The organism is Streptomyces sp. NPDC091209 (assembly GCF_044757755.1).
In the GTDB taxonomy this organism is placed as follows: domain Bacteria; phylum Actinomycetota; class Actinomycetes; order Streptomycetales; family Streptomycetaceae; genus Streptomyces.
The window spans coordinates 56690-139666 of sequence record NZ_JBIVVR010000021.1; the positions used below are offsets into that span (position 1 = coordinate 56690).

Annotated in this window: 62 protein-coding genes and 3 pseudogenes (1 of these 65 running past the window's edge); 29 read left to right on the forward strand and 36 right to left on the reverse strand. The window is 70.9% G+C overall.

Annotation, left to right across the window (positions count from 1 at the left end; translation table 11 throughout):
- Nucleotides 1-863: the end of an ATP-binding protein gene (locus ACIQRL_RS38555; protein WP_401340552.1), read on the forward strand. 2149 nt of this gene lie to the left of the window's left edge; 863 of the gene's 3012 nt are visible here — the last part of the coding sequence; its start codon lies off the left edge, out of view; the stop codon is at nt 861-863.
- On the opposite strand, the gene ACIQRL_RS38560 is transcribed toward ACIQRL_RS38555, so the two are convergent.
- The 9 genes from ACIQRL_RS38560 to ACIQRL_RS38600 form a co-directional block, all read right to left on the reverse strand.
- Nucleotides 842-1069: a hypothetical protein gene (locus ACIQRL_RS38560; protein ID WP_401340554.1), complete on the reverse strand. Its 228-nt coding sequence runs from the start codon at nt 1067-1069 to the stop codon at nt 842-844. The two genes, ACIQRL_RS38555 and ACIQRL_RS38560, sit on opposite strands and share 22 nt — an antisense overlap.
- Nucleotides 1070-1100: 31 nt before the next feature.
- Nucleotides 1101-2705 carry an acyl-CoA carboxylase subunit beta gene (locus tag ACIQRL_RS38565; RefSeq protein ID WP_401340555.1) on the reverse strand — a complete coding sequence of 535 codons (1605 nt, stop codon included), beginning with the start codon at nt 2703-2705 and terminating at the stop codon, nt 1101-1103.
- Nucleotides 2702-3316, reverse strand: coding sequence for an NADPH-dependent FMN reductase (locus ACIQRL_RS38570; protein ID WP_401340558.1), 615 nt, complete (start codon nt 3314-3316; stop codon nt 2702-2704). The genes ACIQRL_RS38565 and ACIQRL_RS38570 overlap by 4 nt, the downstream gene beginning before the upstream one ends.
- A gap of 35 nt (nt 3317-3351) precedes the next feature.
- Nucleotides 3352-3558, reverse strand: a complete 207-nt coding sequence (locus ACIQRL_RS38575; RefSeq protein WP_401340561.1) for an MbtH family protein — start codon at nt 3556-3558, stop codon at nt 3352-3354.
- A 16-nt stretch (nt 3559-3574) separates the two neighbouring features.
- A complete protein-coding gene (locus ACIQRL_RS38580; protein WP_401340563.1) occupies nt 3575-4810 on the reverse strand; it encodes an amidohydrolase family protein in 1236 nt (411 codons plus the stop codon).
- A 6-nt stretch (nt 4811-4816) separates the two neighbouring features.
- On the reverse strand, nt 4817-9064 hold the full coding sequence (locus tag ACIQRL_RS38585) for a type I polyketide synthase (protein WP_401340566.1): 4248 nt from the start codon (nt 9062-9064) through the stop codon (nt 4817-4819).
- Nucleotides 9061-13506 (reverse strand): MupA/Atu3671 family FMN-dependent luciferase-like monooxygenase, encoded by a 4446-nt coding sequence (locus tag ACIQRL_RS38590; RefSeq protein WP_401340568.1) that lies wholly within the window; start codon nt 13504-13506, stop codon nt 9061-9063. The genes ACIQRL_RS38585 and ACIQRL_RS38590 overlap by 4 nt, the downstream gene beginning before the upstream one ends.
- Complete coding sequence (locus tag ACIQRL_RS38595; RefSeq protein WP_401340570.1) at nt 13503-18614, reverse strand: amino acid adenylation domain-containing protein; 5112 nt, start codon at nt 18612-18614, stop codon at nt 13503-13505. Before ACIQRL_RS38595 ends, ACIQRL_RS38590 begins: the two co-directional genes overlap by 4 nt.
- A 76-nt stretch (nt 18615-18690) precedes the next feature.
- Nucleotides 18691-19557 carry a DUF5829 family protein gene (locus tag ACIQRL_RS38600; protein WP_401340573.1) on the reverse strand — a complete coding sequence of 289 codons (867 nt, stop codon included), beginning with the start codon at nt 19555-19557 and terminating at the stop codon, nt 18691-18693.
- Nucleotides 19558-19920: 363 nt separating this feature from the next.
- Here ACIQRL_RS38600 and ACIQRL_RS38605 point away from each other — a divergent pair, with 363 nt between their 5' ends.
- The 5 genes from ACIQRL_RS38605 (at nt 19921) to ACIQRL_RS38625 (ending at nt 24951) form a co-directional block, all read left to right on the forward strand.
- Complete coding sequence (locus ACIQRL_RS38605; RefSeq protein WP_401340680.1) at nt 19921-20688, forward strand: BTAD domain-containing putative transcriptional regulator; 768 nt, start codon at nt 19921-19923, stop codon at nt 20686-20688.
- A gap of 49 nt (nt 20689-20737) precedes the next feature.
- Nucleotides 20738-21739: a beta-ketoacyl-ACP synthase III gene (locus tag ACIQRL_RS38610; RefSeq protein WP_401340576.1), complete on the forward strand. Its 1002-nt coding sequence runs from the start codon at nt 20738-20740 to the stop codon at nt 21737-21739.
- A 117-nt stretch (nt 21740-21856) separates the two neighbouring features.
- Nucleotides 21857-22102 (forward strand): phosphopantetheine-binding protein, encoded by a 246-nt coding sequence (locus ACIQRL_RS38615; protein ID WP_401340578.1) that lies wholly within the window; start codon nt 21857-21859, stop codon nt 22100-22102.
- Nucleotides 22099-23322, forward strand: a complete 1224-nt coding sequence (locus ACIQRL_RS38620; protein WP_401340580.1) for a beta-ketoacyl-[acyl-carrier-protein] synthase family protein — start codon at nt 22099-22101, stop codon at nt 23320-23322. Before ACIQRL_RS38615 ends, ACIQRL_RS38620 begins: the two co-directional genes overlap by 4 nt.
- A gap of 54 nt (nt 23323-23376) precedes the next feature.
- Nucleotides 23377-24951, forward strand: coding sequence for a GMC family oxidoreductase (locus ACIQRL_RS38625; protein WP_401340582.1), 1575 nt, complete (start codon nt 23377-23379; stop codon nt 24949-24951).
- Between the two features lie 41 nt (nt 24952-24992).
- Here ACIQRL_RS38625 and ACIQRL_RS38630 read toward each other — a convergent pair whose 3' ends face one another.
- Nucleotides 24993-25880, reverse strand: a complete 888-nt coding sequence (locus ACIQRL_RS38630; RefSeq protein WP_401340585.1) for a TIGR03619 family F420-dependent LLM class oxidoreductase — start codon at nt 25878-25880, stop codon at nt 24993-24995.
- Nucleotides 25881-25890: 10 nt separating this feature from the next.
- A complete protein-coding gene (locus tag ACIQRL_RS38635) occupies nt 25891-26844 on the reverse strand; it encodes a proline iminopeptidase-family hydrolase (RefSeq protein ID WP_401340587.1) in 954 nt (317 codons plus the stop codon).
- Nucleotides 26845-27120: 276 nt separating this feature from the next.
- On the opposite strand from ACIQRL_RS38635, the gene ACIQRL_RS38640 reads away from it, so the two are divergent.
- The 4 genes from ACIQRL_RS38640 (at nt 27121) to ACIQRL_RS38655 (ending at nt 31300) form a co-directional block, all read left to right on the forward strand.
- Nucleotides 27121-28152: a methyltransferase gene (locus ACIQRL_RS38640; RefSeq protein WP_401340590.1), complete on the forward strand. Its 1032-nt coding sequence runs from the start codon at nt 27121-27123 to the stop codon at nt 28150-28152.
- 47 nt (nt 28153-28199) lie between these two features.
- A complete protein-coding gene (locus ACIQRL_RS38645) occupies nt 28200-29231 on the forward strand; it encodes a methyltransferase (protein WP_401340591.1) in 1032 nt (343 codons plus the stop codon).
- 86 nt (nt 29232-29317) lie between these two features.
- Nucleotides 29318-29755 (forward strand): acyl-CoA thioesterase, encoded by a 438-nt coding sequence (locus ACIQRL_RS38650; protein ID WP_401340593.1) that lies wholly within the window; start codon nt 29318-29320, stop codon nt 29753-29755.
- A 255-nt stretch (nt 29756-30010) separates the two neighbouring features.
- On the forward strand, nt 30011-31300 hold the full coding sequence (locus ACIQRL_RS38655) for an MFS transporter (protein WP_401340595.1): 1290 nt from the start codon (nt 30011-30013) through the stop codon (nt 31298-31300).
- Nucleotides 31301-31394: 94 nt separating this feature from the next.
- Here ACIQRL_RS38655 and ACIQRL_RS38660 read toward each other — a convergent pair.
- The 11 genes and pseudogenes from ACIQRL_RS38660 to ACIQRL_RS38710 all read right to left on the reverse strand — a co-directional run.
- Nucleotides 31395-31547, reverse strand: a pseudogene (locus ACIQRL_RS38660) (pirin family protein); the annotation flags it as partial.
- A gap of 714 nt (nt 31548-32261) precedes the next feature.
- The gene (locus tag ACIQRL_RS38665) at nt 32262-32864 is read right to left on the reverse strand and encodes a sarcosine oxidase subunit gamma (RefSeq protein ID WP_401340597.1); all 603 of its coding nucleotides are present in this window, start codon (nt 32862-32864) and stop codon (nt 32262-32264) included.
- On the reverse strand, nt 32857-36105 hold the full coding sequence (locus ACIQRL_RS38670) for a sarcosine oxidase subunit delta family protein (protein WP_401340599.1): 3249 nt from the start codon (nt 36103-36105) through the stop codon (nt 32857-32859). Before ACIQRL_RS38670 ends, ACIQRL_RS38665 begins: the two co-directional genes overlap by 8 nt.
- A gap of 12 nt (nt 36106-36117) precedes the next feature.
- A complete protein-coding gene (locus tag ACIQRL_RS38675) occupies nt 36118-37350 on the reverse strand; it encodes a sarcosine oxidase subunit beta family protein (RefSeq protein WP_401340602.1) in 1233 nt (410 codons plus the stop codon).
- On the reverse strand, nt 37347-38657 hold the full coding sequence (gene glyA, locus ACIQRL_RS38680; RefSeq protein WP_401340604.1) for a serine hydroxymethyltransferase: 1311 nt from the start codon (nt 38655-38657) through the stop codon (nt 37347-37349). Before glyA ends, ACIQRL_RS38675 begins: the two co-directional genes overlap by 4 nt.
- Nucleotides 38654-38836, reverse strand: a pseudogene (locus ACIQRL_RS38685) (bifunctional methylenetetrahydrofolate dehydrogenase/methenyltetrahydrofolate cyclohydrolase); the annotation flags it as partial. The gene glyA and the pseudogene ACIQRL_RS38685, both read right to left, overlap by 4 nt.
- Before the next feature lie 145 nt (nt 38837-38981).
- Nucleotides 38982-41420, reverse strand: a complete 2439-nt coding sequence (locus ACIQRL_RS38690; RefSeq protein ID WP_401340606.1) for an FAD-dependent oxidoreductase — start codon at nt 41418-41420, stop codon at nt 38982-38984.
- Between the two features lie 250 nt (nt 41421-41670).
- Complete coding sequence (locus ACIQRL_RS38695; protein ID WP_401340607.1) at nt 41671-42633, reverse strand: ABC transporter substrate-binding protein; 963 nt, start codon at nt 42631-42633, stop codon at nt 41671-41673.
- 13 nt (nt 42634-42646) lie between these two features.
- The gene (locus tag ACIQRL_RS38700) at nt 42647-44650 is read right to left on the reverse strand and encodes an ABC transporter permease (protein ID WP_401340609.1); all 2004 of its coding nucleotides are present in this window, start codon (nt 44648-44650) and stop codon (nt 42647-42649) included.
- Nucleotides 44650-45738, reverse strand: a complete 1089-nt coding sequence (locus tag ACIQRL_RS38705) for a glycine betaine/L-proline ABC transporter ATP-binding protein (RefSeq protein ID WP_401340610.1) — start codon at nt 45736-45738, stop codon at nt 44650-44652. The genes ACIQRL_RS38700 and ACIQRL_RS38705 overlap by 1 nt, the downstream gene beginning before the upstream one ends.
- Before the next feature lie 20 nt (nt 45739-45758).
- Nucleotides 45759-47228, reverse strand: coding sequence for an aldehyde dehydrogenase family protein (locus ACIQRL_RS38710; RefSeq protein ID WP_101407794.1), 1470 nt, complete (start codon nt 47226-47228; stop codon nt 45759-45761).
- Between the two features lie 219 nt (nt 47229-47447).
- Here ACIQRL_RS38710 and purU point away from each other — a divergent pair, with 219 nt between their 5' ends.
- Nucleotides 47448-48320 (forward strand): formyltetrahydrofolate deformylase, encoded by an 873-nt coding sequence (gene purU, locus ACIQRL_RS38715; protein ID WP_401340612.1) that lies wholly within the window; start codon nt 47448-47450, stop codon nt 48318-48320.
- Between the two features lie 190 nt (nt 48321-48510).
- Here the strand turns inward: purU and ACIQRL_RS38720 are convergent, their stop codons facing one another.
- Nucleotides 48511-49347 carry a 5,10-methylenetetrahydrofolate reductase gene (locus ACIQRL_RS38720; protein WP_401340614.1) on the reverse strand — a complete coding sequence of 279 codons (837 nt, stop codon included), beginning with the start codon at nt 49345-49347 and terminating at the stop codon, nt 48511-48513.
- Between the two features lie 3 nt (nt 49348-49350).
- Complete coding sequence (betA, locus tag ACIQRL_RS38725; protein WP_401340616.1) at nt 49351-51018, reverse strand: choline dehydrogenase; 1668 nt, start codon at nt 51016-51018, stop codon at nt 49351-49353.
- Between the two features lie 151 nt (nt 51019-51169).
- Between betA and ACIQRL_RS38730 the strand changes: the two genes are divergently transcribed.
- Nucleotides 51170-51967, forward strand: a complete 798-nt coding sequence (locus ACIQRL_RS38730) for an IclR family transcriptional regulator (RefSeq protein ID WP_355840599.1) — start codon at nt 51170-51172, stop codon at nt 51965-51967.
- Between the two features lies 1 nt (nt 51968).
- On the opposite strand, the gene ACIQRL_RS38735 is transcribed toward ACIQRL_RS38730, so the two are convergent.
- The 3 genes from ACIQRL_RS38735 to ACIQRL_RS38745 form a co-directional block, all read right to left on the reverse strand.
- Complete coding sequence (locus ACIQRL_RS38735) at nt 51969-53099, reverse strand: aromatic ring-hydroxylating dioxygenase subunit alpha (protein WP_261707618.1); 1131 nt, start codon at nt 53097-53099, stop codon at nt 51969-51971.
- Nucleotides 53100-53229: 130 nt separating this feature from the next.
- Complete coding sequence (locus tag ACIQRL_RS38740; protein ID WP_401340618.1) at nt 53230-54393, reverse strand: NAD(P)/FAD-dependent oxidoreductase; 1164 nt, start codon at nt 54391-54393, stop codon at nt 53230-53232.
- Nucleotides 54390-54752, reverse strand: a complete 363-nt coding sequence (locus ACIQRL_RS38745; protein WP_261707616.1) for a bifunctional 3-phenylpropionate/cinnamic acid dioxygenase ferredoxin subunit — start codon at nt 54750-54752, stop codon at nt 54390-54392. Before ACIQRL_RS38745 ends, ACIQRL_RS38740 begins: the two co-directional genes overlap by 4 nt.
- 168 nt (nt 54753-54920) lie before the next feature.
- On the opposite strand from ACIQRL_RS38745, the pseudogene ACIQRL_RS38750 reads away from it, so the two are divergent.
- Nucleotides 54921-55427 (forward strand): annotated as a pseudogene (locus ACIQRL_RS38750) (serine dehydratase beta chain); the annotation flags it as partial.
- Nucleotides 55427-55567, forward strand: a complete 141-nt coding sequence (locus tag ACIQRL_RS38755; RefSeq protein ID WP_401340621.1) for an L-serine ammonia-lyase, iron-sulfur-dependent, subunit alpha — start codon at nt 55427-55429, stop codon at nt 55565-55567. The pseudogene ACIQRL_RS38750 and the gene ACIQRL_RS38755, both read left to right, overlap by 1 nt.
- Before the next feature lie 66 nt (nt 55568-55633).
- On the opposite strand, the gene ACIQRL_RS38760 is transcribed toward ACIQRL_RS38755, so the two are convergent.
- From ACIQRL_RS38760 to ACIQRL_RS38770, 3 genes are all read right to left on the reverse strand, one after another.
- On the reverse strand, nt 55634-56266 hold the full coding sequence (locus ACIQRL_RS38760) for an MBL fold metallo-hydrolase (RefSeq protein WP_168500888.1): 633 nt from the start codon (nt 56264-56266) through the stop codon (nt 55634-55636).
- Between the two features lie 8 nt (nt 56267-56274).
- The gene (locus tag ACIQRL_RS38765) at nt 56275-57360 is read right to left on the reverse strand and encodes an S-(hydroxymethyl)mycothiol dehydrogenase (protein ID WP_401340624.1); all 1086 of its coding nucleotides are present in this window, start codon (nt 57358-57360) and stop codon (nt 56275-56277) included.
- A gap of 714 nt (nt 57361-58074) precedes the next feature.
- Nucleotides 58075-59040: a pirin family protein gene (locus ACIQRL_RS38770; protein ID WP_401340626.1), complete on the reverse strand. Its 966-nt coding sequence runs from the start codon at nt 59038-59040 to the stop codon at nt 58075-58077.
- Nucleotides 59041-59217: 177 nt separating this feature from the next.
- Between ACIQRL_RS38770 and ACIQRL_RS38775 the strand changes: the two genes are divergently transcribed.
- From ACIQRL_RS38775 to ACIQRL_RS38795, 5 genes are all read left to right on the forward strand, one after another.
- A complete protein-coding gene (locus tag ACIQRL_RS38775) occupies nt 59218-59748 on the forward strand; it encodes a MarR family winged helix-turn-helix transcriptional regulator (protein ID WP_401340629.1) in 531 nt (176 codons plus the stop codon).
- A 2-nt stretch (nt 59749-59750) separates the two neighbouring features.
- A complete protein-coding gene (locus ACIQRL_RS38780; RefSeq protein ID WP_401340631.1) occupies nt 59751-60191 on the forward strand; it encodes a MarR family transcriptional regulator in 441 nt (146 codons plus the stop codon).
- Between the two features lie 114 nt (nt 60192-60305).
- Nucleotides 60306-60653, forward strand: a complete 348-nt coding sequence (locus ACIQRL_RS38785; protein WP_401340633.1) for a tetratricopeptide repeat protein — start codon at nt 60306-60308, stop codon at nt 60651-60653.
- 412 nt (nt 60654-61065) lie between these two features.
- A complete protein-coding gene (locus ACIQRL_RS38790) occupies nt 61066-61725 on the forward strand; it encodes a peptide deformylase (protein WP_401340635.1) in 660 nt (219 codons plus the stop codon).
- Between the two features lie 639 nt (nt 61726-62364).
- A complete protein-coding gene (locus ACIQRL_RS38795; protein ID WP_401340636.1) occupies nt 62365-63951 on the forward strand; it encodes an ABC-F family ATP-binding cassette domain-containing protein in 1587 nt (528 codons plus the stop codon).
- A gap of 290 nt (nt 63952-64241) precedes the next feature.
- Here ACIQRL_RS38795 and ACIQRL_RS38800 read toward each other — a convergent pair whose 3' ends face one another.
- Nucleotides 64242-65675 (reverse strand): dihydrolipoyl dehydrogenase family protein, encoded by a 1434-nt coding sequence (locus ACIQRL_RS38800; protein WP_401340638.1) that lies wholly within the window; start codon nt 65673-65675, stop codon nt 64242-64244.
- Nucleotides 65676-65794: 119 nt separating this feature from the next.
- Between ACIQRL_RS38800 and trxA the strand changes: the two genes are divergently transcribed.
- Nucleotides 65795-66244, forward strand: a complete 450-nt coding sequence (gene trxA / locus ACIQRL_RS38805; protein ID WP_401340640.1) for a thioredoxin — start codon at nt 65795-65797, stop codon at nt 66242-66244.
- Nucleotides 66245-66317: 73 nt separating this feature from the next.
- On the opposite strand, the gene ACIQRL_RS38810 is transcribed toward trxA, so the two are convergent.
- From ACIQRL_RS38810 to ACIQRL_RS38820, 3 genes are all read right to left on the reverse strand, one after another.
- Nucleotides 66318-67754: an aldehyde dehydrogenase family protein gene (locus tag ACIQRL_RS38810; protein WP_401340641.1), complete on the reverse strand. Its 1437-nt coding sequence runs from the start codon at nt 67752-67754 to the stop codon at nt 66318-66320.
- Between the two features lie 17 nt (nt 67755-67771).
- Nucleotides 67772-68986: a 4-hydroxybenzoate 3-monooxygenase gene (locus tag ACIQRL_RS38815; RefSeq protein ID WP_401340643.1), complete on the reverse strand. Its 1215-nt coding sequence runs from the start codon at nt 68984-68986 to the stop codon at nt 67772-67774.
- 95 nt (nt 68987-69081) lie between these two features.
- Nucleotides 69082-70116, reverse strand: coding sequence for a LacI family DNA-binding transcriptional regulator (locus ACIQRL_RS38820; RefSeq protein WP_401340645.1), 1035 nt, complete (start codon nt 70114-70116; stop codon nt 69082-69084).
- 169 nt (nt 70117-70285) lie between these two features.
- Between ACIQRL_RS38820 and ACIQRL_RS38825 the strand changes: the two genes are divergently transcribed.
- The 5 genes from ACIQRL_RS38825 (at nt 70286) to ACIQRL_RS38845 (ending at nt 75139) form a co-directional block, all read left to right on the forward strand.
- A complete protein-coding gene (locus tag ACIQRL_RS38825; protein ID WP_401340647.1) occupies nt 70286-71707 on the forward strand; it encodes an amidase in 1422 nt (473 codons plus the stop codon).
- A 20-nt stretch (nt 71708-71727) separates the two neighbouring features.
- Nucleotides 71728-71952: a hypothetical protein gene (locus ACIQRL_RS38830; protein WP_401340650.1), complete on the forward strand. Its 225-nt coding sequence runs from the start codon at nt 71728-71730 to the stop codon at nt 71950-71952.
- 214 nt (nt 71953-72166) lie between these two features.
- Complete coding sequence (locus ACIQRL_RS38835; RefSeq protein ID WP_401340653.1) at nt 72167-73657, forward strand: SPFH domain-containing protein; 1491 nt, start codon at nt 72167-72169, stop codon at nt 73655-73657.
- 203 nt (nt 73658-73860) lie between these two features.
- Nucleotides 73861-74307 carry a type II toxin-antitoxin system PemK/MazF family toxin gene (locus ACIQRL_RS38840; RefSeq protein ID WP_401340655.1) on the forward strand — a complete coding sequence of 149 codons (447 nt, stop codon included), beginning with the start codon at nt 73861-73863 and terminating at the stop codon, nt 74305-74307.
- 253 nt (nt 74308-74560) lie between these two features.
- Nucleotides 74561-75139 carry a hypothetical protein gene (locus ACIQRL_RS38845; RefSeq protein ID WP_401340658.1) on the forward strand — a complete coding sequence of 193 codons (579 nt, stop codon included), beginning with the start codon at nt 74561-74563 and terminating at the stop codon, nt 75137-75139.
- A gap of 591 nt (nt 75140-75730) precedes the next feature.
- On the opposite strand, the gene ACIQRL_RS38850 is transcribed toward ACIQRL_RS38845, so the two are convergent.
- Nucleotides 75731-76564 carry a TIGR02452 family protein gene (locus tag ACIQRL_RS38850; protein WP_401340661.1) on the reverse strand — a complete coding sequence of 278 codons (834 nt, stop codon included), beginning with the start codon at nt 76562-76564 and terminating at the stop codon, nt 75731-75733.
- Between the two features lie 256 nt (nt 76565-76820).
- On the opposite strand from ACIQRL_RS38850, the gene egtA reads away from it, so the two are divergent.
- The 4 genes from egtA to egtD are packed head-to-tail and all read left to right on the forward strand — an operon-like array spanning nt 76821 to nt 81236.
- Nucleotides 76821-78158, forward strand: a complete 1338-nt coding sequence (gene egtA, locus ACIQRL_RS38855; protein ID WP_401340663.1) for an ergothioneine biosynthesis glutamate--cysteine ligase EgtA — start codon at nt 76821-76823, stop codon at nt 78156-78158.
- Nucleotides 78155-79486 carry an ergothioneine biosynthesis protein EgtB gene (gene egtB / locus ACIQRL_RS38860; protein WP_401340664.1) on the forward strand — a complete coding sequence of 444 codons (1332 nt, stop codon included), beginning with the start codon at nt 78155-78157 and terminating at the stop codon, nt 79484-79486. Before egtA ends, egtB begins: the two co-directional genes overlap by 4 nt.
- Nucleotides 79486-80277 (forward strand): ergothioneine biosynthesis protein EgtC, encoded by a 792-nt coding sequence (gene egtC / locus ACIQRL_RS38865; RefSeq protein ID WP_401340666.1) that lies wholly within the window; start codon nt 79486-79488, stop codon nt 80275-80277. Before egtB ends, egtC begins: the two co-directional genes overlap by 1 nt.
- Nucleotides 80274-81236, forward strand: a complete 963-nt coding sequence (gene egtD / locus ACIQRL_RS38870) for an L-histidine N(alpha)-methyltransferase (RefSeq protein ID WP_401340668.1) — start codon at nt 80274-80276, stop codon at nt 81234-81236. The genes egtC and egtD overlap by 4 nt, the downstream gene beginning before the upstream one ends.
- Before the next feature lie 385 nt (nt 81237-81621).
- Here the strand turns inward: egtD and gap are convergent, their stop codons facing one another.
- A complete protein-coding gene (gap, locus tag ACIQRL_RS38875; protein WP_401340671.1) occupies nt 81622-82635 on the reverse strand; it encodes a type I glyceraldehyde-3-phosphate dehydrogenase in 1014 nt (337 codons plus the stop codon).
- Nucleotides 82636-82977: the final 342 nt, after the last annotated feature.

Below are 82977 nucleotides of genomic sequence, written 5' to 3' on the forward strand. Positions count from 1 at the left end.
TCGGTCATCTCGACAGCGCTCTGCAGAACTCCCTCGCCGCCACACTCCAGCCCCGGCACTCGGCCAGCGGCTGGAAGGAGGCGCTCGCCCTGCGGATTCTGGGCGAGGCCAGGCTGCTGGGCGGTGACCACGAGGGGTGCCTGGCCCTGGTCACCGACGCCGGCGGGCCGGACCTGCCGACCGCCGACGCCGGTTCTCGGGTCGCCTGGTACGAGTTGCTGGTCCGGGCGGAACTCACCGCGGGCCGGCTGGAGCGGGCGGAGGAGTGGGCGCAGCGGGCCGTACACGCGGCGGACCTCCTCGGTCAGCCCGGCCGGATGGCTCTGGCGACGCTCGCCCAGGCGCAGGTGCTCCTGCGTCAGAAGCCGGAAGCGGCCCTGTCTCCCGCGCAGGATGCCGCGGCGGGACTGGAGGAGGCGGGCCGGGTGATCGACGCGTTGCGCGCTCGCCTGGTCGTGGGCCTCGCCCTGTGGCACGAGGGCCGGTTCGACGACGCGGCGAAGGAGTTGAAGGCGACCCAGCTGGCCTGCGAGCAACTGGGGGCCACCGTTCTGGCGCGGCAGGCGCGCGTCGAGCGCCGCAGGCTGGCGGCCCGTGCTCCGCACGCCAGGAGCACCGACCCGGAGAGCTGCGTGATCGCCCTGACCGGCCGGGAGCAGCAGATCGCCGCGCTCGTGAGCAGTGGGCTGACCAACCGGTTGATCGCCAAGAGGCTGCATATCGCGGAGAAGACCGTGGAGATGCATCTGTCCAACGTGTTCGCCAAGCTCGGTGTGTCGAACAGGGCGGCGGTCGCCGCGGCGGTGGCCCGCGACGACCCGGAACCCTTGGCCGACGCGCCTCAGACCAGTGACATGAAGTGATTCACCGGGGCGGAACCGCTTGCCGGTCCGTCCTGCCCGAGATGTTCGGCCGGCAGGCCGCAGCGCGGGCAGGGCAGGCCGTCCGCACCCGCGGCCGGCCTGTCCTGCCCGCCGGGCACTCCCATGCCGGGACCGAGCGGAATCCCGGCGGAGATCCCGATGAGCGCCCGCAGCTGTTCGTTCAGCCCCTCACGTACGTGCGCCATGTGATCAGTGACTCCTGTCGTCTCGGACCCGTCACAGGGGAATGTTGCTGTGCTTCTTCGGCAACGGCGCGACCCGCTTCTTCCGCAGGGCACGCAGCGCCCTGATCACGGAAAGACGCGTCTCGGACGGCGCGATGATGTCGTCGACGCAGCCGTGTTCGGCCGCGACATAGGGGCTGGTCAGCGTCTCCTCGTACTGTTCGCCGAGGGAGCGCTCCAGCGCCACGGGGTCGTCCGCCTCGGCGAGATCGCGGTGGAACAGCAGATCGACACCGCCGCGGGCGCCCATCACGCCGATCTCCGCGGTGGGCCAGGCGAAGCAGATGTCCGCGCCCAGCTCCTTCGATCCCATCACCGCGTACCCTCCGCCGTACGCCCTGCGGGTGATGACGGTGATCTTGGGCACCGTGGCCTCGATGTAGGCGAACCCGAGTTTGGCGCCACGGCGGATGATCCCCCCGAACTCCTGGACCGTGCCCGGCAGGAAGCCGGGAACATCGACGAGGGTCAGGATCGGAATGCCGAACGCGTCGCAGAACCGGACGAACCTCGCGGCCTTCTCCGCGGCGTCGATGTCCAGCGAGCCGGCCAGGTGCATGGGCTGGTTGGCCACCACACCGATGGTGTGCCCTTCCATCCTGGCGAACCCGCAGAGAATGTTCGGCGCGAACTCGGGGTGCACTTCGAGCAGATCCCCGTCGTCCACGAGCCGTTCGATCACCCGGTGCATGTCGTACGGCTGCTCGGAGGCGTCCGGGATCACCGAGTCCAGTTCGAGGTCCCCTGCCGTACCCGCGGGATCGACCCGGGTGGGGTAACTCAGCGGCTCGTCCAGGTTGTTGCTCGGGAGATACGACAACAGGTCCTTGACGTAGGCGAGGGCGTCCTCCTCGTCGGCCGCCATGTAGTGCGCGTTGCCGGTCCGCCGCGCGTGGACGCTCGCCCCGCCGAGCTCCTCCAGGCCCACCGTCTCCCCGGTCACCGAGCGGATCACGTCGGGGCCGGTCACGAACATGTGCGAGGTCCGCTTGACCATGACGATGAAGTCCGTCGCGGCCGGCGTGTAGACCGCGCCGCCGGCGCACACGCCCATGATGACCGAGATCTGCGGGATCATTCCCGACGCGGTGACCACCCTCCTGGCCACCTGGCCGTACGCGGAGAGCGCCAGCACGCCTTCCTGGAGCCGCGCGCCGCTGGAGTCGTTCATGCCGATCACCGGGCAGCCGATCTCCATGGCGATGTCGAGGAGTTTGCCCACCTTCTTCCCGAACACCTCGCCGACGCTGCCGTTGAAGGAGGTCGCGTCCTGCGCGTACACGCACACCTGACGGCCGTCGACGGTTCCCAGGCCGGTGATCACGCCGTCGCCCATCGGACGTCGGCTGTCGATGCCGAAGTTGGCCGAGCGATGGCGGGCCATCGGGTCGGTCTCCATGAAGGAGCCGTCGTCCAGGAGCAGTTCGATGCGCTCGCGCGCGGTGAGCTTGCCCAGCACGTGCTGTCGCCGCGCCGCCCGCGGCGATCCCGGCTCGCGTGCCAGCTGCTGCCGTTGCCTGAACCTCTCTATGCGCTCCGCCGTGGTGTGCCGTACGACGGGTGCCGCCTCGGGTACGGGATCGGACGATGAGGTCATCTGGTCGCCCCTGCCATGGTCTCGCTCGATCCGCCGAACGCCATGGCGAACTCGGTCACCTGCCGGCCGACCGTCAGCAACTGGGTCTCGAAGCGGCGGCCGGTGTCGAGGTCGGTCGAGGTCAGCGGATGCTCGGTCGTGTTCAGCGCGACCCCCAGGGGAGTCGGCCAGCCGCGCAACGCGTGAACGATGGACCGCAGCGCGCACAGGGTGGTCCCGGCGGACTGCCACCCGGCGGCGGTGACCACGCAGCCCACCGCGCGTCCGTCCAGATAGGGCCGGGGAGCGTCGCGGAGGTCCTCCAGGTAGTCCAGCGCGTTCTTGACCAGCCCCGAGACGCCGCCGTGATAGCTGGGGCTGGCCAGCAGCACACCGTCCGCGCGGGCGACGGCGTCCAGCAGTTCGAGGACCGGCTCGCCGCGCTCCGTCTGGTGCGGCTGGAAGAGCGGCAGCACCCCGAGAGAGGAGGCGTCGAAGAGGCGGGTCCGGGCACCGGCCTCGGCGGCGCCCCGCAGCGCCGTCGCCAGCGCCATGTCCGTCGTCGATCCAGGTCGTCCCGTACCGCCGATCCCGACGACCAACGGTTTCGGCTCACTCGACCATGTGGCCAAGCCGATCGTCTCCCTTCCCGGCCGCGGCCGGCGGTTCAGTCGGCACGTACGCTGCGCGGGCGCAGATCCGTCCACACCTCTTCGATGTGGGCGAGGCAGTCTTCCCTGCCGCCGGAGAACCCTTCGGCGTGCCAGCCGTCCGGTAGCGGCAGCGACACGTCCCAGATCGAGTACTGCTCTTCCTCGTTGAGCACCACCGTGTAGCCGTCGGCTGCTTGCGGAGTGCTGCCGTGATCCGCCATTGATGCCTCTCCCCCGCTATTTGCGGGTGTCCTTGACGATGGTGCCGCCCTTCATCACGAGGACGACGCGGTCGGGGTTGTCGAAGAGTTCCGGCTCGGTGAGCGGATCGAAGTCCACCGCGACGAGATCCGCGTACTTGCCCGGCTCGATCGAGCCGATCCTGTCCGCGACGCGCATGATGGACGCGTTCACCGAGGTGGCCGACATGATCGCCTCCCGGGCACCGATGACCTTGGCCTTGAGGGCGATCTCCAGGCCCCGCCGGTTCTGGTTCGGTCCGATGAGATCGGAGCCGGAGCCGACGGGGACGCCGGCCTCCCGGGCGGCCAGCAGGCCGTCGGTCATGCCCTGCATGGTGTCGCCGACGCGTTCGCGGATCTGCGGCGGCAGTCCGTGCTGGTCGAAGTTCTCCGTGAGGACCTGGGCGATGGACAGGGTCGGCACCAGGCTGACGTTGCCGGCCGCCATCATCGCGGCGGTCTCCTCGTCGATCCCGGTCCCGTGCTCGACGCATTCCACGCCCGCCCTGACCGCGTTGTGGATGCCCGCGACGTTGTGCGCGTGGACGGTCACGTAGGTGTGCCGGGCCCGCGCCTCACTCACCGCCGTGGCGATCTCCTCGATCGTGAACTGGGTGTCGTCCAGCGAGTCGGCGATGGACACGACCCCGCCGGTGACCGCCATCTTGAGGAAGCTCGCGCCCTGTCTGAAACACTCACGAGCCGCCTTGCGCACCTCGTCGCAGCCGTCGGAGATACGGCCCGCGGCGGTCAGCCCGCGCACCCGGAAGTGAAAGGTCTCGTCCGGCGGCAGGAAAGGCGAACCGAGGTGCCCGTGTCCACCGCACTGCACCAGGGGCGACGCGGAGGCCCAGATCCTGGGTCCGGGCACGAGCCCGCGGCCCACGGTGCGCAGCACTCCGTGGTCGATCCCGCCGCAGTCGCGGACGGCGGTGAACCCCGCTTCCACGGTCTGGCGGAGGGTGCGGAAGATGTCCGCGGCCCGCTCGGCGACGGACAGTTCCATGTTGAGGACGGCCCGCATCTCGCTGGAGTGCCCGAGGTGGACGTGCGCGTCGATGAGACCGGGCAGCAGGGTCAGTCCGCTGAGGTCGACGAGGTCGGCGTCGCGCGCCGGTTCCCGTACGTCCGTGGCGGCGATCCGGTCCCCGTCGATCAGCACCGAACCGCGGTGCACCGGGTCGCCGCCGAGTCCGTCGATGACCGTTGCGCCGGTGAGCAGTTGAGGCATGTCCCGTCACTTCTCCGTCCTGGTGGTGGTCGCGCCGCGCTCGGGCGCGGGCAGCAGTCGCCGGCGTATGAAGAACCCGAGCATCCGCTGGAAGAACGAGGAGTCCAGGGCCGGCGCGGGTGCCTGGCCGGGCGCCAAGGTCCGCAGGACGTCGGCGCAGTCGATGGCGGGAGTCCGCCGGTCGGCCACCTCTCCGAGCATGGCCATCAGCGGGGCCAGGGCGTTGTCCTCGCCCTCCCGGTCCACCTGTTCCACGAGTGCCGCGCGCCACTCGTCGAAGGGCACGCTGCGCACGGGATACCCGAACTCCCTGATCCTCTCGAAGACGTGGTTCCACTGGAGCGGCCGCGGGTCGATGGTGTGGAAGGTCCGGTTGCGCGATTCCGGCCGCCGGGAGAGTCCGACGACCTGCCGCGCCAGGTGGTCGACCGTGCCGACGGACAGCTCGTACGCGCGAAGCGGTGCGAGCCCGAGCTGGACGCAGCCCTGGATGACCTTGGTGATGTAGTCCTCGCTGTTGGCGGCCCCGTTGCGGCTGTCGCACAGCACCCCGCCCGCGCGGTAGACCGTCACCGGGATCCCGCGCTCCCGGGCGAGCCCGACCAGCCCCTCGGCCACCCACTTGCTCTGGCTGTACGCGGTGTCGTGGCCGACCGGATCGGGCAGCGGATCGTCCTCGCGAAGGATCTCCCGCTCGCCGTTCATCGCGCCGGCGAGGACCGCCAGGGTGGAGATGTGGTGCACGGGCTTGAGGCGCGACCGGGCGGCCAGCCGCAGGATCTCCTGGGTGCCGAGCACGTTGGCCGGCTTCAGGGCGCGGTAGGGGCGGACGAAGTTGACCCATGCTCCGCAGTGGTAGATGGCGTCGACCTCGGCGGCCAGTCGGTCGAAGCCGTCCGGTGTCAGGCCGAGCAGCGGCCTGGCCAGGTCGCCGGTCACCACGCGCAGCCGGTTCCCGGGTGCCGGCAGGCCGTACGAGTCCAGCGTGGCGCGGACCCGTTCGAGTCCCTCCGCCTCGTCCGCGGCCCGTACCAGGCACAGGACCGTGGCATCGGTGCGTTCCAGCAGTTCGGCGCAGAGGAAGGCGCCGACGAACCCGGTGGCCCCGGTGAGCAGCACCACCCGCGGCGGGCCGTCGTGCGGAGCGGGCAGATCGCCCGCCCGGATGTCCTCGTCGAGCTGTACCTCGTCCTCCAGGACCGGGCCCGTGGGCGCGGCCGGGGCGTCCGTGCGGCCCAGCGCCCGGTCGACCAGGGCGGCCAGCGCCGCCACGGTCGGCGCGCTCAGCACGTCCCGGGCGGCAAGCCCGGTGACGCCCATGCGCCGCAGGTGGCGGGTCGCCTGCGTCACCATCAGCGAGTGCGCGCCCAGATCGAAGAAGTCGTCGTCGACTCCGATCCGGTCGACGCCCAGCAAGCTGCACCAGATGTCGGCCACCTGGCGTTCCGTCTCGGTACGTGGGGCCACCCGCCCGTCGGCGTCGTCCTCGGCCGCCTCCGGTGCCGTGTCCTCGAAGTCCGGCTTCGGCTCGGGCTCGGTGTGATGCCGGGGCCGCCCCGCCTCGACCCAGTGCCGCTCGGCCTTGAACGGGTAGGCGGGCAGGCTCGTCCGGCGCGGGGCGGCCTCGCCGTGGAAGGCGTTCCAGTCGACGGGAACCCCCTGCTGCCACAACCGGCCGACAGCGGTGACCAGATGGGCCAGATCGGGCGTCGCATCGCGCGGCAGCCCCATCGTGGAGAGCGCGACCGGAGCGGGAGCCATCCGCTGGGCGGTGGCCAGTGAGGTCAGCGCCCTGCCCGGACCGACTTCCAGCAGCAGCCGGCCGGACCGGTCGAGAACGCTGCGGACCCCGTCGGCGAACCGTACCGGCCGCCGCAGATGCTGGGTCCAGTAAGCGGCGGACGTGGCCTCCACCGGAGTGATCCAGGTGCCGGTGACACCGGAGACGAAGGGTATCTCCGGCTTGGACAGCGCGAGTTGCTCCACCTCGTGGGTGAAGTCGTCGAGGTAGGGGTCGACCATCCACGAGTGGCTGGCCACCGGCACGCTCACCTTGCGGCAGTCGATGTCCCGCGCGCGAAGGCCGGTGAGCAGCGCCGCGATGTCCTCGTCCGGCCCGGAAACCACGGTCAGATCGGGTGCGTTGACCGCGGAGACCGACACCCGCTCGGACAGCAGGGGCAGCAGTTCCTCCTCGGGCAGCCGTACGACGAGCATGCGGCCCGGCGGCATCCGCTCGAACAGCTCGCCGCGGGCGAGCGTGATGTCGAGCGCGCCCGGGAGGGTGAACACCCCGGCGAGGCAGGCGGCGACGTACTCGCCGAGGCTGTGGCCGATCATCGCCGCCGGGCGTATGCCCCAGGCCATCAGCTGACGTGCCAGCGCGTACTCGATGGTGAACAGCGCCGACACCACGCCGGCGCCCTGGCCGCGCCCCATGGTGGCGGCGCCGCCGGCGAGTTCCCTGCCGCTCAGCGGGGTGAAGGCGGCCGGGAAGAGAAGCCTGCGCAGGTCGAACCCGAGCCTCGGCGCCAGCAGGTCGGCGCACTGGTCCACCTCGGCACGGAACACCTTCTCCGAGCGGTAGATGTCCAGTCCCATGTTCGGGTGCTGCATGCCGCCGCCGGGAAAGGCGAAGACCGCCTCGTGCCCTCCGTCCGGCGCGGCCCTGGTGATCAGCCGGTCCGGTTCCTCGCCCCGCAGCGCGCGCACGGCGTCGCTGGTGTCCGTGCAGACCGTGAACCTGCGCACGCCGAAGCTCCGTCGGCCGTCCTGCAGGGTGAAGGCCACGTCCGCCAGGGTCCGGGACGGATCCGCGCGCTGGAGGTGGGCGGCCAGCCGCTCGGTCATGGCGTCCACCGTGGGCCGGTCCCGCCCGGAGACGGGCAGCAGCTGCCACTCCCGCGGCCGGTCCGGCGAGCGCTCGGCAACCGCGGCCGGTGCCTGTTCGATGACGACATGGACGTTGGTGCCGCCCACCCCGAACGAGCTCACCCCGGCCCGCCGCGGTCCGCTGGCCGGCCGCCAGTCGCGGGCGCCGTCGGGCACGTAGAACGGCGTGCTCTCCAGACGGAGTTCGGGGTTGAGCCGGGTGAAGTTCGCGGTGGGCGGGATCTGCGCGTGGTACACGGCGAGAGCGGCCCGCATGAGTCCGGCGGCGCCCGCCGCCGCGTCCAGGTGCCCGATGTTGGCCTTGACCGAGCCCAACGCGCATCGGCCCACGGCGTCTTCGGGCAGTTGGAAGGCCTGCGTCAGTGCGGTGACCTCGATCGGGTCGCCCACCTGGGTGGCGGTGCCGTGCGCCTCCAGATAGCCGATGGTGGACGGATCGACGTCGGCCACGGCCAGCGCCGAGGCGATCACCCGGGCCTGGCCGTCGACGCTCGGCGCGGCGAATCCCGCCTTCATCGAGCCGTCGTTGTTGACCGCGGAACCCCGGATCACGGCGTAGACGTGATCACGGTCGGCGAGCGCCTCGGACAGCCTGCGCAGCACGAGCACCACGGCGCCGTTGCCCGGCACGGTGCCCGAGGCCTGCGCGTCGAAGGGGCGGCATCGGCCGTCGCCGCTGAAGAGTCCGCTGTCCGCGACGGGGTAACCGGCCTTCAGCGGCACATTGACCGTCACGCCGCCGGCCAGCGCGACATCGCACTCGTAATTGAGCAGCGACTGGCAGGCCAGGTGGGTGGCGGCCAGTGAGGTCGAACAGGCCGTCTGCACGGTGTAGGCCGGACCGGTCAGGTCGAGCAGATGGGCGACGCGGGTGGCGAGGAAGTCCTTGTCGTTGAACATCCGGGCCGCCGGAGCCATCGGCGAGCGCAGGAAGCGCCGGTTGGTGTTCAGGTTCTGGGCCATGTACTTGTTCATGAATGAGCCGCCGAACACGCCGACGGTGCCGTCGAGGCGTGCCGGGTCGTGGCCGAAGTCCTCCATGGCCTCCCAGGCGGTCTCGCAGAAGACGCGCTGCTGGGGGTCCATCGTCTCGGCCTCGCCCGCGGTGAAGCCGAAGAAGGAGGCGTCGAAGTGGTCCGCGCCCGCCAGGTGTCCGGACGCGGGGACGTAGTCGGGATCGGCCAGCGTCTCCTTGTCGATGCCGGCGGCCGTCAGTTCCTCCTGGCCGAACCAGGTGATCGACTCCACCCCGTCGCGCATGTTGGTCCAGAAGTCCTCGACCGTCCTGGCCCCCGGTACCCGGCAGGCCAGGCCGACGATGGCCACCGGTTCGACGCCCTCCACCTCCTCGCCGCCCGTCACGCCCCGCTCCGTTCCGCTCGTCGCTTCGCCTGCCGGACGAGCGCGTCGGCCCGCCTGCCCGCCGCCCTGCGCGCCCGGTCCAGTCCGTCGCGGCCCGCCGCGGCCGCCGCCCCCGTCGTGTCGAACGCGCCGACCAGCGCCCGCGCCGTCGGGTACCGGAAGATGTCCACGAGGGAGAGCCGATCGCCGAGTACGGGTTGCAGCCGCGCCCTGGCCTGCACGGCGAGCAGCGAGTTCCCGCCCGCCTCGAAGAAGTTGTCGTCCATGCCGATCCGGTCCGCGCGCAGCACCCCGGCCAGTGCCTCGGCCACCTGGCGCTCCTTGTCGTTGCCGGGCGGCCGGTAGACGACGGCCGGCCGGTTCTCCAGGGCGGGCAGCCGTTTGCGGTCCACCTTGCCGTTGGCCGTCATCGGCAGGGCGTCGAGGAGGACGACGTCCGCGGGAACCATGTAGTCCGGCAGCGACCGGGCGCCGAACGCCCGCAGGGCGGCGGGCGTCAGGGCGTCCCCTCCATGCGGAACGGGCACGCAGTAGGCGACGAGACGGCTGTGCCCGGCGTCCCCGCGCACGGTGACGACGACGGCCCGCACCTGCGGATGCGCGCCCAGGGTGTTCTCGATCTCGCCGAGTTCGATGCGGTGGCCGAGGACCTTGACCTGGTGGTCCAGACGGCCGAGGAACTCCAGGTCGCCGTCCGCGCGGCGGCGCACCAGGTCGCCGGTGCGGTAGAGCCGGGCCCCGGGCTCCGCGGAGAAGGGGTCCGGGACGAAGCGTTCCGCCGTGAGCGCGGGCCGGCCGAGATATCCGCGCGCGACACCGGGGCCGCCGAGGAGCAGTTCCCCGGGTACGTTCGTGGCCGTCGGCCGCAGATAGGTGTCGACGACGTACGCCCGTACGTTGGCCAGTGGCCGCCCGATCGTCACCGGCTTCGCCGGTCCGGGAAGGCCCACGAGCGCTGTCGTCGCCCAGACCGTGGCCTCGGTGGGGCCGTACATGTTGTGCGCCCGGCCGGGAAGCAGTGTGGCCAGCCGCTCGGCGAGCTGGGCGGGCAGCGCCTCGCCGCCGACGAGCAGCCGGTCCAGCCCGGCAAGAGCGGTGGCGGCCTCCTCGTCGTCGGCCAGCAGCCCCGCCACCGAGGGCGTGCACTGCAGATGGCTGACCCGGTGCCGTACGAGCTGGGCCGCGATGGGCTCGTCGGCCTCCGCGGCGCGCCGCCGGGCCTCGCTCAGCTCGCGGGCCGTCGCGAGGTGTTCCAGGGAGGCGAGCACCGTCTCGTGCTCGACGCCGAAGTCGATGAGGCAGGCGGCCTCGTCGACCCCGATCGACTTGAGCCGGTCGATCACGTCGGCACAGTGCTCCGGTGTGCCGAGCAGACCCGACGTCTCGAAGAACCGGTCGAAGGCCTGCGCGACGAGGTGGTCGAGCTCGTCCTCGGGCAGCGTGCGCAGATCGATTTCCCGTCCCATCGCCTGGCCGAGACCGGTCAGCAGGTCGAAGGAGGACTTGATGTACGCGCAGAGCGGCTCGCGCACCGTCTCACGCACCTTGTCGGTGTCGGTCCCGACGAAGGTGTGGAGCATGACCGTGACCTGGCCGGCGCCCGGATGCCCGGCCCCGTGCCAGGCCTCCCGGTAGAGCCGGATCTTCTCCGCGAGCTGCTCGACGCTGTGCCCGAGGAGGTGGGTCAGCAGGCCCGCGCCGCTCTCTCCGGCGAGCCGGAAGGTCTCCGGACTGCGCGCGCTGGTGATCCACACCGGCAGTTCGTCCTGCACGGGCGTCGGGAAGACGCGTACGTCCGTCTCGGTGCCGGCCCCGTTGCGGCGGCGTACGGTCTCGCCCCGCCACAGCCGGCGCAACTCGTCGAGGCCGCTCATCATGGCCTTCTTGCGGTCGGCGTAGGCGTCGGGCGCCAGCACGAAGTCGTCCGGCTGCCAGCCGGAGGCGATCGAGACGCCGACCCGCCCGTGCGAGATGTTGTCCACGACGGACCACTCCTCGGCCACCCGGAGCGGGTCGTGCAGCGGAAGGACCACGCTGCCCGCCCGTACGTCCACGCGCTCGGTGACAGCCGCGATCGCGGACGCGGTGACCGACGGGTTCGGGTACAGACCGCCGAAGTCGTGGAAGTGCCGCTCCGGCGTCCACACGGCCGAGAACCCGTTCCGGTCGGCGAACCGGGCGCCCTCGATCAGCAGCCGGTACGCGTCGCCCGGCTCGCCTCCCCGGTCGCCGCCGAAGTAGAACAGGCTCAGGTCCACCGGGCGGGCCTGTTCGGCGGAGGTGACGGCAGGGCGGTCCGGCCCGGCGCCGCCCGCGCGGGGTTCGTCGCCGCGGACGACCACCCGGTAGCCGTGCGCCAGTGTCCACAGCAGCTCCAGCACCGAGATGTCGAAGGACATGCTGGTGACGGCGAGCCAGGTGCCGGGCGGGTCGGCGCCGAGCACCTTGTCCATGCCGCCGAAGAACGTCTGGACGTTGTGGTGCGAGATCATCACGCCCTTGGGCCTGCCGGTCGAACCCGAGGTGTAGATCACGTACGCGAGATGCCGCGGCAGGACGGTGGCGGCCGGGCCGGGCCGGGAAGGTGCCTGGTCCCGCTCGGGCGTGTCGAGCAGCAGGGGTGACGCGGGCAGCCCGGCGACCCGAGGGGCCAGTGCGGCTCGCGTCACGATCACCGGCGCGCGGGAGTCCTCGACCATGAAGGCGATCCGGTCCGCCGGATAGCCGGGGTCGAGCGGAAGGTAGGCGCCGCCGGCCTTGAGGACGGCGAGCAGGGTGACGACCAGGTCGGGCGAGCGGTCCAGATAGACGCCGACGGGCACGTCGGGGGCGAGTCCGTACGCACGCAGCCGGGCGGCCAGCGCCTCGGCGCGCCGGTCCAGTTCCCGGTAGGTGATCGCTTCGGACGGCTGCTGGTCCGCGCCCAGCAGCGCCGGGGCGTCGGGCGTCCGGGCGGCCTGCCGGGCGATCAGTTCGTGCACCAGCGCGTCCGGCACGGGCTCGGCGGGCGGGTTCCCGTCCAGGATGACGTGGCGGGTCTCGTCGGGGGACAGCACGGGCAGGTGCCGCAGTCGGATGTCCGGGTCGGCCACGGCCGCGGCGAGGACGGCGCCGAACTGGTCGGCGATCGAGCGGACCGTGTCCTCCTCGAAGAGGTCGGTGCTGTATTCGAGGCGGGCCGACAGCCGGTCGCCGACGCGGGTCAGGCTCAGGGTGATGTCGAACTTCGCGGTCTCGGTGTCGCCCGGCACCAGCCGCACCTCACACCCCGGCAGGACCAGGCCGTCCGCGTCACCCTCGTGGTAGCTGAACATGAGCTGGAAGAGCGGATTGTGGGCCGGGTCACGGCTGGGCTGAAGCTCCTCGACCAGCTTCTCGAAGGGCAGCTCCTGATGCGCTACCGCGGCCCGGCTCTCGTCCCGGGCCCTGGCCACGAGCTGCCGGAAGGTCGGCTCGCCGGAAACGTCGACGCGCTGGACCACGGTGTTGGTGAAGAAGCCGATGAGCGGTTGCAGGGCGGCCCTGGTCCGTCCCGCCACGGGCGATCCGACGATCACCTCGTCGCCGCCGGCCCGGGAGTGCACCACCACGGTGAACGCGGCCAGCAGCACCGCGAACGGTGTGGCGCCTTCGGCCCGCGCCAACTCGCCGGCCTTCCGGGTGACTTCGGGACCGATGGCGAAGTCCAGATGGGCGCCGAGGTGGCTCTGCGCGGGAGGCCTCGGACGGTCCGCGGGCAGGGTCGCGAGGGCCGGGATTCCGGCGAGCCGCTCCCGCCAGTACCCCAGCATCTCTTCCAGCGGCTCCCCCGTGAGCCGGGCCGTCTGCTCCTCGGCGAAGGCCGTGTACTGCACCTGCACCGGTGCGAGCTCCGGCTCCCGGCCCGCCGTGAACGCCCCGTACAGCTCGGACAGTTCGCGGCCGAGGACGCCGAGCGACCATCCGTCGCAGGCGATGTGGTGCAGGCTCAGACAGAACCAGTGCTCCTCGGGCGCGAGCCGCAGCAGCAGTGGCCGTACGGGCAGGTCCGAGGCCAGATCGAACGGCCGGCCCGCCTCCGTCCGGCACTCCCGCTCCGCCTCGGCCGCCGGGTCGGGCCGGGTGGACAGATCGCGGACCGGGACGGTCACCGGCTCCGCCGGCCGGACGAACTGGCGCGGCACCCCGTCCACCGACCGGTAGACCGTGCGCAGCACGTGATGACGGCGGACCATCCGGCCGAGCGCGTGCTCCATGGCCGCGACGTCCAGCGGGCCGCTGATCCGGTAGATGAGGGGGACGACGTAGACAGCGCTGTCCGGATCGAGCTGGTCGAGGAACCACAGGCGCTGCTGGGGATAGGAGAGGGGGTGGTGGCGCTCCGAGATGCGCCTCTTGAGCCGCTCGGCCAGCCGGGCCCGCCGGTCGTCGGCCGGGCCGCCGGGGAGAGTGCCGTCCGTCATCGTTCGACCTCGTTCTCAGCCATGTCACGCAAGAGCGCGTCCACCTCGTCGTCGGAGAGTTCGTCGATCCGGTCGAGCAGGTCCTCGTCGGCCTCGGCTCCGCCGACGGCGCCGCTGGCCGCGTGCGGCCTCCGGCCGCCGGACGCGAGCGCGGCGTCCACCGCGGCGGCGAGGCGCTCCACGGTCGGAGTGCCGAGGAAGTCGCGCAACGGCACGTCCACGGCGAACAGTTCGTTGACGTGGCCTATCAGTCGCATCGCCAGCAGGGAGTTCCCGCCGAGCATGAAGAAGTCGTCCGCCGCCCCGACTCGGGGGACGCCGACCATCTCGGCGACGAGCCCGGCCAGAGTCCGTTCGGTCGCGGTGCGGGCGGGCACGTGGCCGTCGAGCGGGAGGCGGCTGTCGTCGAGCGGCGGCAGCGCGGCCCGGTCGACCTTGCCGCTGGGAGTCAGGGGCATCGACGCCACTTCGGCGTACGCCGCGGGCAGCAGATACGGGGGCAACGTGCGGGCCAGGAAGTCCCGCAGCTCTTCCGGGGAGGGCGCGGACCGGCCCGGCGCGGGCGCCACATGGGCGACCAGCCGCCGGCCGGACGGGGCCTCCTCGACGACCACGGCGGCCTGGCCGACCCCGGGGTGGGCGCCGAGCGCCGCCTCGACCTCTCCCGGCTCGATCCGGAAGCCGCGGATCTTGACCTGGTTGTCGGCCCTGCCGAGGAATTCCACCGTTCCGTTGCGGTGGTAGCGCGCCACATCACCCGTGCGGTACATCCGCGTTCCGCCGCCGGCGTAGGGATCGGGCAGGAAGCGCTCGGCGGTCAGCCGGGGGCGGTTCGCGTAGCCGCGGGCCACGCCCGGTCCGCCGATGTACAGCTCGCCGGGCACGCCGGCCGGTACTGGCCGCAGGTAGGGGTCGAGTACATAGGCCGTGGTGTTGGCGATGGGCCTGCCGATGGGTACCGAGGGCGCTCCGTCCGGCAGTTGCTCGATCAGGTGGCACAGCGCGAACGTCGTGGTCTCGGTGGGCCCGTAGCCGTTGAGCAGCCGGAGCGGGCGGTCGGCCGCGGGAAGGTCCAGCAATTGCCGTATCCGGCTCACGTTCAGCACGTCGCCGCCGACCAGCAGATGGGTCAGCCCCGCGAAGGCCGCCGGGCTCTGGGTCATCACCTCCGTGAACAGCGCCGAGGTGAGGAACATGCTGGTGACGCGGTGCTCGCTCAGTGCCTTGGCCAGCCCGCCGGGAGTGAGCAGTTGATCCGCGTCGATCACGAACAGCGCGCCGCCGTGCAGCAGCGCGCCCCACAACTCGAAGGTGAGCGCGTCGAAGGAGGCGTCGGCGACCTGCGCGAATCGCCCGTCCGGTCCGAAGGAGACGTAGTCGGTCCCGCACACCAGCCTGAGGACCGAGCGGTGTTCGACCATCACGCCCTTGGGCCTGCCGGTGGAGCCGGAGGTGAACAGGACGTACGCCAGGCTGTCGGGTGCGGCCTGCGGGGCCGGCGCGTGGGCCGGGGCGGCCGCCAGTTCTCCGGCGAGCTCGTCCAGGACCAGTGTCCGGGCCGCCCCCGGGGTAAGCCGCCCCTCCAGGTCCGCGCGGGTCACCACGAGCGGCGCGGCGACGTCGTCGAGCATCGCGGTGAGGCGGTCCGCCGGATAGCCGGGGTCGAGCGGTACGTATCCGCCGCCGGCCTTGAGGACCGCCAGCAGCGCGATCACCATCTCGGCGCCCCGTTCGAGCAGGACGCCCACCGGCACGTCCCGGCCGACGCCCCGCGCCCGCAGCAGGTGGGCCAGCCGGTTGGCCCGCTCCTCCACCTCCGCGTAGGTGTAGGACCTCGCGCCGCCGACGAGCGCCGTCGCGTCCGGCCGGGCGGCCGCCCGCTCGGCGAAGAGCTCGGGCACGGTGCGGTCGTGGGGGAACGGTGTCGTCGCTCCCCGCGATCCCTGGAGAACGCCGGTGAACTCGTCGTCGGTGAGCAGGGGGAGCCGCTCGTAGGAGAGTTCGGGGGCGTCGAGCGCCGCGTCGAGGAAGGTCGTGTAGTACCGGACCATCCGGCGCATGGTCTCGGGGTCGAAGAGGCCGGAGGCGTACTCCCAGATGAGGGTGATGGCCGCGTCGTCGTCACCGACTCCGTGGCCGGCGCGCTGCTCCGCGCGCGGGATGACCACCACGTTGATGTCGGTCTTCGCGGAGTCGTTGTGCAGTTCCAGCACGGAGCCGCGAAGGCCCATGAAGTCCAGGTCCGGGATCTGCGAGTCGTGGAAGCTGAACATGACCTGGAACAAGGGGTTGCGGGCGGGGTCGCGGGGCAGCGCCAGTGCGTCGACGAGCCGGTCCAGCGGCACGTCCTGCCATTCGTGGGCCCGTCCGACGGTGTGGTGGACCCGCTGGACCAGCGCGTCGAAGCCCGGCTGCCCGGAGAGATCGACGCGCAGCGGCACGGTGTTGACGACCATGCCCATCATCTGCTCGATCTCGGTCAGCCGGCGGTTGGCGACCCCGCTGCCGACGACCATGTCGTGCTGCCGGCTGTAGCGCGACATCACCGCCGAGAACCCGGCGAGCATCGTGGAATAGAGGGTGGTGCCACGGGAACGGCTGTAGGCGCGCAGCTTGCGGCACAGTTCCCCGGGGAGGTCGACGCGCACCGAGGAGCCCTCGAAGCTCTGTACGACCGGTCGTGGACGGTCGGTGGGCAGCTCCAACGCGGCCGGTACGCCGTCGAGTTCCCTGGTCCAGTGCGCGAGGTACGCCTCCAGGGCGTCGCCGCGCAGCCACTCCCGCTGCCACAGGGCGAAGTCGGAGTAGCCGATGGCCGGTTCGGGCAGCGGGGACGGCTCGCTCCGCGCCAGACTCGGGTAGAGCTCCTGCAGTTCACGCAGGAAGAGCGCGTACGACCAGCCGTCGTGCACCAGATGGTGTTCGACGTGCACGAGCGTGTGGTCGGCCTCGCCGTGCCGGATCAGGGCCCAGCGGACCAGCGGTGGCGCGGTGAGGTCGAAGGGCGCCCGCACGGTCTCCCGGACGATGCCGGCGGCGCGTTCCGCCCTCTCGGCTTCGGGCAGGGCGGTCATGTCGTGCAGCGGCAGCGGGACCGTCACCGTCGGCTGCGGGAACTGCAGGGGCCGGCCGTCGACCTCCCGGAACGAGGTACGGAACACCTCGTGGCGGCGCACGATTTCGGTGAGGGTGGCGTGCAGCGCTTCGACGTCGAGCGGGCCGTGCAGCCGGATCGTGGCCTGGGCGTTGTAGGCGAGGTTGCCCGGCGCGAGTTTCTCCAGGAACCAGATGCGTTCCTGGGGGAAGGACAGCGGTACCGGTGTGTCACTGCCCCCGCGTGCGCGGGCCCGGATCGGTGGCACGGTCGGCCCGTCGGCGGGCGAGTCGATGACGCGGGCCATCTCCGCCACGGTGCGTGCCTCGAACAGGCGGCGCAGCGGGAGCTCGCGGCCGAGTTCGGAGCGCACGCGGGCGGCCAGCCGCCCCGCGAGCAGGGAGTGGCCTCCGAGGGCGAAGAAGTCGTCGTCGGCGCCGACCGATTCGAGGGACAGCAGGTCGGCCAGCATGGCGGCGAGTGCCCGTTCGGTGGGGGTGCGGGGCTCCTGGCGGTCGGAGGGTGCGCGGGATCCGCTGGGCGGCGCGGGAAGCCGGTCCCGGTCGATCTTGCCGCTCGGGGTCAGGGGCATCCGCTCCAGGGGCACGACGACGGCCGGCACCATGTGTTCCGGGAGGCGCTCGGCGAGATGGGCGCGCAGCTCCGCGGCGTCCAGGGCGGCACCCGTCGCGTAGGCGACGAGCCGCGGCCCCGCGCCGTCGTCACGCGCGATCACCACGGCGTCGGTGACCCGCTCGTGCTCGGCCAGTCGCCGGGCGATCTCGTCGGGTTCGATGCGGAAGCCGCGGATCTTGACCTGATGGTCCAGGCGGCCGAGGAACTCCAGCGAGCCGTCCTCCCGTTGGACCACGCGGTCCCCCGTGCGGTACAGCCGGGCCCCGGGCTCGGTCGATCGGGAATCGGGGATGAAGCGTTCGGCCGTCAGGCCCGGCCGCCCGAGGTAGCCACGCGCCACGCCCGCCCCGCCGATGAGCAACTCGCCGGCCGTGCCCGGGGATACCGGCCGCAGCGACTCGTCGACGACCGAAGTGTGGGCGCCGCGGATGGCCGTGCCGATGGAGGGCTTGCCTCCGCCGGGTGTCAGCTCGGCGACCGTGGCCCACACGGTGGTCTCGGTGGGCCCGTACGCGTTGAACATGCGGCGTCCGGGCAGCCACTGCTCGACGAGGTGTTCCGGCAGCGCCTCGCCGGCGCACACCAGCACCGCCAGGTCGTCCAGCGCGGTCGTGGGCAGCGTGGCCAGCACCGAGGGCGGCAGCGTGAGATGGGTGACGCGGCGCTCGCGCAGGAAGTCCGCGAGTCCGGGGCCGGGCGCGATGTCGTCGCGTGGCGCCAGCACCAGGGTGGCGGACGCGTACAGCGCCATCGTCATTTCGAAGACCGAGGCGTCGAAGCTGGTCGGCGCGAACTGCAGCACCCGGTCGTCGGGTCCGACGCCGAAGGTGTCGACCTGCGCGCGGGCCAGATTGGCCAGTCCCCGATGGGTGAGTGCGACGCCTTTGGGACGGCCGGTGGACCCCGAGGTGTAGATCACGTAGGCGAGTCGGTCCGGTGCCGGACGGGGCCACGGCTGCCCTGCGGCGGGCGTCTTCGGACCGGCGGGGCCCACGTCCGGGCCGATGGTCTCCAGACCGTCGTACGCCGTCTCGCGCGCGGTGTCGGCATCGGCGACGAGCAGGCGGAGCCCGGAGTCGGCGATCATGTAGCGGAGCCGGTCGGCCGGGTAGGCGGGGTCGAGCGGGAGCCAGGCCGCACCGGCGCGCAGGATGCCGAGTACCGCCGTCGGCAGATGGAGCGAGGGACGCGCCGCGACCCCGACCACGGTGTCCGGGCCGGCACCTCTGCGGATGAGTTCCGCGGCCAACCGGGCCGATCTGTCGTCCAATTCACGGTACGACAGCCGCTGATCACCGAACTCGACCGCGATGGCTTCCGGTGACGTCGCGACATTCCGGTCGAATATCTCACTGAACAGTGGAGTCGTCTCAGGCATTGTTCTTGTGCTCCCCTATTGCACTCGATCTGCCATGACCGAATTGACCTTCCCGGCCCGTCCAGCGCAAGATCCCTCAAGGTGACGGAGTGAAGCTCCATCGCGCGTTCTCCGCGGATTCGACGACCAGTCGCGAGGTCTCGCCGAATCGGAATTCCGTGGGCATCGAGGGGTCGTACACCTCGGGGTCCAGGCTGATCTCGATTTCTGTTACGTGTTCCGGACCGTCGCCGGTCTCCAGTCGGACGGTGAGGCCAGGACCGCGCAGTTCCCGTACTCCGGAAGCGGTTTCGGCGGCCGCGTAGCCGAAGACCGAGAGTGCGTCGGCGAGGCGTCGGCCGCGTTCCGCGGTGACCGAGAGCGTCACCCCGACGACGTCCCTCATCAACCTGTTTCCGCCCGCCACGGCTCCGAGCGCCGCGTCCAGGTAGTTCTTCCGGGGCAGTCTCCCATCCGGTGCGGGGCGGGCGCCGAGGGAGTGGAAGTACTCGGGCGTCACCTCGTTGAGGAAGAGCAGCAGTGGGCTGCCCTCGCCCAGGTCGACGCTGATCAGGTGGTACCAGGGCTGCTGCTCGTCCTCGCCCTCCACCGAGCGACGCACCACGTCGTGGTGGTACTTGACCTCGCCCGAGGCGTCCAGCAGGGCACGGGCACGCTCGGCGGAGCCCGGCTCCTCGAACGAGAACACCAGGCCGCCCGTGAGCGGCGACGCGCCGGGCATGTCGCTGCCGAACAGTTCGATCAAGGTGTTCTCGCCGGCCACACCCAGGGTGGAGTACTGCCCCGCGACGGAGCTCTCCGCCTCCTTGCGCTTGATCCTGCCGAAGTCCCGCGCCAGAAATCCGCTCGACGACGCGTCGCGGTGCGCGGCGCCGTCGAGCAGCACCATGACGTGGTCGAGGCAGGGAACCGGTCCCCCGTTCACTGCGGATCCACTGGTCATACGTATGCTCCGATCCCGTTCGAATCGATGGTCTGACGAACAGTCGACGCGCATCGCATTAACGCGGTTGTCCTCGGCGGACTCCAGCGCCAGGAGTCTTGCATCAGCCGCCCCCGGTAAGGCACCAGGGGATTCCCTGGGCACCCTTGGAGAACCCCTGGGGTACCCCCTGTACCGGCGAAACCTCCCTTGACACTCCGTCCGTCCCACGACAACGATTGGCCTTCGAGCGATTTGATCTACACGAGATCGCGGTAGCCGACAATCGCACGCCATGGCGATGCCGCCGACAGGACGCCGGACGAGTCGAATTGACTTAGGAGTGCCGTGCACATCGAAATTCTTGGCACCGTCTCCGTCACGGTGGGCGGTCATGAACGTGAAATTCGCTCGAACAAGGTACGTGCCATGTTCGCGACTCTGGCGCTGGAACCCGGTCAGCCGATCTCCCACGTCGAACTCGCCGACGAGCTGTGGTCCGGCCACCCTCTCGGCAATGTGCACAACGCGCTCCAAGCGCACGCCGCTCGCTTGCGGAAGGTCCTGGAGAGCCCGTCTCGGGGCCGCGCGGCCGGCACCGCGCTGCGCACCGTGTACAACGGCTACGTACTGGACATCCCTCGCGAGTCCGTCGACGGCAACCGGTTCCTCGACCTCGCGGCGCGGGGCTCGGCCTCCTTGCGCCACGACCCCTACCGGGCGATCGAACTCCTGGAGTCGGGGCTGCGGTTGTGGCGCGGGCCGGCCCTGCTGGACGCCGGTGACGGCCTGCGGTGCAAGGCGGCGGCCGCACTGTTCGACGAGCGTCGGCTGACCATGTGGGAAGACCTCGTCAGCGCCAGGCTGGCGATCGGCGACGTCCGTCAGGCCGCCGCCGACCTGCGCCCCCTCGTCGCCCAGCACCCCCTGAACGAACACCTCTGCGCTCAGCTGATGATCGCTCTGTACCGTTCGGAACGACAGGGCGAGGCGCTGACCCTGTACCACCGCACCCGTCGCCGGCTGGACGAGGACCTGGGCGTCCAGCCGGGCCTGCTCCTGCGGCAGCGCTACGCCGAGATCCTGGCCCAGGACCCCGCTCTCACGCTGACCGGGGTCACCGGGGCCTCGTCCATGGGCCGGATCGCGTGAACGGGGTGAGAGTCCCCGGCACGACCGAGGTGCCGATGGGCGGCATCCGGTGACCCCGGCCGCGATACTCACCGGCATCGGCGGCTGCCTGCCGCCCCGCGCGGTGTCCAACGAGGAGATCGCCGCCGTGTCCGGTGGCTCCGACGAATGGATACGCTCGCGGACCGGCATCCGCCGCCGGTACTTCGCCGCGCCCGGAACGGCCACTTCCGACCTGGCGGTCGGGGCCGGCGCGCAGGCACTCGCCCACTCGGGAGACCTCCGCGTGGACACCGTCCTCGTGGCGACGTCCACACCCGACCGGATCTGTCCGGCGACCGCTCCCACGGTGGCGACACGGCTCGGGCTGCCGGGCGTGGCCGCGTTCGACATCTCCGCCGTGTGCACGGGATTCGTCTACGGTCTCGCCACCGCCGCCGGGCTGATCGCGTCCGGTGTGTCCACCCGCGCCCTGGTCATCGGGGCGGACACGTTCTCCAGCATTCTCGACCCGACGGACCCGTCGACTTCGGCGATCTTCGGTGACGGCGCGGGCGCGGTCGTCCTGCGTGCGGGGGAGCCCGGCGAACCGGGCGCCATCGGCCCGTTCGACCTCGGCAGCGACGGTGCGGGCCGCGATCTGATCACGGTACGCGCCGACGGTTCGGAGCAGCGCCTGTCCGGGCTGCCCGCCGAGGCCTCGGACCGCTACTTCGCGATGGCCGGCAAGGAGGTCTTCCGGCAGGCGGTACAACGTATGGCCAAGTCCTCGACCACGGCGCTCGACCGGGCGGGCTGGCGCACCGCCGATGTCGACTGGCTGGTCGCCCACCAGGCCAACGCGAGGATCCTCGTCCGGCTCGCCGACGAGCTCGACATCCCGGCCGAGCGCGCCGTCAGCCATATCGGCGAGGTCGGCAACACCGCGGCCGCGTCCATCCCGCTGGCCCTCCACCACGCGCACACCACCGGCATGCTGCGCCCGGGTGACCGGATCCTGCTCACCGCCTTCGGCGGTGGTCTCACCTGGGGCTCGTCCGTACTGACGTGGCCCGGCGACAGCCTGGCGTGACCACGCGGCGCGGCGCGGTGCCGGCCCCCGGCCCGTGCGCACCACTGCCGGACAAACCACCGCACACCACCAAAGGACAGCACCACCGGACAGCACCAAGGACGAAGGGAATCCGTGATGACAGCCATGTACGACAAGATCGTGGACATTCTGGTCAACCGTTTCGAGGTCGAGCGCTCGGAGATCAAACCCGACGTGACCTTCGAGGACCTGGAGATGGACTCGCTCTTCCTCGTGGAACTGCTGCTGGTGGTGGAGAAGGAACTCGGTGTGAAGGTCAGCGACGACGCCGCGTCGCCCCGCGACACCATCGGGCGGGCGGCCGAGGTGATCGAGGAGCAGGCGGCGGCGACCACGTCATGAGCGCTCGCTCCGTCGCCGTCACAGGGCTCGGTCTGGTCACCGCCGCGGGCATCGGCGCCGAGGCGACCTGGCGAGGCGTGTGCGAGGCCCGGCCGACGGCCCGACGTGATCCCACGCTCCAGGGCCTTCCGGTCGACATCTCCTACACCGTCCCGGAGTTCAACGCGGCCAAGCTCGTCGGACGGCGCAGCAACCTCGTGCACGACAGGTTCGTCCAGCTCGCCGTCGTCGCCGCGCGTGAGGCCGTCGCCGACTCCGGGCTCGACCCCCGGACGTGGGACGGCGCGCGTGTCGGCGTCGTGGTGGGCTGCGGGCTCGGTGGCGTCTCGACCTGGGAGCAGCAGCACCGGATCCTGCTAGACGAGGGACCGGGCTCGGTCTCCGCGCTGCTGATCCCCCTGCTGGTGCCGAACATGGTCGCGGGTCATCTCGCGATGGAGTTCGGTGCCCGCGGGCCCAATTTCGTCACGGCGACGGCCTGCGCCTCCGGCGCGACCGCGATCGGCGTCGCGACCCAGCTGCTTCACGACGATCAGTGCGACGTGGTGATCGCGGGCGGCAGCGAGGCCGGGGTGAGTCCGCTGATCGTCACCGGCTTCGCGCGGATGGGAGCTCTCTCCCGGCGGCTGGACGAACCGGCCACCGCGTCCCGCCCGTTCGACGCGGATCGCGACGGATTCGTCATCGGTGAGGGAAGCGGTGTACTGGTCCTGGAGCGGGAGGCGGACGCGCGGGCCCGTGGAGCGCGCGTCCGCGCCAGGGTCGCGGGGTACGGGGCGTCCGCCGACGCCCATCACATGACGGCCCCCGATCCGTCGGGCGCCGGCGCCCTGCAGGCCCTTCGGACCGCGCTGGCCTCGGCCGGCGTGTCGCCGGGCGACGTCGACCACGTCAACGCGCACGGCACCTCGACGCCGCTGAACGACGCGGCCGAGTCCAAAGTGCTGCACCAACTGCTGGGCGCACGGGCGACCGTGACGTCCGCGAAGGGCGCGGTCGGTCACTCCCTCGGCGCGGCGGGCGCGATCGAGGCGGCGCTGACCGTACTCACCCTGGAGAACCAGACCGTGCCGCCGACGGCGAACCTGGAGAACCTGGACCCGGCGGTCGAGCTGGACGTCGTCGCGAAGAGTCCCCGTGCCCAGCGCATCGACGTGGCGGTGAGCAACTCGTTCGGCTTCGGCGGTCAGAACGCGGTGCTGGTCCTCACCTCGGCGTAGCGAACCCTACGTCCCCTCACCCCTACCCGACGCCATGTCAACGGAGGTCGGCCCGTGGCCGAATCACTCAGCAACGGTCCCTTCGACATCATCGTCGTGGGCGCCGGCTCCGCCGGTTGTGTGGTGGCGCGCCGCCTGGTGGACCAGGGCGCGAACGTCCTGCTCCTGGAAGCCGGCGGCCCGGCCACCGACCCCGCCATCGACGACCCGCTGCGCTTCGGTGAACTGTGGTTCGGCGAGCACGACTGGGCGTACCTCACCACCGCGCAGGAGCACGCGGCCGGCCGCAGGCTGCACTGGCCACGCGGTCGGGTGCTGGGCGGGTCCAGTGCGCTCAACGCGATGATCTACGCCCGGGGCGCGGCGCTGGACTACGACCACTGGGCCTACCTCGGCAACGACGGCTGGTCCTGGCGGGACGTGTTGCCCGTCTTCCGGGCCATCGAGGACTACGACACGGGGGCGGACGAACTGCACGGCTCGGGCGGCCCCCTGCCCGTGCTCACCAAGTACGAGGCCGACCCGATCCACGACGCGCTGATCCAGGCGGCGCGGGAGACCGGCATCCCGTATCAGCCGGACTACAACTCGGGCAGCCCCGAGGGGATCTCCAGAATCCATTTCACCATCGCCGACGGCCGCCGGTGCAGCGCGGCCGCGGCCTATCTCGACCCGGTGGCCCACCTGCCCGGCCTCACCGTGGTCACCGGGGCCCGGGTGCGCCGCGTGCTCGTCGAAGGCGGCCGGTGCACCGGCGTGGAGTGGCTGCGGGAGGGGGTCGTCGAACAGGCCACCGCCGGTGCGGAGGTGGTGATCAGCGCGGGCGCGATCGAGTCGCCCCGGCTCCTGATGCTTTCCGGCATCGGCCCCACCTCCGAGCTGCGTTCCCTGGGAATCGACCCGGTCGCCGATCTCCCGGGCGTCGGCCGGAACCTGCACGACCACGTCCTGGCGCCCGTCATCTTCGGCACGGAGCGCCCGGTGGGCCGTCCCTCGCCGGGCCTCGGCCCCGCGCAGACGCATCTGTTCTGGCGCAGTCGGCCGGGACTGCCGGTGCCGGACCTCCAGCCCCTGCACTTCCCGGTCCCGCTGTACCAGCCGGGGATGACAGGGCCGCCCAGTGGCTTCACGCTGCAGGCCGGGATCGTCCGGCCCTCGGCCCGGGGATCGATCCGGCTGACCGGGGCACGACCGGAGGACGAGCTGCTCATCGACCCCGGCACCCTGCGTACCGGAGCGGACCTGGACAGCCTGGTGGCCGCCGCCGTGTTGTGCAGGGACATCGGACGCTCCTCGGTCCTGCGCGAGGAGTGGGGGGCCCACGAGCTGTACCCGGGTCCCGCCGTGGGCGAGGCGGCCGGTGACCCGGAACTGCGCGCGTATCTGCGGCGTACGGTGACGACGTATCACCATCCTTCAGGCACCTGCAAGATGGGCGTGGACGCCGAGGCGGTCGTCGATCCGCGGCTGCGGGTGTACGGCGTCGACGGACTGCGGGTCGCCGACGCCTCCGTCTTCCCCGCGATCACCACGGGCAACACCCACGCCCCGGCGCTGCTGGTCGGTGAGCAGGTCTCCCGCTTCATCGCGTCCGACCACGGCACGGCCTGGGCCGGCCGGGCCGCCTGAGGGCCCTCTCGGCTGTCCCGGCCCCGGAGCCGGGACAGCCCTCACACGAGATTTCCGGAGGTCTCCCGGGCCGGGGTCGCTCCGAGTTCACGGGGCGCGTTCCGCTCCACGAACTCCTCGAGTTCCGGCACCGTCAGGTCCATCGGCGGTACGACGACGAGCCGGTCGACCCCCAGTTCCGCGTAGGCGCTCACGGCGCCGGCGTCCAGGGGCCGGGACGGGGCCACGGAGATCTTGAGCGGCCTGTCCTGTCGTTCGGCGCGGTCGGAGAGTTCCCTGAGGGCGCGCACCTGTTCCGCCGCGGAGCGCAGACCGACGAGATAGCCGAACCATTCGTCGCCATGGGCGACCGCGCGCCGGTGCGCGGCGGCACTGTGTCCGCCGATCACCAGCGGCACTCGGCGTTGCAGGGGCCGTGGGCGGGCGTCGACGCCCTCGAAGTCGGCGTACGAGCCGTGGAAGGCGGGCTTGTCCATGTACCAGAGCGCGCCGATGGCCTGGAGGTATTCGTCCGCCCGTGCGCCCCGGCCGGCCATGGGGACGCCCACCGCGGTCATCTCGGGCTCCAGATAGCCGACCCCGGCCCCGAAAATCAGGCGGCCTCCGCTGACCACGTCGAGGCTGGCCAGTTGCTTGGCCAGCACCACCGGGTTGCGCTGGGGAAGGATGACGCAGCCGGTGCCGAGCCGGATCCGCTCCGTGTGGGACGCCAGGTGCGTCAGGGCCACCACGGGATCGAGCAGCGGGGTGTCCGGCTCCAGCGGGGACTCCTCGGTACGGGGGCGGGGCAGGGCGACGTGGTCGGCCACCCACAGCGATTCGTAGCCGAGTTGTTCGGCCCGCCGGGCGACGCGCGCCGAGACCGCCGGATCCGCCGCGGCGTTCATGTTCATCCCGAACAGGCCGACGGTCGGAGTGATGGTTGCCATGACGGTCATGCTAGCCACGCCCGCCGATCTCCGCGGTTTCGGCCGTCGGGCCGCTGTGTCGCGCGAGGAACGTCTCGACCACCGTGCGGAAACGAGCGGGTTCCTCGAGATGGGGCATGTGGCTCGACTCCTCGAAGAGGACCCACTCGGCCAGCGGCACACCGCGCTGGATCTCCTCGACGGCGCGGGGCGTCACTTCGTCGTGGCGCCCGGACACGAGCAGCACCGGAACCCGCACCCGGTCGAGCCGGTCGCGGATGTCCCAGCTCCGCAGTGTCCCCGTCATGGTGAACTCGCTGGGCCCCATCATGGCTTCGTACACGGTGGAGTCGGTTCCCAAATACCCGAGGGTGCGCCGGAGTTCGTCCGGCACGGGGCGGGCGCGGCACACGTGACGTCCGTAGAAGTCCCGTACCGCGGCCTGGTACTCCGGTGAGCCGGTGGTTCCCGCCGCCTCGTGGCGCTCGATCGGATCCCGTACGTCCGGGGGCAGTTCACTCAGCAGCCGGGCGACCTCCTCGCGGTAGGTCAGCGAGGAGGCGAATCCGTCGGCGACGACGACCGACCTCAGCCCTGCCGGCCGCCGCACGGCCAGCTCCAGCGCCAGCATCCCGCCCCACGAGTGTCCCAGCAGGTGGTAGCCGTCGGCGATCCCCAAGTGAGCCAGGAGCAACTGGAGTTCGTCCAGGAACAGCTCGGGCGTCCAGAACCCGGCGGTGACTTCACCATGGTGTTCCGAGCGCCCGCTGCCGAGTTGGTCGTACAGCACGCAGGTCCACCCGGTACTCACCAGCTCGGTGACCGAAGTGAGGTAGTCGTGGGTGAGACCCGGGCCGCCGTGGCAGATCACCAGCGGAGGCCGGCCGGAGCCGCGGCCGGGCGGGCCGACCACGCGATACCACGTCCTGTGCCCCCGCCACTCCATCACGCCCTCGGTCGCGGTCACACCGTCCAGTGCCGTCAAAGCCGCCTCCACGTCCTCGGATACTCCGGCCCCGCACCGTCGGGGTCGGACACTGCGGCCCGCGCCATCGATGAGTGGGCACACGTGACGCATCGTCGCCGCGCCGGCTGACCGCCCGCTGACACCTCCCTGACCGCGCGCCCCGACCCGGCCCGGGTCAGCGTCCCGTCAGGCGCCGGTCAGCGCGTGAGGCCAGGCTGATCCGTGACTGATGGGCAGGCAGCCCTCGCACGCCAGGCCACGCGACCACAGTTCGATGCCGTAGGAGGCAGACCCTTGAGCGATGCGCAACCGACCCAGGCCACGGAGATCACAGCGGCAGTCAGGCAGGTCCTCGGCGACTCGCTCGGCTACCTCTACCCGGCAGCACTGCGCGTGGCCCTGCGCCACGACATCGCCGGCCTCCTCACCGACGGACCCAAAACCAGCCAAGAACTCGCCCGACTCACCGGCACACACGCCCCCTCCCTCCACCGCATCCTGCGCTTCCTCGCCACCCGCGGCATCTTCGAAGAGGACCAGCACGCCACCTTCCGCATGACCCCCGCCGCACACGTCCTGCGCACCGACGTCCCCTACTCCGTACGCTCAACAGCCCTGCTGCTGACGGACGAGATGTACTGGCAGTCGACCGGGCGCCTCGAAGACACCGTCCGCGACGGCAGCACCGCCTTCAACGACATCTTCGGCGCCCCCCTCTTCGACTATCTCGACCAGAACGAGGAGAGCGCCCGGACCTTCCACACCGGCATCGCCGATCTGTCGACCATCGAGCAGGGCGGCATCGCGGAGAGCTACGACTTCCCCGAGTCCGGGAAGATCATCGACGTCGGCGGCGGCCCCGGCGGCTTCCTCCGCACGGTGCTCGCCAACAACCCCGGACTGCGGGGTGTGTTGTACGAACAGGACGCGGTGCTCCGGCAGCATCAGCTCGACGACGCGGCGATCGAGGGCCGTTGGGAGACCGTCGAGGGGAACTTCTTCGACGTCGCGCCCGCCGGCGGCGACATCTACGTCCTCAAGCGTGTACTGCACGACTGGAGCGACGACGACAGCCTGCGGATCCTCCAGGCCGTCCGCAAGGCCATGTCCGACCAGGCTCGCCTTCTGGTCATCGACGCGGTGGTGCCGCCCGGCAACGAGCCGCACGCGGCCAAGCTGTACGACGTGGCGATGATGACCATCTTCGACGGCAAGGAGCGCACCGAGCCGGAGTTCAGGGAACTCCTCGGCGCCGCCGGCCTTCGACTGGTCCGGATCGTACCGACGCCGGGCACGGTGTCCATCATCGAAGCCACGACGGCCTGAGCGGCCGAAAGCCACCTGCTCGTCAACAGGACACCGGGAGCCGACCCTTGAGCGACGCGCAACCGACCCAGGCCACGGAGATCACAGCGGCAGTCAGGCAGGTCCTCGGCGACTCGCTCGGCTACCTCTACCCGGCAGCACTGCGCGTGGCCCTGCGCCACGACATCGCCGGCCTCCTCACCGACGGACCCAAAACCAGCCAAGAACTCGCCCGACTCACCGGCACACACGCCCCCTCCCTCCACCGCATCCTGCGCTTCCTCGCCACCCGCGGCATCTTCGAAGAGGACCAGCACGCCACCTTCCGCATGACCCCCGCCGCACACGTCCTGCGCACCGACGTCCCCTACTCCGTACGCTCAACAGCCCTGCTGTTCACGGACGAGATGTACTGGCAGTCGGCCGGACGCCTCGAAGACACCGTCCGCGACGGCAGCACCGCCTTCAACGACATCTTCGGCGCCCCCCTCTTCGACTACATCCAGGCCGACGGTGAGCGCGAGCAGTTGTTCAGCGACGCCATGGACACCATGTCCATGACCGAGCAGAACGGCGTCGTCGCCAGTTACGACTTCCCTGGGACGGGAACGGTCGTCGATCTCGCCGGCGGTCTGGGCGGCTTCCTGCGCACCGTGCTCGTCAGTAATCCCGGCCTGCACGGTGTCCTCTTCGAACGTGAATCCGTCCTCCAGCGGCACAAGTTGGACGAGCCCGCGATCGAGGGGCGTTGGGAGACCAGCGCGGGGGACTTCTACGAGCGCGTGCCCTCCGGCGCGGACCTCTATGTCCTCAAGCGCATCATCCACGACAAGAGCGACGCCGACAGTCTGCGCATCCTGCGCACCGTACGCGGTGCCATGACCGAGCGGTCGCGCCTGCTGATCGTCGACCCGGTGCGCCCGCACACGGACATCCCGCCGTCCGTGACGCTCTCCGACATCGTCATGCTGACGGTGTTCGAAGGTCTGGAACGCACCGAGCAGGAACTCGAGGAACTGCTCGCCGCCGCGGAACTCAAGTCGCTCAGGGTCATCTCCACGCCGACGGCCCTGTCCATCGTGGAGGTCGCTCCGGCCTGACCTGGCCGTGGCTGATTCTCCCGCCGGGGACGATCTCCACTGTTAGCGTCCGAAGCCGGTTCGTCCCAGCACCCTCGGAGGCAGGCATGACTCAAGGTGAGACAACTGCGGAGCGCGGCATCGTCGAACCCGGCTACACGCACTTCGACGAACTCGATTCGATGGGCTTCGTGCACAACTCCCGCTACATGGTTCTGGTGGAACGCGCGCTGACCACGTTCTGGGCACGCAAGGGATTCGCGTACACGGACGGGAAGTACACCCATCCCGACGTGTTCCTGGCGGTGGCGGAGTTCTCGATCAGCTACCGGGCGCCCATTCGCGGTACGGGCGAGATCGGCGTCCACCTCTGGATAGACAAACTCTCCGACACCAGCGCGGTGTACGGATTCCGCGTCCTGTCCGCGGACGGCGGCGTGGTGCATGCCGAGGGACGGCGGGTGCACATCCGGCTCGACCCCAAGACGCTGCGCCCCACCTCGTGGAGCGCCGAGTTCCACGACGTCGCGAAGACGCTGCTCTGAACCCGGCCACCTGGCGCCTCGGCGTGAGGGGCTGAACAGCGGCGGAGAGGTCACCTTGCGGCCCCGGGCTTGCCGGCCCGGGGCCGCGGTGATGTCCCGACGCGTCGGCGGGCCGGTGTCAACGCCGGGTCAGAGTCCGGTCAGCCGTCCGGACGACACTGGCCGTGTTCACCGACGCGAGATGCCCGGCCGGGTGGAGATCGGCCGTACCGGCTCACGGGACCGGGCACACTCCCCCCAGACCGAAGGGCCACGATGACCCCTGAAGCCCGGTCCGTCACCGCCACGGCCTCCGTGCCGGACACGCCCGCCGAACCGGTCACGCGGGTCGGACGAAGGTTCGTGGGCGGCATCGCGCTCGTCAGTCTGGGCATGTGGACCGCGTTGTACACGCCCGTGCAGGTATTGCTCGCCCAACAACTGGAGACGATCGACCCGCACAACAAGGCCTCGGCACTCGGTCTGGTCACCGGGCTCGGCGCGGTGACCGCCCTGGTCGCCACCCCGCTCGCGGGCGCCCTCTCGGACCGCACCACCTCGCGTTTCGGTCGCCGCAGGCCCTGGCTGGCCGGCGGCGCGCTGGGCGCCGCGCTGGGTCTGGTGGTCCTGGCCCCGCAGACCACGGTCACCGGCGTCGCACTCGGCTGGTGTCTGGTACAGCTCTCTCTCAGCGCGATGCTCGCCGGCCTGGTCGCCGAGGTGCCCGACCAGGTCCCCGTCGCGCAGCGCGCCGTCGTGAGCGCGTGGGTGGGGGCCACCCAGCCACTGGCCGTCGTGCTCGGTACGGTCCTGGCGACCGTCGTCGTGAGCGGTCCGCACGCCGGATATCCCTTGGTCGCCGCCGCCGTGGTCCTGCTCGCCGTGCCGTTCGTGTCCTCGGTCAGGGACGCACGGCTGCCGCGCTCCGCGGTGCCCGCCGTGAACTGGTCACGGTTCCTGGCCGGGTTCTGGATCAGCCCTCGTCTCCACCGGGACTTCGCCCTCGCGTGGCTGACGCGACTGCTCGTACAGCTCGGCAACGCCACGGGAACGCTGTACCTGCTCTACTTCCTGCGCGACGAGGTGCGCTACGAACAACGGTTTCCCGGGCACAAGGCCGAACAGGGCCTGCTGACTCTCGTGTCCCTCTACACCGTCGGCATCGTGCTCACCGCGTTCGTCGGCGGTGTGGTGTCCGACCGGCTCGGTCGGCGCAAGTCGCTGGTCACGGCGTCCGGTGTGGTGATCGCGCTCGGCTCGGCCCTGCTGGCGATCCGGCCGACGTGGCCGACCGCGCTGGTGGCCGCGAGCCTGATGGGCCTCGGTTACGGCGTCTACGTCTCGGTGGACCAGGCGCTGATCACCCAGGTGCTGCCGACGGAGGGCGACCGCGGACGGGACCTCGGCGTCATCAACATCGCGAACTCCCTTCCGCACGTGCTGGCACCGGCCATCGCCGCCGTACTGGTCACCCACCTCGGAGGCTACCGGGCGCTCTTCGCGTTCGCCTCGGTCCTCACCCTGCTCGGCGCCGTGCTGGTCCAACGGATCCGCAGCGTGCCCTGACCGGCGACAGGCCCCTCCCCGTCAGGCCGACTCCCTTGATCGGTCCGGCCGTTCGGCCTCTCCTGGTCGAGGCCGGCCCATGACCGCCGAGGCTTCCGCGCGGCTTCAGCGGCAGCGGGGGCAGCTCCGGCGCGGCCGGCGGAGCACCGTCGTACCCCTTCACCTCACCGAAGCGGGTGCTCTTGGCCCAGTCCTGACGGGCTTGTTCGATGTCCTCCTGGGTACGTCCGATGAAGTTCCACCACACATTTTCAAGGACTGCGATCATCCCCGTCCGGGTGGTCCAAGTGCCCCCACGAGTAAAGGATTTGATACCGGAGCGCGGCTGGGAAGCAGACCGAGGAGTCCGGGTTCGCCGCTGGATGAACACGTTCGACCACAAGGTCGTGGACGGCAACCCTCGGGGGATATCAAACCTCCCCGGTACGACCCGACACGTGCCGGTGTCAGGCGCGCTTCCTGCACGCAAGAGGGCGAACCAGGGAGCGGGATCGTGCGGCGCCGATGCGCGGGCGGGGGCGGAGCGTCTCCGCAGAGGTCGGCCCCCGATGGGTCTGCCGGTGCCCGGGCATCTTCCGCCCGCGCACACTCAAGGAACTCATCGTCGCCGGCCCAGGTACCGGGTTCGGCTGATTGCACTTTATGCAGTCACCCTCGGTGTGGCCAAGCCTGTCCCCCGGCACCGCCGGTGTGCCGGGGGACGGCCCAGCCGATCAGCAACAGCGGACCAACCGCGTCGAAGGCCGCCCGCAAATGTTCTGCGCCATGTCTGTCTCCGCGTTCCGCGCACACACGCAGACACGCACACACGCAGACACGCACACACGCAGACATGATCGCCCGTACCGACACCCGCTGCGCAGGGGCGCCGCAGCGGGCACAGCGACGGATCCTGACAACATCGGCCTGTCGGTCGCGGACGCCTCCCACCTCCTGTGGATATCAGCCCTGTTGAGCTCGTTCAGACGTATTCCGCCGCCGCGTCCAGCAGCCAGTGCGTCAGGTAGTCGGCAAAGGACGAACGGACCAGTACCCAGAACCCGGCCTTGGGTTCGTCCCTGGCGACCAGCACGATCTGTGTGCGGGCCAGGGTGGTCTGGGCGCAGCACCCGGCCTCGAAGATACGCGGGTGCAGATCCAGGGGGCAGCCATGTGCCAGCAGGTCACGGGCACGTGGACCCGTGATGAGGAGGGTGGTGCGCTGGGCGGAGACGTCGGTGACAGCCACGGGCTCGTCGCGGCTCGCCGCCCTGATCCGGCTCTCCAAATCCCGCTGACCGCCGGTCGGACCCACCACCAGCCATTCGTCGGGGCCCAGCCACACAGCGGTCAGCTCGCCGGCGCGTACGACGGTGTTGGGTTCGAGGGGCAGCTGGAGGCCCAGCGCGAGTCCGACGGCGTCCGCTGCCGCTCCCTTGGCGTCGAGCCGGACGTTGACCTGGGCCAGGAAGGGGAGTTCGGCCAGCCGGACCGCGCCCCCGGAGGTGCGCGTCGCGGCGGCCAGGCGGTCGGCGGCATGCGACAGGGGACTGCGGCGCGGGATGGTAAGGGCGGTGTCAGCCATCGCGGCGGGCTCCCTCGGGGTCGTAGAGGACGGGGCTTGCGACGGTCACCGGAACCAGCCGGTCGCGCGCGACGGCGTAGAGCCGCTCGCCGATGCGGTCCCGGCCGCCCTTGACCAGGGCGAGGGCGAAGGTCCGGCCGAGCGCCGCGCTGCGGTAACTGGAGGTGACGTGGCCGAGCATCGGGACGGGCGGGGCGGGCAGCACGCTGTCAGCAACCAGCTGCGTGCCTTCGGGGAGGAAGGCGCCCGGATCCTCCGGGAGCAGGCCGACCAGGTGCTTGCGGTCGGGGCGGACGGCGTCGGCGCGGGCGTAGGAGCGCTTGCCGATGAAGTCGGGCTTCTTCTTCGACACCGCCCAGCTCATGCCGAGGTCGTGCGGAGTGACGGTGCCGTCGGTGTCCTGGCCGATGATCGGGTAGCCCTTCTCCGCGCGCAGGACGTGCATGGTCTCGGTGCCGTACGGGGTGATGCCGAACGGGGCACCGGCCTCGTACAGCGCCTCCCACAGGGCGAGCGCCTCCCACGGTGACACATTGATCTCATAGGCCAGTTCGCCGGAGAAGCTGATCCGGCACACCCGGGCCTCGACGCCCGCGACGGTCGTGTCCCGCCACGCCATGAACGGGAAGCTGTCGTTGCCCACCGCCAGCGCCGGCGCGAGCGTCCCCAGCACCTCGCGGGAACGGGGGCCGACCAGGGCGACGGTGGCCCACTGTTCCGTGACGGAGGTGCAGTGGACGCGCAGCCCGGGCCATTCGGTCTGCAGCCATTCCTCCATCCAGTCCAGTACGGCGGCCGCGTTGCCCGTCGTCGTGGTGACCAGGAAGCGGTCCTGGGCGAGGCGGATGACGGTGCCGTCGTCGAAGATCATGCCGTCCAGGTGGCACATGACGCCGTAGCGGATCATGCCGACCTTCAGGGTGCTCATCATGTTGGTGTAGAGGCGGTCCAGGAAGACGGCGGCGTCCGGGCCCTGTACGTCGATCTTGCCGAGGGTGGAGGCGTCCATGAAGGCGACGGCGTCGCGGGCGGCGGCGCACTCGCGCAGCACGGCGGTCTCCATGTCCTCGCCGTCCTGCGGGTAGTACCAGGGCCGCTTCCACTGGCCGACGTTCTCGAACAGGGCGCCGTGCATGACGTGCCAGTCATGCAGAGCGGTCGTACGGATCGGGTCGTGCAGTGCGCCGCGGTCGCGGCCCGCGAGCGTGGCGAAGGAGACCGGCGTGTAGGGCGGGCGGAACGTCGTCGTACCGAGGGCCGAGACGTCCACGCCGAGCAGTTCGGCGACGACGCCGCCGGCCAGGACCCCGGAGGTCTTGCCCTGGTCGTTGGCGGTGCCGGCCGTGGTGTAGCGCTTGGTGTGCTCGACCGAGCGCAGGCCGGCGCCGGTCGCGCGGGTCAGGTCGTCGACGGTGACATCGCGCTGGAGGTCGACGAAACGGGGTGCGCCGGCGGGGCCGGGGACGAGGAAGACCTGCATGGCGGGCGAGTGCGGTTCGGCGGCCACCTCGGGGAGGCGGGGCGCCTCGGAGGCGTAGCCCTCGGCCTCGATCGCGCGGGCACCGGCGGCCGCGCCCTGAGCGAGGGCCCGGGCCAGGTCGAGGACGCCGTTCGCGCTGCCCGCGACCTCGACGGCCTGGCGGCAGGTGCCGGGGACGAAGGAGCCGAGTGTGTCGTCGTAGCGCAGCTTTCCGCCCGCCTGGCTGAACAGGTGCGCTACGGGGTTCCAGCCGCCGGAGACCAGCAGCAGGTCGGCGGTGAACTCCCGGGTCCCTGCCGACTCCCCGTACGGAGCGGCCGTCACGGCGGTGAGCCGCGGGTCGCCTTCGGTGCCGACCACGGCGTGTCCGCTCAGCACCTCGATCCCGGACTCCCGGGCACGGCGCGCCCACTCCCCCGGCTCGGGCCGGGTGTCGACGATCGCCGCGACGTCCACGCCCGCCGCCGCGAGATCCAACGCGGCGGCGTAGGCGCTGTCGTTGGTGGTGAAGACGACGGCGTGGCGGCCGGGAAGGACGCCGTGGCGGTTGACGTAGGCGCGGGCCGAGGCGGCCAGCATCACACCGGGGCGGTCGTTGTCCGCGAAGGCCAGCGAACGCTCGTGGGCGCCGGTGGCGAGCACGACGCGACGGGCGCGGATGCGCCAGACACGCTCGCGGGAGACATGTTCCGGGGCCTCGGCGCCGAGGTGACTGGTGCGGCGCTCGACGGCGAGGAGGTGGTTGTCGTCGTAGTGGCCGAAGACCGTGGTGCGACGCAGCACGCTCACCTCGGGCGCGGCTTCGAGGAGCGCGCCGATCTCTTCCGCCCAGTCGAGGAGTTCGCCCGACCCCGGCAGACTGCCGCCCAGTTCCGGCCGGTCGTCGGCGAGGATGACGCGCGCTCCGCTGCGCGCGGCGGCTGCCGCGGCGGCGAGTCCGGCCGGTCCGGCGCCGACCACGAGCAGGTCGCAGTGCGCGTGGACGGCGTCGTAGCGGGCGGGGTCCGGTTCGGTGGCGAGGCGTCCCTGACCGGGCAGGCTGCTCGCCACCAGACCGTCGTACAGTTCGACGGTCGTCGCGGGCAGCATCGGCTCGGGGAAGGGTGCCTCGATCTGGATGACGGCGTTGGGCTCCTCGACACCGGCCGAGAAGATGCCGCGCGGGCGGCCGAGCTTGATGCTCGTGCCGGCCTCGATGACGCCGTTGGCGAGGAGGGCGGAGGCGAGGGTGTCGCCGCGGAAGCCCTCGTACTCCGTACCGTCGAAGGTGAAGCGGAGGCGCTCACCGCGGTGGACTCGGCCGCCGGTGGGCAGCCGGAACGGTTGGGTGGCGACGGGAGTGGTCTCTTCCCCAGGCCCGCCCCTTCCCGAAACCGGGGCTGCCGTCCCGGACCCCGCGGGGTCCGTCGACGACTGCGGGGCCGTGGGCGGGTTGTGCCCACCTGATCCGCCCTGCGGAACGCCTGCCCACAACCCGGGCCGGGTGGAATCGTCCGGCCTCGGCTCGCCCGAGCGGTACACGGAGAGAATCTCGTTCGTCGCCGTGTCGCGCACCGCGTTGAACCAGCGGCGGCATCCGGCCGCGTGACTCCAGCGTTCGGCGAACGGGCCCTTGGGGTTGTCGCGGAAGAAGAGGTAGCGCGCCCACTCCTCGTCGGTCAGGGCGGCGGAGTCCTCGGGACAGGGCACGTGCGCCTGGCCGCCGTAGTGGAACTCGGCCTCGTCACGGGGCCCGCACCAGGGGCATGGGATGAGCAGCATGGGTTCGGCTCCCTAGTGGGCCACCGCGGCCGCGCCGTGCTCGTCGACGAGCGCGCCGGTGGTGAAACGGTCGAGCGAGAAGGGGGCGTTGAGGTGGTGAGGGGTGTCGTGGGCGATGGTGTGGGCGTAGACCCAGCCGACGCCCGGGGTGGCCTTGAATCCGCCGGTGCCCCAGCCGCAGTTCAGGTAGAGGTTGTCGACCGGGGTGAGTCCGACGATGGGTGAGGCGTCGGGGCTGACGTCGACGATGCCGCCCCAGGTGCGCAGCACATGGGCGCGGGCGAAGACCGGGAAGAGTTCCAGGGCGGCGGACATCTGCTCTTCGATGATGTGGAAGGCGCCGCGCTGGGTGTAGGAGTTGTACGAGTCGATGCCCGCGCCCATCACCAGCTCGCCCTTGTGGGCCTGGCTGACGTACACATGGACCGCGTTGGACATGACGACCGTCGGGTGCACCGGTTCGAGGAGCTCGGAGACGAGCGCCTGCAACGGGTGGCTCTGCAGCGGCAGTTCGATGCCGGCCATGGCGGCGAGCACCGAGGTGTGGCCGGCCGAGCAGAGCGCCACCTTCCCCGCCGCGATCGGGCCGAGCGTCGTCTGCACTCCTACGACCCGGCCGCCGGCGATGTCGAGGCCCGTGACCTCGCAGTTCTGGATGATGTCGATGCCGGCCGCGTCGGCGGAGCGGGCCAGGCCCCAGGCGACGTGGTCGTGTTTGGCGATGCCGGCGCGCGGCTGGTAGGTGCCGCCCATGACCGGATAGCGCACGTCGGGCGAGATGTTGACGATCGGGCAGACGTCCTTGACCTGCCGCTCGTCGAGCCATTCGGCATCCACGCCGTTGAGCCGGTTCGCCTCGACGCGGCGCACGCTGTCGCGGACGTCCTGGAGGCTGTGGGCGAGGTTGAGCACACCGCGCTGGGAGAAGAGGATCGGGTAGTCGAGTTCCTCCTCCAGTCCCTCCCACAGCTTGAGCGCGTGCTCGTAGATCCCGGCGCTCTCGTCCCACAGGTAGTTGGAACGGATGATCGTGGTGTTGCGGGCCATGTTGCCGCCCGCCAGCCAGCCCTTCTCCAGCACGGCGACGTTGGTGATGCCATGGTTCTTCGCCAGATAGTGGGCGGTGGCGAGGCCGTGGCCGCCGCCGCCGACGATCACCACGTCGTACGACCGCTTGGGCTCCGGCGTGCGCCACAGCCAGTCGGGGTGCTCGGGGAGCTCGGCGCCGGGGGTGCGGGGGCTCATCGGACTTCTCCGGCTTCTTCTGCTTCTGCTTCTGCTTCTGCTTCTGAAAGGTGCGGGTAGAGCGGGTACTTGGCGGCCAGCGCCTCGCTGCGGGCGCGCAGGGCGGCGATGTCGCGCTCGGGCTGGAGGGCCAGGGCGATCACATCGGAGACCTCTTCGAAGTCGTCATCCGTGAAGCCTCGGGTGGCCAGCGCCGGGGTGCCGATACGCAGTCCCGAGGTGACCATGGGCGGGCGTGGGTCGAAGGGTACGGCGTTGCGGTTGACGGTGATGCCGATCTCGTGGAGCAGGTCTTCGGCCTGCCTGCCGTCGAGCTGGGAGTCCCGCAGGTCGACCAGGACGAGGTGGACGTCCGTGCCGCCGGTGAGGACCTTCACCCCGGCGGCCGCCGCGTCGGCCCGGGTGAGGCGTTCGGCGAGGATGCGGGAGCCGACGAGCGTACGGGCCTGGCGCTCGGCGAACTCGGGTGACGCGGCGACCTTGAACGACACCGCCTTGGCGGCGATGACGTGCTCCAGAGGGCCGCCCTGCATGCCGGGGAACACCGCCGAGTTGATCTTCTTCGCGAGGTCGGCCTCATTCGTGAGGATGACGCCGCCGCGGGGACCGCCGAGCGTCTTGTGCGTCGTCGTGGTGGTGACGTGGGCGTGCGGTACGGGGTTGGGGTGCAGCCCGGCGGCGACGAGGCCGGCGAAGTGCGCCATGTCGACCATGAGGAGGGCGCCCACCTCGTCGGCGATCCGCCGGAAGGCCGCGAAGTCCAGCTGCCGCGGGTACGCCGACCAGCCCGCGATGATCATCTTGGGACGGTGTTCCTTGGCGAGGCGTTCCACCTCGTCCATGTCGACGAGGTTGTCCGCCTCGGCGACGTGGTACGGCACGACGTTGAGCATCTTGCCGCTGTAGTTGATGCGCATGCCGTGCGTGAGGTGCCCGCCGTGCGCGAGATCGAGGCCGAGGATGGTGTCACCGGGCTGCAGCAGGGCGAAGAAGACCGCGGTGTTCGCCTGGGCGCCCGAGTGCGGCTGGACGTTGGCGAACCCGGCACCGAAGAGGGACTTGATCCGCTCGATGGCGAGGCGCTCGGTGACGTCGACGTGTTCGCAGCCGCCGTAGTAGCGGCGGCCGGGATAGCCCTCGGCGTACTTGTTGGTGAGGACCGAGCCCTGGGCCTCCAGCACGGCGACGGGCGCGAAGTTCTCGGAGGCGATCATTTCGAGGGTCGACTGCTGGCGGTGCAGCTCGGCGCGGAGTGCGGCGTGGACCTCGGGGTCCAGTTCCGCCAGGGGGGTGTTCAGCGCGTTCATACGGCGTTCGCGTTCCTCTCGGCGGCCTCGACGACATCGGCGAGCAGCATCGCCCGCGTCATGGGTCCTACGCCCCCGGGCATCGGCGCGAGCCATCCGGCGACCTGGGCGGCGTCCGGGTGCACATCGCCGACCAGCCCGTGGTCGGTGCGGGTGATGCCGACGACCAGGACCGTGCCGAGCCCGGGCGGGTGACCGTCGGTGGCCGTCGACTTGTTCACGCGTTCGGCGAGTTCGCGACGGATCGCGGCGGCGGTCGCCTTGCCGTCGAGCAGCTGTGCGGTCACTGGCGGTACTCCTTCCCTCGAAGCCGACGATGTCGTGCTAGCCACGGAGGCGGGACATGGTCGGGTCGAACAGGGGTTCCTCGGCGACGACCGCCTCGACGCGCTGGTCGAAGTAGCCGATGTGCACGGTGGTGCCGGGGGTGGCGAGTTCCGCCGGGAGCCACGCGTAGGCGATGCCCTTGCCGATCGTGTAGCCGTAGGTGGCGCTGGTGACATGGCCGACGGGGCGTTCGCCGTCGTACACCGGCTCCTTGCCCAGGACGACGGCCCCCGGGTCGTCGATGGTGAGGCAGGTGAGTTTGCGCCGCACGTCGGCCTTGCGCCGCTCCAGCGCGGCCTTGCCGATGAAGTCGTCCTTGTCGAGCTTGACGGCGAAGCCGACCCCGGCCTCGTAGGGGTCGTGTTCGTAGGTCATGTCGGTGCCGAAGGAGCGGTAGCCCTTCTCCAGGCGCAGGCTGTTGAAGGCGCCGCGGCCGGCGATGACGCCGCCGAGCGGCTCGGCCGCCTGCCACAGGGTGTCCCAGAGTTTCTGGCCCTGGTCGGCAGTGGTGTAGAGCTCCCAGCCGAGCTCACCGACGTACGACAACCGCATGGCGGTGACGGGCACCGAGCCGATGTAGGCGCGCTTGGCGCGGAAGTACTTCAGGCCGTCGTTCGAGAAGTCCGCGTCGGTGAGGGGCCCCAGGACCTTGCGGGCGAGCGGTCCCCACAGGCCGATGCAGCAGGTGCCCGGGGTGATGTCACGGACCTGGACCGTGCCGTCGGCGGAGAGGTGGCGGGTGAACCAGTCGAGGTCCAGGTTGCCGTTGGCGCCGACCTGGAAGAGGTCGCGGGCCAGGCGGGCGACGGTGATGTCACTGCGGATGCCGCCGTCGTGGTCGAGGAGCAAGGTGTACGTCACTGAGCCGACCGACTTGGCGACCTTGCCGGTGCACAGGCGCTCCAGGAAGTCGGCGGCACCGGGGCCGCTGACCTCCAGGCGCTTGAGGGCCGTCATGTCGTACATCGCGACGGTCTCACGGGTGGCCTGTGCCTCGGCGCCGACGATGGGCGACCAGTAGCGCGCGGCCCAGTCGTTGGGCGTGGGGATGGAACGGCCCTCGACCAGGCCCGCGTTGGCCTCGTACCACTGGGGGCGCTCCCAGCCGTTCGCCTCCAGGAAGAAGGCGCCCAGTTCCTGCTGGCGGGCGTAGAAGGGGCTCGTGCGGATCGGGCGCGGGTCCCCCGACGGCTGGAGGGGGTGCAGGATGTCGTAGACCTCGACGAAGTTCTGGCAGTCGCGGGCCAGGACGTACTCCGGGGCGAGCTGGTGCGGCTCGAAGCGGTTGACGTCGCACTCGTGCAGGTCGAAGGACGAGCAGTAGCCGTCGACCAGCCATTCGGCCATGGCCCGGCCGACGCCGGCGGAGTGGGTGACCCAGACGGCCTCGGCGACCCAGAAGCCCTTGACGTCCGGGGATTCACCGAGGAGCGGCTGGCCGTCGGTGGTGAAGGAGAACAGGCCGTTGATGCCCTCCTCGACCTTGGCCTCCCGCGTCGCGGGGAGCAGGGACTGGGTCTCGGTCCAGGCGTCCTCGAAGTCGTCCTCGGTGAACTTCAGGACCGACGGCATCACGTCGGCCTCGTCCACGGACAGGATGTCGTCGACGGAGACCGGCATCGGACGGTGGCCGTAGTAGCCGATGCCCAGGGTGTCGAAGCGGTCGCGGTAGTAGAGATCGGCGTCCTGGTGGCGCAGGATCGGGCGCACCGCCTCCTCGGTCTGGCCCGCCAGCGCCGGTACCGGCCCGGTCCAGGCCAGTTGGTGGCCGAGGGGGGTGAGCGGGAGGTTCATGCCGACCATGCGGGCGATCTTCGGGCCCCAGATGCCGGCGCAGCACACGACGATGTCGGCGGGGATCTCGCCCTGGTCGGTGAGGACGCCGATGACGCGGCCCTCGCTCTGCCGCACGTCGAGGACTTCGTGGCGGGCGAGGAAGCGCACACCGCGCTCGGTGGCCCGGCGGATCTGCGCCTCGACGGCGAGGACGGCCTGCGCGAGGCCGTCGGTCGGTACCAGGAGGCCGCCGAGGACCTTGTCCGGGTTCACGAGCGGGTGCTGCTCGACGCACTCTTCGGGGCTCAGCAGCCGGGCCTCGATGCCCCAGGCGGTGATCCAGCCGTGGCGGCGGTGCAGCTCCGCGACGCGCTCGGGGGTGGTCGCCACTTCGAGGCCGCCGACCTGCAGGAAGCAGGGTCGGCCGTCGACGTCGAGGGAACAGAACTTCTCGACCGTGTAGCGGGCCAACTCGGTCATGGTCTTGGAGGAGTTCGTCTGGAAGACCAGGCCCGGGGCGTGCGACGACGATCCCCCGGTGGCAGGGAGCGGGCCCTGGTCGACCACGGTCACTTCGGTCCAGCCTCGCGCGGAAATCTCGTCAGCGAGCGCCGCTCCCACGACGCCCGCTCCGATGATGACCACTCGGGGTCCCGCCATCGCCGCACCTCCGACTTGAAAGCAATCAAGTTGCTGTCTGCGCAACATGCTTCAGGTTGCGCAACTCAATGTGCCTGTCACGAGGAGTGGGTGTCAAGGGGTCCGTGACGTCGGAGAACAGCCCGAAACGCGACGGGGCCCGGCAGGCTGCCAGCGCAGCCTGCCGGGCCCCGTCCGGCGGGTTTCCGGGTCGCTCGTGCGTCGACGGTCCAGCTCCGGAGGGGTGCCGGAGACGGAGCCGTGTCGCGCCCTACTTGATCCAGGCGTCGACCTTGTCGCGGTTGGCGTCGACCCACTTCTTCGCCGCGGCGTCGTCGGACATCTTGTCCTGGGCTATGTACTTGGCCACGGTGTTCTGGTCGTCGTTCGTCCAGTTGAAGTTCTTCACCAGGTTGTAGGCGGGGCTGCCCGACGTGGAGAACTTGGCGCTGACGATCTTGTCCAGGTCGTACACGGGATAGTCACAGGCGACCTTGGCCGCGACGGCGTCGCAGCCCGTCGTGTACTTCGGCAGGTTCACCTTGACCAACGGCACCTCGGACAGGAACCACTGCGGCTCGTAGAAGTAGCCGATCACCCACTGCTTGTTCTTCTCGGCGGTCCGGAAGGCCTGGATGAGAGCGGTCTCGCTGCCCGCGTACACCACCTTGTAGTCCAGCTTCAGGTTCGTCACCAGCGCCGCGTCGTTGGTGACGTACGACGGGTCGCCGTCCAGGAGCTGGCCCTTGCCGCCCGACTCCGAGGTCTTGAACTTGGACGCGTACTTGTTGAGGTTCTTCCAGTCGGTGATGTCCGGGTGCGCCTTGGCCAGCCACGGCGGCACGTACCAGCCGATGATGCCTTCGTTGCCGGTCTGGCCCGCCTCGACGGCGGTCTTCTGCCCGGAGATGTACTTCTTCTTCAGGTCGTCGTGGCCCCAGTTCTCCAGGACCGCGTCGACCTCGCCCGTGCCGAAGCCCTGCCAGGCGATCTGCTCCTTCAGGTCCTTCTTGTTGACCGTACAGCCGAGGTCGTGCTGCGCGACGTACGCGACGACCGCCGCGTCCGCCTCGTAGCCCACCCACGGGTTGACCGCGAGGTTGAAGGTGCCGCACTTGCCCGAGCTCTTGGAGCCGGAGGGGGCGTTGCCGCCGACCTTCGCTCCGCCGCATGCGGTGAGAGTGAGACCGAGGACGGCCAGGCCGGCCGCGCCGGTTCGCCAGTGTCTTGCCATGGTGTCGTGCTCCTTAAGCGCTGGTACGGCGCGCCGCTGCCTGAGTGATCCGGTCGAACATGACTCCGAGCAGTACGATGGCGAGCCCCGCCGCCAGCCCCTTGCCGTACAGCTCTCCCTGCGAGAATCCGGCCACGACGTCGTAGCCGAGGGCGCCGGCTCCCACCAGGCCGCCCACAACAACCATCGACAGCACATAGATCAGGCCCTGGTTGGTCGCGAGAGTCAGGGCGCTGCGTGCCATCGGCAGTTGAACTTTGGTGATGATCTGCCAGGTGTTGCACCCGGCAGCGGTGGCCGCCTCGACGGTGGTCTCGGGCACGGCCCGCACTCCGTCGGCGGTGATCTTGATGGCGACCGGCGCGGCATAGACGACGGCGGCGACGATCGCGGTGAAGCGCGTCGCGCCGAACAGCGCGAGGAACGGCACCAGATAGACGAACGGCGGCATGACCTGCGCCGCGTCCAGGGTGGGCCGCAGCAGCCGGTCCACCAGCATGCTGCGCCCCATCCACACTCCGAAGGCGATGCCGAACACCATCACCAGCACGGTCGCCACGAGCGTCGACGCCAGCGTCGTCATGCTGTCCGACCACACGCCCGTGCCGACAAGGAGGCCCACGCACACAGCGGTCGTGCCCCCGGCCCACCAGCCGCCGAGCACCACGCCGATCCCGATCAGCGCCGCGCCCACGAGCCACCACGGGGAGTCGGTGAGCAGCGACTGGAAGGGGTTCAGCAGTCCGTTGGTGATGGCGTCGCGGAATCCGTTCGTGATGCCCGAAAGGTTGTCCTGCGCCCACGTCGTGACGCCGTCCGCCGCGCTCGCGATATGGCTGCCGGTGCTGCCCTGGCCGGGGAACTGCGCCGCCCACAGGTACGTGTGCGACAGGTACACCAGCACCAGCACGACCACCCCGCCCGCCGCGAGCAGCGGCCGGCGCCACTTGAGGAAGCGGCCGCCCGAGTTCCGGGCCTGCTCCGCACGTGTGCTCGACGCGGTCGTGACCCGGTCGAGGACGATGGCCATGATCACGATGGCCAGGCCCGCGTTGAAGGCCGTACCGACGTCGAGCGACTGCAGGGCCTGGACGACGGTCTTGCCGAGGCCGGGTGCGTCGATCAGGGCCGCGATGGTCACCATGGCCAGGGCGGCCATGATGGTCTGGTTCACGCCCATCACCACGGTCCGCTTGGACATCGGCAGCAGCACCTTCAGCAGCGACTGCCACCGGGTCGAGCCCAGCGAGTCGGCCGCCTCGACGGTGGTCTCCGGTACGGAACGGATACCGTGCGCGGTGATACGGATCGCCGGCGGGGCCGCGTAGATCACCGTGGCGATCACGGCGGAGGCCGGGCCGATGAGGAAGATCAGGGTCAGCGGGGCCAGGTAGACGAAGGTCGGCATCGTCTGCATGAAGTCCAGGAAGGGTGTGATGATCCGGTTGAACCGGTCGGACAGCCCCGCCCACACACCCAGCGGAATCGCGAACACCAGCGCCACGAGAACCGCGGAGAGGGTGAGCGCCAGGGTGTCCATGCTCTGCTGCCACAGGCCCTGCAGCCCGAAGAAGGTGAAGCCGGCCATGGCCAGGAGCGCGACCCGCCAGTTGCCCACGGCCCAGGAGACGAAGCCCGTGATGCCCACGACACCGAGCCAGCCGATCTGCGGAACCGGGCGGTCGCCGCTCGACTGCGAGATCAGGTCCTGGACGAAGGTCACCAGGTTGTCGATGACCAGGCGGATCTCGTTGAAGAAGTAGAGGAAGAGCGGGTTGGAGTTGCGGTTGGCGCCGACCGAGTCGCTGAGGTCGTTGAACCAGCGGTGCAGACCGGTGAGATCTGCCGCCGCCAGCGTCAGGGTCTGCTTTCCGCGCAGCACGGCGAAGAGCACCAGCCAGACGACCAGGATCGCGGCCACCATCATCGAGCGGCTGACCTTGCGCACGCCCGCGACCGCCGGCGCGGCCTCCGCCACCTGCTCGGTCTTCTCCGGTTTCTCCATGGCGACGGTCATCACATGTCGCCTTCCTGCCCGGCGACCACCGCGAGGATCTCCTCGTCACCGACGATGCCGAGCAGCTTGCCGTTCTCGACGACCTTGACCGGCTTGTCCGCCGCCAGTACGGCCCGGGTGGCTTCCCGCACCACGACGTCCGGGCCCAGCTCGGGACCGTCCAGGGCGTCGCCGTCCACCACCGGACGCATGATCCACCGCAGAGTCAGTACGTCGCCGCGCGGCACGTCCTTGACGAACTCGCGTACGTAGTCGTCGGCCGGGGCGCCCACCAACTCGTCGCCGGTACCGCACTGGACCGTCTTGCCGTCACGCATGATGAGGATGCGATCGCCCAGCTTGAGCGCCTCGGAGAGGTCGTGGGTGATGAACACCATCGTCTTGCCGACCTCGTGGTGCAGACGGATGACCTCGTTCTGCATGTCACGGCGGATCAGCGGGTCGAGCGCCGAGAACGGTTCGTCGAAGAGCAGCACGTCCGGATCACCGGCCAGCGCCCGGGCGAGACCCACGCGCTGCTGCATACCGCCGGAGAGCTGGTCGGGGTAGGAGTTCTCGTAGCCGGAGAGGCCGACCAGTTCGACGACCTCCAGCGCCCGCTTGGTGCGCTCGGCCTTGCTCATGCCGCGGATCTCCAGACCGAAGGACACGTTGTCGACGACCCGGCGGTGGGGCAGCAGCCCGAAGTGCTGGAAGACCATGGAGAACTTGCGGCGCCGCAGTTCACGCAGACGCTTGTCGTCCGCGTCGCGGATGTCCTCGCCCTCGAAGACGATCTCCCCGGCGGTGGGTTCGATCAGCCGGGTCAGACATCGCACCAGGGTGGACTTGCCGGAGCCGGACAGACCCATGACGACGAAGACCTCGCCGGGCGAGACCTCGAAGTTCACGTCGCGCACGGCGGCGGTGCATCCGGTGCGGTCCATCAGCTCGCGGCGGGTGAGCCCGCACAGCTCCTCGGAGTCCGGTACCTGGTCTGCCTTCGGCCCGAACACCTTCCACAGCTTGCGCACGGATATGACCGGGGTGGGGGCCGAGTCCTGTGGCGTGCCGCGCCGCTGCGGCACCTCGGTCTGTGCTGGGGTCACGATCGACCTCTTTTCGGCGTTCAGCCGCGGAACCAGTGCTGCGGCCGGGGTTGGATGTTCTGCCAGATGTGCTTGGGCTCTCGGTACTCGTCCAGGCCGGTCGGTCCCAGCTCCCGGCCCACGCCCGAGTGCCCGAAGCCACCCCATTCCGCTTGCGGCACGTAGGGGTGGTAGTCGTTGATCCACACCGTGCCGTGGCGCAGCCGCCGGGCGACCCGCTGGGCCTTTCCGGCGTCCTGCGTCCAGACGGCGCCGGCGAGTCCGTACTCGGTGTCGTTGGCGATGCGTACGGCGTCGTCCTCGCCGTGGAAGCGCTCCACGGTGAGCACGGGGCCGAAGGACTCCTCGTGCACGACACGCATGTCCTGCCGGCACTCGTCGAGCACGGTGGGCGGATAGTAGTGGCCGTTCGCCAGTGCGGGGTCGCCGGGGCGTTCGCCGCCGCAGCGCAGTACGGCTCCTTCGGCGAGGCCCGCCGCGACATACGCCTCGACCTTCTCCCGGTGATGCGCGGAGATCAGGGCCCCCGTCTCGGCCTCGGGGTCGAAGGGTCCGCCGAGGCGGATCTGCCGGGCGCGGCGGACGACCTCGTCGACGAAGGCGTCGTGGAGGGAGTCCTCGACGATCAGACGGGCGCCTGCCGAGCAGACCTGGCCCGAGTGCAGAAAGACGGCCGTGAGGGCGAAGTCCACGGCCGTCTCGAAATCGGCGTCGGCGAAGATGACGTTGGGGTTCTTGCCGCCGAGCTCCAGCGCCACCTTTTTCACGGTCGAGGCGGCGGTGGCCATGATGCGCTTGCCGGTCTCCAGGCCTCCCGTGAAGGAGACCATGTCGACGGCCGGTTCCTCGGAGAGCGGTGCGCCCACCTCGGGGCCCGTGCCCAGGACGAGATTGGCGGCGCCGGCCGGGAGCCCGGCCTCCTCAAGGGCCCGCATCAGCAGGATCGAGGTGGAGGGGGTGAGCTCGCTGGGCTTGAGGACGATCGTGTTGCCCGCGAGCAGGGCGGGCGCGACCTTCCACGACGCCTGGAGCAGCGGGTAGTTCCAGGGGGTGATGAGCCCGCACACGCCGACCGGTTCGTAGACGACGCGGCTGACGGCGTCGTCGCGGCCGGTGTCGATCACCCGGCCGGCATCGGTGCCCCCGATCCCGCCGTAGTAGCGGAAGCAGGAGACCACGTCGGCGATGTCGTACTCGCTCTCCACCAGCCGCTTGCCGGTGTCCAGCGATTCGGCGCGGGCGAATTCCTTGGCGTCGCGCTCGATGAGGTCGGCGGTGCGCAGCAGCAGCGCACCGCGCTCCCGCTCGGGGGTGCGCGGCCAGGGTCCTTCGTCGAAGGCCCGGCGGGCCGCGGCGATCGCGGCCTCGGTGTCGGGACGCGTCCCCTCGGACACGGTCGCCGCGAGCGTGCCGTCAGCGGGACAGCGGATTTCCCGGTGCCCTCCGGCCACCGCGTCGCGCCATTCTCCATCCACATACAGGTCTGCCACGTGTGGAGCCCTTCGAGCGAATTCCGTTGCGCATCGTGCACCGTATTGCTTGTGGTGGAACACCCTGGCGAATGTTCGGACATACGTCAAGGGGTTGGCAGATGACGATTTCGCCATGCGGGCAGTTGCGCGGCCGCTCTTGACCACAAGCCGCGCCAAGGCCAACCATGTTGCGTATCGCTCACCATGTTGTGCAATACGCACCGATGGAGGCTGCACATGTCCCCTAGACCGCATCCTGGCCGTGAGTACGTCCTCACCCTCTCGTGTCCGGACAGCGCCGGACTGGTCCACGCCGTGAGCGGCTTTCTCGTCAGGAACTCCGGCAACATCCTGGAGAGCCGGCAGTTCGATGATCGACTCCAGGACCGTTTCTTCATGAGGGTCCACTTCGGCGTTTCCGATCCAAACGCCGATCTGAAAAATCTGCGTTACCGATTCGGTCCGGTCGCCGAGGCCTACCGGATTTCCTGGACCATCCGGGACGCCTCGACACCGACCCGGACGCTCATCATGGTGTCCAAGTTCGGACACTGCCTCAACGATCTGCTCTTCCGGCAGCGCACCGGCGCTCTCAACATCGAGATCCCCGCGATCGTCTCCAATCACCGGGACTTCGAGGGACTGGCGGAGACCTACGGCGTCCCCTTCCACCACATCCCGGTGACCAAGGACACCAAGGCCGACGCCGAGGCGCGCCTGCTGGAACTCGTGCGCGAGCAGGACATCGACCTGGTGGTGCTGGCCCGCTACATGCAGGTCCTCTCCGACGACCTGTGCAAACAGCTGGACGGCCGCGCCATCAACATCCACCACTCCTTCCTCCCCAGCTTCAAGGGCGCGCGCCCCTACCAGCAGGCGTACGCGCGCGGGGTGAAGCTTGTCGGCGCGACGGCGCACTATGTGACACCGGACCTGGACGAGGGACAGATCATCGATCAGGACGTGGTCCGGGTGGACCACTCCCTCGATCCGGACGAGCTGGTCACGGTCGGGCGGGATGTGGAGGCGCAGGTGCTCGCACACGCGGTGAAGTGGCACAGCGAAAGCCGCGTCATGGTGGACGGCAACCGCACGGTTGTCTTCCGCTGAGCCGAGCACGAGCGATGGGCGGGCCGGAATCCGGCCCGCCCATCGCTGTATACGGCCACGGACGCCGGCTCTTGGGGCGCAGGCCGACACAAACAGCCCGTCCGGCGTTCGAGGACGAGGCGTTGAGGCGACAGGGAGGTCTGGGGGCGGAGCCCCCAGCGAGGCCCGCTGCACCCCGGGCACCAGTGGCCTAGCCTCCCAACCGGTCAAGCACAGCGCAGCGCCACCGCTCGGTCTCGGCGATCTGGTTGAAGGTGAAGAGGTGCAGGCCGGCGACCCCCGCCGAGGGAGAAGAGAGCGCGCCCGCGGAACGGGCGAGAAGCCGCTCCGGCGAGTAACCGCCGGGTGTCGCGAAGCGCAGGAACCACGAGGCGTGCCTGGTCAGAAAGCGCGTCGACTCCCCCACCCCGATCTTCGCCGCCATGGACAGCAGCTGCGCCCGCTGCACCGGCCCCGCGACGCCCACGTGGACGGGCAGGGTGATGTCGCGGCGGCGTATCCGGCCGACCCAGTCACCCAGCACGCGCGGGTCGAAGCAGAGGTTGCTCACGATGTACGTGGCGTACGCGCGCTTGTCCCACATCGCCTGGATGGTGAGGTCGTCGTGGATGAGCGGGTGGCTCTCGGGGTAACCGGTGATGCCGACATGAGCGAAGGGGCTGCCCAGCTCGCTCAGTCTGCGCAGCACCGGTAGTGCCCCGTCGTAGGCCCCGGCCGGCGGATCGGCGTCGCCGGCCGGGACGAAGACGTCGTCGACGCCCGCCTCCCGGAGCCGGTCGACGACATCCTTCAGGTGCGCGTCGTCCCGCAGCAGCCGCGCGGGCACGTGCGGGACGACGCGACAGCCGTGCGCCGTGAGCCGGGTGGCGAGGTCGAGCGTCGGTTCCAGGCCCTTGACCGGCGACGCCGTCACGGTGACGACGACGTCGCGCGGGACATGGGCGAGGACCTTGTCCTCGGTCGCCTTCGCGGGCAGCACCTCGTAGCGGACGTTGTGCAGCAGCGCCCGGAAGTGTTCGACGTCCAAGGTCTAACCGGCCTGCTTCTGGGCGTCGCGGTGCCGGTAGTACGCGGCCTTGGAAGGGGCCAACGGGTCCTTGTCCAGGATGAGGTCGGCCGCCTTCTCCGCGATCATCATCACCGGCGCGTAGATGTTGCCGTTGGTGACATAGGGCATCACCGACGCGTCGACGACGCGCAGTCCCTCCACACCGTGCACGCGCATGCTGGTGGGGTCGACGACGGACATCTCGTCGGTGCCCATCTTGCAGGTGCACGAGGGGTGCAGGGCGGTCTCACCCTCCTTCGCGACCCAGGCGAGGATCTCCTCGTCGCTCTCCACGGACGGGCCCGGTGAGATCTCCCCGTCGTTGTACGGGGCCAGCGCGGGCTGGTTGAGGAGCTTGCGGGCGACGCGGATCGACTCGACCCACTCGCGGCGGTCCTGTTCCGTGGACAGGTAGTTGAAGCGCAGCGCCGGGTGCTCGTTCGGGTCCTTGCTCTTGATCTTCACCGAGCCGATGGCGTCGGAGTACATGGGACCGACGTGCACCTGGTATCCGTGGCCGCCGGCGGGCGAGGAGCCGTCGTAGCGGACCGCGATCGGCAGGAAGTGGAACATCAGGTTGGGGTAGTCCACGTCCTCGTTGCTGCGCGCGAAGCCACCGGCCTCGAAGTGGTTGGTCGCGGCGGGGCCCTTGCGGAAGAGCCACTGCAGGCCGATGAAGGGGGCGCGCCACTTCGCCATGTACGGCTGCATGGAGACGGGCTGCTTGCAGGCGTACTGGATGTACACCTCCAGGTGGTCCTGCATGTTCTCGCCGACGCCCGGGAGGTCGTGGACGACGTCGATGCCGAGCGCGCTCAGTTCCTCGGCGTTGCCGACGCCGGAGAGCTGCAGCAGCTGAGGGGAGTTGATCGCGCCGCCGCAGAGGATGACCTCGCGGGCTCGCACCTGCTGGACCTTGCCGCGCCGCCGGTACTCGACACCGACAGCACGCTTGCCCTCGAAGAGGACACGGGTGACCAGGGCGCGGGTGGCGACGGTGAGGTTGGGCCGCTTCTTCGCGGGCTTGAGATACGCCTTCGAGGCCGACAGACGGCGTCCCCTGTGGACGTTGCGGTCGAAGGGGGCGAAGCCCTCCTGCTGATAGCCGTTGACATCGTCGGTGCGGGGGTGACCCGCCTCCTGGACGGCCTTGAGGAAGGCGGTGAACAGCGGGTTGGAGGCGGGGCCGCGTTCGAGGACGAGGGGGCCGTCGTGGCCGCGGAACTCGTCGTCGGGGTCGGCCGCGAGACAGTTCTCCATCCGCTTGAAGTACGGCAGACAGTGCGCGTAGTCCCAGGACTCCATGCCGGCATCGGCGGCCCAGCGCTCGTAGTCCATGGGGTTGCCACGCTGGAAGATCATGCCGTTGATGCTGCTGGAACCGCCCAGCACCTTGCCGCGCGCGTGGTAGATGCGCCGGTCGCCCATGTGAGGCTCGGGTTCGGACTCGTACTTCCAGTCGTAGAACCGGCTGCCGATCGGATAGGTCAGCGCCGCGGGCATGTGGATGAAGACATCCCACGGGTAGTCGGGCCGGCCGGCCTCCAGGACCAGCACCTGGTTGCCCGGGTCGGCGGAGAGTCGGTTCGCCAGTGCGCTGCCGGCGGATCCACCGCCGACGATGACGAAGTCGTATTGCAGGGGAGCCATGGTGCCTCGTCTCGCTCGCGCCGTAGATACGCGTGGCATGCTAGTACGAGTATCGCTATACGCACTAGGTTGCGAGCAACGCAACTTGCAAGGTCTACGTTTCGATGCTGTTACTTGCAATGCTGTTGTTTACTGCGCGTATAGTTTCGCTATGAGCAACTACGGTCCAGATACCGAAACGACGGGTTCGCAGTCCGGCGGGGTACAGTCCGTCGACCGCGCCATCAGCGTGCTGGAAATCCTGGCCCAGCGCGGCGAGGCCGGCGTCAGCGAGGTGGCCGCCGAGATCGATGTTCACAAGTCGACCGCGTTCCGGCTGCTCGGCGCCCTGGAGGCGCGCGGTCTGGTGGAGCAGGCGGGCGAGCGCGGCAAATACCGCCTCGGCTTCGGCATCGTACGCCTGGCCGGCGGGGTCACGGGACGCATCGACATCACCCAGCAGGGCCGCCCGGTCTGCGAGCGCCTCGCCGAGGAGATCGGCGAGACCGTCAACATCGCCGTGATGCAGGAGCACTACGCGATCAACCTGTACGAGGTCCGTGGCCCGGGCGCTGTCACCGCGCACAACTGGGTCGGTGAACTGACCCCGTTGCACGCCACCTCCAGCGGCAAGGTCCTGCTGGCCCACATGCCGGCCAAGGACCGCGCCGCGCTGCTGTCGGAGGCCGGACTGAAGAAGGCGACCCCGCACACCCTGACCTCGAAGACGAAGCTCGAGAAGAATCTCGCCGAGGCTCGGGAGCGTGGCTACGCCTGGACCCTGGAGGAGCTGGAGATCGGGCTCCACGCCATGGCCGCGCCGGTCCGCGACCGGGACGGAGAGGTCATCGCGGCACTCAGCGCCTCCGGCCCCGCATACCGGTTCACCGAGGAGCGCATGCACGAGCTCGCTCCGGTGCTGGTCAAGGGCGCGGAGGAGATCAGCCATCGGATGGGTTACCTGGGCTGAGTCACCCCTGCCGGGTCCCCAGCCGCTCGTGCACCCAGTCGTGGAAGGCACCGATGTGGTGTTCGCTGGGCACCAGCACCCCACCCTTGGCGTACATCCGGGAACTCATCCCGGGCTGCGTGCGCTCGCAGGCCTCGAAGTCCTGGCGGTTGACCCGGTCGAAGAGTTCCACGGACCGGCTGACGTCCTTGCCGCTCTCGACGACGTGCGGGAGGTAGAGCCAGTCGCACTCGACGATCGTGCGGTCGACGGCCATCGGGTACATCCGGTGGAAGATCACGTGGTCAGGGACGAGGTTGATGAAGACCTGCGGCTTGATGGTGATCGCGTAGTAGCGGCGGTCCTGGTCGTCGGACACCCCGGGGATTCGGTCGAGACCCTCGGAGCCGTCCACGGTGAACCCCTGGACCTCCTCACCGAACTCGGCGCCGTGGCCGACGTAGTACTGGGCGGCGTAGCCGTCGGCGAATTCGGGGAGCACCTCGGTGAGTTCGGGATGGATCGTGGCACAGTGGTAGCACTCCATGAAGTTCTCGATGATGAGCTTCCAGTTCGCCTTGACGTCGTAGACGATGCGCTTGCCCACCGAGAGGTTGTCGATGTCGTAGTGCTCGAGCGGCTCCACGTCGCCGAGCCGGGCGACGACCTCGCCCAGGACGTCCTCCTCGAAGGACGGCGGGTTCTCGGCCAGGCAGACCCAGACGTAGCCGAGCCATTCACGGACGGCCACGCTCACCAGGCCGAACTCGGTGCGGCCGACGTCGGGCATCTTCGTGAGGTTGGGCGCCGCGACGAGCTTGCCGTTCAGGTCGTACGTCCAGGCGTGGTACGGGCACTGGAAGGCGCGCTTGACCTCGCCGGCCTCCTCGGTGCAGAGCTTGGCTCCACGGTGGCGGCAGACGTTGAAGAAGGCGCGTACGGAGTTGTCCCGTGCGCGCGTGATCAGGATGCTCTCGCGGCCCACCTCGACGGTCCGGAAGGCGCCGGGCCTGGCCAGATCCGAGGAGCGTACGGCGCAGAACCACATCGTTTCGAAGATGCGCTCCTGCTCCTGGGCGAAGGTCCCCGGATCCGTGTAGGAGGAGCCGGGCAGGGTGGCGATCAGGCTGTCCGGCAGGCTGGTCGAGGTCACAGTGCACTCCTCGGAGAACGTCGTGGATCGGTCATTCACGCGCCGGGAAGAGCGACTCCGGACGGCGTTTTGTATGGAGCAACGCTTCGCGCTATACGCAACAGGAGCATGAAATGCCGCATCGATGATGTCAAGATGTCGCGGCGGTGAGCTGCTTGCGCCAACGCATGAAAAGCCGCGGCTGGTTCATCGCGAGCACGGCGACCGGATGCCCGGCACGACGGTAGACGGCCAGAAAACTGCGGTCGCCCGGGACGCCTTCCTCGACCGTCACACTGTCGGCACCGGCCGAATGACCGGCGAACTGGATCTTCACGCCGTACTGGTCCGACCAGAAGTACGGCGGCCGGGGCACACCCGGTTCCACCGCACCCCACGACAGCAGCGCGGCCACGGCCACGTCGGGCCGCTCGCGCGCACCGGTCCAGTGCTCGACGCGGCGGTGGATCCCCGCGCGGGGGTCGTACCAGGAGGCGCAGTCACCGACGGCGACCACACCGGCGAGGCCGGTGCGGCCGTCCGCGCCGCACTTGACGCCGTTGTCGAGCGCGACGCCGGATCCTTCCAGCCACTCGACGCACGGACGCGCGCCGACACCGACGACGACGGTGTCGGCGGGGATACTGCGGCCGTCCTCGAGCAGGACGGCGTCGACCCGGCTCTCCCCGCTCAGCCCCTTGACCCCCACGCCGCACAACAGCCGTACGCCGTGGTCCGCATGGAGGGCGGAGACGATGCCGCCCATGGTCTCGCCGAGCGGTCCGGCGAGCGGCGTCGGCGCCGCCTCGACCACCGTCACGTCGAGTCCGAGAGCGCAGGCGGTGGAGGCGACCTCGGCGCCGATGAACCCGCCGCCGATCACGACCAGCCGCCCGCCCAGGGCCAGTTCGTCCCGCAGAGCGCGGGCGTCGTCGAGGGTGCGCAGTGTGTGCACCCCGGCCATGCCGTCGGTGCCGGGCAGCGTCCGCGCGGCCGCGCCGGTCGCGATGACGAAGCCGTCGGCCCGGACCTCACGGCCGTCGGCCAGCCGCACGGCGCGATCCGCGCTGTCGAGTCCGGCGGCGCGGGCGCCGAGCAGCCACTCGGCCTGCAGGTCCTCGTCGTCCGACTCCAGCGCGAGATCGGCTTCGCCGATGTCACCGGCCAGGAACTCCTTGGACAGCGGCGGCCTGTCGTACGGGCGGTGCGGTTCGTCGCCGATGACGACCAGCCGCCCGTCGTACCCCCGTTTCCGCAACGAGCGCGCCGCCGACAGACCGGCCAGCGAGGCACCCACCACGGCCACTGTCCTCACGCGGGACCTCCGGCGAGCCGGGACGCAACACAGGGCGGCAGGTCGGGTGCCTCCGTGGACGGCCGGACGTAGATCATGCCGTCCTCGATGAGGACCTCATGGGTGCGGACCGGACGCTTGGCCGGCGGAGCGTCGACGGCTCCGGTCCGGAGGTCGAACTTCGAAGCATGCAGCGGGCATTCCACCTCGCAGCCCTCCAGCCAGCCGTCGGCGAGCGACGCGTCCTGGTGGGTGCAGGTGTCATCGATGGCGAAGACCTCGCCGTCATCGGTGTGGAACACCGAAACCGGCGGATCGATGTCTAGCCGATAGGCCTCGCCTCGCGGCAGATCCACGAGAAGGCACGCGGGAATCATCATGACACCTCGGTGCGTATAGCGAAACGGATTGCGGTAAGCGCAACGTCAGTTTGAGGGCGGTCCCAAACCCTTGTCAAGGCATCCAGAGGACAGGTCGACCCCTCGTTCAATGTTGCTTTTTACGCAACGCTTTGCGCCATAGACAACACACCGCAGGAAGGAGCCGGCGTGGCGATCAGCGTCTTCGACCCGTTCAAGGCGGGCATCGGACCGTCGAGCTCCCACACCGTCGGGCCCATGAAGGCCGCCCGCCTCTACGTCACGGGACTGCAGGAAGACGGCCTGCTCCCCCGCACCGGCTCGGTCCGGGCAGAACTCTTCGGATCGCTCGGCGCCACGGGCCACGGCCACGGCCACGGCAGCGGCAGCGGCAAGGCGTCACTCCTCGGCCTGGAAGGCGAGGATCCGGAAACCGTCGACACCGACACCGTGGACAACAGGGTGCACCGGATCCACGAGGCCGGCCGGTTGCGGCTGCTGGGCCGCCGGGAGGTGGAGTTCCGCGAGCGCGAGCACCTGGTACTGCACCGTCGCCGCACGCTGCCGTTCCACCCCAACGGCATGGTGTTCACGGCCCGGGACCACGATGACCGCGAGGTGAGGGCGCGCACGTACTACTCGGTGGGCGGGGGCTTCGTGGTGGACGGGAGCGCGACGGGTGCCGACCGCATCGAATGGCGCTGCGCGGCGACGGCACCCATGTGGTCTCGCTCGACAAGGTCATCAAGACGATGCGCGAGACCGGTGCCGACATGAAGGTGAAGTACGAGGAGACCTCGCGCGGCGGCCTCGCGGTCAACGTCATCGAGTGCTGAGACGTCAACAAGTGCCGAGCGTCGTCGAATGTCGGGACGAGGCTGCCGCCGCGCGGTCGGCAGCGGTCAGAATCCGCGGTCGATCCATTCCTGAAGATGCGGGGCCTCGGCGGCGATGGTGGTCGTCTCCCCGTGACCGGTGTGCACGACCGTGTCGCCCGGCAGGGTCAGCAGCCGGTCCCGGATCGAGTCGACGATCGTGCCGAAATGGCTGTACGACCTTCCCGTCGCCCCCGGTCCGCCCGCGAAGAGCGTGTCACCGCTGAAGAGTGCCTTCAGGCCCGGCGCGTACAGGCACACCGCGCCGGGGGCGTGGCCGGGAGTGTGCAGCACGGTCAGCTCGACACCCGCCACCGTGACGACCTGCCCGTCGGCCAGTTCGCCGTCGGGTGACCGCTCCGGGTGGGTCTGCTTCCACAGCGGCAGGTCGTCGCCGTGGAGCAGGATCGGAGCACCGGTACGGTCGGCGAGTTCGGGGGCTGCGTCGATGTGGTCGTTGTGGGCGTGAGTGCACACGATGGCCCGCAGCGTGCGTCCGCCGAGGGCTTCGGCAATCGCCTCGGCGTCGTGCGCGGCGTCGATGACGACGGCCTCGGTGTCGTCACCGATGATCCAGACATTGTTGTCGACGTCCCAGGTGCCACCGTCCAGGGAGAACGTCCCCGAGGTGACGAGGTGTTCGATGCGCGCACCCGCCATGCCGGCCATCAGAAGACCACCACCGAGCGCAGTACGTCGCCGCCGTGCATCCGCTCGAAGGCCTTCTCGACCTCGGCCAGTGCGATGGTCTCCGTGACGAAGGCGTCCAGATCCAGTCGGCCCTGCAGGTAGAGATCGATGAGCATCGGGAAGTCACGGGAGGGCAGGCAGTCGCCGTACCAGGAGGACTTCAGCGCGCCGCCCCGGCCGAAGACGTCCAGCAGCGGCAGTTCGAGCTTCATCTCCGGGGTCGGTACGCCCACGAGGACGACAGTGCCGGCCAGGTCGCGGGCGTAGAAGGCCTGCTTGTACGTCTCCGGGCGGCCGACCGCCTCGATGACGACGTCCGCGCCGAAGCCGCCGGTCAGCTCGCGGATGGCCTCCACCGGATCGCCCTGCTTGGAGTTGACGGTGTGGGTCGCGCCGATCTTCTTCGCAGTCTCGAGTTTCCGGTCATCGATGTCGACCGCGATGACGGTGGCCGCCCCGGCGAGCCGGGCGCCGGCGATCGCCGCGTCCCCCACACCACCGCAGCCGATGACCGCCACGCTGTCACCGCGTCCGACGTTGCCGGTGTTGATGGCCGCGCCGATGCCCGCCATCACTCCGCAGCCCAGCAGTCCGGCGGCGGCCGCCGATGCCGCCCGGTCGACCTTGGTGCACTGCCCCACCGCCACCAGCGTCTTCTCCGCGAACGCGCCGATACCCAGGGCCGGGGACAGCTCGGTGCCGTCGGTCAAGGTCATCTTCTGCTTGGCGTTGTGGGTGTTGAAGCAGTACTGCGGCCGTCCACGCAGACAGGCCCGGCACTGCCCGCACACGGCACGCCAGTTGAGGATGACGAAGTCACCCGGAGCGACGTCGGTGACGCCCTCCCCCACCGACTCCACGACACCCGCGGCCTCGTGGCCCAGCAGGAACGGGAAGTCGTCGTTGATGCCACCCTCGCGATAGTGCAGATCGGTGTGACAGACCCCGCAGGCTTCGATCTTCACCAGCGCCTCGCCCGGGCCGGGGTCGGGCACGATGATCGTTTCCAGGCTGACGGGGGCGCCCTTCCCCCGCGCGACGACAGCACGGACCTGGTGAGTCATGGCCACTCCTCAGCTGGTACGAGATCTGAATCAAATGTTGCTTATTACGGCACGTATCTCACGTGTCGCAACACAGCATTATGGAGGGCCGGGCAGGGGTCAAGGATCCGAACACACAGAACGCCGACTGGACAGGGGCGCCCCTGCCCCTCATCGACACCCGTGCGCCCCGCAGGCAGCACACCCGTGTACCACCAGCAGACGAAGAATCTGCTGACTGCCACTCACCCGTTCCGAAGCAGAGCCCGGCTTGCCGACAAGCCGCTTCCGGGACCCTTCGCTACAACTGCACTCTCCCCATGGCGGTCCGCCCAAGGGGTGAGTAGGGCAGCAGCACGCCGGGGCATTGGCGGATTCCCACAAAGCCCCCTCGTCACGGACCTCTCCTCAGCGTCGCTGCCCAGGGACGTGGTGGTGCCTTGCCCCAGCACAAGGCACCAAGGTCGGCAACGGCCTGGCCAACACGCGAGCGGCAGCTCCGGGGCGGGCGCTCCAACAGCTGCGACAGCAACACAATAGTGCTGACGTTTCGTCAGGAAAGTCAGCACTGGGTCAGCATTAGGCTGACTAAACCCGTCTGCAGATGGCGAGACATGCGAGCGCAGCTTTGCCCCTCGATGTGTTCCCGAGGAGCGATCGCCCTCGGGAACACCGGGTGCCGAGCGGGGACAGCCGTGCCCCGCGGGAGGCGTGCGATAGAGCTGGAACCCCAGGTCAGCGCACCCTTCCGCGCGGCTTCAGCGGCAGCGGGGGCAGCTCCGGCGCGGCCAGTGGAGCACCGTCGTACCCCTTCACCTCACCGAAGCGTGTGCTCTTGGCCCAGTCCTGACGGGCCTGTTCGATGTCCTCCTGGGTACGTCCGATGAAGTTCCACCACATGATCAGCTCCTCCTCGAACGGCTCACCGCCCAGGAGCATGAGGCCCGCGTCCGTCGCGGCGCGCAGCGGGAGTTCCGTACGGCCGCAGCCGAGGTAGAGCATGGAGCCGGGGAGCACCGGTACGCCGTCGACATGGGCCTCGCCGGACATGGCGAGGACGGCGTACTCGAAGTCGGGCTCCAGCGGCAGGCGTACGTCCGCGCCGCTCGCGAGGGCCAGGTCGGCGCCGACGATCGGCGCGTACGTCGTACCGGGCGAGGCCGTGCCGTCGAGGGCGCCCAGCAGGAGCGTGGCCCGCAGGCCGGGGGCGGTGACGACGGGCAGTTCGGCGTGGTGCTCGAAGTGCGGGTCGGTGTTCCGGTGACTGTCCGGCAGGGCGACCCAGAGCTGCGCGCCGTGCAGCAGGCGGGAGTGCGAGCGGGGGCTCTCCTCGGAGTGGCTGATCGCGCGGCCCGAGGTCATCAGGCCGAGTTCGCGCGGGCGGATCGTCTGGAGGCTGCCCATGGAGTCGCGGTGCAGCACCTCGCCCTCGTGCAGCCAGCTCACGGTCTGCAGGCCCATGTGCGGGTGCGGCGGCACCTGCATGCCGGGCTCGTCGGCGATGTCGTCGGGCCCGTAGTGATCGACGAAGCACCACGCGCCGACCATGCGCCTGCCCAGGTTGGGCAGCAGACGGCGGACTTCGGTGGACTCGCCGAGCTTGACCCGGCGGGGGCTGAGAAGTTCACGCACCGGCTCGGCCACCACGAACCCGCGGCCACCACAGGGGGCGGGAACCGCCTCCCGATCAAGATTGCTCATGGCGCCCAACCTAGCCCCGTCGGGGACCTCTCGTCAGGCCATCGATCCGCCCATTGAGGGGCACTTGGCTCAGAACCGGCGCGACGGACCGGAACCCGGCCACCGGTCCGTACGCCATGCGCGGGCCGTTCGAGGGAATAGTAGCCAAGGACATAATATCCATGTACTGTTTCTCGTATGAGTTCAGCGAAGTCGGTATCCGAGTACGCGACGCCCGGTTTCCTCGTCTGGCGCCTGTCCATGAAATGGCGCGTCGCGGTCGACCGGGCGGTGGGCCCCCTCGGCCTGACGCACGCGCAGTACTCGCTGATGGCGTCGCTCTACAGCATGAACCGGGACGGGCATCAGCCCAGTCAGCGCCGGCTCGCCGACCACACCGGACTCGAACCGCTCTACGTCTCGAAGCTGGCCCGCTCCCTGGAGACGGCCGGCCTTCTCGACCGCACCCGGGACCCCGCGGACCCCCGTGCCGTGCGGTTGTCCCTCACCGAGGACGGGCGCGCGATCACCCTCCGCGCGATCACCGTGGTCCAGGGCCTGCTCGAACAGCTTCTCGAACCACTGGGCGGGCTCGGCGGCGCACGCACACAGGCGTTCCGCGACGAACTGGCCGTCCTGCTCGACGTACCGCTCGATCCGCACACCGGAGCCGAGCCGCGTTCCGGCGAGGCTTCACCCCCTTCCGAAGAGGATTCACCCGAGGAGTAGTCATGACCACCTCCGCCCCCTCTGTCAACGGCCGTGTCATCGGCCTCGCCCACTACGCGAGCCGCGCCGCCCTGGAGCGGGTACTGGCCCGCAGCGGCACCACCTTCGAGCAGTCCGTGGCCCTGCAGGCCGTGGCCGACAGCGGCGGGACCATCGAGCGCGCCCGGCTCGTGGACCGGCTGACCGGCGGACTGAAGATCGCGGAGCCGGCCGCCCGGCGCGCCATCGAGGAGATGACGGCACGCGAGCTCCTGGAGGAGCCGACGGCCGAACGGGTGTCCCTCACGGACGGCGGCCGGGAGCTGTCCGAGTCGATCCGCAGCGCGGGCAACGAGATCGCGGCCCGGGTCTACGCCGGGATCCCGGCCGAGGACCTGGCGACCGCCGGACGCGTGTTGGCCCTCGTCACCGAGCGGGCCAACGCGGAACTCGCCGGCGCGTAGCCGCCCCACGACCCCCGGGCGCCCCAAGCGCCCCCGGGGCACGCCGACGCACCCCGCCAGTCGTGGAATATTCAACCAACCCGTGCGGTTGTGGCCTGTCGAAGGAGGTCAGTGGTGGACACGACGTACTACGACCACGGGACGGCCGCGGAGCGCTGGGAGCGGGCGCAGCTGTTCTTCGAGGCCAAGGACTACGCCGCGGCGGCGCGGGTGCTGGGCGGACTGGTCGAGGAGGTGCCGGAGCAGACAGGACCCCGGCTGCTGCTGGCGCGCTCCTACTACCACTCGGCCCAACTGCGCCGGGCCGAAGTCGAGTTGCGCGCACTCGTGGAGCTCGACCCGGTCGAGCACTACGCCCGGCTGATGCTGGGACGCACGCTCCAGCGCCTCGGCCGGTCCGACGAAGCGGCGTCGCACCTGCGGATCGCGTCCGCGTTCGCGGGCGACTTCGAACAGGTTTGATGTGATCCGACCCGGGAGAGGCCCTTCCGGGCTCGGACCCGGCGGAGAAGGCCGGTCACCTCGGTGACCGGCCTTCTCGCGTGCCGGGTGGCCCGTCCATCACGGCGGACCGGCCGGGCGGCCCTGGAGCGGCACCCCTCCGGCCGTCGCGTACCGGATCACGCCGCCCGGCCCTGCGGGTGCGCGTACCCTCCGCCGCGCGATCCCGTCTACGGTGTTCTCCGGCCGGAAAGGGCACGGGAAAGAGCCGTGAGCCGCGGAGTTGGGCTCCGTCGGCGGTGGCGATACAGCGGCCGGGGCGCTGGAACGGCGAGTCCCCGGGCCCGCATGTGGCCTGCGTCACACAGGGAAAGTCGCGGGACTCGCCCTGCGCCGCCTCGATCGGCTCGATCCGGCTTGGCATCCTGGCGCGATGGCATCCGAACGTGACCGCAGCGCCTCGCCCATCACTCTGAGCGACCTGGTCGAGGAACTCCTCGGCCACGAGGGTCCGTTGCCGATCGTCGCGGCCGGTGACCCCGTGCTGCGCCGGGGAACGGAGTCGTTCGACGGGCAGTTGGACCCCGGACTGCTGGCCCGGTTCGTCGCCGCCCTGCGCGCCACCATGCACGCGGCGCCGGGGGTGGGTCTCGCCGCGCCGCAGGTCGGTGTGCCGCTGCGGATCGCCGTCATCGAGGACCCGGCGCCGGTGTCGGACGAGGTACGCGTCGCACGCGGGCGGGTGCCGCAGCCGTTCCGGGTGCTGGTGAATCCGTCGTACGACGGGGTCGGTCCGGGGCGGGCGGCGTTCTTCGAGGGCTGTCTGAGCGTTCCGGGCTGGCAGGCCGTGGTGGCCCGGCACACCGAGGTGCGGCTGACGGCGCTGGACGAGCACGGGCGAGCGGTCGACGAGGTGTTCAGCGGCTGGCCCGCGCGCATCGTCCAGCACGAGACGGACCACCTGGACGGCACGCTCTACCTCGACCACGCGGAGCTGCGCTCACTGTCCTCGAACCAGGCGACAGCCGAGCTCTGGGCCCAGCCGACGCCGCGACTGGCAGCCGAGGCCCTCGGCTTCACCCTGCCGGGCTGATAGCCGGGCGGGCATCGCCTCGGCCTCACCTGCCGGGCTGATCTCCCGCCGGGTGTCAGCCCGGCTTCACGCCGCCGGACCGAGAACCGGGCCGGTGCCGGCCGGCTCCACCCTTGCCAGGACGGCCTCCCTGACCGACCTCACCTCGGCTCCACCCTGCCGGGTTGACACGTTGGGCCGGCGTCACCTCGGTTACGCGCTGCCGCGCCGGCACCCCGGTCCGGCGTCACCTCGGCTTCACGCTGCCCCGCTGACCTCTGACGGGCATCACCGGCCCATCGGCGGACGTCACCGGTCCACATGGCGCGGGCGAGGGGGGCCGGCCAGGCCCGTCGGACGACCGGCCCGGCCAACCGCCGGGCTGCCGGACCGGCGGGGCCGTCACGCCGGCGCCGCTGCCCGGACCGTCGTGGCGCCGGGCGCCGAGCTCCATCCGTGCGCCCAGCCGCCTGCCAGTGCAACGGCAAGGCCCCTCGGCAGGCGCCTCGCCGGGTGCGCGCCTGCCGGTAAATCGGAGGCGCCCCGCCGTCGGGCTCGTTAGCCTGGGGGCATGTCTACGCCTCGTGTCTCTTAGCTCAAGGACCCGCTTCCACGCCACCCGTGTGTCCTTGAGCCGATTGACTTCTGGAGCGTTCTCCCATGATCACCGTTCGCGGTGTCGACGTGCGCGTCGGCGCCCGTCTGCTGCTGTCCGGCCTTTCCTTCCACGTCTCCCCCGGCGACCGCGTCGGTCTGGTCGGCCGCAACGGCGCCGGTAAGACCACCCTGCTGAGCACCCTCGCGGGCCAGCGGCCTCCCGCGGCCGGGTCCGTCTCCCGTACCGCGCCGGTCGGTTACCTTCCGCAGGACCCGCGCGCCGCCGACCCCACCGTCAGCGTCACCGACCGCATCCTGTCGGCCCGGGGCCTCGACCGTGCCGTACGGGCCCTGCGGGCGGCCGAGACCGCGATGGCCGACGGATCCGAGCGCGCGATGAACGCCTACGCGCGCGCCGAGGCCGAGTTCCAGGCGCGCGGCGGGTACGCCGCCGAGGCCGAGGCGGCCCGGGTCGCCGCGGGCCTCGGGCTGCCCGCCCGGGCGATGGACCAGCCGGTCGGCACCCTGTCCGGCGGGCAGCGACGCCGGGTCGAACTGGCCCGCATCCTGTTCGCGGACGAGGGCACGCTGCTCCTCGACGAGCCGACGAACCATCTGGACGCCGACTCGATCGCCTGGCTGCGCGGGTTTCTGAGCAGCCGTCAAGCGGGGCTCGTCCTGATCAGTCACGACACCTCCCTGCTGTCGGACGTGGTCAACCGCGTCTTCCACCTGGACCCGCACCGCGCCACGCTCGACGTCCACAACACCGGCTGGGCGGCCTATCTCGCCCAGCGCGACGCCGACGACCGGCGGCGGGCCCGGGAGCGGGCGAACGCCGAACGGAAGGCGGCGAGCCTGCACACGCAGGCGGACAGGATGCGTGCGCGTGTGTCGACGGCCGTGGCGGCCAAGAACATGGCCCGCCGCGCCGACCGGCTGCTCGCGGAACTGGAACCGGTCCGGCAGACGGAGAGGGTGGCCCGGATCCGGCTGCCCGAACCCGCCCCGTGCGGGCGGATGCCGCTCGGCGCGGTCGCCCTGACCAAGTCGTACGGCGATCTGCGTGTCCTCGACGGCGTCGACCTCGCCGTCGACCGGGGCAGCCGCCTGGTGATCCTCGGCCCGAACGGCTCGGGCAAGACCACGCTGCTGCGGCTGCTCGCCGGTCACGAACGCCCGGACAGCGGGCGGGTGGTGCGCGGGCACGGCCTGCGCCTCGGCTACTTCGCGCAGGAACACGACACCCTCGACCCCTCCGGCACGGTCCGCGGCCAGCTCGCCGCCGCCGCGCCGCAGCTCACCGACGGCGAGGTGCGGCGGGTGCTCGGCTCGTTCCTGTTCACGGGCGACGACGCCGACAAGCGGGTCGGGGTCCTCTCCGGAGGCGAGAAGACCCGGCTCGCCCTGGCGGGTCTCGTCCACTCCGGCGCGAACGTGCTCCTCCTGGACGAGCCCACCAACAACCTCGACCCGGCCTCCCGCGTCGAGGTCCTGGCCGCGGTGGCCACGTATCCGGGCGCCCTCGTCATGGTCACCCACGACGAGGGAGCCCTCGACGCCCTGCGCCCGGACCGGGTGCTGCTGCTCCCGGACGCGGACGACGACCTGTGGAGCGAGGAGTACCGGGAACTGGTGTCACCGGCCTGACATCCGGGTGTACGGCCCTGGCCCCCGGGTGTACGGCCCTGACGCGCGGGAGTACCGCGTGTCACCGGCCTGACGCGGCGGGAGTACCGCGGCACACCGGGCGTGGCGCGGCTCGGCGCGACGCCCGGGTGGGCTGCCTCGGATCACGCGGCCCGCGTCCCCAGGCATGCCGTCCGGACCACGCGGCCCGCGTCGCCCCGGCTGTATCGCGCCGGGGCCGGCGGCACACGCCGGCCCCGGTGTTCGGCTCGGGGTCACGCGCCGCGACCGGGCCCGGTGTGCCGCGCGCCTCACGCGTCCCGGTACGCCTCCAGGAGCCTCAGCCACACCTCGCTGACCGTCGGGTAGGACGGCACGGCGTGCCACAGACGGTCGATCGGCACCTGGCCCACGACGGCGACCGTCGCCGAGTGGATCAGTTCGCCGACGCCGGGGCCGACCAGGGTGAGGCCGAGGAGGATCTCGCGGTCGAGGTCGACGACCATCCGGGCCCTGCCGCGGTAGCCGTCCGCGTACAGGCCGGCGCCTGCCACCGAGGCCATGTCGACGTCCACCGCCCGGACCCGGTGGCCGGCCTGCTCCGCCTCCGCGAGGGAGAGGCCCACGGCCGCGGCCTCCGGGTCGGTGAAGACGCACTGCGGTACGGCCGCGTGGTCGGCGGTCGCGGCGTGCGCGCCCCAGGGGTCCGACTCCAGCAGCGGCACCCCGGCGGCACGGGCGGCTATGGCGGCTCCCGCGATCCGGGCCTGGTACTTGCCCTGGTGGGTGAGCAGGGCACGGTGGTTGACGTCGCCGACCGCGTACAGCCACTCGCTGCCGATGACCCGGAGGCTGTCGTCGACCTCGATCCACTTGCCGGGCTCCAGACCGACCGTGTCGAGGCCGAGGTCGTCCGTGCGGGGTGCGCGGCCGGTGGCGAACAGGATCTCGTCAGCCTCGACGCGGTCACCGGTGTCCGTGAGGGCGACCACGGTCGAGCCCTCGCGGGACACAGCGGTCACCGAGGTGCCGGTGCGCACGTCGGCGCCCGCCTCGGCCAGCGCCTCGGCGACGAGCTCCCCGGCGAAGGGCTCCATGCGGGGCAGCAGGCCCTTGCCGCGGACCAGCAGGGTGACCTGGGAGCCGAGTGCCTGCCAGGCCGTGGCCATCTCGGCGGCGACCACACCGCCGCCCACGACGATCAGCCGTCCGGGCACGGCGTGCGCGCTGGTGGCGTCGCGGCTGGTCCACGGCTTGACCTGGGCGAGCCCCGGCAGATCGGGGAGCAGGGCGCGGGTGCCGGTGCAGACGGCGACCGCGTGCCGTGCGGTCAGCACACGGCGCTCACCGTCGGGCCCTTCGACCGTCACGGTGCGCGATCCGGCGAGTCTGCCGTGTCCGCGGTAGAAATCGGCTCCGATACCGTCCAGCCAGGCGAGCTGGCCGTCGTCCTTCCAGTTCGAGGTGAAGTAGTCGCGGTGGGCGAGCACCGCGGGGGCGTCGAGTGGACCCTGCACGGCCTGGGCGAGGCCGGGGACCCGGCGGGCGTCGGCGCGGGCGATGGCCGGGCGCAGGAGTGCCTTGCTGGGCATGCAGGCCCAGTACGAGCACTCGCCGCCGACCAGTTCGCTCTCCACGACCGCGGTGGAGAGGCCGGCGGCGCGGGCGCGGTCGGCGACGTTCTCCCCCACGGGTCCGGCACCGAGCACCACGACGTCGTAGGCGATGGATTCCGTTTCCGTCATGGGGTCAGTCTGGTTGCTGGTGTGCGCCGTGGCCACACGGGTACGGGCGCGGAATACGCCCCCGGTGGGTGGCGTTGTGCAAACCGGCATGACCCGGACGTGAGGAAGAGGGAAAAGGAATGAGCAGCACCGTAGAGCTCACCAAGGAGAACTTCGACCAGACGGTCACGGACAACGAGTTCGTCCTGATCGACTTCTGGGCCGAGTGGTGCGGGCCGTGCCGTCAGTTCGCCCCGGTCTACGAGAGGGCCGCAAAGGCCAACCCGGACCTGGTCTTCGCCAAGGTCGACACGGAGGCCCAGCCGGAGCTCGCGGCCGCCTTCGAGATCCGGTCGATTCCGACCCTGATGATCGTGCGCGACCAGGTCGCGATCTTCGCCCAGCCCGGGGCGCTGCCCGCCAACGCCCTGGAGGACGTCATCGGGCAGGCCCGGAAGCTGGACATGGACGAGGTCCGCAAGTCGGTCGCGGCCCAGCAGGCCAAGGCCGCCGAACAGGCCGGGGGCACCGAACAGGCCGGCGGCGCCGAACAGGCCGGCGGCGCCGAACAGGCCGGCGGCGCCGAGTAGGCCCCGGACCGCACAGGCCCGAGCCCGGGTGCGTCGGAGCTGCCCCGGGCAGGTGCGTCCGCGCCGTGAGTTCCTAGAACGGGTAGGCCGCCACGTCCCCGCGCACCGTCGTCCACCGTACGTCGGTGAAGGCCTCCAGATTGGCCTCGCCGCCGAAGCGGGCACCGGTGCCGGAGGCGCCGGTACCGCCGAAGGGCGCGACGGCCTCGTCGTTGACGGTCTGGTCGTTGATGTGGGCGATACCGGTCGGGATGCGCTCGGCGAGGTCCAGGCCGAGCGCGGTGTCCCGGGTGACGATGCCCAGGGAGAGGCCGTACGGTCCCGCCGACGCGAGAGCTGCCGCCTCGTCGAGGGTGCTGAAGGAACGGACCGGAGCGACCGGGCCGAAGACCTCCTCCGCGTACGCGGGGGTCGCGTCGTCGACTCCGGTGAGCACGGTGGGCCGGTAGAAGAGCCGGTCGTACGTTCCGCCCGCCGCCAGCTTCGCGCCACTGGCCGTGCTGGACTCCACCAGCCCCCGGATCTTGGCGAGTTGGGACTCGTCGATGATGGGCCCGAGGTGTACCTGTTCGCGGTGCGGGTCGCCGACGGCCAGCGAGTCGGCCTTGGCGGCGAGCCGTTCGACGTACTCCTCGTAGAGCGAGGCATGGACCAGGTGACGGCCGGTCGTCATGCAGATCTGGCCCTGATGGAAGAACGAGCCCCAGGCCGCCGTGGAGATGACCGCGTCGAGATCGGCGTCCTCAAGGACGACCAGGGCGGAGTTCCCGCCCAACTCCAGGTGTGCGCGCTTGAGATGACGGCCGGCCGCCTCACCGACCGCGCGTCCGGCGGCGGTCGAGCCGGTGAAGGAGATGACAGGGACCAGTGGGTCGGCGACCAGGGCGCGGCCGGCCTCGGGGCCGCCGGGCAACACCTGCAACAACCCGTCGGGAAGTCCCGCCTCGGCGAGGACGGCGGCGAGCGCGAGGCCGCCGCACACGGCGGTGCGCGGATCCGGCTTCAGAACCACGCCGTTGCCGAGCGCGAGCGCCGGGGCGACCGAGCGGATCGAGAGGATCAGCGGCGCGTTGAAGGGCGCGATCACGCCCACGACACCGACCGGGACGCGGCGGGTGTACGACAGACGCGGCGCCTCCGAGGGCAGGATCTGGCCCGTCGGGCGCGAGGCGAGGGCGGCCGCCTCGTAGCACTCCTGGGCGGCGACGTGCAGTTCGAAGTCCGCCTTGCCCGGGATGGAGCCGGACTCCCGCACGATCCAGTCGCGCAGTTCGTCGGCGTGCGCGGCGAAGAGGTCCCCGGCCCTGCGCAGTACGGCGGCGCGCGCGAAGTGCGGGGTCCTCGCCCACTCGGTCTGGGCGGCGCGTGCGGTCGACGCGGCCGTCGCGACGTCCTCGGCGCCCGCGAGCGTGACGGTGCCGAGGCTCTCGCCGGTGGCGGGCTCGGTGACGGTGTACTCATCGCCCGAGAGCGGGCGGGACTGCCAGGTCGTGGGGTCGAGCAGCGGCATGTCGGCTCTCCGATCGTTCACTGATCACCAGCGGGACTCAGCGGGCCTGTACGGCTCGGGGCGAGCGGAAGTCCCGTGTAGTTCGCGGCCAGTTCGGCGGCGGCGGGACGGGATGCCGTGATCCGGCGCAGTCGCGCGAGCTGCATCCGGTGGTCGAAGGCGTCCCCATCTGGTTGAGCGTGCAACATCCTAGTCATGTCGTACGAGAAGCGCGTCGCCTGCCACACCCGTTCCAGTGCCAACTCCGAGTAGTGATGCAGGAGTTCGGCCGATCCGGTGCGGTGCAGCTCGGCGAAGCCGCGGGCCAGAAGCCGTACGTCGGAGACCGCGAGGTTGAGCCCCTTGGCGCCGGTCGGCGGCACGATGTGGGCCGCGTCCCCGGCCAGGAACAGCCGCCCGTGGCGCATCGGCTCGTGGACCCGACTGCGCATCGGGGTCACCGACTTGGCGGTGACGGGACCGCGCTCCAGCCGCCAGTCCCCGTCGACGGCGAAGCGCGCGGCCAGTTCGTCCCAGACGCGCTCGTCGGGCCATTCGGCGACGTCGGTGCCGTTCGGGACCTGGAGGTACAGCCGGGACACCGACGGGGAACGCATGCTGTGCAGGGCGAAGCCGGTGGCACCCCGCGCGTAGATCAACTCCTCGCAGGAGGGCGGTACATCGGCGAGGACGCCGAGCCAGGAGTACGGGTGGTCGTGCGCGTACGAGCGGCCTGTCCCGGCCGGGAAGGCGGCGCGCGCGATGCCGTGCGAGCCGTCGCAGCCCACCACCCAGTCGCAGTCCAGCGTCCGTTCACGTCCCTCGTGCAGGAACCGCACGACCGGTGAACCGGTCTCCGGCCTCTCCACCGCGAGCGCCTCGGCCTCGAACAACAGGGGTGGCCCGGAGTCGAGTTGGAGGGCGACGAGATCCTTCACGATCTCCGTCTGGGCGTAGATCGTGACGGTCCGGCCGCCCGTCAGCCCGGGGAAGTCGATGTGGTGGCGCTCACCGTCGAAGCGCAGCTCGATGCCGTGGTGGACCAGGCCCTCGGCGTCCAGCCGCTCGCCCGCTCCGCACGCGCGCAGCGCGTCGACCGTGCCCTGCTCCAGCATCCCGGCCCGCTGACGCCGCTCGACGTACGCCCGCGTCCTGCTCTCCAGCACGACGCAGTCGGTCCCCGTCCGGTGCAGCAGCCGGGCCAGCAGAAGCCCTGCCGGGCCGCCGCCGATGATGCCGACCGTCGTCCGCATGACGCGCCTCCGGAGTCCGTTGCCGCCGGGGCCTGGCTCCGGCACGGGGGACCGGCCCGGCCGCGCACGGGCCGGGCGGACAGGCCCAGCCTCTCTCAGCTCGACGCGCGGTGCACGACGCGTGCTCCCAGCACCTCGTGCGTCTCGGGCTCGGCACCCGGTTCGCGGACCGCCCGGTCGACCAGTTCGGCGAGGTCGCGGCCGGAGGGCAACTCGATGTGGACGGTGGTCAGCCGGGGCCGGAGCAGCCGGCCGAGCATGAGGTCGTCGGCGCCCACGACGGCGGTCTCCTCGGGTATGGCGACCCCTTCGTCCTGAAGGGCGCGCATGAGGAGCATCGCGTACTCGTCGTTGTACGCGAAGACGGCGTCCAGGCCCAGCGGACGCCAGCGCGCCGCGAGCCGGGCCGCGGCCTCCTCCTCGTACGCGAGAGGCAGTTCGGTCACGGTCGCGTCCGTGCCGCGCACGGCCCGCCGTACGCCGTCGAGGCGGGGTCTGGAGAAGATCTCCAGACCGGTCTCCTCGGGCATCACCACGCCGATGCGGCGCCGCCCCGCGGACAGCAGATGGACGCCCGCGCAGTGGCCGACCCGCTCGTGGTCCATGAGCAGCGCGTGGGCGCCCTCGACCCGTTCGGGGCCCAGCGTGACCACGGCGCGGGCGCCGGCCCGCTTGAGGACCGCCACACCCTGCGGACCGAGCCCGCTGCCGGGCACCAGGACGGCGACGGGGCGCAGCTCGGCCCAGGCGCGAGCCGCCTCGTCACCCCGGAGGCCGACGCTGCCGTACTGCACGACGGTGTAGTCGAGCCGGCCGAGCGCCGACTGGAGTTCGGTGAAGAACTGGTGGTAGAGCGGGCCCACCGGCACGGTCGGGGCGGGCATCAGGACCATGCGGCTGTGTCCGGCGCGCAGACTGCGGGCGGCCGCGTGCGGGACGTATCCGAGCTCCTCGGCGGCCTCGCGGACCCGGAGCCGGGTGGGTTCGCTGATGCGGACGGCGCTGGTGTTGTTCAGGACGTACGAGACGGTCGCGCGCGAGACACCCGCGAGGCGTGCCACATCGGCACTGGTCGGTACGGGTCGTTGTGCGGGCGCCGGCTGGGAGGACTGCTTCGGTATCTGCACCATGACGTACCGCATCCTTGCAGGAGTCCGGACGCCACGGTGTGCCGGGGCACCCGGCCGAGCCCCCGGATCGCGGAACCGCCCCTTCCACCAAGCAGGTTGCCTGTCCCGTACCGAAGCACCGACACAGAGGTTACCGTTCGGTAGACAACGTGCTCCGGAGGTGACCCGAATGACCCCCGACCGAGCCCCAGGGCTGACCGAGAGCGCGCGTGCGCTGGCCGCCGGCGAGGTGAGCTCGCGCGAGCTGGTCGAGCGGGCGCTCGCCCGGATCGAGGCGGCCCCCACGGTGAACGCCTTCCGGCTGGTGCGCGCCGAGGCCGCGCTCGCGGAGGCCGACGCGGCGGACAGGGAACTGGCGGCGGGCGGGCGGCGGCCGCTGCTCGGCGTACCGCTGGCGGTCAAGGACGACATGGACGTGGCGGGCGAACCGACCGCGTTCGGCTGTCCGGGGGACTTCCCGCCGGTGGCCGAGGACGGCGAGGCGGTACGCCGTGTGCGCGCGGCCGGTGCCGTCGTGATCGGCAAGACCAACACCTGCGAGCTGGGCCAGTGGCCGTTCACCGAGGGCCCCGCCTTCGGCGCGACCCGCAACCCCTGGCACCACGGGCACACTCCGGGCGGCTCGTCCGGGGGCTCCGCGGCCGCCGTGGCCGCGGGCCTGGTACCCGCCGCGCTGGGCTCGGACGGCGCGGGCTCGGTCCGCATCCCGGCCGCCTGGACCCATCTGGTCGGCATCAAGCCGCAGCGCGGCCGGATCTCGACCTGGCCGCGCCCGGAGTCCTTCCAGGGCATCACGGTCAACGGCACGCTCGCCCGCACGGTCGCGGACGCGGCCCTGCTGCTGGACGCGGCGAGCGGCAGCCACGCGGGCGATCTGCACCGGCCCGCCGCGCTGCGCGTCCGCGACGCCGTGGGGCGCGATCCCGGCCGGCTGCGCATCGCGCTGTCGCTGAAGCCGCCCTTCACCGCGGTTCCCGCGCGGCTCGACCCGGCCGTACGGGCGAAGGTTCTCGCGCTCGCGGAGCGGCTCGCCGGGCTCGGGCACACGGTGGAGGAGGCCGATCCGCGCTATGGGCGGATCGGGTTCGCGTTCGTCCCGCGCGCCACGGCCGGCATCGCGGAGCGCGTGCGCGACGCGCCGTTCCCCGAACTCCTCGACCGGCGCACGCACGACGCCGCACGCCTCGGCCGGCTGCTCGGCGGGGCGCCGCTGCGCGCGTCCCGACGGGCCGAGGCAACGCTGCAACGGCGTATCGGCGCGCTCTTCGACACCTACGACGTGCTGCTCGCGCCGACGACCGCCGCTCCCCCGCCGCGGATCGGCGCGATGTTCGGCCTGAGCGGCTTCCGCACCGACCGGGCCATGATCGCCGCCTGCCCGTACGCCTGGCCGTGGAACATCCTGGGTTGGCCGGGCGTGAACGTGCCCGCCGGCTTCGTCGGCGAAGGGCTCCCGGTCGGCGCGCAGTTGCTCGGCCCGGCGGACAGCGAACCGCTGCTGGTGTCGCTGGCCGCGCAGTTGGAGGCGGACCGGCGCTGGCACGAGGAGTGGCCGTCCTACGAAAGCGTCACGGACTCCCCGGCGGCGTAGGGGAGTTCCGGCCTTACGCTGTGACCATGGACGATGCGTCGATGGTCGGTTTGATGGGACGGGTCACCGGCACGGTCGGACCCGGGCTCGTCGGCGAGGTGATCGTCCGCGTGCGTGGCGGCGCCGAGCACTTCCTCGCCTATCCGGCCGCGCCGCAGGACCGCATCGAGCGGGGCACGGTGGTGATGGTGGTCGAGTACCTGGCGCCGCGCACGGTGTACGTCTCGGCCGCGTACGACAACTGACGGCACCGCGACGGCACCGCGACGGCACCGCGTCGGCACCGCGAATCAGCGGCTGACTCACGCCGTCCATACGACAGTTGAGCTGCCTTCGCCCCAGGTGAGAACCGTATGCGTCAAGAACGCAACAAGGATCTCCGCACCCCTGTTCCCCGCTGTCGGCGAGGAGCACACTCCCTTCGTTCGGTGCCGATAGGGCACCATGCAAAGGGGGCGTATGCCGATGGTTGTCGGCGTCGTGGCGGGGACGATTGTCCTCGCACTGATCTTCATCGTTGTGGTCTTCAAGCTCATGTGGCGCGTCGCGGAGCCCAACGAAGCGTTGATCATCTCCGGTTCGAAGCATCGGACCGAGGGTCTCGAAGACGGCATGGGTTTCCGCATCGTGACGGGGCGCGGCACGCTGGTCCTGCCGGGCGTGCAGGCGGTGCGGAAGATCTCGCTCGACCTCAACGAGACCGAGCTGCACGTGGACTGCGTGACCACCCAGGGCATTCCGCTGAAGGTGCGGGGCGTGGTCATCTTCAAGGTGGGCGACGACTTCGTGTCGATCGCCAACGCGGGGCGTCGTTTCCTCGACCAGCAGAAGATGATGGCCGAGCGGGTGCACAACGTCTTCGCCGGTCATCTGCGGTCCATCGTCGGCGGGTTGACCGTCGAGGACATGATCCGCGACCGGGAGAAGCTGACCGGCCAGACCCGGGCCGCGTGCGGCACGGAGATGGAGAAGCTCGGTCTGATCGTCGACTCGCTGCAGATCCACGAGATCGAGGACCCGACCGGCTACATCCGGAACCTGGCCATGCCGCACGCCGCGGCCGTACAGCGGGACGCGCGCATCGCCCAGGCGGAGGCCAACCGGCTCGCCACCGAGGCCGAACAGAAGGCCGCGGCACGGATGTCGGAGGCGACCCGGGACAGCGAGATCCAGCAGGCCGGTTACCAGGCCGAGCGCGACAAGGCGGCGGCGACGGCCCAGATGGCCGGCCCGCTCGCGGCGGCCGCCGCTCAGCAGGACGTCGTCGTCCAGGAGACACGGGTCGCGGAACTGGAGGCGCACCGCCGCGAGCAGCAACTCCAGGCGGACGTCCGCAAGCCGGCGGACGCCAGGGCGTACGAGATCCGGGCCCGGGCCGAGGCCGAGCGTGACGCGCGGATCTCGGCGGCGCAGGCTCAGGCCAGGGAGACCGAACTGGCCGCGGCGGCGGAGGCGACCCGGGTCAAGACGGCCGCCAACGCCGAGGCCGAGGCGACCAAGGCCCGGGGTACGGCCGCCGCGCTGGCGACCCGCGCCACCGGTGAGGCCGAGGCCGCCGCCGCCCAGGCCAAGGGCCTCGCGGCAGCCGAGGCGACCCGGGCCCAGGGTCTCGCGGAGGCGGAGGCCATCCAGGCCCGGGCCGCCGCGCTCGCCGAGAACCAGGAAGCGGTCGTCGCCCAGCAACTCGCCGAGAACTGGCCGGAGATCGTACAGGCGGGCGCGAGCGCGTTCGGCAACGTGGATCACATGGTGCTGCTCAACGGGGCCGACGGCATGTCGGAGCTGTTCGCCAAGGCTCTCACCATGGGGGGCACCGGCCTCGGTCTGGCACGCCAGTTGCTCTCGACGATGAACCCGGAGGGGGGCCCGGCCAAGAACCCGGCGCCCGAGCTCGGCGGGTTGGTGCCGCCGCGCGCCGAGAAGGTGCCCGTGGAGAAGGACGAGGGGTGAGGTCGACGCGCTGAGGCGCGCAGGCACCGGAGATTCTGATCAATGAGGCTCGGGCGTACGGGAGTTGGATCACAGCTCCGGTACGCCCGATGCCGTACGGCGGGAGCTGCGGGGGAGTTGGGCCATGCCTGCCGTTCACTCGATGCCGTACGGCCGCGGACCCGCCTGCCACGGTGCCCGGCGCAGGCTCTACCGTGGCCCGCGTGACTGCCTTTACCGAAGACGACGTTCCCGGCCGATACGGCCCCACCGCGACCTCCGAGGCCGAGCCCCGCGAGGTCGGCCCCGTGAAGACCGAGTACTCCCCCGCGCACGACGGCGACCCGGATCCCGGCGAGATCGTCTGGACGTGGGTGCCCTTCGAGGAGAACGACGGCCGGGGCAAGGACCGCCCCGTGTTGGTCGTGGCCCGGGAGGCCGCGGGGACGCTGCTGGCGGTGCAACTGTCCAGCAAGGAACACAACGACGACCGCGAGTGGGTGGCGATCGGCTCCGGCCCCTGGGACAAGTCCGGCCGCGCCTCCTGGGTGAACGTCGACCGGGTTCTCCGCGTCCACGACCAGGGCATGCGCCGCGAGGCCTGCGCCCTGGACCGGGGACGTTTCAACCTCGTCGTCAACCGGCTCAAGGAGCTCTACCGCTGGAGGTAGCCCGGTCAGGGCACGGTCTGGTGACGGTTTCCCGCAGCAGGCGGTCGCAAGATCATGTGATGTCAGTCGGCCTCGCTACCCTGCAGTGCTCTTGTTCACATCGATCTTGGGAAACCTTTTGAGCACACCGCCATCCCCCTTTGGCTCCCCCACTGCTCCACCGCCGGCAGCGGGGCAGTTCGGTCCCGCGTCCGGCCAGTTCCCGCCGTACGGGTACGGTCCGGCCTGCCGTTTCTGCGGTTCCGTTCCGGCTGTGGAGGCCACTGTCCGCGGTCACCAGGGCTTTCTGGTGATCATGCGGTTCCTCAAGCTCCAAGGGCCGTTCTGTCGCCGCTGCGGTATCGCCGCACATCGAGAGATGACGGCCAAGAGCCTCTGGCAGGGCTGGTGGGGCATTGCCTCATCGGTCATCAACCCGATCACCATGCTGATCAACATCCCGCAGCGGATGAAGATCAACCGCCTGGCCGAGCCGATCCCGGGGGCCCCGGGCCGGCCGATGGACCCGGGCAGGCCGGTCTTCCTGCGCTTGGCCATCCTCGGGCCGCTGGTGCCCGTTCTCATCATCGGGCTGCTGGCCGTCGCCGACGAGGGCGACCCGGAGTTCGCGCACATCGGCCAGTGCGTGCACGTCAGTGGGAGCAGCAGCGACCCGGATGTCTCCGTCGTCGGGTGTGGTGACGCCGACGCCGACTACAAGATCATAGGCAGGCTCACCGGCAGCACCTCCTACAAGAAGTGCGAGCGGTACCCGGGCTTCGAAGCCGCGTACACCGAGGAGGACGACTCCACGAAGTACACCCTGTGCCTTGGGTCGAACCGGGCGGGGTGAGCTGACGCCGCTGCCGTTCGAACCGGAAGCCGGGTCCCCTGTGCGGGACCCGGCTTCAGGTCTGCGGGACGTTCGGTCGCGGAACTCCGCTCCGTGTGTCCCGGGGTGCTTCGAGTAGTCCTCGTCGCCGTTGAGGAAGTACCGCCCACGCCCGTGACCGCCACGGAGGACGTCGTCGCCGAAGTCGTGCCGTACATGCTCGCCGACGCTGCATGAAGGGCGGGAACGGGGCGAACACCGCCTGGTCGACACGGTCGAAGTCGGGCCCGTTCGGCCCGCCCTTGTGCGAATCGACTTTGGGGTAGAAGCCGGAGCCCGCGTGGGCGGAGGTGGCACCGGCGGCGATCGCCGCCGGTGGATGCCCTGGCCCGGCCGCAACGGACCTGAGCGGGGCGCCACTGCGGCCTGACCTTGGCTCGGCGCCGCGAAGCGGTGACCGGTGACGGCGGGGCCGCTGACGGTGGCGGAGTGAGGGGCCACGAGGCGCGGGGTACCGGGCCCTGGATATCGAGCCAAGGCCGCCAAGCGAAGGTCGCCGGGCCCTGGCCGCCGGGCCCTGGCCGCCGGGCGACGCGCCCCCACGAGGGCGCGTCACGCCCCCCGGAGTTCGAATGCGAACGCCTGCTCGAATGCCCGGTGTGTGGTCCGGCCTGGTGTTCGGTCCAGGATCCCGAACACCACGTGGTCGAACCGCCCCTCGAAGCGGCCCTCGACCAGCAGCCCGCGGAAGGCCCGGGCCACCTGCGCCGGATCGTTCTGGAAGACCCCGCAGCCCCAGGCCCCGAGGACCAGGCGGCGGTAGCCGTGGGCGGCGGCCGTCTCCAGGACGCGTTCGGCGCGGATCGCGAGCGCGCCCGGCAGGTCGGCCGCGCGCTGCGGGGTGGTCCGCAGGACGACTCCGGCGTTCGGGGCCGCCGCGGTGAGGAATCCAGCCGGAAACGGCTTGTCGAGGAGCCGGCCGCGGTCGTCACGGAAGACGGGTACTCCGGGTGAGTGAATGACACGGTCCGTGTAGAACGCGTCACGGTGGGCGCGGTGATGGTCGTAGAAATCCCGGGCCCGCAGCAGGCAGGTGTACAGCGCCGAGGCCCGGCACAGGGCCTCCTCCTGGGCCTGCGCCCCGTTCAGATAGCCGCCGCCGGGATTGCGCGCCGAGGAGAAGTTCAGCACGGCGACCGGGGCAGCGCCCAGGCAGGTCAGCCGGTGGGCCGCCTCCAGGCTGCTCTCACCCGTGACCTCGAACGATGTGCCGACCGGGGTCACCGAGGGTGTCTCCACCGGCTCCGGGCCGTACAGCCGCGTACCGGCCCGCGCGCTGTCGACGGCGGCGGCGATGGACACCGCGCCCCCGGAGGGGCCGCGGTAGCCGCCGACGGCCACGATCTCCTCGGTCTCCCGCGCGATCGCACGCAGGCGCGCGCTCATGGCGCGACCCCCGTACGCGCCACGGGCGCGGCCTGCGTGCGATCCCCCGTCGTGCCCATGAACGCATCGTGAGCGATGCTGGTCGTGCGGCGCAACAGAGTTTCGCGGCCCCGCAAACAGTGGTTCCCGGTCCCGAAAGCGAGCATTTGCACCCTTGTGCGAACCGCCGAGAAGGTCTTGGGTGGACAGGTGATTGTCGGCCCGACCCACCAGACCCCGGGCCGGCGGCATGCTGGAATCTCAGGAGGATCCCTACATGTCCGATTCGGTGAGTGACTGTACGGAGCGCCGACGCTCCGCCGTCACCGAGGCCGAGGTGGAGGCACTGGTCCGCGGCATCTGCTTCAAGACCGGTCCGCCCCGCCTCCTCGGTGTCGAAGTTGAATGGCTCGTCCACGAGCTGCGCAGGCCGCGGCTCCCCGTACCACCTGAACGACTCGAAGCGGCGTACGCCGCACTGCGGACCCTGTCCCTGAGTTCGGCGCTCACCGTCGAACCCGGCGGTCAGCTGGAACTCAGTTCCGTTCCCGCCGGCTCCCTGATGGAGTGCGTGGGGTCCGTCTCGGCCGACCTCGACGCCGTCCGCGCGACCTTGCGCGAGGCGGGTCTCGGCCTCAGTGGATACGGCCAGGACCCCTGGAACCCCCCGAGCCGCTATCTCCGTGAGCCCAGGTACGACGCCATGGAGCGCTACCTCGACCGCGCGGGACCCGAGGGCCGCGCCATGATGTGCACGTCCGCGTCGGTCCAGGTGTGCGTGGACGCCGGCTACGAGGAGCCGGGCCCGCTCGGGCACGGCCGCCGCTGGTGGCTGGCCCACCAGCTCGGCGCGGTCCTGGTGGCCGCGTTCGCGCACTCCCCGATGGCCCGGGGGCGGCGCACCGGCTGGCGCTCGACACGGCAGTCGCTGTGGGCGTCGATGGACCCCGGACGCAGCGACGCGCCCGCTCTTGGAGGTGATCCCCGTGCCGCCTGGGCCCGGCACGTGCTGGACGCGCCGGTGATGTGCGTACGGGCGCCCGAAGCGCCCTGGGACGTCCCGGAGGACCTGAGTTTCCGGGACTGGACCCGGTCCGGCGCGCCTCCGGACCGGGCGGACCTCGACTACCACATGACGACGCTGTTCCCGCCGGTGCGGCCGCGCGGCCACCTGGAGCTGCGCATGATCGACGCGCAGCCGGGCGAGAACGGCTGGATCGTGCCGCTAGCGGTGACGGCGGCGCTCTTCGACGACCCGGAGGCGGCCGAGGTCGCCTACCGGACCGTCAAGCCGCTCGCGGAGCGCGCGGGCCCCGGTCCGGCGCCGCGCAACCCGCTGTGGCGGGACGCCGCGCGGCTGGGCCTCGCCGATCCGGAGCTGCGCGAGGCCGCGGCGATCTGTTTCGCGGCGGCGTACGAGGCGCTTCCCCGGCTCGGTGCCACCACCGAGGTCCTCGACGCGGTGGCCGAGTTCACCGACCGCTATGTGGCGCGGGGCCGCTGCCCCGCCGACGACCTGGTCGGCGTGGTCCGTTCACAGCACGACGGTCGATCCGGGCGCCGCTCCGACGGCCGCCCGCACGGTCGGTCCGACGGGAAGGACATCAGCTCATGACCGGCACGACCGCCCCCGATCCGCTCACGGATCCGGAGTCGCTCAGGAAGCGCGCGCTGGAGGCGCTCACCACCGCCCGCGACCGCACCGCCCTCCTCACCTCGTGTGTGGAGGACCCCGATCTGACCGCGCAACACTCGCCGTTGATGTCTCCGCTGGTGTGGGACCTCGCGCACATCGGCAACCAGGAGGAGCTGTGGCTGCTGCGGGCGGTCGCGGGGCGGGAGGCGATGCGGCCCGAGATCGACGGGCTCTACGACGCGTTCGAGCACGCGCGTTCCGAACGGCCCAAACTGCCGCTGCTGCCGCCCGCCGAGGCCCGTACGTACGCGGCCGAGGTACGGGGCCGGGCGCTCGACGTCCTGGAGAGCGCGGCCTTCCAGGGCACCCGGCTGACCGAGTCGGGATTCGCCTTCGGCATGATCGCCCAGCACGAACAACAGCACGACGAGACCATGCTGATCACCCATCAGCTCCGCCGGGGGCCCGCCGCCCTCACGGCCCCGGACCCCGAGCCCGCACCGCCGTTCGGCGGACCCGCCGAAGTCCTGGTGCCCGGGGGCACGTTCGTGATGGGTACGTCCACCGAGCCATGGGCGCTCGACAACGAGCGCCCCGCGCACCGGCGTACGGTCCCGTCGTTCTACATCGACACCACTCCCGTCACGAACGCCGCCTACCAGGCCTTCATCGAGGACGGCGGCTACGGCGAGCCGCGCTGGTGGACGCCCGAGGGCTGGAACCACATCCGCGAACACGGCATCGAGGCGCCGCTGTTCTGGCGGAGCGAGGGCGGGCAGTGGCTGCGGCGGCGCTTCGGTGTCACCGAGGTCGTTCCGCCGGACGAGCCCGTCCTGCACGTGTGCTGGTACGAGGCCGACGCGTACGCGCGCTGGGCGGGGCGGCGGCTGCCCACCGAGGCGGAGTGGGAGAAGGCGGCCCGCCACGACCCGGCGTCCGGCCGCTCCACACGTTACCCGTGGGGTGACCAGGACCCCTCCCCCGCGCACGCCAACCTGGGCCAGCGCCATCTGCGCCCGGCCCCGGCCGGAAGCTATCCGGCGGGTGCCTCGCCTCTCGGCGTACGGCAGTTGATCGGCGACGTGTGGGAGTGGACGTCGAGCGATCTGGAGCCCTACCCCGGGTTCGTCGCCTTCCCCTACCGGGAGTACTCGGAGGTGTTCTTCGGCCCGGAGTACAAGGTGCTGCGCGGCGGTTCGTTCGCGGTGGACCAGGTGGCCTGCCGAGGCACGTTCCGCAACTGGGACTACCCCATCCGGCGGCAGATCTTCTCCGGGTTCCGCACGGCCCGCGACGGAGGCTCCTGATGTGCCGTCATCTGGCGTTCCTGGGAGACGAGGAGAGGCTCGGCGCGCTCCTCGTGGAACCGGAGCACAGCCTGTTCCGGCAGTCCTGGGCACCCCGGCGGCAACGGCACGGGACGGTCAACGCAGATGGCTTCGGGGTGGGTTGGTACGCCGAGGGCGACCCGGTCCCGGCCCGCTACCGGCGCACCGGGCCCATCTGGGGCGATCAGTCGTTCGCGGACCTGGCCCGGGTGGTCAAGACGCGGGCGCTGCTCGCCGCGGTGCGGGACGCGACCGTGGCGGGCGCGGACGGGGAGGCCGCGGCGGCGCCGTTCGCCGCGGGGCCCTGGCTGTTCAGCCACAACGGCGCGGTCGCCGGGTGGCCGGACGCGCTCACCCCGCTCGTATCGGGCCTGCCCGCCGCCGAGTTGCTGTCGCTGGAGGCCCGGTGCGACGCGGCGTTCGTGTGGGCGCTGGTCCTGCACCGGCTGCGCGCCGGGGACGAGGAGGGCCAGGCACTGGGCGACACGGTCCTGGAGGTCGCCGAGGCGGCCCCCGGGTCCCGGCTCAACCTGCTGCTCACCAACGGCGGGACGATCACCGCGACCGCCTGGGGCGACACCCTCTGGTACCTCCTCGATCCGGGCCGTCGCACCCTCGTGGCCTCCGAGCCGCACGACGACGACCCGCGCTGGAGGGAGGTCCCTGACCGCACCCTCCTCACCGCGAACCGCACCGAGGTACTGCTCACCCCGCTCAAGGACATGAGCGACGACATGGCACCCGCACAGCACAAGGAGCCCCGTACGTGAGTCCGTTCCTGCTGACCCGCACCCTTCCCGAGGACGCCACGGACGCGGCCCTGCGCGCCGACGTCCTGCACGGCCTCGGACACCTGCCCAAGACGCTGCCGCCGAAGTGGTTCTACGACGCCCTCGGCAGCGAGCTCTTCGAGAAGATCACCGAACTCCCGGAGTACTACCCGACGCGCGCCGAACGCGAGATCCTGCTCGCGCGGGCCGGGGAGATCGCCGCGGCGAGCGGTGCGCGCACCCTCGTCGAACTCGGCTCCGGCTCGTCGGAGAAGACCCGCCATCTGCTGGACGCCCTGCCGGAGCTGCACACCTACGTGCCCGTGGATGTCAGCGAGAGCGCGCTCACCCAGGCCGGGCACGCGCTGATCGCCGAGCGGCCGGGCCTGAACGTACACGCGCTGATCGCCGACTTCACCGACGGTCTCGCGCTCCCGGCCACTCCCGGGCCACGGCTCGTGGCCTTCCTCGGCGGCACCATCGGCAATCTGCTGCCCGCCGAGCGCGCGACCTTCCTGGCGTCCGTACGGTCGCTGCTGTCGCCCGGCGACACCCTGCTGCTCGGTACCGACCTGGTCAAGGACGCTTCGGTCCTCGTGCCCGCCTACGACGACGCGGCCGGGGTGACGGCGGCGTTCAACAAGAACGTGCTGAGTGTCGTCGACCGTGAACTCGGCGCCGACTTCGACCCCGACGCGTTCGAGCATGTCGCGCTGTGGGACGCCGAGAACGAGTGGATCGAGATGCGGCTGCGGTCGCGGATCGCGCAGACCGTGAAGATCCCGGCCCTCGACCTCGTCGTCCAGTTCGCGGAGGGCGAGGAACTGCGGACCGAGATCTCGGCGAAGTTCCGCGAGGACGGCGTCCGCGCCGAACTGGCCGCGGCCGGCTTCGGCCTGACCCACTGGTGGACGGACACGGAGGGCCGCTTCGCCCTGTCGCTGAGCGTGGCGGCGTAGTACCGGTCCGGGCGGTGGTGGTGGTCCGGTGCGCGCCGTGGACGACGGCTGAACCCGACCGGCCGGACTCACCTTCGAGTGGTCTCCGGGGTGGAGCGCCTCACCTCGGAGACCGCTTCGCTGAGCCCACGGTCGACGCGCGGCCTCGCGGGTGCCCGTCGGACCGCCGGCACCGCGTCGAGCCCTGGCCCTGGACACCCGGCGCCCTCTCGACGTCCTATCGCGGGCTGGTGCCGAGGAAGGTGCCGTGCCACGAGTGGTACCAGACCTGGCCGGTGTACGCGTTGACCGACACCATGCCGTGGCCTCGGCGACCACGCCCGGCCGGTGCCCGGCCGTGTACCGGCCGGGCGCCGCGCGCCGACGGCGGGCACCGCTGTCCGCGTCAGTCGTCGGCGACCAGCGCGGTGAGGTCGAGCAGGCGGTTGGTGTACCCCCACTCGTTGTCGTACCAGCCGAAGACTTTCGCCAGCGTTCCGTTGGCCTGGGTCAGGGCCGGGTCGAAGACGCAGGACGCCGGGTCGCCGATGACGTCGCGGGAGACGATGGGCGCCCGCGTCACCCGGAGGATGCCCTTCAGGGGGCCCTCCGCGGCCTCGGCGAAGACGGTGTTGATCTCGTCCGCCGTCGCCTCGCGGCGCAGCACCACCGCGAGGTCGGTGAGCGAGCCGTCCTCGACGGGCACGCGGACCGCGATGCCGTCCAGGGCGCCGGCCAGCTCGGGCAGGACCAGTCCGACGGCGCGGGCGGCGCCCGTGCTCGTCGGGATGATGCTCAGCGCCGCCGAACGCGCGCGGCGAAGATCCTTGTGCGGGCCGTCCAGCAGGGACTGGTCGTTCGTGTAGCCGTGGATGGTGGTCATCACGCCGCGCTCGATCCCGAACGCCTCGTGCAGCACCTTGACCATCGGGGCGACACAGTTGGTCGTGCAGGAGGCGGCCGACACGATCCGGTCGGAGGCTCGGTCGTACGTGTCGTCGTTGACACCCATCACGATGGTGGCGTCCGCGTTCTTGCCGGGCGCCGAGAGCAGCACGGTATGGGCGCCGCTCTTCAGGTGCAGGGCGGCGGCGTCGCGGTCACGGAAGCGGCCGGTGGACTCGACGACGACGTCGGCACCGTTGTCGGCCCACTGGAGGGCCGCCGGATCCCGCTCGGCGGTGACGGCGATGCGCCGGCCGTCGACGGTGATGGAGCTGTCGTCACTCAGAATCTCGCGCCCGAGACGTCCGAACGTCGAGTCGTACTCGAGGAGATGGGCCAGGGTGGCGGGCGGCGCGATGTCGTTGATCGCGACCACCTCGACGTACTGGGTACCCGCCTCGGCGCGCTCCAGTGCCGCGCGCAGATAGGTGCGGCCGATGCGGCCGAAGCCGTTGATACCGACGCGTACGGTCATGACGGTGAACTCCTTCGAAGGGTGAGGGTCTCAGCCGCGGGTTCGCTCGGCGGACACGGCGGCCCACGACTACCAGCGAGGCTTCCCGGGAGACGTCGACGAGGTGGTTGGCCGGCTTTCCCGATCGGGGTGCCGATTCCAGCGTCGTTCCCGACGGATGCGTCGTGCAGGGGCCGCAGGTCCCCGGCAAGGGCCGATCGGCCCCATCCGGGCGCAGGCGGCGCGAAGAGCGGAGTCTCGTCCGGGCCCGCCCGCGTTCCCGCGGTCACCGCAGCCAGGGGGTGCGGTTCACGAGGGGGAGCCGCTCCCAGAGCTTGCCGAGGCCCCAGGTGGCGCCGGCGC

What these genes read in the sequence shown, in the direction of transcription:
- ACIQRL_RS38810 (WP_401340641.1), bottom strand. Translation starts at nt 67,754, where the DNA reads ATGCCGCTGCTCGACCCCACGACCTGGCAGTCCCGCCCGCTCTCGGGC.
- purU (WP_401340612.1), top strand. Translation starts at nt 47,448, where the DNA reads ATGTCCCCTAGACCGCATCCTGGCCGTGAGTACGTCCTCACCCTCTCG.
- ACIQRL_RS38755 (WP_401340621.1), top strand. Translation starts at nt 55,427, where the DNA reads ATGGCGCTGCGCGGCGACGGCACCCATGTGGTCTCGCTCGACAAGGTC.
- ACIQRL_RS38630 (WP_401340585.1), bottom strand. Translation starts at nt 25,880, where the DNA reads ATGGCAACCATCACTCCGACCGTCGGCCTGTTCGGGATGAACATGAAC.
- ACIQRL_RS38615 (WP_401340578.1), top strand. Translation starts at nt 21,857, where the DNA reads ATGACAGCCATGTACGACAAGATCGTGGACATTCTGGTCAACCGTTTC.
- ACIQRL_RS38835 (WP_401340653.1), top strand. Translation starts at nt 72,167, where the DNA reads ATGCCGATGGTTGTCGGCGTCGTGGCGGGGACGATTGTCCTCGCACTG.
- ACIQRL_RS38590 (WP_401340568.1), bottom strand. Translation starts at nt 13,506, where the DNA reads ATGACGGACGGCACTCTCCCCGGCGGCCCGGCCGACGACCGGCGGGCC.
- ACIQRL_RS38560 (WP_401340554.1), bottom strand. Translation starts at nt 1,069, where the DNA reads ATGGCGCACGTACGTGAGGGGCTGAACGAACAGCTGCGGGCGCTCATC.
- gap (WP_401340671.1), bottom strand. Translation starts at nt 82,635, where the DNA reads ATGACCGTACGCGTCGGTATCAACGGCTTCGGCCGCATCGGCCGCACC.
- ACIQRL_RS38580 (WP_401340563.1), bottom strand. Translation starts at nt 4,810, where the DNA reads ATGCCTCAACTGCTCACCGGCGCAACGGTCATCGACGGACTCGGCGGC.
- ACIQRL_RS38765 (WP_401340624.1), bottom strand. Translation starts at nt 57,360, where the DNA reads ATGACTCACCAGGTCCGTGCTGTCGTCGCGCGGGGGAAGGGCGCCCCC.
- ACIQRL_RS38670 (WP_401340599.1), bottom strand. Translation starts at nt 36,105, where the DNA reads ATGCTGCTCATCCCATGCCCCTGGTGCGGGCCCCGTGACGAGGCCGAG.
- ACIQRL_RS38800 (WP_401340638.1), bottom strand. Translation starts at nt 65,675, where the DNA reads ATGACGGAAACGGAATCCATCGCCTACGACGTCGTGGTGCTCGGTGCC.
- ACIQRL_RS38675 (WP_401340602.1), bottom strand. Translation starts at nt 37,350, where the DNA reads ATGAGCCCCCGCACCCCCGGCGCCGAGCTCCCCGAGCACCCCGACTGG.
- ACIQRL_RS38690 (WP_401340606.1), bottom strand. Translation starts at nt 41,420, where the DNA reads ATGGCGGGACCCCGAGTGGTCATCATCGGAGCGGGCGTCGTGGGAGCG.
- ACIQRL_RS38650 (WP_401340593.1), top strand. Translation starts at nt 29,318, where the DNA reads ATGACTCAAGGTGAGACAACTGCGGAGCGCGGCATCGTCGAACCCGGC.
- egtC (WP_401340666.1), top strand. Translation starts at nt 79,486, where the DNA reads ATGTGCCGTCATCTGGCGTTCCTGGGAGACGAGGAGAGGCTCGGCGCG.
- ACIQRL_RS38665 (WP_401340597.1), bottom strand. Translation starts at nt 32,864, where the DNA reads ATGGCTGACACCGCCCTTACCATCCCGCGCCGCAGTCCCCTGTCGCAT.
- ACIQRL_RS38620 (WP_401340580.1), top strand. Translation starts at nt 22,099, where the DNA reads ATGAGCGCTCGCTCCGTCGCCGTCACAGGGCTCGGTCTGGTCACCGCC.
- ACIQRL_RS38770 (WP_401340626.1), bottom strand. Translation starts at nt 59,040, where the DNA reads ATGAGCAATCTTGATCGGGAGGCGGTTCCCGCCCCCTGTGGTGGCCGC.
- ACIQRL_RS38815 (WP_401340643.1), bottom strand. Translation starts at nt 68,986, where the DNA reads ATGCGGACGACGGTCGGCATCATCGGCGGCGGCCCGGCAGGGCTTCTG.
- ACIQRL_RS38600 (WP_401340573.1), bottom strand. Translation starts at nt 19,557, where the DNA reads ATGACCAGTGGATCCGCAGTGAACGGGGGACCGGTTCCCTGCCTCGAC.
- ACIQRL_RS38700 (WP_401340609.1), bottom strand. Translation starts at nt 44,650, where the DNA reads ATGACCGTCGCCATGGAGAAACCGGAGAAGACCGAGCAGGTGGCGGAG.
- ACIQRL_RS38575 (WP_401340561.1), bottom strand. Translation starts at nt 3,558, where the DNA reads ATGGCGGATCACGGCAGCACTCCGCAAGCAGCCGACGGCTACACGGTG.
- ACIQRL_RS38820 (WP_401340645.1), bottom strand. Translation starts at nt 70,116, where the DNA reads ATGGTGCAGATACCGAAGCAGTCCTCCCAGCCGGCGCCCGCACAACGA.
- ACIQRL_RS38780 (WP_401340631.1), top strand. Translation starts at nt 59,751, where the DNA reads ATGACCACCTCCGCCCCCTCTGTCAACGGCCGTGTCATCGGCCTCGCC.
- ACIQRL_RS38655 (WP_401340595.1), top strand. Translation starts at nt 30,011, where the DNA reads ATGACCCCTGAAGCCCGGTCCGTCACCGCCACGGCCTCCGTGCCGGAC.
- ACIQRL_RS38760 (WP_168500888.1), bottom strand. Translation starts at nt 56,266, where the DNA reads ATGGCGGGTGCGCGCATCGAACACCTCGTCACCTCGGGGACGTTCTCC.
- ACIQRL_RS38595 (WP_401340570.1), bottom strand. Translation starts at nt 18,614, where the DNA reads ATGCCTGAGACGACTCCACTGTTCAGTGAGATATTCGACCGGAATGTC.
- egtA (WP_401340663.1), top strand. Translation starts at nt 76,821, where the DNA reads ATGTCCGATTCGGTGAGTGACTGTACGGAGCGCCGACGCTCCGCCGTC.
- ACIQRL_RS38730 (WP_355840599.1), top strand. Translation starts at nt 51,170, where the DNA reads ATGAGCAACTACGGTCCAGATACCGAAACGACGGGTTCGCAGTCCGGC.
- ACIQRL_RS38825 (WP_401340647.1), top strand. Translation starts at nt 70,286, where the DNA reads ATGACCCCCGACCGAGCCCCAGGGCTGACCGAGAGCGCGCGTGCGCTG.
- ACIQRL_RS38565 (WP_401340555.1), bottom strand. Translation starts at nt 2,705, where the DNA reads ATGACCTCATCGTCCGATCCCGTACCCGAGGCGGCACCCGTCGTACGG.
- ACIQRL_RS38790 (WP_401340635.1), top strand. Translation starts at nt 61,066, where the DNA reads ATGGCATCCGAACGTGACCGCAGCGCCTCGCCCATCACTCTGAGCGAC.
- ACIQRL_RS38795 (WP_401340636.1), top strand. Translation starts at nt 62,365, where the DNA reads ATGATCACCGTTCGCGGTGTCGACGTGCGCGTCGGCGCCCGTCTGCTG.
- betA (WP_401340616.1), bottom strand. Translation starts at nt 51,018, where the DNA reads ATGGCTCCCCTGCAATACGACTTCGTCATCGTCGGCGGTGGATCCGCC.
- ACIQRL_RS38775 (WP_401340629.1), top strand. Translation starts at nt 59,218, where the DNA reads ATGAGTTCAGCGAAGTCGGTATCCGAGTACGCGACGCCCGGTTTCCTC.
- ACIQRL_RS38695 (WP_401340607.1), bottom strand. Translation starts at nt 42,633, where the DNA reads ATGGCAAGACACTGGCGAACCGGCGCGGCCGGCCTGGCCGTCCTCGGT.
- egtB (WP_401340664.1), top strand. Translation starts at nt 78,155, where the DNA reads ATGACCGGCACGACCGCCCCCGATCCGCTCACGGATCCGGAGTCGCTC.
- glyA (WP_401340604.1), bottom strand. Translation starts at nt 38,657, where the DNA reads ATGAACGCGCTGAACACCCCCCTGGCGGAACTGGACCCCGAGGTCCAC.
- ACIQRL_RS38745 (WP_261707616.1), bottom strand. Translation starts at nt 54,752, where the DNA reads ATGATGATTCCCGCGTGCCTTCTCGTGGATCTGCCGCGAGGCGAGGCC.
- ACIQRL_RS38850 (WP_401340661.1), bottom strand. Translation starts at nt 76,564, where the DNA reads ATGAGCGCGCGCCTGCGTGCGATCGCGCGGGAGACCGAGGAGATCGTG.
- trxA (WP_401340640.1), top strand. Translation starts at nt 65,795, where the DNA reads ATGAGCAGCACCGTAGAGCTCACCAAGGAGAACTTCGACCAGACGGTC.